The organism is Rhizobium oryziradicis, assembly GCF_001939045.1.
GTDB classification, from domain to species: domain Bacteria; phylum Pseudomonadota; class Alphaproteobacteria; order Rhizobiales; family Rhizobiaceae; genus Allorhizobium; species Allorhizobium oryziradicis.
Genome location: NZ_MKIM01000033.1, coordinates 115344 through 230686 on the forward strand (window position 1 = coordinate 115344; position 115343 = coordinate 230686).

General features: G+C 53.9%; 104 protein-coding genes, 2 pseudogenes and 1 riboswitch (2 of these 107 cut by a window edge). Of the genes and pseudogenes, 55 read left to right on the plus strand and 51 right to left on the minus strand.

All coding sequences use genetic code 11. The features are described from left to right. The 5 genes in view from BJF95_RS22825 to cyoA are tightly spaced (at most 56 nt apart) and all read right to left on the minus strand, a layout consistent with a single transcriptional unit that may run on beyond the window. A protein-coding gene (locus BJF95_RS22825; protein ID WP_075641800.1) for an SURF1 family protein crosses the window boundary here: on the minus strand, positions 1-386 show its 5' portion. It extends 346 nt beyond the left edge of the window; only the first 386 of its 732 coding nucleotides appear in the window; the start codon lies at positions 384-386; its stop codon lies off the left edge, out of view. A 56-nt stretch (positions 387-442) separates the two neighbouring features. Then, a complete protein-coding gene (cyoD, locus tag BJF95_RS22830) occupies positions 443-829 on the minus strand; it encodes a cytochrome o ubiquinol oxidase subunit IV (RefSeq protein ID WP_075641801.1) in 387 nt (128 codons plus the stop codon). Then, complete coding sequence (gene cyoC / locus BJF95_RS22835) at positions 826-1443, minus strand: cytochrome o ubiquinol oxidase subunit III (protein ID WP_075641802.1); 618 nt, start codon at positions 1441-1443, stop codon at positions 826-828. Before cyoC ends, cyoD begins: the two co-directional genes overlap by 4 nt. 4 nt (positions 1444-1447) lie before the next feature. After that, the gene (gene cyoB / locus BJF95_RS22840) at positions 1448-3451 is read right to left on the minus strand and encodes a cytochrome o ubiquinol oxidase subunit I (RefSeq protein ID WP_075641803.1); all 2004 of its coding nucleotides are present in this window, start codon (positions 3449-3451) and stop codon (positions 1448-1450) included. 38 nt (positions 3452-3489) lie between these two features. Further along, the gene (gene cyoA / locus BJF95_RS22845; RefSeq protein ID WP_075641804.1) at positions 3490-4647 is read right to left on the minus strand and encodes a ubiquinol oxidase subunit II; all 1158 of its coding nucleotides are present in this window, start codon (positions 4645-4647) and stop codon (positions 3490-3492) included. A gap of 362 nt (positions 4648-5009) precedes the next feature. Here cyoA and BJF95_RS22850 point away from each other — a divergent pair, with 362 nt between their 5' ends. From BJF95_RS22850 to BJF95_RS22860, 3 genes are all read left to right on the plus strand, one after another. Next, positions 5010-5549: a sigma-70 family RNA polymerase sigma factor gene (locus tag BJF95_RS22850; RefSeq protein ID WP_075641805.1), complete on the plus strand. Its 540-nt coding sequence runs from the start codon at positions 5010-5012 to the stop codon at positions 5547-5549. Continuing rightward, positions 5533-6321, plus strand: coding sequence for an anti-sigma factor family protein (locus tag BJF95_RS22855; protein ID WP_075641806.1), 789 nt, complete (start codon positions 5533-5535; stop codon positions 6319-6321). Before BJF95_RS22850 ends, BJF95_RS22855 begins: the two co-directional genes overlap by 17 nt. A gap of 92 nt (positions 6322-6413) precedes the next feature. Next, on the plus strand, positions 6414-7130 hold the full coding sequence (locus BJF95_RS22860) for a Bax inhibitor-1/YccA family protein (RefSeq protein ID WP_075641807.1): 717 nt from the start codon (positions 6414-6416) through the stop codon (positions 7128-7130). A 116-nt stretch (positions 7131-7246) separates the two neighbouring features. Here BJF95_RS22860 and BJF95_RS22865 read toward each other — a convergent pair whose 3' ends face one another. Continuing rightward, a complete protein-coding gene (locus BJF95_RS22865) occupies positions 7247-7687 on the minus strand; it encodes a pseudoazurin (protein WP_425348725.1) in 441 nt (146 codons plus the stop codon). Between the two features lie 226 nt (positions 7688-7913). Here BJF95_RS22865 and BJF95_RS22870 point away from each other — a divergent pair, with 226 nt between their 5' ends. Beyond that, positions 7914-8603, plus strand: a complete 690-nt coding sequence (locus tag BJF95_RS22870; RefSeq protein WP_075641808.1) for an NnrU family protein — start codon at positions 7914-7916, stop codon at positions 8601-8603. Positions 8604-8659: 56 nt separating this feature from the next. Here the strand turns inward: BJF95_RS22870 and BJF95_RS22875 are convergent, their stop codons facing one another. Further along, positions 8660-9997 carry a dicarboxylate/amino acid:cation symporter gene (locus tag BJF95_RS22875; RefSeq protein ID WP_075641809.1) on the minus strand — a complete coding sequence of 446 codons (1338 nt, stop codon included), beginning with the start codon at positions 9995-9997 and terminating at the stop codon, positions 8660-8662. A gap of 237 nt (positions 9998-10234) precedes the next feature. Between BJF95_RS22875 and BJF95_RS22880 the strand changes: the two genes are divergently transcribed. Continuing rightward, positions 10235-12094 carry a sensor histidine kinase gene (locus BJF95_RS22880; protein WP_075641954.1) on the plus strand — a complete coding sequence of 620 codons (1860 nt, stop codon included), beginning with the start codon at positions 10235-10237 and terminating at the stop codon, positions 12092-12094. Further along, entirely contained in the window at positions 12091-13443 is a 1353-nt protein-coding gene (locus BJF95_RS22885; protein ID WP_075641810.1) for a sigma-54-dependent transcriptional regulator, read from the plus strand. The genes BJF95_RS22880 and BJF95_RS22885 overlap by 4 nt, the downstream gene beginning before the upstream one ends. Positions 13444-13487: 44 nt before the next feature. Here BJF95_RS22885 and BJF95_RS22890 read toward each other — a convergent pair whose 3' ends face one another. From BJF95_RS22890 to BJF95_RS22905, 4 genes are all read right to left on the minus strand, one after another. Next, a complete protein-coding gene (locus BJF95_RS22890; protein ID WP_075641811.1) occupies positions 13488-14198 on the minus strand; it encodes a TetR/AcrR family transcriptional regulator in 711 nt (236 codons plus the stop codon). 308 nt (positions 14199-14506) lie between these two features. Beyond that, positions 14507-15430, minus strand: a complete 924-nt coding sequence (locus BJF95_RS22895) for an ROK family protein (protein ID WP_075641812.1) — start codon at positions 15428-15430, stop codon at positions 14507-14509. Next, the gene (nagA, locus tag BJF95_RS22900; protein WP_075641813.1) at positions 15427-16611 is read right to left on the minus strand and encodes an N-acetylglucosamine-6-phosphate deacetylase; all 1185 of its coding nucleotides are present in this window, start codon (positions 16609-16611) and stop codon (positions 15427-15429) included. The genes BJF95_RS22895 and nagA overlap by 4 nt, the downstream gene beginning before the upstream one ends. A 76-nt stretch (positions 16612-16687) precedes the next feature. Continuing rightward, complete coding sequence (locus tag BJF95_RS22905) at positions 16688-17437, minus strand: GntR family transcriptional regulator (protein WP_075641814.1); 750 nt, start codon at positions 17435-17437, stop codon at positions 16688-16690. Between the two features lie 388 nt (positions 17438-17825). Between BJF95_RS22905 and BJF95_RS22910 the strand changes: the two genes are divergently transcribed. The 5 genes from BJF95_RS22910 to BJF95_RS22930 all read left to right on the plus strand — a co-directional run bounded on the left by BJF95_RS22910 (position 17826) and on the right by BJF95_RS22930 (position 23271). Beyond that, positions 17826-18998, plus strand: coding sequence for a Gfo/Idh/MocA family protein (locus tag BJF95_RS22910; protein WP_075641815.1), 1173 nt, complete (start codon positions 17826-17828; stop codon positions 18996-18998). Positions 18999-19011: 13 nt separating this feature from the next. Continuing rightward, positions 19012-19896: a carbohydrate ABC transporter permease gene (locus BJF95_RS22915; RefSeq protein WP_075641816.1), complete on the plus strand. Its 885-nt coding sequence runs from the start codon at positions 19012-19014 to the stop codon at positions 19894-19896. Continuing rightward, a complete protein-coding gene (locus BJF95_RS22920; RefSeq protein WP_075641817.1) occupies positions 19893-20753 on the plus strand; it encodes a carbohydrate ABC transporter permease in 861 nt (286 codons plus the stop codon). The genes BJF95_RS22915 and BJF95_RS22920 overlap by 4 nt, the downstream gene beginning before the upstream one ends. 63 nt (positions 20754-20816) lie before the next feature. Beyond that, entirely contained in the window at positions 20817-22040 is a 1224-nt protein-coding gene (locus tag BJF95_RS22925) for an ABC transporter substrate-binding protein (protein ID WP_075641818.1), read from the plus strand. Between the two features lie 100 nt (positions 22041-22140). Beyond that, positions 22141-23271, plus strand: a complete 1131-nt coding sequence (locus BJF95_RS22930) for an ABC transporter ATP-binding protein (protein ID WP_075641819.1) — start codon at positions 22141-22143, stop codon at positions 23269-23271. Positions 23272-23350: 79 nt separating this feature from the next. Here the strand turns inward: BJF95_RS22930 and BJF95_RS22935 are convergent, their stop codons facing one another. The 3 genes from BJF95_RS22935 to BJF95_RS22945 form a co-directional block, all read right to left on the minus strand. Then, complete coding sequence (locus BJF95_RS22935) at positions 23351-24439, minus strand: D-TA family PLP-dependent enzyme (protein ID WP_139317606.1); 1089 nt, start codon at positions 24437-24439, stop codon at positions 23351-23353. 1 nt (position 24440) lies between these two features. Further along, complete coding sequence (locus BJF95_RS22940) at positions 24441-25910, minus strand: M81 family metallopeptidase (protein WP_075641955.1); 1470 nt, start codon at positions 25908-25910, stop codon at positions 24441-24443. A 134-nt stretch (positions 25911-26044) separates the two neighbouring features. Continuing rightward, a complete protein-coding gene (locus tag BJF95_RS22945; RefSeq protein WP_075641821.1) occupies positions 26045-26536 on the minus strand; it encodes a hypothetical protein in 492 nt (163 codons plus the stop codon). 113 nt (positions 26537-26649) lie between these two features. Here BJF95_RS22945 and BJF95_RS22950 point away from each other — a divergent pair, with 113 nt between their 5' ends. From BJF95_RS22950 to BJF95_RS22985, 8 genes are all read left to right on the plus strand, one after another. After that, the gene (locus BJF95_RS22950) at positions 26650-27036 is read left to right on the plus strand and encodes a RidA family protein (RefSeq protein WP_075641822.1); all 387 of its coding nucleotides are present in this window, start codon (positions 26650-26652) and stop codon (positions 27034-27036) included. A gap of 17 nt (positions 27037-27053) precedes the next feature. Continuing rightward, positions 27054-27917 carry a MurR/RpiR family transcriptional regulator gene (locus BJF95_RS22955; protein WP_075641823.1) on the plus strand — a complete coding sequence of 288 codons (864 nt, stop codon included), beginning with the start codon at positions 27054-27056 and terminating at the stop codon, positions 27915-27917. 1 nt (position 27918) lies between these two features. Beyond that, on the plus strand, positions 27919-28695 hold the full coding sequence (locus BJF95_RS22960) for an SDR family oxidoreductase (RefSeq protein WP_075641824.1): 777 nt from the start codon (positions 27919-27921) through the stop codon (positions 28693-28695). A 20-nt stretch (positions 28696-28715) separates the two neighbouring features. Next, complete coding sequence (locus BJF95_RS22965) at positions 28716-30635, plus strand: beta-N-acetylhexosaminidase (RefSeq protein WP_075641825.1); 1920 nt, start codon at positions 28716-28718, stop codon at positions 30633-30635. A gap of 12 nt (positions 30636-30647) precedes the next feature. Next, a complete protein-coding gene (locus BJF95_RS22970; protein WP_075641826.1) occupies positions 30648-32090 on the plus strand; it encodes a M81 family metallopeptidase in 1443 nt (480 codons plus the stop codon). A gap of 68 nt (positions 32091-32158) precedes the next feature. After that, positions 32159-33370: an MFS transporter gene (locus BJF95_RS22975; RefSeq protein WP_075641827.1), complete on the plus strand. Its 1212-nt coding sequence runs from the start codon at positions 32159-32161 to the stop codon at positions 33368-33370. Position 33371: 1 nt separating this feature from the next. Further along, positions 33372-34124, plus strand: a complete 753-nt coding sequence (locus tag BJF95_RS22980; protein WP_075641828.1) for a copper homeostasis protein CutC — start codon at positions 33372-33374, stop codon at positions 34122-34124. Between the two features lie 389 nt (positions 34125-34513). Then, the gene (locus BJF95_RS22985) at positions 34514-34987 is read left to right on the plus strand and encodes a chemotaxis protein CheW (protein ID WP_075641829.1); all 474 of its coding nucleotides are present in this window, start codon (positions 34514-34516) and stop codon (positions 34985-34987) included. A gap of 95 nt (positions 34988-35082) precedes the next feature. On the opposite strand, the gene BJF95_RS22990 is transcribed toward BJF95_RS22985, so the two are convergent. The 6 genes from BJF95_RS22990 to BJF95_RS23015 form a co-directional block, all read right to left on the minus strand. Then, entirely contained in the window at positions 35083-35475 is a 393-nt protein-coding gene (locus BJF95_RS22990; protein WP_075641830.1) for an acyl-CoA thioesterase, read from the minus strand. Between the two features lie 89 nt (positions 35476-35564). Continuing rightward, entirely contained in the window at positions 35565-36884 is a 1320-nt protein-coding gene (locus BJF95_RS22995) for a histidine kinase dimerization/phospho-acceptor domain-containing protein (RefSeq protein ID WP_245297405.1), read from the minus strand. A gap of 11 nt (positions 36885-36895) precedes the next feature. Beyond that, on the minus strand, positions 36896-37558 hold the full coding sequence (locus BJF95_RS23000; protein WP_075641832.1) for a response regulator: 663 nt from the start codon (positions 37556-37558) through the stop codon (positions 36896-36898). 531 nt (positions 37559-38089) lie between these two features. Further along, entirely contained in the window at positions 38090-38806 is a 717-nt protein-coding gene (locus BJF95_RS23005; RefSeq protein WP_175577313.1) for a DUF1003 domain-containing protein, read from the minus strand. A gap of 192 nt (positions 38807-38998) precedes the next feature. Beyond that, positions 38999-40291: an L-rhamnose catabolism isomerase gene (rhaI, locus tag BJF95_RS23010; RefSeq protein WP_075641833.1), complete on the minus strand. Its 1293-nt coding sequence runs from the start codon at positions 40289-40291 to the stop codon at positions 38999-39001. A 23-nt stretch (positions 40292-40314) separates the two neighbouring features. Beyond that, complete coding sequence (locus BJF95_RS23015; RefSeq protein ID WP_075641834.1) at positions 40315-42411, minus strand: bifunctional rhamnulose-1-phosphate aldolase/short-chain dehydrogenase; 2097 nt, start codon at positions 42409-42411, stop codon at positions 40315-40317. 200 nt (positions 42412-42611) lie between these two features. Between BJF95_RS23015 and BJF95_RS23020 the strand changes: the two genes are divergently transcribed. From BJF95_RS23020 to BJF95_RS23060, 9 genes and pseudogenes are all read left to right on the plus strand, one after another. Beyond that, positions 42612-43424, plus strand: a complete 813-nt coding sequence (locus tag BJF95_RS23020; RefSeq protein ID WP_075641835.1) for a DeoR/GlpR family DNA-binding transcription regulator — start codon at positions 42612-42614, stop codon at positions 43422-43424. A gap of 117 nt (positions 43425-43541) precedes the next feature. After that, positions 43542-44474, plus strand: a pseudogene (gene rhaS, locus BJF95_RS23025) (rhamnose ABC transporter substrate-binding protein); the annotation flags it as partial. 75 nt (positions 44475-44549) lie between these two features. Continuing rightward, positions 44550-46085, plus strand: a complete 1536-nt coding sequence (locus BJF95_RS23030; RefSeq protein WP_075641837.1) for a sugar ABC transporter ATP-binding protein — start codon at positions 44550-44552, stop codon at positions 46083-46085. Positions 46086-46094: 9 nt separating this feature from the next. After that, the gene (locus BJF95_RS23035; protein WP_075641838.1) at positions 46095-47096 is read left to right on the plus strand and encodes an ABC transporter permease; all 1002 of its coding nucleotides are present in this window, start codon (positions 46095-46097) and stop codon (positions 47094-47096) included. Further along, complete coding sequence (locus tag BJF95_RS23040; protein WP_175577314.1) at positions 47093-48124, plus strand: ABC transporter permease; 1032 nt, start codon at positions 47093-47095, stop codon at positions 48122-48124. Before BJF95_RS23035 ends, BJF95_RS23040 begins: the two co-directional genes overlap by 4 nt. Before the next feature lies 1 nt (position 48125). Next, the gene (gene rhaM, locus BJF95_RS23045) at positions 48126-48449 is read left to right on the plus strand and encodes an L-rhamnose mutarotase (protein WP_075641839.1); all 324 of its coding nucleotides are present in this window, start codon (positions 48126-48128) and stop codon (positions 48447-48449) included. Beyond that, a complete protein-coding gene (locus BJF95_RS23050) occupies positions 48446-49858 on the plus strand; it encodes an FGGY-family carbohydrate kinase (protein ID WP_075641840.1) in 1413 nt (470 codons plus the stop codon). Before rhaM ends, BJF95_RS23050 begins: the two co-directional genes overlap by 4 nt. A 99-nt stretch (positions 49859-49957) precedes the next feature. Continuing rightward, positions 49958-50809, plus strand: coding sequence for a fumarylacetoacetate hydrolase family protein (locus BJF95_RS23055; protein ID WP_075641841.1), 852 nt, complete (start codon positions 49958-49960; stop codon positions 50807-50809). A gap of 217 nt (positions 50810-51026) precedes the next feature. Further along, complete coding sequence (locus tag BJF95_RS23060; protein WP_075641842.1) at positions 51027-52841, plus strand: bifunctional diguanylate cyclase/phosphodiesterase; 1815 nt, start codon at positions 51027-51029, stop codon at positions 52839-52841. 33 nt (positions 52842-52874) lie between these two features. Here the strand turns inward: BJF95_RS23060 and BJF95_RS23065 are convergent, their stop codons facing one another. The 5 genes from BJF95_RS23065 to BJF95_RS23085 are packed head-to-tail and all read right to left on the minus strand — an operon-like array spanning position 52875 to position 57830. Beyond that, complete coding sequence (locus BJF95_RS23065) at positions 52875-53624, minus strand: aspartate/glutamate racemase family protein (RefSeq protein WP_075641843.1); 750 nt, start codon at positions 53622-53624, stop codon at positions 52875-52877. Between the two features lie 11 nt (positions 53625-53635). Continuing rightward, positions 53636-54454, minus strand: coding sequence for an ABC transporter permease (locus BJF95_RS23070; RefSeq protein WP_075641844.1), 819 nt, complete (start codon positions 54452-54454; stop codon positions 53636-53638). A gap of 3 nt (positions 54455-54457) precedes the next feature. Beyond that, the gene (locus BJF95_RS23075) at positions 54458-55363 is read right to left on the minus strand and encodes an ABC transporter permease (RefSeq protein WP_075641845.1); all 906 of its coding nucleotides are present in this window, start codon (positions 55361-55363) and stop codon (positions 54458-54460) included. Between the two features lie 60 nt (positions 55364-55423). Further along, a complete protein-coding gene (locus BJF95_RS23080) occupies positions 55424-56713 on the minus strand; it encodes an ABC transporter substrate-binding protein (RefSeq protein WP_075641846.1) in 1290 nt (429 codons plus the stop codon). Between the two features lie 40 nt (positions 56714-56753). Then, complete coding sequence (locus BJF95_RS23085; protein ID WP_075641847.1) at positions 56754-57830, minus strand: ABC transporter ATP-binding protein; 1077 nt, start codon at positions 57828-57830, stop codon at positions 56754-56756. 262 nt (positions 57831-58092) lie between these two features. Between BJF95_RS23085 and BJF95_RS23090 the strand changes: the two genes are divergently transcribed. Next, positions 58093-58803 (plus strand): GntR family transcriptional regulator, encoded by a 711-nt coding sequence (locus BJF95_RS23090; RefSeq protein WP_075641848.1) that lies wholly within the window; start codon positions 58093-58095, stop codon positions 58801-58803. 284 nt (positions 58804-59087) lie between these two features. Here the strand turns inward: BJF95_RS23090 and BJF95_RS24165 are convergent, their stop codons facing one another. After that, positions 59088-59279 (minus strand): hypothetical protein, encoded by a 192-nt coding sequence (locus BJF95_RS24165; RefSeq protein ID WP_175577315.1) that lies wholly within the window; start codon positions 59277-59279, stop codon positions 59088-59090. A 45-nt stretch (positions 59280-59324) separates the two neighbouring features. Here BJF95_RS24165 and BJF95_RS23100 point away from each other — a divergent pair, with 45 nt between their 5' ends. Genes BJF95_RS23100 through BJF95_RS23110 form a run of 3 tightly spaced genes read left to right on the plus strand, consistent with a single transcriptional unit; the run spans position 59325 to position 63464 of the window. Further along, on the plus strand, positions 59325-59981 hold the full coding sequence (locus BJF95_RS23100; protein WP_083638954.1) for an ABC transporter ATP-binding protein: 657 nt from the start codon (positions 59325-59327) through the stop codon (positions 59979-59981). Further along, the gene (locus tag BJF95_RS23105; protein WP_075641851.1) at positions 59981-62389 is read left to right on the plus strand and encodes an ABC transporter permease; all 2409 of its coding nucleotides are present in this window, start codon (positions 59981-59983) and stop codon (positions 62387-62389) included. Before BJF95_RS23100 ends, BJF95_RS23105 begins: the two co-directional genes overlap by 1 nt. A 55-nt stretch (positions 62390-62444) precedes the next feature. Further along, positions 62445-63464 (plus strand): lipocalin-like domain-containing protein, encoded by a 1020-nt coding sequence (locus BJF95_RS23110; protein WP_075641958.1) that lies wholly within the window; start codon positions 62445-62447, stop codon positions 63462-63464. 50 nt (positions 63465-63514) lie between these two features. Here BJF95_RS23110 and BJF95_RS23115 read toward each other — a convergent pair whose 3' ends face one another. Continuing rightward, positions 63515-64369: a 5'-nucleotidase, lipoprotein e(P4) family gene (locus BJF95_RS23115; RefSeq protein WP_075641959.1), complete on the minus strand. Its 855-nt coding sequence runs from the start codon at positions 64367-64369 to the stop codon at positions 63515-63517. A gap of 82 nt (positions 64370-64451) precedes the next feature. Between BJF95_RS23115 and BJF95_RS24170 the strand changes: the two genes are divergently transcribed. From BJF95_RS24170 to repC, 9 genes are all read left to right on the plus strand, one after another. Beyond that, positions 64452-64604 (plus strand): hypothetical protein, encoded by a 153-nt coding sequence (locus tag BJF95_RS24170; protein WP_175577316.1) that lies wholly within the window; start codon positions 64452-64454, stop codon positions 64602-64604. Positions 64605-64640: 36 nt separating this feature from the next. Continuing rightward, on the plus strand, positions 64641-66032 hold the full coding sequence (locus BJF95_RS23120) for an ethanolamine ammonia-lyase subunit EutB (protein WP_075641852.1): 1392 nt from the start codon (positions 64641-64643) through the stop codon (positions 66030-66032). Positions 66033-66034: 2 nt separating this feature from the next. Next, positions 66035-66772: an ethanolamine ammonia-lyase subunit EutC gene (gene eutC, locus BJF95_RS23125; protein ID WP_075641853.1), complete on the plus strand. Its 738-nt coding sequence runs from the start codon at positions 66035-66037 to the stop codon at positions 66770-66772. A gap of 110 nt (positions 66773-66882) precedes the next feature. Beyond that, the gene (locus BJF95_RS23130) at positions 66883-67512 is read left to right on the plus strand and encodes a TetR/AcrR family transcriptional regulator (protein ID WP_075641854.1); all 630 of its coding nucleotides are present in this window, start codon (positions 66883-66885) and stop codon (positions 67510-67512) included. 34 nt (positions 67513-67546) lie between these two features. Continuing rightward, entirely contained in the window at positions 67547-68683 is a 1137-nt protein-coding gene (locus BJF95_RS23135) for an efflux RND transporter periplasmic adaptor subunit (protein WP_075641960.1), read from the plus strand. Between the two features lie 25 nt (positions 68684-68708). Beyond that, positions 68709-71837, plus strand: a complete 3129-nt coding sequence (locus tag BJF95_RS23140) for an efflux RND transporter permease subunit (RefSeq protein ID WP_075641855.1) — start codon at positions 68709-68711, stop codon at positions 71835-71837. A gap of 333 nt (positions 71838-72170) precedes the next feature. Beyond that, the gene (gene repA, locus BJF95_RS23145; protein ID WP_075641856.1) at positions 72171-73427 is read left to right on the plus strand and encodes a plasmid partitioning protein RepA; all 1257 of its coding nucleotides are present in this window, start codon (positions 72171-72173) and stop codon (positions 73425-73427) included. Next, complete coding sequence (gene repB / locus BJF95_RS23150) at positions 73424-74509, plus strand: plasmid partitioning protein RepB (protein WP_075641857.1); 1086 nt, start codon at positions 73424-73426, stop codon at positions 74507-74509. The genes repA and repB overlap by 4 nt, the downstream gene beginning before the upstream one ends. A 518-nt stretch (positions 74510-75027) precedes the next feature. Next, on the plus strand, positions 75028-76212 hold the full coding sequence (gene repC, locus BJF95_RS23155; RefSeq protein ID WP_245297406.1) for a plasmid replication protein RepC: 1185 nt from the start codon (positions 75028-75030) through the stop codon (positions 76210-76212). A gap of 247 nt (positions 76213-76459) precedes the next feature. Here the strand turns inward: repC and BJF95_RS23160 are convergent, their stop codons facing one another. Together BJF95_RS23160 and BJF95_RS23165 are read right to left on the minus strand one after the other, a co-directional pair. Further along, entirely contained in the window at positions 76460-77281 is an 822-nt protein-coding gene (locus BJF95_RS23160) for a bifunctional allantoicase/(S)-ureidoglycine aminohydrolase (RefSeq protein WP_075641859.1), read from the minus strand. Between the two features lie 91 nt (positions 77282-77372). Continuing rightward, the gene (locus BJF95_RS23165) at positions 77373-77840 is read right to left on the minus strand and encodes an Lrp/AsnC family transcriptional regulator (RefSeq protein WP_075641860.1); all 468 of its coding nucleotides are present in this window, start codon (positions 77838-77840) and stop codon (positions 77373-77375) included. Between BJF95_RS23165 and BJF95_RS24175 the strand changes: the two genes are divergently transcribed. The 6 genes from BJF95_RS24175 to BJF95_RS23190 are packed head-to-tail and all read left to right on the plus strand — an operon-like array spanning position 77839 to position 81984. Then, positions 77839-78006 (plus strand): hypothetical protein, encoded by a 168-nt coding sequence (locus BJF95_RS24175; RefSeq protein WP_175577317.1) that lies wholly within the window; start codon positions 77839-77841, stop codon positions 78004-78006. The two genes, BJF95_RS23165 and BJF95_RS24175, sit on opposite strands and share 2 nt — an antisense overlap. Beyond that, entirely contained in the window at positions 78006-78785 is a 780-nt protein-coding gene (locus tag BJF95_RS23170) for an ABC transporter ATP-binding protein (protein ID WP_075641861.1), read from the plus strand. The genes BJF95_RS24175 and BJF95_RS23170 overlap by 1 nt, the downstream gene beginning before the upstream one ends. Before the next feature lie 52 nt (positions 78786-78837). Beyond that, positions 78838-79608 (plus strand): transporter substrate-binding domain-containing protein, encoded by a 771-nt coding sequence (locus BJF95_RS23175; protein WP_075641862.1) that lies wholly within the window; start codon positions 78838-78840, stop codon positions 79606-79608. 23 nt (positions 79609-79631) lie between these two features. Next, positions 79632-80354 (plus strand): ABC transporter permease, encoded by a 723-nt coding sequence (locus tag BJF95_RS23180; RefSeq protein WP_075641863.1) that lies wholly within the window; start codon positions 79632-79634, stop codon positions 80352-80354. 10 nt (positions 80355-80364) lie between these two features. Further along, positions 80365-81054, plus strand: a complete 690-nt coding sequence (locus BJF95_RS23185; protein WP_075641864.1) for an ABC transporter permease — start codon at positions 80365-80367, stop codon at positions 81052-81054. An 18-nt stretch (positions 81055-81072) separates the two neighbouring features. Continuing rightward, a complete protein-coding gene (locus tag BJF95_RS23190) occupies positions 81073-81984 on the plus strand; it encodes a homocysteine S-methyltransferase family protein (protein ID WP_075641865.1) in 912 nt (303 codons plus the stop codon). 102 nt (positions 81985-82086) lie between these two features. Here BJF95_RS23190 and BJF95_RS23195 read toward each other — a convergent pair whose 3' ends face one another. The 4 genes from BJF95_RS23195 to BJF95_RS23210 form a co-directional block, all read right to left on the minus strand. Next, positions 82087-83109, minus strand: a complete 1023-nt coding sequence (locus BJF95_RS23195) for a FecCD family ABC transporter permease (protein ID WP_075641866.1) — start codon at positions 83107-83109, stop codon at positions 82087-82089. Positions 83110-83124: 15 nt separating this feature from the next. Next, on the minus strand, positions 83125-84084 hold the full coding sequence (locus BJF95_RS23200; RefSeq protein ID WP_075641867.1) for an ABC transporter substrate-binding protein: 960 nt from the start codon (positions 84082-84084) through the stop codon (positions 83125-83127). A 12-nt stretch (positions 84085-84096) separates the two neighbouring features. Then, complete coding sequence (locus tag BJF95_RS23205) at positions 84097-84966, minus strand: ABC transporter ATP-binding protein (protein ID WP_245297407.1); 870 nt, start codon at positions 84964-84966, stop codon at positions 84097-84099. Between the two features lie 54 nt (positions 84967-85020). Beyond that, positions 85021-85236, minus strand: a riboswitch (cobalamin riboswitch). A 215-nt stretch (positions 85237-85451) separates the two neighbouring features. Continuing rightward, entirely contained in the window at positions 85452-86927 is a 1476-nt protein-coding gene (locus BJF95_RS23210; RefSeq protein ID WP_075641868.1) for an amidohydrolase, read from the minus strand. Between the two features lie 468 nt (positions 86928-87395). Here BJF95_RS23210 and BJF95_RS23215 point away from each other — a divergent pair, with 468 nt between their 5' ends. Further along, a complete protein-coding gene (locus tag BJF95_RS23215) occupies positions 87396-88367 on the plus strand; it encodes a bile acid:sodium symporter family protein (RefSeq protein WP_075641869.1) in 972 nt (323 codons plus the stop codon). 426 nt (positions 88368-88793) lie between these two features. After that, entirely contained in the window at positions 88794-89903 is a 1110-nt protein-coding gene (locus BJF95_RS23220) for an RHE_PE00001 family protein (protein ID WP_075641870.1), read from the plus strand. A gap of 58 nt (positions 89904-89961) precedes the next feature. On the opposite strand, the gene BJF95_RS23225 is transcribed toward BJF95_RS23220, so the two are convergent. The 9 genes from BJF95_RS23225 to BJF95_RS23265 all read right to left on the minus strand — a co-directional run bounded on the left by BJF95_RS23225 (position 89962) and on the right by BJF95_RS23265 (position 100273). Then, a complete protein-coding gene (locus BJF95_RS23225) occupies positions 89962-91059 on the minus strand; it encodes an ABC transporter substrate-binding protein (RefSeq protein ID WP_075641871.1) in 1098 nt (365 codons plus the stop codon). Between the two features lie 35 nt (positions 91060-91094). Then, positions 91095-92162: an ABC transporter permease gene (locus BJF95_RS23230; RefSeq protein WP_075641872.1), complete on the minus strand. Its 1068-nt coding sequence runs from the start codon at positions 92160-92162 to the stop codon at positions 91095-91097. 14 nt (positions 92163-92176) lie between these two features. Further along, on the minus strand, positions 92177-93673 hold the full coding sequence (locus BJF95_RS23235) for a sugar ABC transporter ATP-binding protein (protein WP_075641873.1): 1497 nt from the start codon (positions 93671-93673) through the stop codon (positions 92177-92179). 192 nt (positions 93674-93865) lie between these two features. Then, the gene (locus BJF95_RS23240) at positions 93866-94876 is read right to left on the minus strand and encodes a TRAP transporter substrate-binding protein (RefSeq protein WP_075641874.1); all 1011 of its coding nucleotides are present in this window, start codon (positions 94874-94876) and stop codon (positions 93866-93868) included. Between the two features lie 45 nt (positions 94877-94921). Beyond that, positions 94922-96199: a TRAP transporter large permease gene (locus BJF95_RS23245; RefSeq protein WP_075641875.1), complete on the minus strand. Its 1278-nt coding sequence runs from the start codon at positions 96197-96199 to the stop codon at positions 94922-94924. Then, the gene (locus BJF95_RS23250) at positions 96199-96732 is read right to left on the minus strand and encodes a TRAP transporter small permease (protein WP_425348726.1); all 534 of its coding nucleotides are present in this window, start codon (positions 96730-96732) and stop codon (positions 96199-96201) included. Before BJF95_RS23250 ends, BJF95_RS23245 begins: the two co-directional genes overlap by 1 nt. Positions 96733-96739: 7 nt before the next feature. Next, a complete protein-coding gene (locus BJF95_RS23255; protein ID WP_075641962.1) occupies positions 96740-97879 on the minus strand; it encodes a fumarylacetoacetate hydrolase family protein in 1140 nt (379 codons plus the stop codon). A 185-nt stretch (positions 97880-98064) separates the two neighbouring features. Continuing rightward, positions 98065-98778 (minus strand): FadR/GntR family transcriptional regulator, encoded by a 714-nt coding sequence (locus BJF95_RS23260; protein ID WP_075641877.1) that lies wholly within the window; start codon positions 98776-98778, stop codon positions 98065-98067. Positions 98779-98842: 64 nt separating this feature from the next. Further along, positions 98843-100273 carry an FAD-binding oxidoreductase gene (locus tag BJF95_RS23265; RefSeq protein ID WP_075641878.1) on the minus strand — a complete coding sequence of 477 codons (1431 nt, stop codon included), beginning with the start codon at positions 100271-100273 and terminating at the stop codon, positions 98843-98845. Positions 100274-100449: 176 nt separating this feature from the next. Here BJF95_RS23265 and denD point away from each other — a divergent pair, with 176 nt between their 5' ends. Then, complete coding sequence (gene denD / locus BJF95_RS23270) at positions 100450-101433, plus strand: D-erythronate dehydrogenase (RefSeq protein ID WP_075641879.1); 984 nt, start codon at positions 100450-100452, stop codon at positions 101431-101433. Continuing rightward, positions 101430-103211, plus strand: a complete 1782-nt coding sequence (locus BJF95_RS23275; protein WP_075641880.1) for an IlvD/Edd family dehydratase — start codon at positions 101430-101432, stop codon at positions 103209-103211. The genes denD and BJF95_RS23275 overlap by 4 nt, the downstream gene beginning before the upstream one ends. 69 nt (positions 103212-103280) lie before the next feature. Here BJF95_RS23275 and BJF95_RS23280 read toward each other — a convergent pair whose 3' ends face one another. The 3 genes from BJF95_RS23280 to BJF95_RS23290 all read right to left on the minus strand — a co-directional run bounded on the left by BJF95_RS23280 (position 103281) and on the right by BJF95_RS23290 (position 105683). Continuing rightward, positions 103281-103982 carry a pirin family protein gene (locus BJF95_RS23280; protein WP_075641881.1) on the minus strand — a complete coding sequence of 234 codons (702 nt, stop codon included), beginning with the start codon at positions 103980-103982 and terminating at the stop codon, positions 103281-103283. 115 nt (positions 103983-104097) lie between these two features. Then, complete coding sequence (locus BJF95_RS23285) at positions 104098-104706, minus strand: alpha/beta hydrolase (RefSeq protein ID WP_075641882.1); 609 nt, start codon at positions 104704-104706, stop codon at positions 104098-104100. A 44-nt stretch (positions 104707-104750) separates the two neighbouring features. Further along, on the minus strand, positions 104751-105683 hold the full coding sequence (locus BJF95_RS23290; RefSeq protein ID WP_075641883.1) for a VOC family protein: 933 nt from the start codon (positions 105681-105683) through the stop codon (positions 104751-104753). A 123-nt stretch (positions 105684-105806) separates the two neighbouring features. On the opposite strand from BJF95_RS23290, the gene BJF95_RS23295 reads away from it, so the two are divergent. Further along, complete coding sequence (locus BJF95_RS23295) at positions 105807-106706, plus strand: LysR family transcriptional regulator (RefSeq protein WP_075641884.1); 900 nt, start codon at positions 105807-105809, stop codon at positions 106704-106706. Positions 106707-106849: 143 nt separating this feature from the next. On the opposite strand, the gene BJF95_RS23300 is transcribed toward BJF95_RS23295, so the two are convergent. The 6 genes and pseudogenes from BJF95_RS23300 to BJF95_RS24710 form a co-directional block, all read right to left on the minus strand. Next, entirely contained in the window at positions 106850-107602 is a 753-nt protein-coding gene (locus BJF95_RS23300) for a hypothetical protein (RefSeq protein ID WP_175577318.1), read from the minus strand. A 244-nt stretch (positions 107603-107846) separates the two neighbouring features. Beyond that, complete coding sequence (locus BJF95_RS23305; protein WP_075641885.1) at positions 107847-108431, minus strand: disulfide bond formation protein B; 585 nt, start codon at positions 108429-108431, stop codon at positions 107847-107849. Between the two features lie 10 nt (positions 108432-108441). Continuing rightward, positions 108442-108690 carry a DUF5993 family protein gene (locus BJF95_RS24600; RefSeq protein WP_139317608.1) on the minus strand — a complete coding sequence of 83 codons (249 nt, stop codon included), beginning with the start codon at positions 108688-108690 and terminating at the stop codon, positions 108442-108444. A 69-nt stretch (positions 108691-108759) separates the two neighbouring features. After that, entirely contained in the window at positions 108760-109968 is a 1209-nt protein-coding gene (locus BJF95_RS23310; RefSeq protein WP_075641886.1) for an alpha/beta hydrolase family protein, read from the minus strand. Between the two features lie 260 nt (positions 109969-110228). Then, positions 110229-112286 (minus strand): mechanosensitive ion channel family protein, encoded by a 2058-nt coding sequence (locus BJF95_RS23315; protein ID WP_175577319.1) that lies wholly within the window; start codon positions 112284-112286, stop codon positions 110229-110231. Positions 112287-112479: 193 nt separating this feature from the next. Beyond that, positions 112480-112692, minus strand: a pseudogene (locus BJF95_RS24710) (hypothetical protein); the annotation flags it as partial. Between the two features lie 366 nt (positions 112693-113058). On the opposite strand from BJF95_RS24710, the gene BJF95_RS23325 reads away from it, so the two are divergent. The 3 genes in view from BJF95_RS23325 to BJF95_RS23335 are tightly spaced (at most 26 nt apart) and all read left to right on the plus strand, a layout consistent with a single transcriptional unit that may run on beyond the window. Beyond that, complete coding sequence (locus BJF95_RS23325) at positions 113059-114066, plus strand: hypothetical protein (RefSeq protein ID WP_075641889.1); 1008 nt, start codon at positions 113059-113061, stop codon at positions 114064-114066. A 5-nt stretch (positions 114067-114071) separates the two neighbouring features. Next, on the plus strand, positions 114072-114767 hold the full coding sequence (locus BJF95_RS23330) for a class I SAM-dependent methyltransferase (RefSeq protein ID WP_075641890.1): 696 nt from the start codon (positions 114072-114074) through the stop codon (positions 114765-114767). A gap of 26 nt (positions 114768-114793) precedes the next feature. After that, on the plus strand, positions 114794-115343 hold the start of the coding sequence (locus tag BJF95_RS23335; protein WP_075641891.1) for a DegT/DnrJ/EryC1/StrS family aminotransferase. The gene runs 650 nt beyond the window's last position; 550 of the gene's 1200 nt are visible here — the first part of the coding sequence; the start codon lies at positions 114794-114796; its stop codon lies beyond the right edge, outside the window.

The following is a 115343-nucleotide window of genomic DNA, read 5'->3' on the forward strand; positions in this document are numbered from 1 at the left end:
TTCTTGTCCAATGGTACAAAACCGCGATTGATCAACACCGTTTCGCCATCCGTGGTGGTGAGCGGGGTCAAAACCCAATAACCCGCGCCAAGCTCTGTCGAGGCATAGACATAGGTTTCTTTTGTATTGTCAAATTGACCGACGATCTGGACATGCCGGTATTCGTCGTTTTGTTGATTGATTGTTGGCCATTGGGCGCGCGCAGGAGCCTGAACGGGGGCGGCATGCACGCGGGAATCAACACGCGCGATCAGATCGCGCTTCCAACCGAGGCGCTCGATCTGCCAAATTCCCAATGCAACAAACCCTGCACAGGCCAAAAGCAGGAAGGCGGAAAGCAAAGCTTTGCGAGCGACGCTTTGTCTTGGGGCAGGGGCAGTGGTCATTGTTATATCCTGAAACACATCGGGCGGCTGTTAGGCCGCCCGACGATAGAGCCTGATTAGGGCATATTTCTCATCATCTCGACGCCCATGGGCATCATATTTGTATTCAGGTGATGCATAACCCAGAGCGAGCCAGACAGAACGATGACCACGATAATGACCGTGAACATCAGCGCCATAACGGTCCAGCCGCCTTCAGACTTGGTGTTCATGTGCAGGAAGTAGATCATGTGAACCACAATCTGCACCGCACCAATGGCCATGACCAGACCAGCCAGTAGGGCCTTGTTTTCAATGGCACCGCTCATCACCATCCAAAAAGGAATAGCGGTGAGGATGACAGAGAGGATAAAGCCAGTGACATAGCTTTTCACGCTGCCGTGGCTTGCTTCATGGCCGCCTGAGTGATGACCATGATCGTGAGCATGTGCGTTCTCGCTCATCCGATAACTCCCAGCAGGTAAACGTAGGAAAATACGCCGATCCAGACAACGTCCAGGAAGTGCCAGAACATCGACAGGCACATCAAACGGCGCTTGTTTGCGTCATTCAAACCATGTTTCTTGACCTGTACCATCAGCGTGACAAGCCAGATGAGACCGAAGGTGACGTGCAAGCCGTGCGTTCCAACCAGCGTGAAGAACGCCGACAGGAATGCGCTGCGGCTAGGGCCTGCACCCTCATGGATCAAATGCACGAACTCATAAAGTTCGAGATAGATAAACACCGCACCGAACAAGCCGGTGATAGCCAACCAGATCAGCGTCGCAGACTGATTTTTCTTTTCCATCGCCAGCATGGCAAAGCCATAGGTGATGGACGAGAACAGCAGCATTGCCGTGTTGATGGCAACGAGCTTGAGGTCAAACAGATCAGCAGGCGAAGGGCCGGCCGCATAATTGCGGCCGAGCACGGCATAGGTTGCGAACAGCATCGCAAAGATAAGGCAGTCGCTCATCAGGTACAGCCAGAACCCAAGGTTCGTGCTGCTTTCTGGATGATGATCCTCGGTGAGGTAGAATTCGGGCTTTTCGGCCTTATAGCTTCTCGGATCCATCAGATCACCCCTTATTACCAAGAAGAGCGGTGCGTGTGGCTTCGGTGTTCACCACCTCTTCCGCGGAGATGTAATAGTCACGGTTGTAGTTAAACGTGTGACCGATCGCGACCGCGACAATTGCAACGAACGAGATGATCGCAAGCCACCACATGTACCAGATCATCCCGAAGGCAAAAGCGATGCTCAAGCCAGACAAGATCACGCCCGTGCCGGTGTTTTTCGGCATATGAATTGGGCGGAAACCAAGCAGCGGACGGCTATAGCCACGCTTCTTCATATCATCCCATGCGTCAGGATCGTGAACAACCGGCGTGAAGGCGAAGTTGTAAGCAGGCGGTGGCGACGATGTCGACCATTCCAGCGTACGGGCATCCCATGGATCGCCCGTGAGGTCACGAAGCTTTTCGCGGTTCTTGATGCTCACGCCAATCTGCACGATGAACGAGCCGATACCTGCTGCAATCAGAACTGCACCAAAGGCGGCAATGACGAACCAGATCTGCAAAGACGGATCATCAAACTGGTTCATACGGCGGGTAACACCCATCAGGCCCAGAACGTAGAGCGGCATGAAGGCGAAGTAGAAGCCGACCAGCCAGAACCAGAAGGACATCTTGCCCCAGAAAGCATCCAGTTTGAAGCCGAAAGCTTTCGGGAACCAGAAGTTGATGCCGGCGAACACACCAAACACCACGCCGCCGATGATAACGTTATGAAAGTGCGCGATCAGGAACAGCGAGTTATGGAGCACGAAGTCAGCTGGAGGAACAGCGAGCAGAACGCCCGTCATACCACCGATGACGAAGGTGACCATAAAGCCCATGGTCCACAACATTGGCACTTCGAAGCGGATGCGGCCACGATACATCGTAAACAGCCAGTTGAAAATCTTCGCGCCCGTGGGGATCGAGATGATCATCGTGGTGATACCGAAGAACGAATTCACACTTGCGCCGGAGCCCATGGTGAAGAAGTGGTGCAGCCAAACCAGGTAGGACAACAGCATGATGCTGCATGTCGCGTAAACCATCGATGTGTAGCCAAAGAGGCGCTTGCCAGAGAAGGCAGACACAACTTCGGAGAACACGCCGAACACTGGAATAACCAGAATGTAAACTTCAGGGTGGCCCCAGATCCAGATCATGTTCACATACATCATCGGATTGCCGCCGAGGTCGTTTGTGAAGAAGTTCATGCCGAGGTAGCGGTCAAGCGACAGAAGCACGAGTGTTGCGGTCAGGATCGGGAAGGAGGCCACGATCAGCACGTTGGTGCAAAGCGAGGTCCAGGTGAAGATTGGCATCTTCATGAAGGTCATGCCTGGGGCACGCATCTTTACGATGGTTGCAATCAGGTTGATACCAGACAGCGTGGTACCAACGCCTGCGACCTGCAGACCCCAGATGTAATAATCGACACCGACGCCAGGGCTGTAATCACCACCCGACAGAGGTGGATAGGCCAGCCAGCCTGTGCGAGCGAATTCGCCAACAAACAGCGAAATCATCACCACAACGGCACCTGCAACCGTCATCCAGAACGAGAAATTGTTCAGGAAGGGGAAGGACACGTCGCGCGCACCAATCTGCAACGGCACAACGAAGTTCATCAAACCTGTGACGAACGGCATGGCGACGAAGAAGATCATGATCACGCCATGGGCGGTGAAGATCTGGTCGTAGTGGTGTGGCGGGAAGAAGCCCGGATCGCCGTTGAAGGCCATGGCTTGCTGGACGCGCATCATCAATGCATCGGCAAAGCCGCGCAAAAGCATGATGACGGCCAGAATCATATACATGATGCCGATTTTCTTGTGGTCAACACTGGTGAACCACTCTGACCAGAGATAGCCCCACAGTTTGAAATAGGTAACGGCACCAAGGACTGCGGCACCACCGATGGCGACAGCAATGAACGTCACCACAAGAATGGGTTCGTGGTACGGGATGGACTCTAAGGTCAAACGCCCGAAGATAAACTTCATGATGTCTGGGTTTGAAAACATGGGAAGCCCCGTTGAGTTGAATGCGGCGGAATGGCGGTTCAGTTTTTGGCTTGAGCCGGCGTCGCCGCGTCTTTTTCGCTGTCGGGCATGTTCATTCCCGGCATGGTATGGTTCATGTGCATGGTGGTGTCGTCGGCTTTTGTGGTCGAAGACACGGGCATTGCATCAGTCTTGATGCTGGAGTGCTCTTTGGCACCTTCTGTGCCGTGATCTGGGCTGACGCTCAAATCCACACCGCGGTCGTCATATTGCAGCTTGTCGCGGTTTTCAGCGCTTTCTTTGCCTGCGCCGCCCATCATGTCGATATGCATCATCTTGTCGACGCACATCTTGTCCGGATCAACGCACATGTTCAGAACCTTGTTGTAGAGGTTCTTCTCGGTCGAGGCGAAGTATCGCACAGGATCCTTTTCGCTCGGCTTTTCGAGCTTCATGTAGGCGTCCTGGTTCAGCGCTGTGCCATTGGCCTTGACTTGAGCAACCCAATTGTCGAAGCCCTTCTGGTCAAGTCCGTGGAACTTGAAACGCATGTTGGAGAAACCTGCGCCAGAGTAGTTTGCAGAGAAGCCTTCATAAACGCCGGGCTTGTTTATAACGCCGTGGAGCTGTGTCTGCATGCCCGGCATGGCGTAGATCTGTCCAGCCAAAGCAGGGATGTAGAAGGAATTCATCACAGATTGCGCTGTGATCTTGAAGTTGATTGGCACATCCACAGGCGCTGCCAGTTCATTGACCGTTGCAATGCCGAGATCGGGATAGACAAACAGCCACTTCCAATCCATTGCCACAACTTCAACCGTCATCGGCTTCACGTCAGCCGGAATGGCGCGTTCTGCGTCTAGGCGGTCCAATGGCCGGTAGGGATCGAGCCGGTGGGTCGCAATCCATGTCACGGTGCCCAAAACAAGAATGATCGCGATGGGCGCGGACCACACAACAAGCTCAAGCTTGGTTGAATGGTGCCAGTCGGGCAGATATGTCGCGGATTTGTTTGAGGCGCGGTAGCGCCAGGCGAACAGGAATGTCAAAAAAATCACCGGAACGATGATCAGCAACATTAAAACGGTGGCAAAAATGATCAGGTCGCGTTGCTGCATTGCGATATCGCCGGACGGCGACATGACAACGAGATTACAACCTGAAAGCAGCAACAGAGGTGCTAGCATTAGAATTGGTAGTGCTGGGATTTTTTTCATTACTTTGACTCACATCAAGCGCGTACTGGCGAATTAGTCCTTTTTTTCAAAGAAGAAACGCGCATTTTGTCGCAGGCAGAGTCTCTAATGTAAGCTTTAGTGCGCGTGCGCAGTCCGTTGTTTGGCATTTTAGACTTCTGCTTCTTCTAAAATAATGCCGTTAATTCTGTGGCTTATGAAAATCTTCACCTTCGCATGTGCGGCATAAAACAGGCGGCTATCGGGTGATTTTTGGGCGCGCAGTTACCAATAATCAAATTGTCGCACCCCCCTGTTGAGAGCCCGTGTCTGCCACCAACTGACAAAACCAAAAAAATATTCAGGGCGTGGAATAAATGAGCATGGGGGTCCGTATATAGGGCATGGACAAGAAGATTGGCTCATTTGACGTGATTGGACAGCTCGCCGCACTGCGGCGTTACGCGATGTCGCTCGTGCGCAATAAGGATGACGCTGAGGATCTGGTGAATGATGCCTTGGTGCGCGCCTATGAACGCCATGGCAGCTTTCGTCAGGATGGAAATCTGCGTCGCTGGCTGTTTGCAATTTTGCACAACACGCACATCGACCGCGTGCGGCATAAAAAATCGGCAGAGCAGCGCGATGCGATTGCGGCTGAGCTGTTTGATCCGGTGGTTGAGAGCGGGCAGGAGCAGGTCGTTCGCCTCAATCAGTTGCGGGCCGCGTTTATGGCATTGCCGGAAGAGCAACGTCAGGCGTTGCATCTCGTGGCGATTGAGGAGTTTTCCTATCAGGAGGCCGCCGACATGCTGGGTATTCCGGTTGGCACTCTGATGTCACGCCTATCGCGTGCCCGCGCTCGACTGCGTGCGTTTGAAAACGCGCACGGCACGGTTCCCAAGCTTCGGATTGTAGGAGGTTCTGATGACACGACAGTCTGACCCGATTGTGGATGCGGATATTCACGCCTACATCGACAACCAACTCGATATGGCGCGGCGTATCGCGGTCGAGGCCCATCTGGCACAAACGCCTGAGCTTGCCGCACGGGCGATGGCGGATTTGCAGGTGCGCGACGAGTTGCGTCTGGCCTTGAGGCTCAATTCAGGCAGTCCTGACACGCTTGATGCCCATAAAACCCGGCATACGGCCCGCTTGCTGGAGCAGGCGCTGCGCAACAAAGGGCGGGTTGCACTTTTGCGGCGGGCAGCGGCGGTTGCAGTCTTTGTCGGTTTTGGCTGGGTGGCGCATTCCTTGATCAACCCGTTCACGGCGACGCCAGTGGTTGCCTCGGTGCCCACGCCTGCATTTGTGCGCGAAGCCTTGCAGGCGCATGAAGCAACCCTGGTGCGCGAAAAACTGCGCCCGACTGTGACGAACACGGCTTTTGATGCTGGTGAAGTGCGGGCTGCAACCGGCATTGTTCTGCCAAAGCTGCCGGAAAATTGGACGGTGTTGGACAGCCAGATCTTTCCGTCGGATTTCGGTCCGAGTGTTGAAATGGCGGTAAAGCAGCGCAATGGCCGCGACCTCACCTTATTTGCGGCGAGGACCGGCGCGTTTTCTGTGCAGCGTGTAACGCTTGCCTCTTCCGGCAAGTCAGCCGCCGCTTATTGGCAAATTGGCGAGGTTGCCTATGCGCTGATTTCCGATGGTGGCGATACGGATGCGCTGGCGGCATCAGCAGACCGGCTGGCCAAAACGCTTTATTGAAAACTGAAAATATCAACACAGTTTCAAAAAGTTACCTATCTTTGACACTTTTGAACATGTGTCGAGACAAAGAACGAGAGGAGTATCCATCAATGGATCCAGTCAATAGAAATTATCAAATGGGGGCTGGCGTGCACTCTGCCGCGGCACTCGATCAGGGTTTGCGCCAACACATGTTGCGCGTTTACAATTACATGGGTGCTGGTCTGGTGATTACCGGTCTGGTCGCCTATTTCGTTGGCTCCACGCCAGCACTTTATGTGCCAATCTTTCAAACACCTTTGAAATGGGTGGTGATGTTGGCTCCGTTGGCCTTTGTGTTTTTCTTCTCATTCCGCCTGCATGCCATGTCAGCCAGCGCTGCCCAAATGGCGTTCTGGGCATTTTGTGCCGTCATGGGACTGTCGATGGCCGCTGTGTTTTTGCAATTCACGGGAGCCAGCATCGCACGAACCTTCTTCATTTCAGCGACCATGTTTGGTGCCATGAGCCTTTATGGCTACACAACCAAGCGTGATCTCTCGAAGTTCGGTTCGTTCTTGATGATGGGTTTGATCGGTGTTGTGATCGCCTCCATCGCCAATATTTTCCTTGGCTCAACGGCATTGCAATTTGCCATCTCCGTCATCGGTATTGTGGTGTTTGTTGGCCTCACGGCTTGGGATACCCAGACGATCAAGGAGCAATATGCCGAGAACATTGACCACGAGTCTCAGCAGAAACTGGCCGTGTTCGGGGCTTTGTCGCTCTACCTGAATTTCGTCAATATTTTCCAGCTGTTGCTGAACCTGACAGGCGAGCGCGAATAAGCGCAGGTTAAGTCGGTCATTACAGCGCCGTGCGCCATATATGACGCACGGCGCTGTACCACGTTTAATTGGCGGCACCGGATGATGGCCAGCGTGGTCCTGATGTGAGACGCGGCTTAATGCAGTGAATCAAGCTCTGTGATCAGGGTGGTGCTGGCTTTCGGAGGCAGTTTTGCGTCCTTGATCGCTTGCGCATTGGCTGCGGGCGCATCGCCAACAACAACCACGGCCACCATGCCCATGCCGACATGGGGGGCGCATTTGATGCCATAAGCGCCAGCCACAGGAAATGTCACCTTGATCGTCTCGTTGATTTTTCCTTTGAAAGGCTCGGCACCCGTTGGTAACAGGCCGGGAATGGTTTCTGCGCTGTGTCCCTTATCGGTTGGAATGAAGGTGACGGTATCGCCGGGGGCGATTTTGAGGGCGGCGGGCTCAAAGACCATAGCCTGCCCATTTGCACCCTTGTTCAGCATGTGAATTTCATAGTCGGCTGCCATGGCGGGCGTGCCTGCAGCAACTGCGATCAATGCAATGAGGGCGAGGGATGTGCGCATCAATATCTCCATGAGGGCATCATGTGAAACCGAAGGATCAACACGATGCTCAAGTTTTTTGTTTGGGCTTGCCCGCACAGGCATAGTGGCATTTTGCACCCGCCACTTTGATTGAGCGCAAATCGCGTTTTGTTGAAGAGCGCGCTTGGTAGGTTTTTTGGCAGTGCGGTGCTAAGAGATCAAAGATCGGCACTAGGCCCAGTCATAAACAACACGGCGCTTCTTCATGGCGAATTTTATTCTCGCATTTTTCTTTTTTCTCTTCACGCATTCGTTGCCGTCTTTTGCAAGGTTGCGCCAACACCTGATAGACCGGCTCGGGCGCTCGGGGTATATGATCGGTTATTCCCTGCTATCTTTAGCGTCGCTGGCATGGCTGTTTTATGCTTTTGCAACATCGGAAGACGTTGCGCTTTGGATGGATCATCCGTGGCAGGCATGGGTGACATTTCTTTGTGCGCCGATCGGCATTTTTCTGGTGATCTGTGGTCTGCTCAGTCCAAACCCTGCCTCCATCAGCTTTCGCCCATCGGGCCGCGTTGGCGCCATTGTGTCAATCACCCGCCATCCCGTGCTATGGGGCTTTTTCCTGCTGTTTTTCGGCCATATCTTTCCCAATGGTGAGCTTGCCGCTTTGATCTTATTTGGCGGATTTTCCGCCTTTTCGCTCATGGGCATTGTCATTTTAGAGCGCCGTGGCCGTCGTCGGCTTGGCGCGCGATGGAGCGAGATCACCAGTGCAACATCAATCATCCCTTTTGCCGCCATGTGTGCTGGGCGGGCGCATCCAAGAGCGGATGGGGTTATGCTGCTGTCGTTGTTGGCAACGGCATTGATCACGGGCCTGCTTTTGTTTGCGTTCCATGAAGTGCTGTTTGGGGTCGATCCTCTTTTGCTTGCGCTCTACGGTGTTTGATAGCCAAAAAAACGCCCCGGTTTTGCCAGGGCGTTTTTATGAATTGGCAGATGGATTTATGCCGCAGCAGGTGCTGGCAGCTCCTCAATCACATCAATTTCTTCCGGCAAATTACCAGCCATGGCGGCGTTGAACTTTTCAACGTCAAGTTCATTTTCCCAGCGGGCAACAACCACGGTTGCAACAGCGTTGCCAACGAAGTTGGTCAGCGCGCGGCATTCCGACATGAAACGGTCAATGCCGAGAATAAGCGCCATGCCCGCGATTGGAACGGAAGGAACGACGGACAGGGTGGCTGCCAGCGTGATAAAGCCCGCACCGGTGATGCCTGCGGCACCCTTGGAGCTCAGCATTGCCACCAGCAGCAGCAAAATCTGATCACCGAAAGACAGGTGAATGTCTGTTGCCTGGGCAATAAACAGGGCGGCCAATGTCATGTAGATATTGGTGCCATCCAGATTGAAGGAATAGCCGGTTGGAATAACCAGACCAACAACCGAGCGCTTGCAGCCCGCACGCTCCATCTTGGCCATCAGGCCGGGCAAGGCTGCCTCGGACGATGATGTGCCGAGCACCAGCAGCAGTTCTTCTTTGATATAACGGATCAAAGCCAGAATGGAGAACTTGTTGTAACGCGCCACGGCACCGAGGACGACGAGCACGAACAACAGGGACGTGACATAGAAAGTCGCAATCAGGTAGGCGAGATTGGTCACCGAACCAATGCCGTATTTGCCGATGGTGAAAGCCATGGCACCAAAGGCCCCCACGGGAGCTGCCTTCATCAAAATTGCCACCAGCTTGAACACTGGCACGGTCAAAGATTGAAGGAAATTGGTGACAGGTTTGGCTGCATCGCCAACCATGGCCAATGCGACACCAAACAGAATGGAGAAGAAAAGAACCTGAAGGATATTGCCGGAGGCGAAGGCACCGACGATCGTATCAGGAATGATCTCCATCAAGAAGCCGGTGATGCTCGCGTCATGCGCTTTCTGGGCGTAAGACGTCACAACCTTGGCATCCAGCGTGGCTGGATTGATGTGCATACCTGCGCCCGGCTGAACGACGTTGGAAACCAACATCCCAACTGCCAGGGCAAGAGTGGAGAAAACCAGGAAGTAAATCATGGCTTTGCCTGCCACGCGGCCGACTTTTTTCAGGTCGCTCATACCGGCAATTCCGGTTGCGACGGTCAGAAAAATCACTGGCGCGATGACCATTTTAACGAGCTTGATGAAAGCGTCGCCAAGAGGCTTCATCGATTCGCCAACGGATGGGTAATAGTGCCCCAGCACAATGCCGATAATGATGGCGGTGATGACCTGAAAATACAGGTGACGATAAAATGGAAGCTTGCCACCCTGTGGGGCGGCGGACGTGTCTATATGCATCTGACCCTCCGTAAGCGCCCCAACCGAATGGATCGGCCTCCCGGGGCATCAGTAAATTTCAACATCACTGCAGATGTTTGGTTATACTCAGCAAAGACCGTGCCAAGTTGGGTTTGACATAGAAAGTCATTGAAAAAACAAGAAAAAGCCAAAGTCTTTTCCAACGAAGCCTGAAGATTTGCGCGGATGTTCGCGCATGCGGTTGCAATGTGTGCGGAAAAATGCACAACATCCGAAATGGTGGTTCGCGCACAACATCAAGAAACGGGTTTGTCGGCTTTGCCATCAAGGCCCAGAAAGCCATGGTTTTTCCTGGCGCTTATTGCACTGTGCGTCACGGGCTTTGGGCTGTATGCGGCTGGCGTTTATGGGCGCAATTCTGCCCTCAACGACACGGAAGAACAGGCAAAGGTCAGCGCGGGGCTAAAAGTTGCGTTTCTGCGCGCCGTGCTGGAGCGCCCCCGCTCCTTGCCGTTGTTGCTGGCGGAAGACCAGCAAGTGTTGGACGCCCTGAATTTAAAAACCTCAGCTGCCGTGATCCGTTTGAGCGACAAGTTGGAACGCCTTGTTGCGGCCACAGGCGCATCAGTTTTATACGTGACCAATGCGCAAGGCGTGGCCATTGCGTCGAGCAATTGGCAGCAGGCCGATAGTTTCGTCGGTGTTGACTATTCTTTCCGTGAATATTTCAAGCGGTCCATGAGCAGCGGGTCTGCCGAGCACTTTGCATTGGGCAGTATCAGTCATCGTCCCGGTCTCTACATTTCGCGTCGGGTGGGGCTTTCAGCTGCTCCCGTGGGTGTGGTGGTGGTTAAGGCGGAGTTTGACCAGCTCGAAAGTGATTGGCTGGAGGCATCTCGCGGCGCTTTTGTTACCGATCGTCGCGGCGTGGTGCTGATTTCCAGCATTCCATCGTGGCGGTTCATGACCCTCTCGACACTGTTGCCCGATGAAGTGCGCGACATTCGCACCAGTCTGCAGTTTGGCGATGCGCCGCTGACGCCGCTCCCCTTCAACCAAGCTGAAACAATCGGGCCGGGGATGATGCTTGTGCGGGCCGTTCTGCCAGGCGAGACGGCCGGAAATTATCTGTTTCTCTCCATGCCTGTTCCGACAACAACCTGGCAGCTGAACTATCTTGTGCCCGTTGATGCCGTCATTGCTTCAACGATGAGAGAGTTTCGCCTGTTGGTGCTGGCGGTGCTGGTGCCCTTTTTCTTTGTCTGTGCATTGGTGTTATGGCGACGGCAGGCGGGTGCCATTCGCTTTGCCCGGGCGCAAGCCAATCAGGCCGAACTGGAACGGCGCGTTGATGAGCGCACCAATGATCTTTTGCGCGCACGCGACCGGCTTCAAGCGGAAATTGCCGGCCATAAAGCCACCGAGGGCCGCTTGCAGGGCGTGCAGCAGGAGTTGGTGCAGGCCAACAGGCTTGCGATTTTGGGGCAGGTCGCGGCAGGGGTTGCCCATGAAATCAATCAGCCAGTCGCAACTATTCGCGCCTTTGCCGAGAACGCCAAAGTGTTTTTGGACCGCAAACAGGAAGGCCCGGCACAGGAGAACCTTAGCCTGATTGCGGCTTTAACCGAGCGGATCGGAACGATCACGGATGAACTCAAAGCTTTTGCGCGCAAGGGCCGCACAGCACCCCAGCCAGTATTGTTGAGAGATGTGCTGGATGGTGCGGAGATGCTGCTTCGAAGCCGCTTTGCGGGCAGGTTGGATGCCTTGAACATCCCGGCGCTGCCAGATCATTTCATCGTGAAGGGCAATCGGATCAGGTTGGAGCAGGTGCTGATCAATCTGTTGCAAAACGCATTGGAAGCGCTGCAAGATACCCCGGATGCCTGTGTTGAGGTGAAAGCAAAGGCAACGGATGACGAGATTATCGTGACAGTTGCAGACAATGGTCCGGGCATTCCCGAAAACATTCGTCCGCTATTGTTTACCCCGTTTTCGACCTCCAAAGAAAAGGGGCTGGGGCTCGGGCTGGTGATCTCACGCGATATTATCAGCGACTATGGCGGGCGTCTGCTGGTGGAGAGCAGCGGGCAGGGCACCACATTTACCATTCATCTTTTGCGAGCTCAGACATGAACAGACCAGCAAGCGTTATTCTGATTGATAATGATCAGGATCTCCTGCGTGCCACGCGACAAACGCTCGAATTGGCAGGCTTTGATGTTGCTGCATTTTTATCGCCCATCGAAGCTTTGCAAGCGATTACCAGCGATTTTGCCGGTGTTGTCGTGTCTGACATTCGCATGCCGGACATTGATGGGCTGGAAGTGTTTCGGCGCGTCAATACGATGGATGCGGATCTGCCGGTGATTTTGGTGACAGGCCATGGCGATATTGCCATGGCGGTTGCGGCCATCAAGGATGGTGCCTACGACTTTATCACCAAACCCTTTTCTACCGATCGGTTGAGCCAAAGCGTGCATCGCGCCGTGGAAAAGCGCCGTTTGGTGATGGAAAATCGAAAGCTGCGGCTGGCGGCCGATGATGCTCAGTCCGGTTTGCCGCTGATTGGCCAGACCCCTGCCATTGAGCGGTTGCGGCGCACCTTGCGCCAGATTGCCGATACGGATGTTGACGTGCTTGTCACCGGCGAGACTGGCAGCGGCAAGGAAGTGGTCGCCAGTCTGCTGCACAGTTTAAGCCGGCGCGCCAAGGGCAATTTTGTTGCCTTGAACTGTGGAACGCTGCCTGAAAGCGTGATTGAAAGCGAGTTGTTCGGCCACGAGAGCGGCGCATTTACCGGTGCTCAGAAAAAACGTGTCGGCAGAATCGAACACTCCAGCGGTGGCACGCTTTTTCTGGACGAAATCGAGAGCATGCCAGCCTCCACCCAGGTGCGGATGTTGCGCGTGCTGGAGATGCGTGAAGTGACGCCACTGGGCACCAATGAAGTGCGTCCTGTTGATCTGCGCGTTGTTGCTGCATCCAAGATCAATCTCGGAGATCCCGCCCAGCGGGGAGAGTTTCGCGAAGATCTCTATTACCGGCTGAATGTTGTGACCTTGACCATTCCGCCGCTGCGTGAGCGGCGTGCGGATGTGCCTTTGCTGTTTGCACATTTTGTCGAGCGTGCAGCAGCAAAGTTTCGCCTTGAACCTCGGGTGATGACGCCAGATGTTGTGCGTTACCTGCAACAGCATGACTGGCCGGGCAATGTGCGTGAACTGGCACATTTTACGGAGCGTTTTGTTTTGGGCCTTGAGGAATTTGAAGAAACCAAACCCGAAGCTGAGCAGTCTGGGTTTTCATTGCCCGAACGTCTGGAGCGTTTGGAAGCCGATATTATCCGCGATACGCTCAGCCGCTTCGATGGCGATGTGCGACAAACCATTGATGCGCTGAAAATTCCGCGCAAGACCTTTTATGACAAGCTTCAGCGCCACGGCATTGTGCGCAAAGCCTTCTCGGCAGGAGACGAGGGCTGAACTATGCAGCGTGTTGCATTGAGGACAATGAAACACGACATGCTTTATTTGAGCGATGCCAGGATGGTTGCGACAATGTGCTCTCCCCAAGCCGTTGTGGCTTCCGGGCTGGATGTGTCATGGCCAAAGCTGACCGCAACTGTATGTTTGTTGCTGATGTAGTAGAAGCTCATGGCCAATATGGTCAGGTGGATCATGCTTGGATTGATATCTTGGCGAAACACACCTTTTTCAATGCCACGGCGCAAGACATCGGTGAGCTCTTCGACAAAATGCGAGTGGATGTGTGGAATTTTTTCAGATTTTTTGAGGTGTTCTGCCTTCAGTTTGTTTTCCGTGCTGACCAGACGCACAAAATGCGGATGCTCCAGCACATAGTTCCAGATAAACAGTGTTAGTTGACGGATTCCATCTTCCGGTTCTTTTGATTTGAGATTCAAGCCCTTCTCAGCAACAAGCACTTCCGCGAACATTCTTTCGAGAACGGCAAGGTAAAGTCCTGCCTTGTCGATGAAATAGTGATAGAGCATGCGTTTGTTGGTCTTTGCGCGCACAGCAATGCTATCGACGCGCGCACCGGAAAAGCCGTGGGCGGAAAACTCTTCGGTTGCGGCATCCAGAATTGCAGCTTGGGTTGCTTCTGCGCTGCGTATGGTGCGGCCATTCACTGTCAGTTGAAAAACTTCATTTAACGGTTTCACGGCGCAATGAACCTTGGTGGGGTTGGCGGGTGCTGTTGTATCGCGCTTTCGCATTTCCCCTCCATATCAATAGCTCGAATCATCCATAGGCATCGAAGTAACAGAGCGATAGGGTGAAATCAAAACTTGTATTGGTTGTACAAGTTTCGAATGTAAACCTGCCTTCAACGAAAAATAAACTTTGACATTCATTGCACCCAGATTGAAAAAGTCGCTCTCTCAAATTTTTTCTTAAGTTTATGTTGTCTGACGGGCACTCTCGTGCGTGCAAGGCACATCAATCACCTCTTTATCCGACTGGTTTTAAGCCACAGTATATGAGGAGTGTTTAAAATTATAAACTACCTTTGGTAGAATTGAAATCATAAATTCGTTTTATCTCGGCTCAAGGACAGGCCGAGAATGGCAGCGCCAATCAAGCCCGGCTCAATTGTGCACTGGGCTGGCACCACCAGCGGACGAGAGAAGCGGCGAAGGATTCGGCTTCGAACAGCATCATCAATGGCTGAAATCAGCTTCGGAGCATTGGAAAGTCCGCCGCCGACGGGAATAATGGTCGTGCCCGTGATGTTCACCACCAAGGCCAATGGGGCTGAAATGACATCCAGAAAAACCGAGATTGTGTGGCTGGCCGCAGCATCGCCTTGTTCCCAGGCGCTGACGATATCTTCGCTGGACGCTGTCAGCTTATTCAAATGCAGGTGAAGTTTTTCGATGCCGCGTGCGCTGCATGTTGCATCAATGCAGCCCTTTTGGCCGCAGCCGCATTGAAACCGGGGGAGTTTTGACGGCGGTGTGCCTGCTTCTGTGGCGGCAACCGGGCCATGGCCCCATTCTCCAGCAAAACCACCGTCACGATTGATCAGATGACCGTCAATCACAAGGCCGCCGCCGACACCTGTGCCAAGGATGGCTCCAAACACCACCCGATGCCCGCGTCCGGCTCCAATTGCTGATTCCGCCAGCACAAAACAATCCGCATCATTGGCAATCAGGACCGGCAATCCAAGGGCTTTTTCCAGATCCGCTTTCAGCGGGCGGCCGTGAATGCACGGAATATTGGCAACAACCGCAAGGTTGGTGTCGGGATCGATAATGCCGCAGATGGAAAGCGCAATGCAATCTGGCCGCGCCCCAGCCTCCGTAATGATATCGCTCATGGTGGTGACAAACGCATCAAAATCCGTGGCCGGTGTCGGTTTGCGCGGAAAGGGCCGTATATCGTCTGGCGCGTAAGCAATGGCCCCTTTGATAGCCGTGCCACCAATGTCAAAGCATACAATCATGATTGAACTGGCTCCATCATAGGGGCGTTGCTGTGAACGCAATTGCCGCCGATCCATGTGGAAAGCAACTCGATCTCGGGCGACAGCAGCAGAAAATCAGCATCCAATCCGGCGGCAAGCTGGCCCTTCTGGTTGCAGTTGATGGCTTGTGCCGGATAGAGGGAGGCCATCTTGAGGGCCTCGGTCAACGGCAGGTGCAAATGGTGATGTGCGAACCGCACGCAAGACAGCATATCAATATCGGCACCGGCCAAGGTGCCGTCAGCCAGCGTCAGGCGTCCATCTTTGCGATAAATCTGGCGGCCATTGAGCATAAACCCGGTTTCATCGGTGCCAATGCTGGACATGGCATCCGTCACCAGAAAAATCCGGCCGGGGCCGGTTTTGGCACGAAGCGCAATCGTCATGGACACCGGATCGACGTGAAAACCATCAGCGATCAAACCGCAAGACAACGCGGGCGTTTCAAGGGCGGCTCCAACCAGACCCGGTTCGCGGTTGCCCAATTGGCTCATGGCGTTGAACAGATGTGTCACCATGCTGGCACCCGCTGCAACATAGGCCGCCACATCAGCACATTGCACATCCGTATGGCCAAGACTGATTGTGTAACCCGCCTCCCGCAGTGCTTTGACCTGATCGGTGGTGACATTTTCGGGTGCGATGGTGATCAAGGAGATGCCAAAGCGCCCTGCAGCATGGCACAGTGCTTTCAGATCGTCCTCATTCATGGGCCGGATCAAGGCTGGATCATGGGTTCCTTTACGGCTCAACGACAGGTGCGGGCCTTCAAGATGCAAGCCCAAAAACCCGGGAACCTGTGCCGCAAAAGCCGCCTGCGCGGCAAGAAGTGTTTGATCGCGCACGGAGGCATGATCCGTAATCAAGGTCGGCAAAAGTGCTGTCGTGCCATAGCGGGCATGAGTTGTGCAGATTGTTCTGATGCCGTCCAGATCGGGTTGATTGTTGAGCAAAACGCCACCGCCGCCATTGACCTGAAGATCAATGAAACCCGGGACAATCAACGCACCGTCAGCATCAATTCTGCTGATACCGGCGGGCAAAGCGCTTTCACCATCGATACTGACAATTTTGCCCTTCGAGACCACCATTGCGGCTTGATCTAAAAAGCGATTGCCATCGAAAATTTTCCCGCCTGTTACGGCAAACGTTGCAGTCATTCCGGTTCGTCACTTTCTTAGCGGCAATAGGTCACCATCAGCAATTTGATGGATTGAATTGGCTTGTCTTTTCTTTTCATCGTGCAATCGTCAATTCTGCAACAAGGTCATAGGCATCGCTGCGGTAAAGTGCGCGGGAAATTTCCATGACACGCCCTGTTTCCAGATAGGCAATGCGCTGCACCGAAAGTGCAGCAGAGCCCTGCGGCACGCCAAGCAATTCTGTTTCATCGTCTCTCAGCACCACCGCCGAGATCCGCTGGTTGGCGCGCACGGGCCTTATGCCAAATTGTCCAAGATAGGCGTAGAGTGAATTTTCAATCGCTTCCGGATTGGGCAAGAGATCATCAGCCAGACTGGTGCGCTCCAGCGCAATGGGCATGTCATTGGCGGTTCGCAGACGGCGGATGCGCGCAACGCGGGCATTGCCCGACAGGCCCAATGCCATGGTTTCCTCCGGAGTTGGAAAGCACAGCGCGCGCTCAAGCCAGCGTGAACCGCCGACCATGCCACGTCTTTCCATGTCTTCGGAAAAAGAGGTCAGGCGCGTGAGTGGCTGCTGCATGCGCGGCATTGGCTTGAACACAAAGGTGCCCGAGCCGTGGCGGCGCACCAGAAGTCCATCGTCGACCAGATGATCAATCGCCTTTCGTACCGTGACGCGACTGATCATGGCGGCATCGGCAATGTCGCGCTCCGAGGGCAGGGCATCGCCATGCTTGAGCGCGCCCGTTGAGATTGCATCTTCAATGCGCTTTTTGAGTTTCAAATAGAGCGGTCCACCGTTCAGCGAAGGCAGCTGCGTGAAGATGTCAATGTTGGTCATTCCCAATCTCCGCCTTCCTGTTTCGGTTATCCTTTGAGCGAACTTGCCCTAATGTCAATACCAAGATGATACCAATTGTGCGATATCGGAAAATTGGTATGTCTTTTTAACCTCAAAAGCGCCCTTTAGCGCATATTCAACGCAGATACCCTTAAAAATGCAAGGATTCAAGAATTCGATCTAGACGATTGGCATTTTTTTGGTATGGTTTCTTAACAACAAGAAAGAAACGGGAATTGCTGGCCTTTCCAGAGAGGGATTCCAACTGCGCTCGGGATGTTTGTGAAAATAAATTTCATGAATGCAGGAGTGAACGGATTTCCTCTTGACTAATTCGGCCTTAATTCGCAGCATTGTGAAAATAGTTTACGACTGAAGGGTCAAGGGCATGAAAGTTGCGGTCATTGGGCTTGGTTTCCGGCTTGGGTATCTGGGGCAGGTGTTCAAGGAAATTGATCCCGATTTTGAGATTGTCGGCTATGTCGATCCCGAACCTGCAGGTCTTGCGGGTTTGTTGGATGCGGGTGTTCCGGTGTTGAATGCCTATGATACCCCGCAGGAGATGATTGCCGCTGAGAAATTCGACCTCCTGATGGTGGGGTCGCCCAATCACCTTCATCTGGACCATATTCGCATCGGGCTGGAAGCCGGATTGACTGTCTTTACCGAAAAGCCAATCGTCATTTCGATTGAGGAAAGTCTGCAACTGGCATCCTTGCTGCACCAATATGGTTCTGACCGGCTTTTGGTAGGGCTCGTGTTGCGCTATTCGCCGCTTTACCGTGATCTTCGTGCGGCGCAGCAGCAGGGCCTGCTGGGCGATGTTGTGTCCATTGAGGCGTCCGAGCATATCGAGCCGTATCACGGCGCGTTTTTCATGCGCGATTGGCGGCGTTATGGTCGCTACACCGGCGGTTTCATGCTGGAAAAATGCTGCCACGATCTGGATCTCTACAATGGTGTCGTTGGGCGTCGCCCGCGCTTTGTGGCAAGCTTTGGCGGTCGCAAAAGCTTTGTGCCGGACAATGCCCCGCAAAATGCCGGTATCAACGATATGGAAGTCTATCATCGTAAACCAAGCGGTTGGCTTGGTGCCGACAAGGTGTTTGATAGCGATGCGGATATTATCGATTATCAGACCGCGATCATTGAATATGACAACGGCGTGTCGATGACCTTCCACACCAACCTCAATGTTCCAGACCATTTTCGCAGGTTCTGCGTTGTCGGTTCAAAAGGTATGGCAGAAGGCGATTTTGTCCGTGGTTTTCTGGATGTGCATAATGCGCACAGCAGCGAAAAAGTGGTTGAAAACACCTATTCTGCCCCTTCGGAAAAATCGCAGCATTACGGCGCTGACGAGCAAATGGCGATGGACGTGCTGGCCTTTGTGAAAACGGGTGCCAAGCAGCCGGTTTCGGCGCTGGACGCTATTGAGGCTGGCATTTTGGCGCTTTCCATTGATGAGGCACGGATCGGTCGCAAGGTTGTCGATCTGGCACCGATTTGGGAGCAGTTTGATGCCTGCCTGCACGGCACGACATTGAAACAATCAGCGTGAGAGGGCCAATCTGATGGAAGCCCGCCGAAGTGCTGTCATTTTTGCCTGGTGTTTGTTGCTGCCCGCCGCACTCTATATCGCGGTGATTGTTGCCTATCCGTTGGTTGATACGTTCATTTTGTCCTTCACCGATGCGTCCTTGAAACGGGTGACGAATTGGGTTGGTTGGGTCAATTACGATAAGATCTTCAACCATACTTTTGCCGACGTCATCATCCGCACCTTCGTGTGGACGTTCTTCTCCGTTCTCATCAAGATGATTATTGGCACGTTCGGTGCCACATTGTTGAACACTGCAGTCCCCGGACGAACACTGTTTCGCATCCTCACCATGCCGCCATGGATTGTGCCAATGGCGATTGGCATTTTCATGTGGGGCTGGATGTATAACGGCCAATTCGGGATGATTTCGGGCATGTTGCAGCGGGTCGGGCTGGTCGATGGTCCGGTGGCGTTTCTGGCTTACGGTTCTACCGCCTTCTGGGCGACAATTTTCACGGATGTGTGGATTGGTGTGCCCATGGTGACACTTTACATGCTGGCCGCCATGCAGGCTATTCCATCTGATTTGCATGAAGCCGCATGGACAGACGGAGCAGGGCGCTTCTATCGTTTTAGGCGCATTACGCTGCCGCTTCTGGTGCCATCGATGATCACTATGTCAATGTTGTCGCTGATCTCGACTTTCAATTCCTTCGATATCATCTGGATTTTGACGCAGGGCGGCCCAAGCGGCTCAACCACAACCATGATTATCGACACCTATAAAACGGCGATCGGCTCTTATAAATATGGCGAAGGGGCAGCGCGTGCTGTGCTGATCTGCATTTTCCTGTCCATCTTCAGCTATTGCTATTTCCGCGTCACCAGCCGCCTTTCTCAGGAGCCTGCCCGATGAGCGTTGACAGACATGCAATGATCAATCGCTACAAGTGGTATGAAATTATCGCGATTTACTGCGGCATCGCCGTGTTCTTGACCTTCGTGCTGGCACCCTTTGTCGAAGGTTTTCTGGTATCGCTGAAGCCGATCAGCCAGCTGTTTTCCTCGCCGTATCGGTTCTGGCCGGAAAATGGCTCGTTTGAGGCCTATTACACCATGTGGGATCATGTGCCGGGCTTTGCCCGCTACATTTTCAATTCGTTTTTCATCTCAACGATAGCCACTGTGGTCGTGCTCTGCCTTGTGGTGCCAGCCGCCTATGCCTTTGCCCGGTTTGAATTCAAAGGCAGAGGCGTGTTGCTAGGGGCGTTTCTCGCCGTCAACATGTTTTCAGGGGCAGTGTTGCTGATCCCGCTGTTTCGGCTGATGCGGTCCATGGGGTTGTTGAACACCTATTTCGCCATGATTGTACCGGGTGTTGCTTTCTTGATCCCGTCCGCCATCTGGCTTTTGCGCACCTATATGATGCGGATTCCACGCGAGTTGGAGGAAGCCGCCTATGTGGACGGCGCTGGTTATTTCTACACCTTCCGCCGCGTGGTCTTGCCTTTGGCAATGCCGGGTATCGCGGTGGTTGGCATCACCACCTTTATCGGTGCCTATGCGCAACAGTTTATCTTTGCGCTGACCTTCAATTCAAAAACAGAATTCATGCCGTTGCCGATTGGACTGTTTGCCTATTTTGGCCGCCAGGAGGTGATCTGGAATGAACTTATGGCCGCGAGCTTTGTGGGCATAACGCCTGCCATGATCGTGATTTTCTTCCTGCAACGCTACCTCGTCAGCGGCTTGACCGCGGGGGCTGTGAAATAAACGTATAACTCAGGTTTCGAGACTACCGGGCACATTTCACTGTCAACAAAGGGGAACCATACAATGAAAAAATCTCTCACACTGATTGTCGGCACGCTTGCGTTGCTGGCGGGTTCAGCGCTTTCCAGCTTCGCTGCGGATAAGGAAATCAGTTGGATCTATTGCGGCGACAAAATCGACCCTGTGCACGAAAAATACATCAAGCAATGGGAAGAAAAGAACGCAGGCTGGAAAATTGCGCCTGAAGTTGTCGGCTGGGCCCAGTGCCAGGACAAGGCAACAACGTTGGCTGCCGCGGGCACGCCGGTTGCCATGGCCTATGTTGGTTCGCGCACGCTGAAGGAATTTGCCCAGAACGATTTGATCGTGCCCGTGCCAATGACGGATGAGGAACAGAAGAGCTATTATCCACATATCGTCGATACCGTGACATTTGACGGCACCCAGTGGGGCGTTCCAATCGCGTTTTCGACCAAGGCTTTGTACTGGAACAAGGATCTGTTCAAAAAGGCTGGTCTGGATCCTGAAACACCACCAAAGACCTGGGCTGAAGAAATTGCCTTTGCCAAGCAGATTAAGGAAAAGACCGGCGTTGCTGGCTATGGCCTTCCTGCCAAGACCTTCGACAACACCATGCATCAGTTCATGCATTGGGTTTACACCAACAATGGACAGGTGATCGACAAGGATGGCAAGATCACCATGGACAGCCCGGAAGTGCTGGCAGCCCTTCAGGCCTATAAGGATATCACGCCTTACTCTGTTGAAGGTGCGACCGCCTATGAGCAGAATGAAATTCGCGCCATCTTCCTCGACGGCAAGGCTGGCATGATCCAAAACAGCACTGGTGCCGCCTATCGCTTGCTTAAGACGGATATTCACTGGGGTGTGGCAACACTGCCGCTTGGCCCGGAAGCCAAGGGTCCGGGCACGCTGTTGATCACCGACAGCCTCGTGGTGTTCAAGGGTTCTGGTGTTGAAGACAAGGCCAAGGAATTTGCCAAATTCATCACCTCGCCTGGCCCTCAGGAAGAGTATGAGTTGACGACGGACTCTGGCCTGACGCCTCTGCGCCCATCGCCGCGCGTTGATCAGCTGGTCAAGGACAAGCCTTACTGGAAACCATTCATTGATGGCATCGCTTATGGTGGTCCAGAGCCGCTGTTTACCGATTACAAGGGTTTCCAGAATGCCATGATTGAAATGGTGCAATCTGTGGTGACCGGCAAAGCTGAACCTGCCGCCGCCTTGAAAAAGGCAACAGCTGCAATCGAGCAGTATAAGTAAGCATCAGAGATCCGGCTGTGATTTGAGAAAGTTGCAGCCGGTCCTTTCTTGTAATGGAGTTGGTCACGACCTGTGACCGTTTGACTGGAGACGCCAAGCCGTGGGTCAGCTTTACCTCAACAAAATCGTTAAATCCTATGGTCATTTTGACGTCATCAAAGGCGTGTCGCTGGAGATAAAAGACGGCGAGTTCATGGTGTTTGTCGGCCCATCCGGATGCGGAAAATCTACCCTTTTGCGCATGATTGCCGGCCTGGATGACACAACGGACGGCGATATCGTGATTGACGGCAAACGGGTGAATGCTCTGCCGCCCGTTGAGCGCGGCATTGCCATGGTGTTTCAGTCCTATGCTCTTTATCCGCATATGTCGGTGTTTGAGAATATTGCCTTTCCTCTGCGGGTGGAAAAAATGCCAGAGGCGCAGATTCGCGAAAAGGTTGATGCGGTCGCCAAGGTTTTGCAGCTCGATCAGCGTTTGCAGCAGCGTCCGGGCCAGCTTTCCGGTGGTCAGCGCCAGCGTGTGGCCATTGGCCGTGCCATTGTGCGCGAGCCGAAGATTTTCCTGTTTGATGAGCCGCTTTCCAATCTCGATGCCGCCTTGCGCGCTGACATGCGCATCGAGCTGACCCGATTGCATCGCCAATTGAAAACCACGATGATCTATGTCACCCATGACCAGATTGAAGCCATGACCATGGCGGATCGTATTGTGGTGTTGCATGGTGGTGATATTGCGCAGGTGGGTGCACCGCTTGAGCTCTATCACAAGCCGCAAAATCTCTTTGTTGCGGGCTTTATTGGCAATCCGACCATGAATTTCGTGCCAGTGGTTTGCAAAGGCGTGAGTGCAGAGGGCGTAACCGTTGCCTATCAGGACCAGATCGCCACCCTGCCGGTCACCGGCCGTTCCGAGCTTATCGGTCAGTCTCTCACCCTTGGTATTCGCCCCGAACACCTCAGCCTCGGCAAGAGCGATTTGACAGTGACGGTGACACCCAACGCCATCGAGCGCCTTGGCATCAGCACCATTGCCTATTGCACATTGCCAAGCGGCCAAGCCTATTGCGCGGTCTTGCCTGGATCAGCACCCGTGCATGTTGAGCAAGCGGTTGCCACCGGCATTCGTGTATCCGATTGCCATTTGTTTGATGGCAACGGCAATGCGCTGGAGCGGCATATTGATTGGCAGGCCGAAACCATGCCGGAAGGCCTGCGCGCCGCTGGTTGATTGGTTTACATGCAAAAAAGCCCGCCCGGTATTGGAAAGCCGGGCGGGCTTTTTTGCGTATTATTCAGTAGCGTAAAAGTTACCAGACCAGCCCGCGGGCAGCCACCGTTTCTACCCGTGTGACCACTCCATCGCGGTGGAAGGTGATGAAATCAAACAGGTTGGAAACCACGCAAGTGTGATTGGGAATAATGCGGATTTTGTCTCCGATCTCAGGCCTTTTACCAGCGATTTTGCTCAGATCAACAGTGCCATGCTCTTCCGACAGGCCGGTGATGCTGGCCTCTGGATAGTCGATGATATGGCCGTAATCGCTCATGCCCAGCAGGTCGGAGGTCAGCGCTTTTGAGCCAGCGTCGATGATGGCGCGATCGGGCGTTGGTCGAGACACCACGGTTGCCAGAATGTGCATGGCGCAATCGTCTAATGTTCCATGGCCTGCCCCCGCCATCGCACGATCGCTGTAAAGATAGGTTCCCGCCCGATGTTCTGTGGCTGATGGCACAAGATGGGCCGAGAAAAGGCTTGGCGTGCCGCCATTTGACACGATGGGGCAGGCTATGCCGTGCGCGCTAAGCGCTTCTATGGTTTTTGAAAAAAATGCCTCAACCGCAGGCTCCGAATGCGCCTTGGGATAGGTTAGCAAGCCGCCAAAATTCAAGCTCGGGCTGTCATGGATCAAATGGGCCAATAGGACGGCGTCTTCCGGGCTTTGAACACCACAGCGCCCGCCGCCCGTGTCGCATTCGACCAGCACGGTCAGGGGCTTTTTGCCTGCAAAATAATGGGCAAGGCCATCGACCGTGGCCTTGCTGTCGGCCACCACTTTGAGGTCCGAAATTTTCTCATTCAAAGCGCAGAGCCGCTCAAGCTTCTCCTTGCCGAGAATATTGAAGGTAATCAGAATATCTTGAAATCCAGCGTCGGCGAAAACTTCAGCCTCGGTGACTTTCTGACAATTGATACCTTTCGCACCCGCCTGAATCTGCTGATGGGCAAGGGCAGGAATTTTATGCGTCTTGATATGGGGGCGAAAGGCCAGATTATGTGCATCCATATAGGATTGTACGCGGGTAATATTGGCCTGCAACTTGTCTTCATCAATCACGGGCAGCGGCGTTGAGAGTGTAAAAATGGATTGGCCGGGCTCTGGGCGGAGAAATGTCATATCAAATGGTCTCATTGCCGTGCGGGTTGGCCATCATTGGCCAAATATCGCGCCGCACTCTTCGATAGGGGTTGGTTGCCGGATTATTGGGGTAGGGCGTTCCGGCTGAACAGTAAAGAATGTCTGAGGCGATTTTTGAAAAAGCGGCATAGAAATGATTGGTGGATTTCACCACGAGAATATCCTTGGTCAAAGGATCGACCCCAAGGGCGGTAAAGAGCGACGGATCGTAGCTTTGCACGCGCACGGAGCTGAGGATGATATCAATGCCATCCAGATGAATGTGAGCGGCATCGCCAAAGGGTGCCAAGCTTTCACCAAACGTCATTTCGGCATTGGCCACCAGTTTTATAACCTTGACCAGACCATCGATGGGGTTTCCGGTTCCGGGGGCTGATTTTGCGCCAAAGCGCAGTTGGATTTCGGCTCCTTCGCCAGCGGCCATGCAGATTTGCACGGCAATGGGATCCCAAATCATACCAACGGCAACATTTTTTGCACCCCTCGCCATGAGTTCGGCCAAAACAACCGTGGCGTCGCCTGCCGTGCCGCCGCCCGGATTGTCCCAGATGTCGGCAATGACAACGGGGCCTTTGGTTGCAGCAAGGGCTTGGTCAACCGCCTGCTTCTCGTCAATTTGCGACACCATGAACGTGCCGCGTTTTGAAAACAGCTCGAGGCCGAGCGTGCGCGCAAGGTCTGCGCCTTTGCTGCCATTGCCATTGGTGACAGCAATGATTTTTGTGCCCATTTCCGGCACGTCGCCAGCCATAAAGCCGTGGATGACTGACAAAGACAGCACGTCGGCATCAGACGCTTCAGTGGCCATCAATTGATCCACAAAGGACCGCATCGGTTCTTTTGAGGTCGGGAAAACGTCGATCATGCGACAGTCAAAAACCGACATGACGGGCGTGACCCGGCCCTCCAGCGTATCAACCGCGATGCTCCAGAGATCTTTGGCCCGATCGACAAAATCCGTGTGCGGAAATTCTTTGAAGACCACAAAGAAATTTGCGGCCTGGCAGCGCTTTTCTGTGAGATGGCTATGGGGATCAAGCTCGGCACAGAGAAGGATGTCGGGACCGATGATCTCCCGAATACGCGAGAGAAAATCGCCTTCCGGGTCAATATAACCATCCGCAACCATGGCACCATGCAGCCCGATCACCACGGCATCGACGGGCATGGCGGCGCGCAATTGGTCAAGAATCTCATCCCGCAAGCCCTCATAGGTCTTCTTGTTGACCAATCCGGCGGGATCAGCCCAGGCGGCAGTGCCCTCAATCAAGGTCCAGCCCTTTTGAGCGCATACCTCGCGCCCCACCGTGATGGGCGCGGTGCAAAGGGTTGGCGTCGAGGGATGCATGCCGGGAGGGGCGTAGAGCGATTCCTCAAATGCGCGACGGTCAACACAAATGGGAGAAAACGTGTTGGTTTCTGTGGCGAGGGCGGCGGTGAAAATGCGCACTTGATCTGACCTTTGTCGCATGGGTGTTGAAAGCGTATTGTGCCGAGTAATTTAAACAGAATGATACGCTTGTATTTGTTTTTGCATCGGATTTACCGGAAGAGCGTTTGCAACCTTCCGGCCGATGCGCTCACTTAAATCTTGCCCATCGGGTTTGGCAGATAGCCCGTGAAACCGGAAATCTTCCATCGACCTTCATGCAATCGGCAATAATACAGTGTTTGCCATTGCATCACATCGAGCGTGCCGTCTGCCTTCTTGATGCCGCCGTCAAATTTCTTCCGCACTAAAGCTGTGTTGCCTTCAATTTCGATGGATTCCAGCGTGGTCGTGGTGAAAATTGCTGTACGAGGATCTTCCGCGAATGTTTGCTGGGCAAAATCCTTGGCTTGGCGCAGCCATTCATCGCGATAGGATGGCAGATCGGGAAAGCTTAAGCGCCAATTGTCGGGGTTCGAATCCTTTTGGCCGTTCACGCCGATGAAGCCTTCTGCAATGAAATCATCCTCGACCATCGACCAGTCTGCGGCGAGAAAGGCATCAATATCGCGCAAAACGAGCATATCCCAGATGGATGAGCGCGCTGCGTCTGAGGCTGGAAAGGGATTTTTGAACGGATCGCGCATCTGTGTCGCCTTTTGTCTAAAATAATTTCATACATGGTGAAATTCTCTGGCAAAAATCCGATTAATATGATGGATTGTCAATCAGTGACGAAAATAATTTACAAGAGGGTTGCATGACCATCAAACGTTATGGCGCAGAAAAAGCGGGCGCGGGCGGGCAGAGGTTGCCGTTTGCGCGGGCGGTAGAGGCCGATGGCTGGCTCTATGTATCCGGGCAGGTCGCCATGGAAAATGGCGAGATTATCAATGGTGGTATTGTCGAGCAAACACACAAGACCATCGCCAATGTGCTGGAGATTTTGCACGAGGCAGGTTACGGCGTGGAAGACGTGGTGCGCTGCGGCGTGTGGCTGGATGATCCGCGTGATTTCTGGACCTTCAACAAGATCTATCAGGGCTATTTTGGTGAGCACCCGCCGGCGCGCGCCTGCGTGCAGGCATCTATGATGGTGGATTGCAAGGTCGAGATTGATTGTGTGGCCTATAAATCCAAGACATAGGCTGCCGCGAGGAATTTATGGATATTTTTGCAACCATTCAGGAGGAGCGCGCGCAGCTGTCGCCGTCGGAGCAGCGCATTGCCGATATCCTTGTGAGTGATCTTGAGTTTGCGGTCCGGGCGTCGATTGTGGAGTTGGCTGAAAGGGCAAGTGTTTCAGCACCAACCGTGACGCGGTTTTGCCGCCGGTTGGGCTGCCAGAATTTTGCAGATTTCAAAATGCATCTGGCCAAGACGGCCTATGTGGGCGTGCGCTATCTCAATCCGGAAGCGAAAAGCACCCAGGCAAGCGATGTCGCCGAAGATGTGATCACCAAGGCACAGAATGCGCTGTATTTGATGCACCGCGCACTTGATCCCGATGTCTTGGAAAAGGTGGCAGATCGGTTGTCGCGGGCGGAGATGATCTATGCTTTCGGCTCTGGCGGCAATTCCTCGATGATTGCCATGGAATTGCAAAACCGGCTGTTTCGCCTTGGCTCGCGGGTCACGGCCTGCAATGACCATAATATGCAGTTGATGATGACATCGGCGGCGCGCAGCAATGATGTGCTGATTGGCTCGTCCTTTTCGGGCAAAAATCTGGAACTCGTACGCTGCTTTGAACTTGCGCGCGAAAACGGTATTTCGACAATTGCGCTGACCCAGAGCGATGGCCCGGTGGCCAAGGCGGCCGAGGTGGTGGTCGGCATAGACCTGCCCGAGGGCGATAACATTTTTCGGCCAACCTCGACGCGGTTTGCCTATCTCGCGGTGATTGATGTGCTGGCCAGTCTCGTGGCTTATCGCAACCGTAAGCTCTCAACGGTGACATTGCGCCATATAAAACAACAGCTTGTAGAACACCGCGATGGCGATGACCGTCAGGTGATGGGAGATTGATGTGGTAAAGTCTATCGCGGTGGTGACCGGTGCGGCGGGTGACATCGGCTTGGCAATTTCCAGCCGCTTGGCCGATAGCCACGACAGTGTGGCCTTGATTGATATGGATGCCACTGCTTTGCAAAAGGCGGTGGCGTCGCTTGGCTCTGCTGATCGCTTCATTCCCATTGTCTGCGATGTGACCGATGCAAACAGCGTGGCTGAGATGGCAAAAGAGATCGTGACGCTGGGCTTGGTCCATACGCTGGTGAACAATGCGGGTGCCGCGCGCGCCGTTTGTCTGCATGATACTGATCAGGCAATCTGGCAGGCAGACAGTGCGTTAAATCTCGAAGCGCCGTTCATCGTCTTTCGCGCCTTGGAAGAATCGTTGAAGGCATCCAAGGGGTCGGTGGTCAATATAGCCTCCGTCAATGGCATGGCCGTGTTTGGCCATCCCGCCTATAGCGCCGCAAAGGCAGGCCTTATTCATCTGACCAAGCTGATTGCGGTGGAATATGGCAAGTTTGGCATCCGTGCCAATGCGGTTGCACCCGGCACCGTGCGAACCCAGGCTTGGGAAGCGCGCGCAAAGGCAAACCCACAGGTCTTTGAAGAGGTAAAACGCTGGTATGCGTTGCAACGTATTGCCACTGCCGAAGATGTGGCGAACGCTGTTTTCTTTCTTGCAAGCGATCAGGCCCGTGCCATTACCGGCACATGCCTGCCCGTTGATTGTGGGTTGACGGCTGGACAAACTGAGCCGGCCCGCACTTTCTCGCAATCCGATCATTACTGAGTAAAGGCAGGGTTTATCCGATGACTGAAGCTGTTTTTCGTCTTGAAAATGCCTGGCATCCGATTGAAGGCGATCCGGCGGGTGGATTGATCTTCTCGCTGATCAATTTAACCGATCAGCCGATGCGTGATTTTAAGCTCGCCTACACCACATTGACACGGGTGAAGAGTGCCCCAGTGGTCGAGAATGCCGTTTTCATCAAGCGCAATGCAAACTTTCACCAGTTCGCCGCGCCTGCGGGCTTTGTCTTGCCGCCCGGCGGCGTTTGGCGCTTTACGGTTCAAGGCCTGTGGCGCTCGGCGAAGCATCGCACCGATGGTGCGAAATCGGCTTACATCACTCTGGCGGATGGCCAGCATGTGCCTGTTGCGGTTGATGATCTGATGCTGGAAGGCAGACATAGCGAGGCAGCACCCGCCTTGTTGCCAAAGGGCGAGGCAAAACAACCGTTTTCCTTGCTGCCTTGGCCTAAAGCGTCAAATTTGACGGCGGGCGATGACATTCCGGTTGCAATTTTCCCAGCTGATGGCACCGATCTTGCCGATCTCAAGGCCATGCAAGGCGTCAATCTGCTCTATCGTCGTTTGTTTTCTGTGGCCCATGTGCCGTTTTCGCATGTCGGCGTGCAGCAGGGTGTTCCGCTTGCTTTTATTGCGGATGAGACCTTTACGGCTGAAGCCTATTCGTTGACGTTTGGCGAACACATTTCTATGCGCTATGGTGATGCGGCTGGCCGACACTATGGTTTGACGGCTTTGGCGCAGTTGCTGCATGGGGCGCGGCTTGATCCGGCACAATTTCGCTTCCCGGCATCGGGCGTAATTAACGATGCCCCGCGTTACAATTGGCGCGGCTGCCATCTGGATGTTTCGCGCCAGTTTTTTCCAACGCCGGATGTGACCCGCCTGCTGGATATTATGGCATGGCTGCGGCTCAATGTGTTCCACTGGCATTTGTCTGATGATGAGGCGTGGCGGCTGGAAATCAAGGCCTATCCGCAGCTGACCTCGGTTGGTGTGCTGCGTGGGCCAGACGAGCCGATGTTGCCGCAGCTTGGCAATGGGGCTGAACCCGTTGGTGGTTTCTACAGTCAGGACGATGTCAGGGCCATTGTGGCACATGCAGCCGCGCTGCACATAGCGGTTTTGCCGGAAATTGACATTCCCGGCCACAGCACGGCGATCTTGACGGCTTTGCCGGAACTGGTGGACGGGCAGGAGGCACCCGAAAGCTATCATTCGGTTCAGGGTTACCCCAACAACGCGCTCAACCCGGCCATTGAGCAGACCTATGCGTTTTTGGCGCAGGTGTTTGATGAAATGGTGGCGCTGTTTCCATCAAAGCTGATCCATGTTGGTGGTGATGAAGTTGCCAACAACACCTGGATGGCGTCACCACTTGCCAAGGCCTTGATGGAAAAAGAAGGTCTGGATGGCACCTTTGGCCTGCAAAGCTATTTTATGAAACGTATCCAAAAAATGCTGGCGGATCGTGGTCGTCAATTGGCGGGTTGGGATGAAGTGTCCCACGGCGGTGGCGTGGATGCTGACGGCACCTTGCTGATGGCCTGGCAAAAGCCCGAGGTGGGCGTGGCACTGGCTGAGCAAGGCTATGATGTGGTGATGACACCGGGACAGGCCTATTATCTCGATATGGTGCAGGATGAAGCATGGCAGGAGCCGGGCGCAAGCTGGGCCGGAACCGTGCCACCCAAGCATACCTATCATTACGAGGCTGTTGGTGAATTTCCCGATGCGCTGAAGGTGAAAATGCGTGGTGTGCAGGCTTGTATCTGGACCGAAAACTTCCTCAATCGGGATTACTTCAACCATCTCGTTTTTCCGCGCTTGGCAGCCGTTGCCGAAGCAGCATGGACTCCCAAAGACAACAAAGACTGGTCGCGGTTTTTAGCCATCGCGCCACTTGTTCCCAAGCTTTAAGGATTTGCTCAGATGACATTTCGCATCGCCATTGGCGGTATTCATACAGAATGCAGCACATCGTCTCCGGTTTTGATGCGCGAGCATGACTTTCGTGTCTTGCGGGGCGAAGACCTGCTGGCGGCTGACTATTTCAGCTTCATAGCTCAAAGCGAGATTGAGGCCTTGCCCTTGTTGCATGCGCGCGCCGTTCCCGGCGGGCCGGTTTCGCGCGAGACTTACGAGGCTTTCAAGGCTGAGTTTCTGGAACGTTTGTCGGCAACGTTGCCATTGGACGGCCTTTACCTTGCCATGCATGGGGCCATGAATGTCGAAGGCATGGACGATGCTGAAGGCGATTGGATTTCAGCCGCTCGACATGTCGTTGGTGCCGATTGCCCCATTGCCGCCAGCTATGACCTGCATGGTAATGTCACGCAGAAGATCATTGATCAGCTGGATATTTTTGCCGGCTATCGCACCGCGCCGCACATTGATGTGCGTGAAACCATGGTGCGGGCCTGGTCCATGCTGTTGCGCGCCTTGAATAGCGGCGAAATTCCGGGCGTGGTCTGGGCACCTGTGCCGGTCTTGCTGCCGGGTGAACGCACCTCGACCGAAGATGAACCGGCAAAGAGCCTCTATGCCCATTTGCCCGGGCATGATCTGCGGGTTGGTGTCTGGGATTCCAATTTGATGGTGGGTTATGTGTGGGCTGATGAACCGCGCGCCACTGCCTGCGCCGTGGTGACAGGTGTCAACCGAGAGGAAGCGGCAAAGGTGGCGCAAGAGATTGCCCAATCCTATTGGCAGGCGCGCACCGAATTTCAATTCGGCCCTGTGACAGGCAGTTTGGATGACATGCTGGATATTGCCGAAAAAGCAGAAACCGGGCCGGTGATTTTGGCCGATTCAGGCGATAACCCCACTGGCGGTGGTGTCGGTGATCGAGCCGATGTGTTGAGCGCTCTGATTACCCGCAATTTCGAAGGCGCTGTGGTTGGTGGCATTACTGACAAGCCAGCGGTTGATGGCTGCTTTGCAGCCGGTGAAGGCAACGTGGCTGAGCTGAAAATTGGTGGATCGCTGGACCCCGCAAGCCCCTATGTGAACACGCAAGTGCAAGTGCTGCGGTTGGATACGGGCGAGGCCGAAAGCGAGCGCCAGGCTGTGGTCAAAATTGGCGGCATCACCGTTATACTGGCGTCCAAACGCAGACCCTATCACAATATCGCAGATTTTACCCGCCACGGCATTGACCCAAAAGAAGTGCGCTTGCTGGTGGTCAAATCGGGCTATCTCTCGCCGGAGCTTCAGCCGATCTCCAATCCTAATTTGATGGCGCTGACCGATGGCGTGATCAATCAGGATATTGAAGCCCTCCCGAGCAAGCGACGCGTGCAGCCGATCTTTCCGTTCAAAAAAGATTTTAATTATCAGGCTGTCGCCAAATTTTCAGCACGGTGGACAGATTAACATTCCGCGTCATATCTCTTCGGGTGGCAATTGCCGCCCGCTTCTCTTCTCTTGATGAAAATTGCAACATGGTGCCCACCCTATCGGTTATTCTGCACAATCCGGGCGTACGGGTTAGCGCAATTTCCATTTTCTTCTTTGGCTTGACGGGGGCAACAACGGCCCCCTTCATGTCGTTGATCGGCATTCACGAACTTGGGCTGAGCAATGCCCATTACTCCATGCTGATTTTCGCAGCCTCCTGCATCAATGTCGTGGCCAGCGTGCTGGTGGGCGCACTTGCAGATAGAATGGGGCATTTTCGCATGCCTATGCTGGTTGTCAGCCTGTTTGGTGTGGTTGGCTATGGGGCGGTCTATCTGGTACCGCACCAAATGGTGTTTGTGGTTTGTACGTTATGTTGCTTGCCGGTCTTTGGCGCTTTGAATTCGCTGATTTTTGCCAATGTACGAAGCGCGTCCAGCCATATGCCGGTGAGAGATTTGATCGCTGTCAATTCCGGCGTGCGGGCCATTATCTCGGCCTCCTGGGTTCTCGTTCCGGGCGTTGTCGGCTTTATGCTGGCAGGAAGCCCCAGCATGTTGCCCGCTTTTCTATATGCTTGCCTGGGGGCTTTCGCCTGCTTCTTGCTCTATTCGCTGTTTTTGCCCAAAGCGGAAAGGGGGGCGAAAGTGGCCTCCAACTCAAAATTTCTGGCCTCGATTTTTGACGTGGCGTCGCCCGGCCTGTTGCTGCGGCTTTTAGCGGTTGCTCTCATTTCCTCAATGATGCAGATGAACGGGGTGATTTTGCCGCTGGTTGTGGTTGGTCCAGCCCATGGCACCAATGCCGATGTGGGGGTTCTGGTGGGGATCGTCGCCTTTCTGGAAATCGTCTTCATCCTGCTTTGGGGATGGGTCGAGCGTCGAAGCTCTTCCGTGCTTATTTTGGCAATTGGTGCGGTGCTCTATTGCGGCTACCTGTTTTTGTTGGGTTTTGCCACCACACCGTGGCAGGTCTATGTGTTGACGCCGCTGGCGGGGCTTGGCGCTGCCGCGATTATCAGTGTGCCGATCAGCTATCTCCAAAATCTCATTGCCGATCGGGCCGGGCTTGGCAGCTCGCTGATTGCCGTCAATATGTTTTTGAGCGGTGGCTTGAACTCGCTGGTGTTTGCGCTGGGAACAAGGGTGAGTGACTATGCCTTTACTGCAAAACTGGGGGCAGGCGTTGGGCTTTTGGGTGTGGTGATGATGATTGTTATGGAAAAGCCGCGGCTGCGGCCAAGCCGGAGTTTTTAAAATGGCGGATCGACTTCAAACGACCGGCGCGATCCTTGAAATTTGCGTGGATGATGTGGCTGGCATGGAGGCCGCCATCGCGGGTGGCGCTGACAGGCTGGAGCTTTGTGCCGCATTGGCCTGCGGCGGGTTAACACCATCGCTCGGGCTTATTGAACAGGCAGTACGCGCACCAGTTCCTGTCCATGCCATGATCAGGCCGCGATCCGGCTCTTTTGTTTTCAGCCCGGCTGAAGTCCAACTGATGATCAGTGATATTGCGGCGGTTCAACATGTGGGGCTTGCGGGTGTGGTGCTCGGCGCGTCACTGCCAGATGGCCGGCTGGATTGCCCGGTGCTCGCGCAATTACTTGTTGCATCCGAGGGACTGGATGTGACGTTGCACCGCGCCTTTGATCTCGTGCCGGATCGCTTGCAGGCCCTTAGAGACGCCGATGCGCTCGGCTTTCGCCGCATTCTCACCTCTGGCGGGCAGAAAAGCGCATCTGTCGGCATTGAGGCTCTCAAACAGCTTGTATCTGTGTCACAGGGGCGGATTTCCATCATGCCCGGTGGCGGCGTAAACACTGAAAATATTGATCTTTTTGCCGCCGCTGGCATCACCGAGTTTCACGCATCCGGCAGCCAGCCGGTGCTTGCCGCGCCAAATCTCGTGGAATTTGGCTTTGAGCTGGCTGCCAGCCGGCAAACCGATGTGCAGACCGTGCGCCTATTGAAGCAGCGTATTTCCGCGCTCTGTGATCGTGATGGATGAAATGCTTTGCGTGTTAAGGCTTTGGTGATTTTATATTCATATATCTCTATGCATTCTCAGGTTGATCTCGATCTTTGAATATTGTTCTTTGCAAAAGCCGGTTTTACGTTTTGATGCAGATTATTCACAGTTGGAATTGTGAATTTTGTTCAGGAAAAAATCTTAAGTAAGCAAAATCGCAAATGTTAAATTAACGATTCTTACGTATTCTACGTTGAAATGTCATGACGATAAGCACTGCGGCATGGTGCCTTTGGCCAGAGATATTGCGGCCAGCAACATCGGCGTATTGGTTTGAAGGCTTCTCCAGCCCGCGGCAGGGTTGGTCTGATAATGAATGATGTTAAGTTAAATGCAGCACCTAAAGGCGAAAGCTGGGAGGAATTTGGATGTCGACGGGTTATGTAGGGCAGGGCGAAACCCTGGAGATTATTGCATTCCGCCTGCATGAACAGGAGTTTTGCGTCAAGACCACGTCTATTCGTGAGATCCGTGGTTGGGCACCTGTGACCCCAATTCCCCACGCGCCTTATGAAGTGATTGGCGTTATGAACCTGCGCGGCACCGTGATTCCAATCGTGGATCTGGCGGTTAAGCTTGGAATGGCCGGAACAGAAGCCAATGTGCGCAGCGCCATTGTGGTAACGGATGTGAACGGCATGACCATCGGTTTGCTGGTGGACGGCGTATCCGATATTTTGACCGTGCCACTTGATCGCTTGCAGCCACTGCCTCAGGCAACAGGTCCAAGCTCCGCATTCTCAGACGGCATAATTGCGCAAGGGCAAACGATGATTTGCTTTCTCAACCTTGAGCGCATGTTTGGCGATGACGATGCGGCCGACTGGGGTATGGTTGCCTGATCGGGCCATCAACGTTTCAACTGCTGTGAAAATCTCAACCCCGACCCGTCACGGCTCGGGGTTTCTTGTTGTGGCACAATCGACGTGCACCGAATTCAGTCAGAAGCCGGTTGTACCTGCCGAGGCTTGCCGTTCTCGTCCAGGGCAACCATGATAAAATGGGCATCGGTCACTTTTTGCCGTTCCTGCGAGAATTGGCGACGGACCCAGCACTCAACATAAAGCGTCATGGAGGTGCGACCGACCTGACTGACAGAGCAGTAGATGCAGACCGTGTCGCCCACTTTTACCGGCTGCTTGAAGCTGACTTCCTTGACCGCAGCCGTCACGGTGCGGCCCTTGGCACGTTCTGACGACTTAATACCAGCGGCGGCATCCATCTGCGCCAAAACCCAACCGCCAAAAATGTCACCGGCCGGATTGGTGTCCGCAGGCATCGCCAGCGTGCGCAGTGTAAGTTCACCTTGGGGTTCATCAAGTTCAGTCATAGGCTGTGTCCTGTCTGTGCATTGTCAATTCATGCAGGGGGAAATAGCAACAGAATGGGGCGTCACGAAGCTATTTCTGTGGAGGGCAGCTATGCGCAAACCGGCAATGTGAGACAGGCTTCGAAACCATCAACATGACCTCGCGCTGGCGAGGCAATTTCAAACCGGGCGTTCATCTGCTTTGCAAGGCGCTCGATAATGGACAATCCCAGGCCAGAACCGGGAGCGGTGGAATTGCCCCTTTGAAAACGTTTCTGAATTGCCAGCAATTGCGCGTCGCTCAGCGCCTCCGCCCCATTGGTGACCAGAATGCTGCGTCCGTCAACGATGGATATCTCCACAGGTTGGCTCTTCAAGCCGTGGTGTAAGGCGTTTTCAATCATGTTGCGGATTGCAATTGCAAAGGCATCTTCGCTGACAGGGCAGCGCAATTGTTCTGTGTCCGCGCGGTGGTAAATAAGCCGGTCTGCTCCAGCGCGCTTGAAATCCTCGACCACCAGATCAAGCACGGGCAGGAGGTTCACCGGTTCGCCCGTCGCGCCAATGCCCGCCTCTGCGCGTGATAGCTGCAGCAATTTTTCCACCAGTTTCGACAATTTTGTCAAAGATGCCTCGATCTGCGCCCCGCGTGCCGGCGCATCCGGCGCTTGCAGGTCGGTGATGAGAAGCTGGGTTTGCGCCAAGGCACCTGCAATTGGTGTGCGCAACTCATGGGCGCTGTTGGCTGTAAATTCCCGCTCGGCATCAAGGGCCGCGCGCAATCGCGACAGCAAAAGGTTCACCGATCGGCCAATCGGCTGTAGCTCATTGGGCAGGGGCGTGAGGGCGATTTCCTGTAAATTTCCCTTGTCTTTTTCGCTGATGGATTGGCGAAAATCCTCCACGGGACGCAAAGACAAGCGGATGATGAGCCATGCGGCGATGACGCTGAGTGGCACCAGAGCGAGGGCAGGCACCATCATGGCCAAGGTGGCGTTGAGGGTTGAGATGTTGCGATGGGCTATGGAATCGGCCACCTGCACAAAGATCGTGTTGCTCACAGCGGCTGTGGTGTAAATGCGATAGTTGTCATCCTGCCAAAAGCCCACTTTGAGGGGGGCTGGAAATGGCACCTTGGAATCCGGATGCGATTGCATCAAAACGCGCCCTTGCTCATCCCTGACCTGATAGATCAAATGCCCATCCGACTGCGGTGACATATTGGCAAGGTCAAGCACGGGCGGTTGCTGCGGGTCGTGTTGCATGAGGTCGTCAACCACCAAAGGAAGCAAGCGGTCTCCGGTTTGCTGCAAACCACTATCAAATATCTCGCCGAATTCGTCTTGCATGACGAAGGCACCCAGCCCGGCTGCAATCAGCCACAATATCGCGGTGGTCACGGAGATCCACAGGATAAGTCTGCGGGTCATGCTGTTGTTTTTCATACCGTGATGCCGATGCTGTAGCCGACCCCGCGAACTGTCGAGAGAACCTCTTTGCCGATCTTTTTGCGAAGCCGGCTGACATAAACCTCAACGGTGTTGCTTTCGATTTCAGAGCCAAAAGCATACAGCGCTTCTTCAATCTGCGCCTTTGAGACAATTGCTCCGGGTCTCGCCAGCAGGGTGTCCAGCACAGCCCATTCGCGATTTGAGAGGGTAATATGTTTTGCACCATCGGTGATGCGCCGGTCTGTTGTGTTGATCTCCAAACTGGCGAGGCGGATAATCGGGTTTGGCTTTGCGGTATAGCGACGGGAAACGGCCAGCATGCGGGCCGTTAACTCATTTAAATTGAAAGGCTTGACCAGATAATCGTCTGCACCGGAGTTCAGCCCGTTGATGCGATCTGAAATCTGGTCATGGGCGGTCAGAATAATGACCGGCGTCGGGCAGTCCTTTGCGCGCAGTCTTGTCAGAAAATCGATGCCATTGCCGTCGGGCAAGCGCAGATCCAGCAGGATCAAGCTGTAATCAACGGTTTGCGTGCAAGCCTCGCCGTCTTTTAACCGCTGCATCCAATCAACGGCATGGCCATTGCCGATCACATGATCGCGGATGGCCTCGCCCAGAATGGTATCGTCTTCGATCAGCAAAACCCGCATGTCCGCTCCGGCGTTGGTTCCGAATTTTATGGCATCGTGTGACTATGGGATCAATACGATGCTTTCATCCTGCTCCGTCCCACTCAACCAAAATGATGACCAGAGTCTGTCAGATTCAGATTGAACCAGACAGACTGATCGTTCCTTTGATTTCGTTTGTCTGATCAGAAAAACCGGTTTCCAATTTGGCCTGACAAACTCTGGCATGAGCCCGTTCGAAATCTTTTGGCTCGATAGCGCCGCGCGCCATATTTGGCGCGTCTAACTGTGCGGTAGCTTGTCACATCAGCCGCATAATTTTCATCTTGAACCGGCTCGGATTTACCATTCATGCAAAAAAAAGCGCCGCGTTTGAGGCGCGGCGCCAAATCATCAATCCGAGCGAGAGGGGGCACGCCGGAGAAGACAGGTTGTGTGAATGTTCGAAGTGTCAACGGAGGGGTACGTGACGTTCTGCATTCCCTGTATGATCAGGTATAACAGAGATGTCTTACTTATGAATTAACAATATCTAATAAAGCAATCTTTGTTTTATTTTTTACCTGCCTCGCTTTCCAACAGGTCAATTTGAATCTGCTGCAACTCGGCCAGGCGTTGCCATTGCTGTGCCATCTGGTGATCAATTTTTTCATGCAATTGGCGAATTTCCAGTTCGGCTCGCAAATTGATCATATAATCATTTTCGCTGCGCAGCCGGTCTTTTTCCTCCTGCCGCTTTTGGCTCATCATGATGATTGGCGCTTGCATGGCCGCCACGCAAGACAAAACCAGATTGAGCAAAATAAACGGATAGGGATCGAACGGCTGCTTGAAAAGACCGATGACATTGATGGCCATCCAAATCACCAGAACGCTGGCAAAGAGAATAATAAAGGTCCACGATCCGCCAAAGGCTGCGACGGCATCGGCGGCGCGCACACCAAATGTGTTGGGCTGCACGACCTCCGGGTCCACTGTTGCAACGGTTGAAACATCGCTGCTCAGGTCATTCAGAACGCGACGGTCGAGGGCGGAAAGTTCGCCGCGTTCGTCTTGCAATAATTGCTCGACGTGCTTGCGTCGAAGCTTTGATAGATCGCCTTCACAGATCATGGCGTGATCAGGCAATGCGCCCTCCTGCTCTTCCAGCATCTTTATAATAGAAGGCCGGAGATGATCGACGCTGCGCAGATGCCGCAGCCCGAAGGGTTTATGGCAAATACAGCAGACTTGGGTTGTTTTGGCGTTGGCGCGATGAGGCGATGTCACGGGTGCGGCTCCAAACAAAAGAAAAGGCGGCTGCGAGGCTGCCTTTAGCGTTTGTCGGGGAAACGTGAAATGCGGTTTTTCCGAAAAGACAAACGCAAACGAATAGAAAGACAGTGTGTCAGATTCGATGTGAACCTGACACACTGCCTCGTGTCTATTCGCGCATTGATTATGGCAAAAGTAATGCCAAGATCAAACAATACCGCCAGAGCCACCTTTAACAGCGGGACGCAAGCTGGCAACCCTCGCGCGGTATCCGCTGGCGCGGTAGGCTGCGACCGGATCAATCGCGCCGCCGGCGCGAAGCCTTGCCTCGGCCAGAATGGCCTCCACATCGGTTCGATAGGCGCGTTTCAACATTTCCGACGCCATAAGGGCGTCATTGTCGTTTTGATAGCCCTCCAATGATGCTCGATCCACCAAAAGGGCTTGGGTGTAAGCGCGACGAATTTCATTGGCGCTGGAGATCAGGCTCTCGATTGGATCGGTGACATTGTGTGACTGATCAATCATATGGGCCGGATGAAAGCCTGTGACACCGCGATATTCAGCATCCACCAGCTCGTTGAACACCAGAAACAGGCGGTAGGGCTCGACCGAGCCTGCGTCCAGATCATCATCACCATATTTGGAATCGTTGAAGTGAAACCCGCCCAGTTTTCCAAACTGGATCAGGCGCGCAACAATCATTTCAATATTGGTGTTGGGCGCGTGATGGCCAAGATCCACCAGGCATTGGGCTTTCGGTCCCAGCGTCTGGGCAATCAGGTAATTGGTGCCCCAGTCCTGCACAACGCTGGAATAGAAGGCGGGTTCATACATTTTATGCTCAGAGAAAAGCCGCCAATCATCCGGCAGAGATTTATAAATCTCCGCCATGGAGGCAAGATAGCGCTCAAATGATTTGGTGAAATTGCTTTGGCCCGGAAAATTCGAGCCATCGCCAACCCAAACCGTCAGCGCCTTGGAGCCAAGAGCACTGCCCAGTTCAATACACTCGATATTGTGCTCGATGGCTTGGGTGCGGGTTGCAGCATCCACATGGCTAAGAGAGCCATATTTATAAGAATGGGCCTGATCGGCAGAGTCTGAGAATGTATTGGAGTTCATGGCGTCAAAACCAAGCCCAAGAGCCGTGGCTTTCGCCTTTAGCTCGCTCGGGTCGGTCTTGTCCCACGGAATATGCAGAGAGACTGTTGGGGTTGCGCGGGTCAATTGTTGAATAACGCCGCAATCGTCAAGTTTATCAAAGATATGACGTGGTTCGCCCCTGCCGGGAAAGCGCGCAAAGCGCGTACCACCTGTGCCGACACCCCAGGATGGGATGGCGACAAAGAACTGAGCCACTTTGGCGGTGATAGCGTCGATATCAATATTGCTGCGCGCCAGCTTCTCACCTAGGGCGGCATAATCGGATGTGTGTGCTTTTGAGCGTTTATCATTGTCAGCAGCAACAACATCCGCTGCGATCATCAATTCCGTCATCTGATCCTCCCGATCAATTCCGATTATCGTGTGAAACTTTGGGCGTTGCCAGCGTCCACATTGATAATATTGCCCGTGGACTTGGCCGAGGCGTCAGATGCAAGGAAATAGATCGCTTCAGCAATGTCTTCGGGAAATACATTGAGCTTCAGCATCGAGCGTTTGCGGTAATGTTCCTCAAGATCATCCACCTCAATTTTGGAAGACGCCGCCCGCTGCTCACGCCACTCGCCATTCCAGATTTTCGAGCCGCGCAGAACTGCGTCAGGATTGACGGTGTTGACCCGAATACCGGCATCTGCACCCTCGAGAGCCAGGCAACGGGCCAGATGAATTTCAGCCGCCTTGGCGGTGCAATAGGCAGAGGCATTGGGCGACGATGCAAGGCCGTTTTTGGAGGCCACAAACACCACGTTGCCACCGAGATTTTGACGCCGGAACAGTCGGAAGGCTTCGCGCGATACGAGGAAATAACCCGTGGCGAGAATGTCGATATTCTTGTTCCACATGGCAAGGGTTGTGTCTTCCACAGGCGCAGAAGAGGCAATGCCAGCATTGGACACCAGAATATCGACGCCGCCGAATTCAACGGCGCTTTGCGCAAAGGCTGCAATCACCGCATCTTCTTTGGTCACGTCCAGCACAACAGAACGAACCGCATCTGCGCCGTGACGTTTGGCAAAGTCCGTCACTGTTGTGTTGAGCGCATCCGCGTCAATATCGGCCAAAACCACGCAAGCGCCCTCAGACACCAGCCGTTCTGCCGTTGCCCGGCCAATGCCGCCGGCACCGCCAGTGACAAAGGCCACTTTGCCAGCAAGGCTCTTGGGCTTGGGCATGCGTTGCAGTTTGGCTTCTTCCAGCAACCAATATTCAATATCAAAGGCTTCCTGCTCTGGCAGGCCCTGATATTCCGATACGGTTGAAGCTCCGCGCATGACGTTGATGGCGTTGACGTAAAACTCACCAGCAATTCGCGCTGTTGCCTTATCCTTGGCGAAAGACAGCATGCCAACGCCGGGGATGAGGAAGATCACCGGGTTGGGATCGCGGATTTTAGGCGAGTTGTCGTGCTTGCACGCTTCATAATAGCGCGTGTAATCTGCGCGGTAGTCTTCCAGCGCTTTGTCCAAGCCTGCAATAACCGCATCAACGTCTGGCTTTGCAGGATCAAATTCCACAATCAACGGGCGGATTTTTGTGCGCAAGAAGTGATCGGGGCAGGAGGTGCCAAGCGCGCCAAGCGGCTTCAATTGCTTGGAATTGACGAATTCAAGCACAGCGTCCTGATCGTCAAAATCACCCAGCTTGCGCTCAAGCTTGCCAATACGGCCGCGAATTTCGGGCATGAGCTTTGCGGCAATGGCGCGGCGCTGATCGGCGGGCAGAGATGTTGTCGCAGCACCACCAAAAATCACCTTGCCTTCGGTTTCTTTCGCAAACCAGATGATGGCCTTGTTGATGATCTCAAGTGTCAGTTCGTAACATAGCTTGGCATCATTATCCCAGGTGAAAAGGCCATGGCTTTCCAGCACAACACCTTTGGCATTCGGGTTGGCTTTGACAAAGGCTTCCAGATCGAGACCGAGCTGAAAGCCGGGGCGCCGCCATGGCAGCCAGCCAATGGCATCACCGAAGATTTTTTGCGTCAACTCTTTAGAATTTTTAGCCGCTGCAATGGCGATGATGGCATCGGGATGCATGTGATCGACATGGGTGAAGGGCACAAAACCGTGCAAAGGCGTATCAATAGACGCTGCACGCGGATTGAGATTGAACGTGCAATGGGGCAAAAAGCCCACCATGCGGTCCTCATCATGCACGCCTTTATAAATACCCTTCAAGGCATCCAGCTTGTCTTGATAAAGGGTGGCAAAACCATCAAGCTTGATGGTGCCAACATCGCCGCCAGACCCTTTGACCCACAAGACTTTAACCGTCTGGCCTGTCAGCGGATCAATTTCCATCACCTTTGCCGAGGTGTTGCCGCCACCGTAATTGGTTATGCGCTTGTCCGCGCCCAAAAGATTGGAGCGATAGAGCAACTTGCCAGGCTCATCGAGCGTGGCTGCGTAAGAATCATCCCAACGGTTATCAAGAAGGCGTGGTTGGCCTGTCATGCAATCCTCCCAAAGGCGTTTATTGGCCGACTGAATGCAGTTGGCCCTCCATCTTGGATGAAGGTATCGCGCAAAGTTTGAGAGGTTGTCAATCAAAAACGATCATAAATTTGCATTGTGCGCCGCAATATAATTTATTTTGATCGTTTGTGATTGACGACGTAAAGAGTTTATGAATAAATCGCTTCCAGGAGGACGCCATGCACGAACGTGAACGCCATCGCATCATCATCAGCGCTGTTCAGGAAAAGCCTGTTGTAACAGTGCAGGATATTGCCGAATTGACAGAGGCGTCCGAGGCAACAATTCGCCGTGACATTGCGTCTTTGCATGTTCAGGGTAAAGTGAGGCGGGTGCGTGGTGGCGCAGAAGCACTGCATCCGCCCCAGCAGGGCAATTTGGCGGCACGGCCGTTCAAAGTGTCAGAAACGCTCAACAATGACAAGAAACGCGCAATCGCGCGGGCCGCTGTCGATTTGTGTGAGGAGGGTTCCTCGATCATCATCAACGGTGGCACGACGACCTTTCAGATGGTGCATTTCATGTCCGCGCGGCGCCTTCAGGTGATGACCAATTCGTTTGCGATTGCCGAACATCTGGTGAAGCACTCAAAATGCAATGTGAATGTGCCGGGCGGTGCGATTTATCGTGACCAGAGCCTCATTCTGTCACCCTTTGAGAATGATGCGATCCGCAATTTTTATGCGCAGCGCATGTTTATCGGTGCGCAAGGCATCAATGCGCTTGGCGTGATGGAGCCGGATGCTTTGGTTATTCAAAGTGAGCAGCGTTTGATGCGGCAGGCGGAGGAATTGATTGTCATGGTCGATTCCACCAAGTTTTCGCGCCGCTCCAGCATGATTCTCTGCCCGCTCGACAATGTTTCGACCATTATCACCGATGATGGCGTGTCGGATGAGGCGGCGGCCATGGTGGAGGCGGCCGGAATTAAGCTTTTGACGGTGAAGGTTTCGGCCTCAACGGAAAAGGAGAATACCCCTTCGGTCGCCTGAGGAGCGATGCGATCGTTTGGGGGTAACGATCAATTAACACTGGGAGGAAGAACTGTGAAATTATCCAGAAGACTGTTTGGCGCAGCCGCCATTGCTTTTGTTGCAACAGCAGGCGTATCGCATGCGGCCGATATGAAGATTGCCATTGTGGTGAAGTCCTTGGGCAACGGCTTCTTTGAAGCCGCCAACAAGGGCGCAGAAGAGGCCGCAAAGGAGCTGGGCGGCGTCAAGATTATTTACACTGGCCCAACCACGACAACGGCAGAAGGCCAGATTGAGGTGATTAACTCCCTCATCGCCCAAGGCGTTGATGCCATTGCCATTTCCGCCAATGATCCCGACGCGGTTGTTCCGGCTCTGAAAAAGGCAGCGCAGCGCGGCATCAAGGTCATTTCCTGGGATTCGGGCGTTGCGCCTGCAGGTCGCATCATGCACCTCAATCCATCGTCCAATGAGCTGATTGGCAAGATGTGCCTGAAACTGGCCGCCGATCATCTGCCAGACGGCAAGGGTGATTTCGCCATTTTGTCAGCCACCACCACATCCACCAACCAGAACATCTGGATTGGCGAGATGAAAAAGCAACTGAAGGATTTTCCCGGCCTGAAATTGACCACCACCGTCTATGGTGATGATTTGGCTGATAAAAGCTACCGCGAAGCGCAAGGCATCATGACCTCTCATCCTGATGTGAAGGTCATTGTGGCTCCAACCACCGTTGGCGTGCTGGCCGCGTCGCAGGCCGTGAAAGATGCCGGCAAGATCGGCAAGGTCTATGTCACGGGTCTTGGTCTGCCCTCAGAGATGGCGGGTGCCATCAAGTCTGGCGCCACCAAGGAATTTGCCATCTGGAACCCGATTGATCTGGGCTATTCCGCAACCCAGATTGCCTATCATCTGGTCAAAGGCGATGCCACCGGCAAGCCCGGCACCGAAATTCCAACGGGTCGTATGGGTAAGATCAAGATTGATGACAAGGGCGAAGCCGCCATGGCCGATCCCTTCATCTATGACGCCAAGAACATCGATCAGTTCTCCAAAATTTTCTGATCCTCCCAGATCTTATGTCATCAATCCCGGCAGCAGGTGCTGCCGGGAAACCTCGATTTGTGTCTGGTGAAACCAATGATGAGTGTTCAAACCCAAGCGCTTGATGCGACGGCTTTGCCGGTCACGCCGCCAGTTTTGGAAATGCGGGGCATTTCCCAGATATTCCCCGGTGTGAAAGCGCTCGATAGCGTCAATATCGCGCTCTACCCCGGCCAGGTGACGGCTTTGATTGGTGAAAATGGTGCTGGCAAGTCGACGCTGGTGAAGATTTTGACCGGAATCTATCGCCCGAACGAGGGTGAGATCATCATCGACGGTGCGCCGGTGCATTTTGCCAATGCGCAAGCTGCCATTGATGTGGGTGTTACGGCGATCCATCAGGAAACCGTGCTGTTTGATGAGCTGAGCGTTGCCGAAAACATCTTTATTGGCCATGCGCCCAAAACCCGGTTTGGCTTTATTGATTGGGTCAGCATCAATGCGCGCGCAGGCCAACTCATGGCCCGGTTGGAAAGTAATATTGATCCGACAATAAAGCTCAAGGATCTGTCGATTGCCCAGCGCCATCTGGTGGCCATTGCCCGCGCGCTTTCTGTCGACGCCCGCATTGTGATTATGGACGAGCCAACTGCGGCGCTGTCGCGTAAAGAGATTGATGATCTCTTTCGTATCGTTGAAGGCCTGAAGCGCGAAGGCAAAGCCATTTTGTTCATCAGCCACAAGTTTGATGAAGTCTATGAGATTGCCGAGAACTTTGCTGTTTTTCGCGATGGTAAAATGGTGGGCGCTGGCAAGCTGGAAGACACACCGCAAAACGAAATCGTGCGGCTTATGGTCGGTCGCGATGTGCATGATGCCTTTCCCAAGATCCAGGTGGATATTGGCGCGCCGGTGCTGAGCGTCGAGCGCTATTGTCATGAAACCGAGTTTCGCGATATTTCGTTTGATCTGCGCAAAGGCGAAATCCTGGGCGTCTATGGGCTCATAGGTGCGGGCCGCTCTGAATTATGTCAATCATTGTTTGGCATCACGCGCCCAGCCTCTGGCCGGTTAAGTCTGGAGGGCAGGGCGCTCACCATCCGCTCGACGTCCGATGCCATTGCGGCTGGCATTGTTTACGTGCCGGAAGAGCGCGGTCGCCACGGTTTAGCGCTGCAAATGCCGATATATCAGAATATGTCGCTGCCATCTCTGGCCCGCACGTCCGTGCGCGGTTTTCTCAACGCGATCAATGAGTTTGCCTTGGCGCGGCAATATGCCGAGCGGCTGGATTTGCGCGCTGCCGCCCTCTCTGTACCGGTTGGCACGCTATCGGGCGGCAACCAGCAAAAAGTGGTGATTGGCAAATGGCTGGCCACGCAGCCGAAAGTCATCATTCTAGATGAACCCACAAAAGGCATCGATATCGGCTCCAAAGCGGCGGTGCATGGCTTTATTTCCGAGCTTGCCGCCCAAGGCCTTTCCATCATCATGATCTCGTCGGAACTGCCGGAAATATTGGGCATGTCAGACCGGGTGATGGTGATGCGCGAAGGCTTGCAGGAGGGGATTTTTGACCGGGACGGGCTGACGCCTGAGATATTGGTGCGCGCCGCCACCGGCAATGCATAAGGGGTGAGAATGAAAAGCCTTTTGAAACATCGAGAGATCGCGCTTGGCCTGATTGTTGTGCTGCTGATTGGCGGGTTCGCCACCAGAGCGTCAGGATTTGCCGAGCCCGCTAATCTCGCCAAAATCTTCAATGATACCGCCATTTTGATTATTTTGGCTCTGGCCCAGATGGTGGTGATCCTCACCAAATCCATTGATCTTTCAGTCGCCGCCAATCTGGCGCTGACCGGCATGGCGGTTGCCATGGTCAACGCGGCTTTTCCCGGCGCTCCGCTTGTGTTTTTGATTGTGCTGGCCGTGGTGTGTGGGGCAGCGCTTGGTGCCATTAATGGCTATCTGGTATGGCTGTTGCAAATCCCGCCGATTGTGGTGACACTGGGCACATTGACGATTTATCGCGGCATGGCCTTTGTGCTGTCGGGTGGTGCCTGGGTCAATGCCTATCAGATGACGCCGGACTTTCTGAACTTTCCGAGATATTCTGTGTTGGGTCTGCCCATTCTGTCATGGATTGCGATTAGCGTGGTGCTTGCGATGTGGTTTGTGCTGACCCGCACCAGCTTTGGTCGTGCCACTTATGCGGCAGGCGGCAATGCCGTGGCATCGGTTTATGCTGGCATTAATATTGGTCGCACGCAATTTTTTGCCTTCATGCTATCCGGCGGCATGGCCGGATTGTGTGGCTATCTCTGGGTGTCGCGCTACGCGGTTGCCTATGTGGATGTGGCCAATGGGTTTGAGCTCGACAGCGTTGCGGCTTGCGTGATTGGCGGCATCTCGATTGCAGGTGGCATTGGCACGGTTGCTGGCACTGTTCTCGGTGCTCTGTTTTTGGGCGTGATTAAAAACGCCCTGCCCGTGATTGGTATTTCGCCCTTTGCGCAAATGTCGATTTCGGGCATCGTGATCGTATTGGCCGTGGTGTTTAACGCGCGCTCCGAGCGCAAAAAAGGCCGCATCATCCTGAGAGATCGCGCAGCAGGTGGCAAAGCCGGGGAGATTGCAGCATGACCAAGGCAAGCTCAATGACCAAGACATGCTCAGATCAGGCAATCTCAAAGCGCAGCATTCCAGACCGCTTAGGCACCCCCTTGCGCCGCCTTATGGGGCGTTGGGAAGTTCTGCTGTTTGGCGTGGCAATCTTGATTTTTATCGCCAATTCGCTGGCGTCGCCCTATTTTCTTAATATCTGGAATCTCTCTGACGCAACCTTCAATTTCACTGAAAAAGCCATGATTGCTTTTGCCATGGCCTTATTGGTGATTGCTGGTGAAATTGATCTTTCTGTCGCAGCCATTATTGCCATTGCCTCAACCGCCATGGGTGCGGCTGCCCAAATGGGCATCGGCACGCCGGGGCTAGTCGCGATTGGTATTGGTGTCGGGCTTGCGTGCGGCGTATTTAACGGTGCTTTGGTGGCAGGGCTGAAACTGCCGTCGATTGTTGTCACCATTGGCACCATGAGCCTGTTTCGCGGCATTTCCTATCTGGTGCTGGGCGATAAAGCCTATGGCAATTACCCCGAAAGTTTTGCGTATTTCGGTCAGGGTTATGTTCTTGGCCCTCTGTCTTTCGAATTGATGTTGTTCTTTGTGGTTGCGGCAGCGATTGCCATTTTGCTGCACGCCACCAACTTTGGACGTCAGGTCTTTGTGATCGGCAACAATCCCTTGGCGGCCCGGTTTTCCGGCATTCCGGTCGAGCGGGTAAAATTCATTCTCTTTGTGCTGACGGGGTTAATGAGTGGCATTGCAGCGGTCTGCCTCACATCGCGGCTCGGCTCTACCCGGCCATCCATTGCGCAAGGCTGGGAGCTTGAAGCCGTGACTATGGTGGTGTTGGGAGGTGTCTCTATTCTGGGCGGATCTGGCACCATCGGCGGCGTGGTCATTGCGGCTTTTGTGATGGGATTGGTCACCTTTGGTCTTGGGCTTTTGAATGTGCCGGGCATCGTGATGTCGATCTTTATCGGCCTGTTGCTCATCATCACCATTGCATTACCCATCATTGGTCGTCGCATGCGCGATATGAGGAATTGATATGTCTTTGAACGAAAAATACGCCTTCAAAATGCAACTTCATCCCGGCATGGAGGCAGAATACCGCAAGCGCCATGATGAGATCTGGCCGGAATTGGTCGCTTTGCTGCGAGATGCGGGTGTGAGCGATTACTCCATCCACCTCGATGCTGATACCAATACACTGTTTGGGATATTAACCCGCAGCGCCGATCATGGAATGGCCGAATTGCCAGATCATCCAGTGATGAAGCGTTGGTGGGCGCATATGGCGGATATCATGGCCAGCAATCCGGACAATTCTCCCGTTTCTGTCGAACTCCAGCCCGTTTTTTATATGCCATGACCGCACAATACCAACGCCCACGATACAAACGCATTGCCGTGATTGATATTGGTAAAACCAATGCCAAGGTTGTGGTCATTGATGCTGTAAGCGGTAGCGAGTTGGCAGGCCAGCGAACGGCCAATACGGTGATCACGGATGGGCCGTACCCCCATTTTGATACGGAGCGGCTTTGGTTTTTTATAATCGATGCGCTCCGACAGCTTGCGCAAACGCCGGGCTTTGACGCGATCTCGATCACCACGCACGGCGCTTGTGCCGCTTTGTTGAACGGGGAAGGCGGGTTAGCGCTGCCGGTGCTGGATTATGAGCATCCCTATTCTGACGATGTTCAAAAGGCCTATCAGGCACTCAGGCCCGATTTTAATGAAACCTGTTCACCTTTATTGCCCTGCGGGCTTAATCTCGGTGCGCAGTTGCATTATCAAAAAGCAGTATTTGCCAGCGAGTTTGCAAAGGTCAAAACAATTCTGACCTATCCGCAATATTGGGCATTTCGACTGACCGGGGTGGCCGCCAATGAAGTGACCTCGCTTGGGTGTCACACCGATCTTTGGAATCCTGCTAGCCGGCAGTATTCTCAATTGGTTGAAAAACTTGGGCTTTTGGAAAAAATGGCTCCGGTTCGCGCAGCCTTTGACGTGCTGGGGCCGCTCAAGCGCGAGATCGCTGACCAATTGGGACTGAAAGAACCGGTTTCGGTCTATTGTGGCATTCACGACAGCAATGCCTCTCTTCTCCCACAATTGATGCGTCGTAAAGCGCCATTTTCAGTCGTGTCAACGGGCACCTGGATCATCAGTTTTGCCGTCGGTTGTAAAACCGAAGCACTCGATCCGCGCCGCGATACGCTGGCCAATGTTGATGTCTTTGGCAAACCGGTTCCTTCGGCGCGTTACATGGGAGGGCGCGAATTTGAGATTTTGACAAAGGGGCTCTCGGAGCCCGCCGACGACTGTTTGGATGTGGCAGTGAACGAAGTGATTGCCAATGACGTGATGCTCTTGCCGAATGTTGTTGCCGGTTCCGGGCCATTTCCGAGACAGACCACGCGCTGGATCAATGAGCCAGCGGATAGTGCCCAGCGATATGTCGCCATCTTGCTTTATGTGGCGCTGATGACGGCAAGCTCCCTTGCAATCGTCGACGCTGACGGACCTATTGTTGTTGAAGGCCCATTTGCAAAAAACCGGATCTATTTGCGGGCTCTGGCTTCTATCACGGGTCGCAATGTGCATGTGGGGCAGGGCGGCACCCCGACAGGAACGGCGGAGGGGGCTGCCTTGTTGACCGGCATATCGGTGCCTGAGGTGCATGATACGATAATTCCAGCCGGTTTGATTGACACCCTGCGCTACCAGCAGGACTTTCTTGAGCGCGTTGGAAACAGCGCTCATTTTGCACGCTGACGTGATAGCGCCCGAAAGGATAGGGCTTGGTTTGTTGGGTGGCGGTTGATAGAAATCTTGAGCCGATTTGCCTTCACTATCCATTTGGGAGAATTTTCTATGAAATTTGTCAGTTTCACCCGCCTCGGGCGCGCAGGCTTTGGCGCATTGGTTGAGGGCGGTATTGTCGATCTGACCGGGCGGTTGAGCTATGATTGCCTGACATTGAAGCAAGCAATTCTCGACGATCTTTTGGAAATCGCTGGCGATTATGTGCAAGATCGCAGGCCGGAGCTTGCACTCTCCGACGTGGCTCTGGTGCCCGTCATTCCAGACCCTGCTAAAATTTTGTGCATTGGCGTGAATTATGTCGCGCATCGTGAGGAAACCAAACGTCCAGAGGTTGGTTATCCAACGGTGTTTACCCGTTTTGCCGACACCCAGATTGGTCACGGCCAACCAATGGTGAAGCCAGCGCGCTCGAACAGTCTTGATTTCGAGGCCGAACTGGCGGTGGTGATAGGGCGTGGCGGTCGCAATATCGCTGAAGAGGATGCACTCGACCACATCGCTGGTTATTCCTGCTATCACGATGGTTCTGTTCGAGATTGGCAGCGCCACACATCACAATTTGTGCCGGGCAAAAACTACCCCGCAACGGCAGGCTTTGGTCCGGCGCTTGTGACACCAGATGAAGTGGGTGATTACCGCACGCTTTCCATCACTGGACGTTTGAACGGTGAGGTGGTCCAGCAGGCAACGCTTGATGATCTGATTTTCCCGATCCCGCAGCTGATTGCCTATCTCTCGGCTTTCACGGCGCTTTCCGCAGGCGACGTGATCGTCACCGGCACACCCGGCGGTGTTGGTGAGCGGCGCGAACCGCCGCTGTTTATGAAGGCGGGCGATGTGTTTGAGGTGGATATTCCAGGTGTTGGCCTGTTGCGCAATCCGGTTGTTGCAGAGATGTGAGCACAGCAGAGCACGGGTCAAGAATGACATCTTGACCCGTGGCATCAGTGAGAAGCAACGTTGATCGCCTCATGGTTGTTTTTGCGCCGTCGCGTCGATTCCCGCGCAAGGAGTTTTTTACCCTAAAATTAGATGGGTCTTTAATCGCGTTATTTGTAATGCCTCTTTAATACGATATGTCTAACGTAATCTCTTCGAAGATTGGGCGGGACGACGCATGCTGACGGCATTTCAGAACATGATTTTGGAGAAAATCGCGAAGGGCGACGTGCTTGTCGACATTCTCAACTGCCTCTGTCGTGCTGTTGAGGACATGGTACCGGACATTGTCATCTCAGTCTTGTCGCTTGATGATGAGCTTTGTCTACATCACCTGGCGGGCCCTTCTATTGCGCCCTCCTATGCTGACGCCATTGATGGTTTAAAAATTGGGGAAGGTGTCGGCTCGTGTGGCACCGCCGCATTCCGCGCAAGTCCTGTCCTGGTTGAGAGCATTGCGACGCATCCTTTCTGGAGTGCATTTAAGCATCTGGCTTTGCCTTTGGGTTTCAGAGCGTGTTGGTCAACCCCGATTATCTCGGATGATAAGGTTCTCGGCACTTTCGCCTTTTATTTTTTCAGAGAGCGCGGGCCGAGTGATTTCGAGCGGCAGATTGTTGCGGCTTGCGTTCATCTTTGTGCAATCGGAATGGACCGGGAACTCCGATCCGTTGAGCGCCGCCGTATTGCCCAGACGGATTCTTTGACCGGCTTGCCCAATCGGTCGCGATTTAATGACATCATTGCGCTCGAAGATGCTTCAAAAAGGCATTGGGGCCTGTTGCTGATGGATCTGGATGATCTCAAGCTCGTCAATGACACTTTCGGGCATCTGGCTGGAGACGATTTGATCGCATCAGTTGGCCGCAGGCTCCAAAGCCTTTGCGGCCCTGATAGTGCTTTTCGTTTGGGGGGAGACGAGTTCGCCGTCATTGTTCGCGGTGATGAGTGCGTGGATCTCGGATTTTTCGCCAGCCATATACTCGATTGTTTAAAGGCTCCGTGTTTGTGCGTCGGGCAGACCATTTATCCATCGGCCACGATTGGCGGGGCTGTCGCCGTTGTGGGGGAGAGCATCGCAGAAATCCGTCAAAATGCCGATTTTGCACTCTATGAAGCCAAAGATCGGGCACGGGGAAAATTCATCGAATATTCGCGCAATTCCGGTTCGCGGTTTGCGCGCCGTTTTGGAGCTTTTCAACAATTGGCGGATGGCCTGCGTGAAGGGCGTGTTGATGTGCACTACCAGCCGATTGTTGATTTGCGGACCGGGCATATTCTCGGATTGGAGGCCCTATGTCGCCTGACCAATCGAAATGGTGAGGTTATTTCTGCGTCTCACTTTCACGAAGCCACGCGGGATGCAAACCTCGCAGCGGAATTAACACGGCAAATATTGAGGATTATTGCCACAGATGCGCGGCGCTGGATGGATCTTGGGCTCGATTTTGGTCGGGTCGGGTTGAATGTGTCAGCAGGTGATTTTCTCGATGGTCAACTCTCGGAGAATATTGTCGGTGTTCTTGAAACGGCAGGCGTGCCAACCAACAAGATCGTGATTGAGCTGACAGAATCGATTTACATTGGTCGTCATGAGCAATCGGTCGTTGGGCAAATCGCAAAATTGCGCAAAGCCGGAATGGAAGTTGCGCTTGACGATTTTGGCACCGGATTTGCCTCGCTCACCCACCTTGTCACGATACCATTGGACATCATCAAAATCGACCGATTGTTTGTGGAGCGTATGATCGTCGACAGATCAGCATCGGTGATTGTTGAGGCTTTGCTGTCAATTTCGGAAAAATTGAACTTCAAAGTCATCGCAGAGGGTATTGAGACACGAGAACAGTGTGATTTTCTCTCCGGTTTGGGCTGTGTGCGCGGCCAGGGCTTTTTGTTTTCAAAAGCGGTGGACCGCGAGCAGGCAACCCTGCTGTTGCGACGACAGGCGGAAAAGACCGCAATCGTACCTATGCTCCGGTTTGCGCTTTAGAGTTTGTCTGCTTCAATTTGAACCTGACAGACCTTACGCGCTGATCGCCATCGCATCGGGCTGAAAACCGGCTAGCAGCCCACTATAGGGCTTATGCACGGGGCTCGCATAGGCATTGGATTTGCCTGTGGTCAGGCCAAGGGCGATCAATGCCTCAGCCTGTTTCACCGCTGCCGCGACCCCGTCAATCACCGGAACCTGAAATTCTTTCGCGAAAGCGTCGACCAAATCGGCCATGCCTGCGCAGCCCAGAATGATTGCGTCTGAACGGTCCTCGCGTAGGGCTGTGGCAATCTCTGCTCTGAGGCGCGTGCGTGCATTTGAGGTTGGATCTTCCAACGACAAGACGGGAATATCTGCCGCGCGCACGGTGCAGCGATTGGCAGCACCGTAGCGTTGAACAAGGTGTTCTATGGGCAGGCGAGAGCGTTCCATGGTCGTCACGATCGAAAATCGCTGGGCAATAAAACCGGCCGTCGCCACAGCAGCTTCGCACAGGCCGATCACGGGCATGTTGGCCATAGCGCGCGCAGCATCCAGGCCGGTGTCATCAAAACAGGCGATAATGGTGGCCTGTGCGCCTTCCATCGCGCCCGATGCTATTTCCTGCAAAAGGCCTGGAACCGCCAAGGCCTCATCATAATAGCCCTCAATCGAGGCCGGTCCCATTTTTGAGGTGCGGGGCAGAATTTCAGTGCCTTTTGCGGCAACTCTGCGGGCGGCATCCGCTGCGGTGGCCGTCATGCTGGCGGTTGTGTTCGGGTTGACCAAAAGAATGCGCATAAAATGTCCAATCAGGCCGCGCCGCGGTTTTTGTTGAGACGTCGGATCAGGAAAAGCGTGAACAGGATGACGAGGAAGGAAAACACGGTTGTCACAGTGCCCAACGCATAGAGCACGGGTGTCGTGACATTGGTGGTCATGCCGTAGATCTCCAGCGGCAGGGTGTTGAATGTGCCGGCTGCCATCAAGGTTCTGGCAAATTCGTCATAGGAGAGCGAGAAGCCAAACAAACCAACGCCAATCAGGCTTGGCGCAATCATCGGCAAAAGCACGTAGCGAAAGGTCTGCCAGGATGATGCGCCCAGATCGCGTGCGGCCTCTTCATAGGCAGGCGAGAAGCGGTTGAACACGGCGAACATGATCATCACACCAAAGGGCAGAGTCCAGGTGAGATGCGCGCCGAATGCCGATGTGTACCAGCTTGGCTGCAACCCGAGCTGTTGAAACACCACGCCAATGCCGAGCGATATAATGATGGAAGGCACAACGAGACTGGCAATTGCCAGATAGAACAGCGCCGTTGCGCCGAAAAACTTGCGGCGGAAGGCGAGGCCCGCCAGCAACGACACCACAACCGTCACCACCATCACCATCAGGCCGAGGGTGAGTGAGCGTTGGAACGCGCCGCCGAAATCACCCACGGCTTGCGTCTCAAACAGGTTTGCAAACCAGTGAAGCGAAACGCCGTTGAGCGGAAAGGTCAGTCCGCCATTTTCGCCCTGAAAAGACAGGATGACGATGGCAGAGAGCGGACCATAGAGAAAGAGTACAAACAGGGCAAAGAAGCCTGCAAGGAAGTAGAATTCGCGGCTGCGTTTTTCGCGTCCCATCGCTCATAGCTCCTTTCGAATATCAACAATGCGCAAAATTCCGGCAACCATCAGCAAAACAAGGATCAACAGGATCACGGCATTGGCAGCAGCGGCGGGATATTGCAGCAGAGACATCTGGTTTTTCATAATCAGGGCCACGGATGCGCTTTGGCCGCCGGACATCACTTGAACCGTCGAAAAATCCGCCATTACCAATGTCACGACAAAAATCGTTCCAATCGCCATGCCGGGCTTGGCCAGCGGCAAGATGACATTGGTGAGAATTTGCCAGCTGGAGGCACCGGCATCGCGCGCAGCCTCCACCAGTGATTTATCAATGCGCATCAGCGTGTTGAAAATCGGTGTGACCATGAAAAGCGTGTAGAGATGCACCATGGCCAACACGACAGCAAAGTCGGAATACAGCAGCCATTCCAGCGGCTGCGGAATAATGCCACTGCCCACGAGAGCTTGATTAACCAGACCATTGCGTCCCAGAACCGGTATCCACGAAATCATGCGAATGACATTGGAGGTTAAGAACGGCACCGTGCAGACCAAAAACAACACGCTTTGCATGGCCGCGGTGCGAATGTGAAAGGCCAAAAAATAGGCAATCCAGAAACCAATAACCAGTGTGATGGCCCATACGATAAAAGCAAAGCGCAATGTGTTGAGATAGGTCTTCCAGGTCACCCACGATCCCAGCGTTTCGCTATAATTGAAGGTGACAAAGCCCGGATACATCTGGGCAAAGTCATAATCCCAAAAGCTGACAACCGCGATCATCAAAATTGGCAAAAGTAAAAAGCAGCCGAGAATAAGGGCCAAAGGGGCCGCTTGCAGATAAGCGGGCAACCATGCGGGCAAGCGCAAAGTGCGCTTTTGCCTTGGCGCGCCAACCCCTAGAAATCTCACTGTCGTCATCGCTTTTGTCCTTCGGAGCGCGGTCAATGCCCCCGCCGATAAAGCGGGGGCAAATTCGGATCAGGCCGCCATGAATTCGTTCCAACGGCGAACCATGTAGCGGTCCTCGTCCATCACAGAGTTCCAGCAGGCAACCTTGCCCATGCGGTCTTCAAACGAGCCACCATCGCGCACGGCACCGGCTTTTTCCATGACCTTGCCTTCTGGAGACAGGATGTCGCCCTGCGCGGGCTTGCCTTCGATCCAATAACCCCATTCGTCAGCGGTCATGAAGTTCTTGGCGGTGTCCATGCAGGCCGAGTAATAGCCCTGACGATTGAGGTAGCCACCCACCCAGCCAGAGGTGTACCAGTTGATGTATTCGTAAGCCGCGTCGAGCTGCGCACCCTTGAGGTGCGATGCAAGGCCAAGACCGCCACCCCAGGCGCGATAGCCTTCCTTCAACGGCTGATATTTGCAGGCAATGCCCTTGCCGCGAACAGCGGCAACAGCAGGCGACCACATGGATTGGATCACCACTTCGCCCGATGCCATCAGGTTGACGCTCTCGTCAAAGCTTTTCCAGAAAGCGCGGAACTGGCCATCGCTCTTGGCCTTGATCATGAAGTCGATGGTCTTGTCGATCTCGGCCTTGGTCATATTGCCCTTGTCGGCATATTTGATCTTGCCCATGGCTTCCATAATCATCGCGGCATCCATGATGCCGATGGATGGAATGTTCAGAATGGCGGCCTTGCCCTTGAATGCTGGGTCCATAATGTCGGCCCAGCTGGTGATTTCACGGCCAACCAGATCAGGGCGAATGCCGAGCGTGTCGGCATTATAGATCGTGGGCACCATCGTCATCCATTGGGTTGGTGCCTTGGCAAATGTTTTTGCACCGGGCTTTTCAACAAAACCAACAGTGTGTGGGGCTGTGCCTTGGGCAATGACGCTGTCCGGCTTCAATTTGCCGTCGATGAAGAGTGGAACGATCTTGTCGTAATATTTCAGTTTTTTCACGTCCATTGGCTGCAAGACGCCAGCGGGAAACACCTTCTTGGCAATCCAGTATTCAATGTCGGCGATGTCGTAAGAGTTTGGCTGGGTCACGGCACGCTGGGCTGCTGCGTCGGAATCCGTTGCCGTCATTTCCAGTGTAATGCCGAGATCGGCTTTGCACTTTTCAGCAATGGCGTTGATGTTTGAAACGCCGGTACCGAATTGGCGAAGAGTGACTTTTGTCTGCGCCCAAATGGTTGGGAAACCCGTAATAATGCCCGAGCCGGCGGCAAGACCGGCAGCGGCAGCACCGGTTTTCAGCAAGGCGCGGCGGCTTACGCCCGATTTGGTGTTTTTGGTATCAGTCACGAAAGTTCTCCTCTGGTTTTTTCTTTGGGTTTGACTGCGTTCAATTGCCAAGAACAATCGCGTCAGCGCTGTTCCAGCAAAGCGAAACTGCCTCGCCGACCTTCACCGGATTGGCGAAATAGGCGGCATCGGACAGAATGGCGGTAAAATCTTCAACGCCTGCGCCGCTGAGCATGAGCTTGACCGTGGCACCGCGATATTCAACGTTGGTCACCGAGCCTGTGAAGCCGAGGCCGGGGGTGTCGCTCTGGCCGATGCGGACCCGATCGGTGCGAATGGCTATGTCGACAGGCGTGTTCAACTCGGCCACGCCGGTGGCCACAAAATCGCCGCCAGCTGCCACGGAGATTGTTGCGCTCTTTTCCGAAACCTGTGTTGCACGGCCGGAAATGACGTTGTGATCTCCCATGAAGCGGGCGACAAAAGCGGTGGCGGGGGCTTCAAACAGGGTGCGCGGCGGTGCAGCTTGCTCAATCCGGCCATTGTTCATCACCACAATCAGGTCTGCCAACGCCATGGCTTCTTCCTGACTGTGGGTTACGTGCACAAAGGTGATGCCAAGCGAGGTTTGCAGTTTTTTCAATTCTGCCCGCATGCGGATTTTCAAGAATGGATCAAGTGCCGAGAGGGGCTCGTCGAGCAGCAAGGCTTCTGGATCGGTAATCAAGGCGCGTGCCAGTGCCACACGCTGCTGCTGGCCACCGGACAATTGGGCGGGTTTGCGACTGGCATAGGCTTCCAGCTGCATCAAGATCAGCATGTCCATGGCTTTTGCCTGCCGCGTCGCCTTGTCCACACCCTTCATTTTCAGGCTGAAAGCGACGTTTTCAATCAAATCCAAGTGCGGAAACAACGCATAGGACTGAAACATCATGGCCGTGCCGCGCGCGGCAGGGGGGAGGTCCGTGATATTGGTGTTGCCCAGCAAAATATCGCCGCTGCTGACGCTTTCATGACCGGCGATCATCCGCAAGGTTGACGTCTTGCCGCAACCGGATGGGCCAAGCAGGCAGCAATAGGTGCCAGCGGCCACTTTGAGGCTGATATTGTCCACGGCAGTGGTGCTACCGTAGATTTTTGAAACGGCTGCAATGTCGATGGCGGCGGCTTTTTTCATGCGGTAATCCCCTATGTCCGCACATGATGAAGCATGTGGCGTGCCAGATTGATGACAATCTCCTAGCGCACTGATATGATTGGTGATTTTTTTGAGACCGACCGCGCCCCGCAATAAGATGAGCCGCATTGCGCAAATTATTGGCGATTGTTTTGTGAATATGGCAAAATTGTATGCAATATCATTTTACAGTGTCGGCAATTGAGGCGTTGTGGATTTTACACGCTGATGTAAGATGTGAATTCGCAGTACGGATCATGTTATGCCCCTGGAAGAAAAAATCCCTTTGACTGAGACAAATGCCGAAGATCGCGCCGTTATCATCCGCGAATCCTTGCGAAATGCCATCATTGATCGTCGTTTGACGCCTGGTACCAAATTATCGGAGGCCGAAGTTGGCGAGTTGTTTGGTGTGAGCAGAACAGTGGTGCGCAGCGCGTTGCAGATGCTTACCTTCGAAGGCTTGATAAATGCAGAACGAAACAGGGGTGCTTTTGTATCCAATCCATCGCCGGATGAGGCGCGGCAGGTGTTTGCTTCGCGCCGTTTGATCGAGCCGGGCATTATGGCGGCGGCGGTTGCCCGCTTGACCGACGAGGATATGGTGGCGTTTCGCAAGCAATTGGAAGAGGAATCGCTCCATTTGCACCAGAGGGGGCCATCTGCGCGGCGTGCGGAAATAAAGGCGTCAGGCGATTTTCACCTGCTTCTGGCCAAAGTGGCAGGCAACGTGATCCTGCAAAAATTTATGGATGAATTGGTGGCGCGCTCGTCGCTGGTGATTGCGCTCTATGGTGGCTCTGGTGCGTCCAGTTGTGGCCACAGCGAGCATGAGGCAATTTTACAGGCAATGGCACAGCGCGATGCAGAGCGTGCAAGTGCGCTCATGCTGCATCACATTGACCATATTGAAGCCGATTTGGATTTGCGTGTGCGCGACGGTCTGGCGTTGAAAGATGCGCTGGATTTGTGAGCCATCACGTTTCTGTCGTTAGTATAACTTTATCCTTCCGCTCATACCTTAAGCTCCGGGTAAATGGTTTAGAGTTTGTCAGGGAAAAGTGGAGTCCGGTTTTCCCGAATAGACAAACGAAAACAAGGGAATCTAGTGTCTGTCTGGTTCAATTTGAACCTGAAAGACACTCGGGGCGACTTATGACAGAAAAACGCAAAATTTCGAGGCACAGGACACTGAAAGCAGCACGGATCGTGCTGAAAGGTGGCAGTTCCACCATGAACTGTACGGTCAAAAATCTCTCAGATGCAGGTGCCAAACTTTTTGGCGACAACTTTCTGGATATTCCAGATGATTTTGATTTGTTGATGGATGGCTTCGAAAAGCGCCATTGCGTGGTGCGGTGGCGCAAGTTGAAAGAGATCGGGATCGAGTTCGTTTAAATTGCGCCATCCCACGGTTTCAAAAGGAGCAGGGCTGTTCGCTGGCACCATTGAGCGTTATCTCTCGTTTCAACACAATCGAAGCGGATAAAATTGATGGTGCTGCTGCTGGATACGGTGAAAAAGACCTACCCGACCTCCGAAGGGCCGCTTGCCGTTCTCAACGGGGTCAGCCTTATGTTGGGGGTGGGCGAGACCATGGCGCTGACCGGTGAATCCGGGAGTGGCAAAAGCACTCTGCTGCATCTGGCCGGAGGGTTGGATGGTGCCGATTCTGGCAAGGTCGTGGTAGACAGCCAGGATATTTCAGCACTTGACGAGGCCGGACGGGCAAAGCTGCGACGCAGCAGCGTTGGTTTGATTTTTCAGCAGTTCAATCTGATCCCCTCGCTTGATGTGGCGCATAATCTCGGTTTTCATGCCCGTTTAGCTGGGCGATTTGATCCGGTGTGGCAGGCGGAGCTTATTGAGCGCCTCGGTCTTTCCGCGCTTTTGAAGCGCTATCCGGAGCAATTGTCGGGCGGCCAGCAACAGCGGGTGGCCATTGGCCGCACGCTTGCGGTTCGGCCAAAGCTGGTGTTGGCCGATGAGCCAACCGGCAATCTTGACGAGGCAACCGGCGATGCCGTGATGGCATTGATGCTGTCTCTGGTGCAGGCAACAGGTGCTGCTCTTTTGATGGTGACGCATTCGCCAAGATTGGCGGCTTTGCTGGATCGGCAGGTGCACTTACGCGCCGGACTGGTTGCGTGATGTATCGCACCGCATTTTCCGCTCTGTTATCCCATTGGCGCAGAAAGCCGCTGCAACTGGCGATGTTGTTGCTTGGCCTGTCGCTTGCGACGGCGCTGTGGTCCGGGGTTCAAGCCATCAATGCCGAGGCGCGGGCATCTTATTCCCGTGCCGCCGCCATGCTTGGCCAAAACCGCCTGTTTGAAATTGCCAATCGTGATGGCAGCGCCATTGCGGTGCAGACTTACGTGAACATGCGCTTAGCCGGATGGCTGGTGTCGCCGGTGTTGGAGGGAGATATCCGCGCGGGCAGCCTTCGTCTGCATGTGATTGGCATTGATCCGCTCACTTTGCCGCAGGTGGCGCAGCCCGTCGATTTGCGCGGGGGCAGTGATATAGCGCAATTTCTCGTGGCCCCTGGCCAATGGGTGGTGTCGAAAGCGACAGCCGATGCCTTGCAAGGTCATGAAACCCCACCACTCACCGTGGTAAAAGATCTGCCCTTTGCCACTGTTTTCACCGATATTGGCAGGGCGACGGCGCTTTTAGGTCAAGGTGAGCATATCAGCCGTCTGGTGGTTGCGCCGCAGCAGAGCCTCCAACAGGCTGACCTTGCCAAAATATCCACCAAGTTGCAGCTGAAAGCGCCCGATGGCGAAGGTGATCTGGCGCGACTGACCGATAGCTTTCACCTTAATCTCACCGCCTTTGGCTTGCTGTCCTTTGTGGTGGGTCTGTTTATCGTTTACGCCTCCGTGCGCTTGGCGTTTGAACAGCGACGCGCAACCTTTCGCACTTTGCGCTCGCTCGGCCTCTCAGCGCGGGCACTGTTGCTTTTACTTTTTTCTGAACTTTTGGTGTTTGCGTTGATAGCAGGCATTGCGGGCGTTGCATTGGGCTATCTGGTGGCGTCCGTGCTGCTGCCCGATGTGGCGATAACCTTGCGCGGCCTTTATGGGGCTGACATTCCGGGCACCCTTGCCTTTCGCCCCCAATGGTGGGCAACGGGCATTGGCATTGCCGTGTTTGGCACCATGGCTTCTGCCGGGCAAAGCCTTTGGCAGGTATGGCGCATGCCACTTTTGGCGGCGTCCAATCCGCGGGCCTGGGCCATGGCGTCAGAAGGGGCGTGGCGTTTTCAGGTGGCGGGCACCGTTGCGCTGTTTCTCGCAACAGCGATTTTGATGCAGATTGGCCATGGTTTGGTGGCCGGTTTTGCAACACTTGGCACGCTTTTACTTGCCTCTGCACTGGCGTTGCCAGCGCTCTTGGTGCCCTTGCTGAAACTGCTGCAAAGCATGGCAAGAACCCCTGTGATGCAATGGTTTTTTGCTGATACCCGCCAGCAATTGCCGGGCTTGTCACTCGCGCTCATGGCTTTGCTGCTGGCATTGGCCACCAATGTCGGGGTTGGTACGATGGTGTCCAGCTTTCGGCTGACCTTCGTGGGTTGGCTTGATCAGCGCTTGGCAGCCGAACTGTACGTGACAGCACGCAGTGATGCCGAGGTGCCGCGTCTTTATGCGTGGCTGGAAACAAAGGCGGATGCTGTCTTGCCCATCTGGAGCGCGCAAGGCCGTGTGCTGGGCAAAAATATCGATATTCATGGCGTTGTGGATGATGAGACCTATCGCAAACACTGGCCGATCATTGCGGCATCGCCGAACCTTTGGGATCGCCTTGCAAAAGGCGAGGGTGTCTTGCTCAATGAGCAGATGATGCGCCGAGAGCATTTGCGGCCGGGTGATGCGCTGACCATGCCGGGTGATTGGCGCACACAGGTGTTGGGCGTTTATTCCGATTACGGTAATCCCAATGAAGAGGTGATTGTCTCCCAAAAAGATCTCGTCAAACGCTTTTCTGATCTGTCGCGGCTGCGGTTTGGCGTGCGGATTGCGCCTGAAAAACGTGATGCCATGCGGCAGGCCTTGAAAGATGAATTTGGCTTTGGCAATCAAAATGTCGTGGATCAGGCTTCTATCAAAAAGCGGTCTTTGGAGATTTTCGAAAAGACGTTTGCAGTGACGGCGGCGTTGAACGTGCTGACGCTCGGGGTGGCAGGGCTTGCCATGTTTGCCAGTTTGATGACGCTTTCAAGCATGCGGATCGCCCAGATTGCACCGCTTTGGGCCATGGGTCTGACCCGCCAAAAGCTCTTGACGCTTGAGCTTTGCCGCACGCTGGCACTGGCGCTGTTCACCATGGTGGCAGCCCTGCCGACCGGGCTGGCACTGGCGTGGGTGCTGTTGGCGGTGGTCAATGTTGAGGCGTTTGGCTGGCGCTTGCCGATGTATGTATTTCCAATGCAGTGGGTTTCTCTGGGTTGTCTTGCGATTGTGGCTGCTTTTTTTGCGGCTCTCTTGCCTTTGCTGGCAATCGCGCGTCTCAAACCGTCTGATCTGTTGAAAGTCTTTGCCAATGAACGATAATGTGAAACGTGTTGTGTGGCTTTGGCTCTGGTGGTTTTTGTGCGGCAGCCTGGCCATGGCGCAAGGCTTTGCAGGCCTTGGAACGGCGGCAGGCAATGGCTTTTCTGTGCCGCAACCCGGCCATGTGTTTTCATTTCCTGCCGATCATGGTCCCCATAACGATTTTCGGATCGAATGGTGGTATGTGACCGCCAATCTCAAAGACGCGGCCGGACGCGATTATGGGGTGCAGTGGACGCTGTTTCGCTCGGCTTTGGCCCCCGGCGACGAAAAGGGCTGGGATAGCCCGCAAGTGTGGATGGGGCATGCTGCGGTGACCTCGGCTGAACACCATTATGTTGCCGAGAAATTTGCTCGCGGCGGCATTGGGCAAGCGGGGGTGACCGCGTCTCCTTTTAATGCCTGGATTGACGATTGGGCGATGACGGCAAAGGCGGAAGGTCAATATGGCGCTTCCCAAGATGCCATTGCCAATGTGAGCCTGAAAGCGCGGGGCAGCAATTTTGGTTATGATCTTTCCCTTCAAGCCAGCGGCCCCTTGGTGCTGCAAGGCGATAAGGGTTATTCGGTGAAATCGGCGACGGGGCAGGCGAGTTATTATTATTCCCAGCCGTTTTATTCCGTTGCGGGTACCCTGCATTTGCCAACTGGCGATGTCGCTGTAACAGGCAAAGCCTGGGCGGATCGTGAATGGTCGTCACAACCGCTCAGCAGTGATCAAACAGGCTGGGATTGGTTCTCGTTGCATTTTGATGATGGTGCCAAAATGATGGGCTTTCATTTACGCGGTAAAGGCAGTGATTACACCGTTGCAACCTGGATTGCAGCCGATGGCACCACGCAATTGTTCAAGCCGGGCGCGTTAAAACTGACGCCGCTCAAGCGGGTGAATGTCTCGGGTCGTGATATTCCGGTTGAGTGGCGGCTCGATCTGCCCGAAAAGGGCTTGAGCATTACAACGCAGCCCCTCAACCCGCAAAGCTGGATGCCCGTGGCATTTGCTTATTGGGAAGGGCCAATCCGCTTTTCTGGCAGTCAAAACGGTGTTGGATATCTGGAAATGACCGGATATTGAACATCCAGAGATGACCTCCGACCCGTATGGAATCGGAGGTCTGGGTCAGATCATTGACCGCTCCATGGGGTAAGGGCTTTTATCTTGTCAGCCCTTTGTTCGTCGGCAGAGAGCTTGTAATTGCTGTTAAAGGGGGCGCTTTCAAACGAGCCATACATGGGATTGGCAATTGCAATCCAATCATGGCCCCAATGGGCTGCGTCTGCATCAAATTCCTTTTGGCGCTCCGCCATGGAACCATTGAATTTATCAGTAAAATCGCCAAAATTGTCGCCAAACAGCAGCGTAACGCGATAGTTCTTGGCAATATAGGCAAAACGTGTGCCCTTGGCAGAGGTCCAGTCTGGTTGGTCTTTCTTTGCTAAAAATGTGTCCGTCTTTTCATCGAACGGGAAGCCCATGGCTTTCATTTCTTCAATGGTTGCTGGCTTTTCCTCACTGATGCGGTTGGTGACGTAAAATACTTTTACGCCTTTGGATGCCGCATATTGGGTGAACTCAAGTGCGCCGGGAATGGGCACATCCTTTTTCGCTTTGACGTAATCCGTCCATGTCTTGCCGGAAAATTGCGTGCCTGCGGCGATGTTCCATGCTTCATAGGCCGAGGTGTTCAAAACCGTATCATCAATGTCCAGCACGACGGCAGGGGGAAGATCTTGATAATTGCCGGTTTGGTCGGGCAGGGCCGTCCAGTTTTTATCTTTCAGCGCCTCATCAAGGCGCATTTTGCCTAGCGCATAGGCACCCAATGCGTTGGCTTGAAACTCGACCGAGGTCTGATGCCAAAGCGTGGCATTCAAATTGTCATTTTGTGCAACAGTGCCGGCGGCTGCAAAAGCGGTCGTTTGGCAAAGCAAGCAGGCGACGGCGGCAAGTGCGCCGAGCGAGAGAGGTTTTATTGTCATCATCAGGCTCTTCGTTGATATCACACGGGGTTTGCAAGCACGCGATGCTTGTTTTTCATGTGGCTTGCGTCAAGCGCCATATGTGTCCACCCCATCACTTGTCGGTGAGCGTCTGGCTGCTTGCGTGGCACGCGGTTTGCTTCACGTCATTGCGACGGGCGATTATCATGGGCAATTGATGGTGGCCCATGATAGTGTCGCACAGAACACCAAGATAAGGCGCAGGCCGGGTTGAAACGTCTGGCTTAAACCATGTCCTCAGGGGAATATTATGGCATCCTATTCGATCATCCTTGGACGCGAACGGCATGTGTTTGATGATTTGAAAAGTCTCATGGCGTGTGCGTCAGCGCAAAAGTCGGGCGACCACTTGGCCGGAATTGCCGCCTCCAGCAACGAGCGCCGCGTGGCAGCTCGTTATGTGCTGGCAGATTTGCCTCTGAAAACATTTTTAAACGAAGCACTCATCCCCTATGAGGAGGATGAAGTTACCCGCCTGATCGTCGATAGCCATGATATGCTGGCGTTTGCAGCGGTCTCCTCGATGACCGTTGGGCAGTTTCGCGATTGGCTGTTGTCTTACGAGGCCACCACGGAGGCTTTGGCGGCACTTGCGCCGGGTCTGACACCCGAAATGGTGGCAGCGGTATCGAAACTGATGCGCAACCATGATTTGATTACGGTTGCAGCCAAATGCAGCGTTATCACCGCTTTTCGCTCCACGCTTGGCCTTCCAGGACATCTGTCCAGCCGTTTGCAGCCCAATCACCCAACCGATGATCCAGAAGGCGTGGCGGGTTCGACACTTGATGGTTTGCTCTACGGTGTCGGCGACGCCGTGATTGGCATCAACCCGGCCACCGACAATCTTGATGCATGTGTGCGTTTGATGCATCTGTTTGATCGCTTGCGCGAGCGTTTTGAAATTCCCACACAGTCCTGCGTGTTGACCCATGTGACCACATCTATTCAGGCGATTGAGGGCGGAGCGCCGCTGGATTTGGTGTTTCAGTCTGTCGCCGGCACCGAGCGTGCAAACCAGGGGTTTGGCGTTGATCTCGCGGTTTTGAGGGAAGGGCGCGAAGCGGCCTTATCCTTGAAGCGCGGCACGGTTGGCGACAATGTCATGTATCTGGAAACCGGGCAGGGCAGTGCTCTGTCTGCCGATGCCCATCATGGTGTTGATCAACAAACGCTGGAAGTGCGTGCCTATGCCGTTGCCCGCGCCGTAAAACCGCTGTTGGTCAACACGGTCGTCGGGTTCATTGGTCCCGAATATCTCTATGATGCCAAACAGATTATTCGTGCGGGGCTTGAAGACCACTTCTGCGGCAAACTGCTGGGTGTGCCCATGGGTGTGGACGTATGCTACACCAACCACGCCGAGGCCGATCAGGATGATATGGACAATCTGATGGTGCTGCTCACCGTTGCCGGGGTTAATTTTCTCATCGCCGTGCCGGGTGCGGATGATGTGATGCTGAATTACCAAAGTCTGTCCTATCACGACATCGTGGGCCTGCGGCATCAGTTCAACCGCCCTCCCGCCCCGGAATTCGATGCCTGGCTGAAGCGTATGGGACTGGTGGATCGTACGGGTCGATTGGCCCCAACCACGCAGGCCAATGCCTTTGCGCGCAATCTTCTGTCTTATAAGGGCTGAGCATGAGCAATTCTGTTGATTTTGATCCCTTTGCCCGCTTTCGCAACGCTACACGCGCGCGCATCGGTATTGGCCGAACCGGCGATGCCATGACAACCAGATCGGTGCTAGATTTTCAGCTTGCCCATGCGCGGGCACGCGATGCCGTGCATGGCGCTGTGGATTTTGCGGCCCTTTCGGCCGACCTCGCCCCAGCCCAGACGGTTCTGGTTCGCTCCCTGGCCAAAGACCGATCGACGTATTTGACCCGCCCTGATCTGGGACGCAGACCAGATCCTGCGGATTTGCCCAAGGCCGGTGAGCACTACGAGATCGCTTTTATCATCGCGGATGGCTTGTCAGCGGCCGCGGTGCAACGCCATGCGGCTCCGGTTTACAAGGCGGCAGCACGTCGGCTTGGCGGCTTTTCCCTGTCACCTGTTATTCTTGGTGAGCAGGCACGGGTTGCCTTTGGCGATGAGGCGGCGGCGGCCTATGGGGCGCAAGTCGCCGTTGTGCTTGTGGGCGAGCGGCCGGGCTTGAGCGTGCCCGACAGTCTGGGTGCCTATATCACCTTCGCGCCACGATTGGGGTGTCGCGACAGCGAGAGAAATTGCATTTCCAACATCCATGATGATGGTCTGAGCTATGAACTTGCGGCCGAGAAAATCGCCTGGCTGGTGCGCGAAGCGCTCAGGCTGAAGCTTTCCGGGGTGGATTTGAAGGAAAATGCAGGCGACGCCGGCTTGCTGGAGGGCTGAAGGCACAATTGCTTGTATATTTTTAATTTCAACTGATTTTTTCATTGACGTTTTCGCCTGATGATTTACGATTGACGAAATACAAAATTCGTCAATCGTTAGAGTTTCGCGTGATAGAGCAATCTGAAAGCCCTCCTGATCTGGTCAAACAGCAGAATATAGACCGTATTCTGGCCAGTGCGGAGCGTCTCTTCAGGCAATATGGCTACACAAAAACCAATGTCGCAGATATTGCGCGTGACCTCGGCATGTCGGCTGGAAATATTTATCGTTTTTTTCCGACAAAAGCCGCAATTCATCAGGCCTTGGCTGAGCGAATTCTTGATGTTCTCTATCGAAATGCCTGGAATATATTTCATTCCGATCTATCGGTTTGTGATCGTCTGCGTCGATATGCGCAAATGAACTATCAGTACACATTGGACATGATGATCTCGGAGAACAAGGTCTATGAAATGGTCGTGGTTGCCATGGAGCAGCATTGGACCGTTGTGAAAACCCACATGGACCGGGTCTCGCTTCTGATGCAGAGTGTTATTCGCGAGGGCATTGATGCTGGCGATTTTCCGGAGCAGGACGAAGCTATAGCTGCTCGATGCCTGTCTGCCTCTCTCGCGCAGATAAGTCATCCGGTCTTGGTGGCTCAATGTTACGTTGAAAATCACGAGCCGTCTGTGTCGCAATTGATTGAATTTGGTCTCAACAGTTTAAAATATGGCAGTTCTTGTCGGGCCAGTTGATGGTTTCGCCAATCCTGTAATCAAGGAGTTTCGAATGCGCCGTGAATTGCTCTGGTCAGCCCTTGTTGGTGCATCCATGGTCCTTCTTGCTGGCTGCTCGCAAGAGAAAAAAGCCGATGCAAAAAATGAAGAACGCCCCGTAAAAACGGTCGAGGTTGCGGCAGCAAAATCGATAAAACAATTGGACTATTCTGGTTCGGTCAAGGCGCGCTATGACGTCAGCCTGTCTTTCCGCGTTGGCGGCAAAATTCTGGAACGTGTCGTCAATGTCGGTGAGCACGTTAAATCCGGTGATCTTTTGGCAAGGATTGACCCTTCGGATTATCAATTGGGTGTTTCTAAAGCGGAAGCGGATCTGGATGCTGCCTCGCGCCAGGTTGAGACCTACGCGCTGAATAAGCGTCGTGCGCAATCTCTTTTCGATCAAAACGTCGTGTCAAAATCCGAGCTTGATCAACGTAATCTCGCTTATGATCAGGCAGTTTCCTCGCAAAAATCCGCAACAACTGCCCTCCAGCAGGCTAAAAACCAGCTCTCGTATACCAATCTCTATGCAACCTCGGCTGGAATTGTCACGCAGGTTGATGGCGAGCCGGGGCAGGTGGTGAGTGCGGGGTCTCCCGTCATGACCATGGCACTGGACGGAGAAAAAGAAGTGGTCATCGCCGTGCCTGAAACGGAGATCAGCCAGTTCAAGGTCGGCAAGAGTGTAAAGGCGCAGTTTTGGGCCAGAAGAGATCTCGTGTTGACAGGCACTGTCCGCGAAGTTGCCGGAAGCGCAAATGCGCAATCGCGCACCTTTAATGTGCGGGTCAGTCTGCCGCAAAATCCCGATATATTGCTTGGCATGACGGCAACCATTGAAGCGCAGGGCGATGAGCCTCAATCTGGCTTTGACTTGCCTCTTTCGGCGATTGCGAAGGTCGATGGCAAAACGGTGGTGTGGGTGGTCAATCCCACATCATCAACGGTCGAGATGCGGCCCGTGTCCGTGGGCGAGTTTTCCGCAACAGGCCTGCATGTCTTCAGTGGTGTGCGGGCTGGTGACAAGGTTGTGGCTGCGGGAACCCAATTTATGACCGAGGGCATGAAAATCGCCGTTATGGGCGACGATAGCGGTGCTGTAGCAACGACGGCTGGCACCAATGCGTCCGCATCCGTGATCAATTGATAGTTTTCTGGGGTAGGAGATTGTGATGGCTGGTTCTGCTGGCGGTAAAAAGCCGTTCAATCTCTCGCGATGGTCGATAGCCCATCCGAGCATTGCTCGCTTTCTGTTTGGGCTGATCGTTATTGCCGGCGTGATCGGTTTGGCCAACATGGGCCAAAAAGAAGATCCCGATTTCACGTTTCGCACCATGGTGATCCAAACAGCTTGGCCGGGCGCCTCTCTTGTCGATATGCAAGAGCAGGTCGTGAATAAAATTGAGCGCAAACTGCAAGAAGTTCCGCATCTCGATTATATCAGGTCATACGTGCGCGCTGGCAGTGCAGTAACCACCATCAACATTAAAGGCGACACCACGGCTGCAGAGGTTAAGGACGCTTTTTATCAGGTACGCAAGAAAACCGGCGATATCAGCGGTTCCCTGCCTTCTGGCCTCATGGGCCCCTATTTCAACGATGAGTTTGGCGACACATTTATCACCATGCATGCTGTCTGGGGCGAAGGTTTCACCTTTGCGGAACTCAAGGCATTTGCCATCAAGGCGCGTGATATTCTTCTATCCGTGCCGGGTGTTGAAAAGGCCACAATCCTTGGCGATCAGTCGCAGCGCATTTACATAGACCTGTCTTCAAAAATGCTGGCAGAGCGTGCCTTGACGGTGAACGATATTGCCACTGCTCTGAACGGACAAAACAATGTGGATGCGGCTGGGTCTATTCAGACCTCCGAGCGTTCGGTCCGGGTCAATGTGCAGGGCGATGTTCTGTCTGTAAAAGATGTCGAAAATCTGCGCCTCAAGGCGGGATCCGAGGTGTTGCGTCTTGGCGATATTGCAAGCGTCACGGAGGCTTATGAAGAGCCTTTTCAGCGGAAATTTCGCTTTGATGGCCACGATAGTGTGCAGATTGGTGTTGTCATGGCACCGGGCTTTAAAGTGACGGACGTTGGGCATTCGGTGGAACAGGCCTATGCCGCCTTTACCAAAACGCTGCCTTTGGGCGTCATGGTCAGTCAAATCTCCAATCAGCCTGAAGTTGTGTCCGAGGCGGTTGGGGAGTTTGGGCAAGCACTTGTTGAAGCCTTGGTTATCGTGCTGGTTGTCTCCTTGCTTTCCATAGGTTGGCGCCCAGGCATTGTCATTGCGATTACCATTCCCTTGGTTTTGGCGGCGACATTTGCCGTGATGTATCAGTTCGGTATCGAGCTTCAGCGTATTTCGCTCGGCGCGTTGATCATTGCCCTTGGTCTTCTCGTTGACGACGCCATGATTGTGGTCGAGTTGATGGAGCGCAAGCTGGAAGAGGGGTTGGAGAAGCTTGATGCTGCCAGCTTCGCCTACACATCCACCGCGTTTCCAATGCTGACAGGCACGCTTATCACCGTCGCCGGGTTTATTCCGGTTGGTTTTGCCAATTCCACTGCAGGCGAATATGTGCGTTCCCTGTTTTACGTGGTCGCTATAACGCTGGTGATTTCATGGTTTGTGGCGGTGTATTTCACGCCCTGGCTTGGCTATATGATCTTGAAACAGCGCGCGCACGCTGGTCAACATCACGATGCCTTTGACGGGCGATTTTATCGCAAACTCTGGCAGGCCGTCGCATGGAGTGTGCGCCACAGGTTCCTCGTTCTTTGTGTTACTATGCTGGCATTTGCGGGCGGCATTGCCTCGTTTCAGTTCATCCCCAAAAGCTTTTTTCCGCAATCTTCGCGGCCTGAAATTCTGGTCGATATGTGGTTGCCGGAAGGCACTGCAATCGAAGAGGTGGAACGTCAGGCAAAAAGGCTTGAGGCAAAGCTTGTTGGCGATCCTGATCAGATGTTTTTTGCTACCTACATCGGCGAGGGCATTCCGCGGTTCTTCCTGCCGCTGGACCAGCAATTGCCCAATCCAAACTTTGCACAGATCATGGTGATGTCAAAGGGAGGTGAAGCGCGCGAGCGGCTAATCCACCGGCTTCGCACCGTGCTGCATGACGAGTTTCCGGCGGTGCGCAGCAAGGTTGATCGCCTGTTCCTGGGCCCGCCCGTGGGCTGGGCCGTGCAGATGCGCGTGATTGGGCCTGATAGCCAAAAAGTGCGCGACATTGCCGATCAGGTGAAGCAACGGTTCAAGGCGGATGGCCGCATCACAACCATTCATGATGATTGGCTTGAGCCCGTGACAGAAATGCAACTGGTTATCGATCAAGATCGTGCACGCGCTTTGGGAGTGACATCGCAAATGGTGCGCCAGGCGGTCAATGCTGCGGTAAGTGGTGCTACCATCGGCACCTTCCGTGATGGCGAAGAAACCATTGCGGTGGTTGTGCGAGAAACGCCGAAAGAGCGCAATCTGTTGTCCGCTGTTGCCTCCCTTTACATTCCAACCAACTTTGGCACAAACGTGCCTTTGTCGCAGATTGCCCGTGTTCAGCCTGTGCTTGTGCAAAGCATTGAGTGGCGCCGCGACAGGCTGCCGACAATCACCGTGCGCGGTATCGTTCCCGACGGCATGGAAGGAAGCGACGTTGGCACCAAACTTTATAGCGAAATGGGCGATTTGATTGGCGCCCTGCCGCCGGGCTATAAAATAGAGCAACAAGGCGGGGCTGAAGAATCGGCGATCAGTCAGCAATCCATCGCTGCGAAGGCACCGATCATGCTGCTGGTTATTCTGTGCCTCTTGATGGCCCAACTCCAGCATTTTGGCAAAGCCATGCTGGTGCTTGCAACCGGGCCTCTTGGTATTATCGGTGCGGCCATCGCTTTGCTGATGACACAGGCTCCGTTTGGATTTGTGGCCATTCTCGGCGTCATCGCGCTTTTGGGTATCATTATCCGAAACTCGATTATTCTGGTCGACCAGATTGATCAGGATATCGCACAGGGCATGAAGCGTGAGGATGCGATCGTTGGCGCGGCCGTTCGTCGTTTCAGGCCAATCGTGCTCACGGCGATGACGGCGGTTTTGGCGCTCATTCCCATTTCACGCGGTCTGTTCTGGGGGCCTATGGCCTATGCCATGATGGGCGGTATTCTTGTTGCAACTGTTTTGACCATTTTCGTGTTGCCAGCCTGCTATTTTCTGTTTTTCGGAAAAGATCCCAAACAGGAGCAGGGGCAATCCGGCGCGAACGACAGCAAGAAAGAGCCGTTGGCGATCGCTGCAGAATAACCGATCTCGCTTCTTTTGATCTTGCATGCTTCGCCCGGTTGAAGGGCGAAGCTGGGCGCTTTTGCGTGCTTTCCAGCGTGTGCGCCATATGTGGCGCACAAAGTTGCGTATTTTCAGCACAATTCCCACACTTGACCCGAATCAAAGCTTGCTTCAATTTACGATCAAATGCCGCGTATAGGTCGTTTGTCCGTAACAAGGTGTGGATGCTGTTAGTTTTCGTGGTGCGCGTATATCATTGTGATGTCGAATCGGTCATGAGATGGATTGCGGCATGAAAATGTCGGCCGGCTTGGTACGCACACGATAGCAGTCGGATTTGAGGAAATTGTGATGGCGGTTGCATCTGTAAAGGCAACGGAACAACAGGAGATGGATTTGCGACCCGCCGATGAAACGATTGCGGAAGACGCACAGGCGCTATCCGCTCAGTTGCAAGCCATGCGGGAGCGTCTGTTTGCTCCTTCCTCCCGTAAGACGTTGCGCACCTTCACGTCTGGCGAAGCGGCCCGCCTGGTTGGCGTATCAGATGGATATTTGCGACAGTTGTCTTTGGCCGGAGAAGGGCCAGCACCGGTGGTTGGCACCGGGGGGCGCCGCTATTATTCACTCGCCGATATTGATGCTCTACGCCATTATCTGGGTGAGCAGGCGCTGGCGAAGGGCAATGTTGCCAAAGCGAGATCTTACGTCAAATGGCGTGATGAGGCGCGTGGCGAACATCTACAAATTATATCCGTGACCAATTTCAAGGGCGGTTCAGGAAAGACAACGTCGGCTGTGCATCTGGCGCAATATCTGGCGATGACGGGGCATCGGGTTCTGGCGGTCGATCTTGACCCACAGGCATCGCTTTCGGCCTTGTTCGGCTATCAGCCTGAGCTTGATCTGGTGGGCAATGACACGATTTACGGTGCTATTCGTTATGATGACGAGGTGCGGCCGCTCAAAGATATTATTCGCAAGACCTATTTTCACAATCTTGATCTTTTGCCCGGCAATCTCGAGCTGCAGGAGTTTGAGCATGTCACCCCGCGCGCGCTTGCTGAGCGCAAGGGCGGCGATGCGAAAAGTCTGTTTTTTGCGCGGGTGCAGAACGCTCTTCACACGGTGGCAGATGATTATGATGTGGTTGTTATCGATTGTCCGCCTCAACTTGGTTATCTCACACTCTCAGCTCTCTGTGCATCGACTTCGGTAATCGTAACCGTGCATCCACAAATGTTGGATGTTGCGTCGATGAGCCAGTTTTTGTTCATGACCTCCGATCTTCTCGGTGTTGTGCGCGAAGCCGGTGGCACGCTGAATTTTGACTTTTTGCGCTATCTCGTGACGCGCTTTGAGCCTAACGACGGTCCGCAGGCGCAAATTGTCGGCTTTCTCCGCTCACTGTTTGGAGAGCGTGTCTTGACCTCGCCAATGGTGAAATCGACCGCAATTTCTGACGCCGGACTGACAAAGCAAACGCTCTATGAAGTCGGGCGCGAAAACTTCAGCAGGGGCACCTATGACCGTGCAATTGAAGCGCTGGAATCGGTCAATGCCGAGATTGAGCAATTGATTCACACTGCCTGGGGGCGGAAAGAATGATAGGCAAAAACCGTAAAAGCGAATTGAGAGCATTGTTTTCTGACTCTGCGCCGACGCAGAAGTCTTCTCCCGCCGACGCGGGTCATGAGAAAAATGCCAACATTCCGCCGCATGCGGATTTAGCGCCGGATGCCACGGTTGAAGCCCATGGTAGCTCTGTGCCACGCGCGGCTTCCGGTGCCATTAAGGCCATGGGATTGACCTTGTCGTCGATTACGCGGGAAGCTGATGAGGCACGTGCGCTGCGACAGGCTCTCGATGAGGGGGAGCGCGTGGTGGCACTGGACACTGGCGTGATTGATGCCTCTTTTGTATCTGATCGCCTCAGTGACCAGGAAAAAGACGACCCTGATTTTCTCGCGCTTGTCGAGAGTATTCGAGAGAGCGGGCAGCAGGTTCCGATTCTGGTGCGGCGTAACCCCTCCAATCAGGAGCGGTTTCAGGTGGCCTATGGTCATCGCCGACTAAATGCGGCCAAACGGTTGGGCATCCGTGTCAAGGCGCTGGTACGGCCATTGAGCGATGATCAACTTGTTCTCGCGCAAGGCAAGGAAAACGCCGAGCGGCGCAATTTGACCTTCATCGAGCGGGCGCTCTTTGCAAAGGCCCTTGCAGAGCGCGGGTTTGACCGCAAGGTGATTGGAGATGCTCTTTCGGTACAAAAGAGCGAGCTATCGCGCTTGATTCAGGTTGCTGAGAGCGTTCCAGACCGATTTGCGCGCGCCATTGGCCCTGCTCCCAAGGCTGGGCGTGAACGATGGATGTCGCTTGGGCAGTTGCTCATGAGCGAACATGGCCAGATCAAAGCGGGCGAAGTGGTGAGGGAGGAGGCGTTTCGCGCCAGTCCCTCTGACGAGCGGTTTCAGACGCTTTACGAGGCGCTGTCGCGCAAGCCTTCCGTCGAACGCCCTGAGCCCAGGGACGTGCGCGGCCCCGACGGACGCACCTTTGCCAGGGTTTTGCGGCAGGGGCACCGGGTAAAGGTTGAGTTTTTAGCTGAAGCGGACTCTGGCTTCGTTGGTGAATTCGAGGAGCGTCTGGCCGCGGATTATGCGACATATCTGGCGCGATCGAAGCATTAATTCGAGGCTTTGGGCGCGCGGCAAGACAGTTACGACAGGCCAGGATGCCTCGTCGCTTGGAATACCAATTTGTTATCAACATGAAAGGTAGTGCTGAGACAAGAAAAAAGGCCCCAAAACGTCACCATCTCGGAAGCCCTCTTCTATGTAGCAATCTAAGAGAATCACTTCCTGCCTAAAAAGTCAAGACTCTTCCTCGGAAACGGGGAGGCTGTGTTGTTTTGCGCCTGTTGCATCTCAGCGATAAGCTGCGACGCAGGACTGCGTAACTACGTCACTTATCTTGGGTGATGGTATAAAAATTATGCCGCGCGTTGAAGGCGTTACGGTGTTGTTTGCGTCTTTAACAAGCCGCAGATCTCTGTAATATGATGGTGATTTCAGAAGATGATAGATATTTTGACGTGTCTGGTTGATGCGTTGATGACCTATGTTTTCCGATATGGTGTCGCTTGTCTCCGTCTGTGGAGCGGAAAGCGATGGAAAGACTTGCAACGACACCGTTTGGCGGTGGGCGATTGACCAGCCGGGTCTTGGCGCGGCAGGCGAAGATTGGTCAGCGACAAGAGCAGTTGAAGCGCGGAGAGGCGGGAAATGCCTCAGGTCGCGCTGACAAGTGGCAACTCTTGCGGGCGCTGACAGAGGCACGGCAGGTCTATGGTCTCGGTGACCGCACGATTTGCTTGCTGGAAGCTCTCGTAAGCTTCACGATCGAGCGAGAGCTTGATGGGAGCCAGCCTATTATAGTTTTCCCATCGAACAGAGAGCTGTCTTTTCGCGCCCGTGGCATGGCACCGGCGACTATTCGCCGGCATTTGGTCAGCTTGGTTGACGCCGGGATGATCTTTCGGCGGGACAGCGCAAACGGCAAGCGTTTTTGTCGGCGCGATGACGCAGGATTGGTGGAAGATGCCTATGGCTTCGACCTGGCCCCTTTGGCGCTTCGAGCCGAAGAGATCTATAGCGCGGCTGAAGCCGCAAGGGCAGAAGCGAAGCTGGCAAGAGCATTCCGTGGCGAAATTACAGTCCTGCTTCGCGATGCGTCGCGCATTATTACGCTGGCCTTGGAGGAGGGGCGTGTTGGTGACTGGGACGCCTTTTTGGTTGCCTATCAGATGAATGCGCGCGATGCGTCGCGTCGCAAGCACAGCAACGATCTTCAGTCTATCGCAAATGAGCTTCGCGCATTTCGCACACAAGTGGAAAATGCTTATCTTTCAAGCCTTTCAGATGAGGAAATGAGCGGCAATGATGATGATTTTGAGCATCACCAACAGAATTCAAATACAGAACTAACACTTGAATATACAGCCCTAGAAAAAAAGATTGCCGAGACAAGTGATGCAAAACCCGGTGAGGAAGACAGGAAGCTCGCGATTAGCCTTTCGAAATTGAAAGCGTTGTGTCCGCTCATCAATGATTACGCCAGGGACGGCATTTCCGGCTGGAACGATGTGATACAAACTGCAGATCTGGTTCGGACGATGTTGGGCATCTCACCGGACGCTTGGTCTAAGGCGAAAGCGGTCATGGGACATCAAGCCGCGGCGGTAACGGTTGCTGTCATGCTGGAACATGCCGAGACCATTCGATCACCAGGCGGTTACCTGCGAACATTGACGGCAAAAGCGGAAGCTGGAAAATTCAGCGTTTATCCAATGCTGCTTGCGCTTGAGAAGCCGACTGCGAGAAAATCGGAATAGAGAGGATTTCGTGTTTAGCGCTGCCGCCGTGTGTCGGAATTCAGGAACGTGAATGATATAGATGTAAGTTCCATAAGATGGATTACCGCACTTTCAATGTGCCGGGGTGGGTTCAAGGATGAAGCACAGAGCGGACATAAAGTGAGCGATCTCGCCGACAGTTTTTTATCTGATCCAACCAAACAACGGTAGAGAGCAATGGGTTGTCCAGGCAAGAGCACTTGTGCTCTTGCCTGAAACGAGGTCTTTACCAAAGGCGTGGGTGTCTGTTGACATCCTTATAAAGCAGATAACGAAAGCGCCCAGGGCCACCCGCATAGCAGGCTTGCGGACAAAAAGCCCTCAGCCACATAAAGTCGCCGGCCTCCACTTCCACCCAATCGTCATTCAGTCGATATACAGCTTTGCCTTCCAACACATAGAGCCCATGCTCCATGATGTGGGTTTCCATGAAGGGAATAATACCGCCTGGCTCAAACGTGACGATGTTCAGATGAAAGTCATAGCGAATATCGTTTGGATCAATAAAGCGCGTTGTTCCCCAAGCGCCATTGGTATTTGGCATCATGGCAATCTCGTGCTCGTCTTCATGGGTGAAGATGGCGGGCGGCGCATCTAGCCCATCAACGGGTTGGAACGCTTTTCGAACCCAATGGAATTTCGAAACCGCCTCACTGGTGTTATGCAAACGCCAAGGTGTACCCGCTGGCAAAAAGGCAAATGAACCAGCCTTAAGTGCATGTTCCTCACCTGCGTAGGTAATTGTTATGGAACCCTCGACCACAAAGATGGCGGCTTGAGCCCTCACGTCCGGTTCGGGGTTATCGCTGCCGCCGCCGGGTTCCACTTGCATGATATATTGCGAAAACGTTTCTGAAAAACCCGTCATCGGGCGGGCAATGATCCAGGCCTTGGTCTCACGCCAGTGAGGCAAAAGACTGGTGACAATATCGCTCATAACACCTTTTGGGATAACGGCGTATGCGGTGGTAAACACAGCTTTGCCGGACAGTAACTGGTTCTGAGGCGGCAGACCTCCCAAGCTGGTGTAATAGGTGTTCTTACTCATCGAACCTGTTTCCGTGTTGCAATTGATGGGCAATCTATTACGACAATTATTGCAATATCGGAAACTGCGGCCGGTATTTAGACGAGGGACGTCATTTTGCCATCGGCACGAAAAGGCTCAGCTTGATGTCTCTCAACACAACATTGGTATGCATTCGTCTGATCTGTGGATTTTCCGCCATCAAGACAGCAGCAATGTCATCATAGTGCTCGACATCCCTTGCGGTAATAATTGCAATAAGATCCACCTGCCCTGTCACATAGTAGACCTGCTGCACATGATCCTGCCGTTCTGCCCAAAGACGGAACCGGGCCAAGGCATCATAGTTATCACGCTCGATTTCCATGCCAACGATAAACACCATGGGGTGACCAGAGGATTTTCGATCGATAATGGCCACTTCACCCTTGATAACTCCGTCATCGCGCAGTCTCTTCAAGCGCCGTTGCACGGCGGATGCGGAAAGACCCACCTCCTCCGCGATCGCTTCAGCTTTCATTTGGCAATTGCGCTGAATGATCTCTATGATCTGGCGATCGAAGCGGTCGAGTTGTTCCATGGCAATGCCCTTTGCTGGTTTGGTCGAACAGCGCTCTTTGTTCAGTTTATACGCCGCATTTGCAATTGTTTTTCGCGGAATTTATGCAACAAAGTTTTATTTTGCGGGTAAATCCCGCGCACAACAGCCATTATGGTGCGAAATTATGACAGGCTGGACCAATTGATGACAGAGACCGCGCCCTGCGCCCTTCAGGTGGAGAACATCCATAAAAGCTTTGGCTCGCAGGAGGTTCTAAAAGGCATTTCTGTCACGGCCAATAAGGGCGATGTCATTTCCATTATTGGTTCGTCCGGCTCTGGCAAGAGCACGTTTTTACGGTGCATCAATTTTTTGGAATTACCTGATCAGGGCCGGGTGGTTGTCGCGGGCGAAGAGATCGCGTTAAAAACCGGGCGCGGTGGCAAAATGCAGCCGGTGAGCTGGCGGCAGATCGAGCGTGTGCGCACCGGTCTGGGCATGGTGTTTCAGAGTTTCAATCTTTGGGCCCATCTGACTGTGCTGGAAAATGTTATTGAAGCCCCCGTTCATGTGATGGGCATCAAGCGGGCCGACGCCATCGAAAAAGCGAAGGCGCTGCTGCACAAGGTCGGGCTGTACGACAAGCGCGACGCCTATCCCGCCTTTCTTTCGGGCGGACAGCAACAGCGGGCCGCCATCGCCAGAGCCTTATGCGTTGAACCTGCCGTGATGTTGTTTGATGAACCGACGTCGGCTCTCGATCCTGAGCTGGTTGGCGAGGTGCTCAAAGTGATCCGCGACCTGGCTGAAGAAGGCCGAACCATGTTATTGGTAACGCATGAGATGCGATTTGCGCGCGACGTCTCCAGCCACGTCATGTTTTTGCATCAGGGCCGGGTTGAAGAGGAAGGTTCGCCCGCGCAAGTGTTTGGCAACCCGACGAGTTTGAGGTGCCGAGAGTTTACCGCAGGTTTGACCGACTAGCCCCCTTCTCTCCCCTTTTCATATTTTCACCTTCAACAGGAGACGACACGTCATGAAATTCCTCTCGATGCTTTTGGCAGGCGCGGCTTTTGCTGCATCGGCTGTTGTGGCGCAAGCAGATGTCCGGTTTGGCATCATGAATGAATCCTATCCGCCGTTTTTTGCCAAAGATGCCAGCGGCAAATGGCATGGCTGGGAAATCGACATGATGGATGCAGTTTGCGCCGAGATGAAGGAAAAATGCTCGATTGTGGAACTCTCCTGGGATGGTCTGATCCCTGCCCTCAACGCCAAGAAATTTGACGTGATCTGGTCTTCGATGTCCAAGACAGCCGAGCGAGAAAAAAATATCGATTTCACTGATAAATATTACAACACGCCGAGCAAGTTAATCGGTATGAACGACATGAAGCCCGGTGCGACGGCGGATGACGTCAAGGGCAAGACCATTGGTATTCAGGTTTCAACCATCCAGTCGGATTACTACGCGAAGTATTTTTCCAAGGTTGCCTCGCAGAAAACCTACCAGACACTGGATGAAGCCTTTCAGGATCTCGCCGCTGGCCGCATTGATTACGTGTTTGGTGACTCCATTGCATTGGACGCTTTCTTGAAAAGTGACACCGGCAAAGATTGCTGCGCTGACATGGGCGATGTTGCCGATGATCCGCAGGTTCTGGGTGCCGGCGTCAGTGGCGGCGTGCGCAAGGAAGACACGGCTTTGAAGGCCAAGCTGAATGCAGCCATTGCGGCCGTGCGCGCCAGCGGAAAATATGACGAAATCAGCAAGAAATATTTCAACTTCAATATCTACGGTAAGTAAGATAACGCTGATACAGTATTGATATGGCAAGCACCCAAAGCCTTCTTGAATTGCTCTCCCCCTACCCTCCGGGCTGGGGTGGAACTTTGCTGTCTGGGGCTATGGCGACGCTTGCCATTTCAGGCGGTGCCTTTCTGATCGGGTTACTGATTGGCATGGTCGGCGCGCTGGGCAAACTGTCTGGCAATCGCGTTTTGAAAGCTGTGCTCAATCTCTACACGACCACGATCCGGGCGGTGCCTGAGCTGATTTTGATCGTCGGCCTCTACTATGCGGGTACCGATGGATTAAACCATTTGCTCCATGCATTCGATGTGCCACCCATTGAGGTCAATGGTTTTGTCGCGGCGGTTGTCGTTTTAGGATTCGTGCAAGGTGCCTATGCAACCGAAGTGCTCAGAGGTGCAATTCTCGCCATTCCGGTCGGCCAGGTTGAGGCGGCGAGGGCTTTTGGTATGGCCCCATTCTTGCGGTTCAGGCGGGTGATTTTTCCGGCTCTTTTGCCCAACGCCCTGCCCGGCCTTGCCAATTTGTGGATGGCCGTGACCAAAGACAGCGCGCTTGTTGCCGTGGTAGGGTATCAGGAACTTGCCCTTGCCACCCGATTGGCGGGGGCGAGCACGAAACATTATTTTTTGTTCTTTTTCGCGGCAGCCTGTCTCTATCTGGTCATAAGCCTTGTTTCCAATTTTCTGTTTATGCTGATTGAGCGCCGGGTCCGGCGCGGCCAGCCGACACTGGCTTAAGGGGCGAAAAATGGATTTTTCATGGATCGCCCGATATTGGCCGCTTTTGCTTTCAGGTGCGTGGCAAACGGTAACGCTCCTGGTTCTCTCTGTCGCTTTTGGATTTGTCATTGCAATTGGCTTGGCGTTTGCACAAGTGCGCGGTGGACGAACCCTTCGCTGGTTGTCAAAATCCTATTGTGCTTTCTTTCGTGGAACACCGCTGCTCATTCAGCTCTGGTTGCTGTATTACGGCGTTGGCTCCCTCCTGCCGATGATTCCGGGCATACGCCATAGTATTTTTTGGCCAGTTTTGCGTGAAGGTTTCTTTTTTGCGGTGGTCAGTTTCACGCTGAACTATGCTGCCTACGAAGCTGAAGTGTTGCGCGGCGCGCTTTTGGCTGTGCCAAAAGGTGAGTTGGAGGCCGGGCGCGCCTTTGGCATGGGCCGCTTTACCTTGATCAGGCGGATCTGGTTGCCGCGCGCCATTCGTATCGCTTTGCCGACCATTGCCGGCGAAGTGGTGATGCAGCTGAAATCCACCCCCCTCGCCTTCACGGTTACAGTGATGGATTTGTATGCCGTGGCTTACAAAGTTCGACAAGATACATTGCTGGTCTATGAACCGCTGATTGTTGTCACCGTCTTTTATCTCATTTTGACTGCCATAATCGCGCGCGCGTTTCACATTGTCGAAGCGCAGGTTCCCGTGCGCCGTTAACGAGGAAACAGGAAAGCAATGACGAAACTTCGTATTCTTGATGGCGGCATGAGCCGCGAATTGATCCGCCTCGGCGCAGAACTGAAGCAGCCAGAGTGGTCGGCACTGGCGCTGATGAACACGCCCGAGATAGTGCGGCAGGTTCATGCAGAATTTATTGCCGCTGGTGCCGATGTTGTGACAACCAACAGCTATGCGCTTGTGCCGTTTCATATTGGCGAAGAGCGCTTCCGCAAGGACGGCCCTGCCCTGATTTCACGGTGTGGGAGACTTGCTCGCGAAGCGGCAGATGCTATTTCTGATCGTAAAATCAGTGTGGCAGGTTCGCTCCCACCTATTTTTGGGTCATACGAGCCGCAGAATTTTGATTCATCGCGGGTGCAAGATTATCTCAAAACGCTGGTTGACGGCCTTGAGCCCTTTGTCGATGTTTGGCTTGGCGAAACGCTCAGCCTGATTGCCGAAGGCGAGGCTGTGCGCGTTGCCGTTGCCAAAACCGGCAAGCCCTTTTGGATATCTTTCACCCTCGCTGATGAAGACGAACAAGTTTCGGGTGGCGCGCCAAAGTTGCGCTCTGGCGAATTGGTCAAGGATGCAGCACTTTGGGCAGCAGATTCCGGCGCATCGGCTTTATTGTTCAATTGCAGCAAGCCGGAAGTGATGCTTGCAGCTGTTGAAACAGCGGCGGCTGTGTTCAAGGACAAGGGTGTTTCACTGGAAATTGGCGTCTACGCCAACGCGTTTGAGGGCGAGCAAGGCGACGCAGCAGCCAATGAAGGGCTGCATGAGACTCGGGCCGATTTGACGGATGATGCTTATTCGCGCTTTGCATGTACATGGGCAGATGCCGGTGCCACGATGATTGGCGGATGTTGCGGCATTGGGGCCGCCCATATTCACGAGGTTGCCAGAGTGCTGCACGCACGCTGAGCATGTTGACTTTTTCCTGCGTAAAATCTGGGTTGGATCTTACGCAGGAAATTGCCGACAGCATCGGACCTAAAAGTGTGAACCGATGTTAGGCACCATGCTTTAACGTGCGCTGTCTTTGCGCATGATCCAAACAAAAGCGACGCAGCCAACGATGCCGGTGACAATCCCAATCGGCATATCTTCCGGTGCCACGGCCAATCGTGCCACAAGATCGGCCAGAATAAGCACCAAGCCACCAACCAAAGCAGACATTGGCAAGACGCGGGCATTGTCAGACCCCACCATGGCGCGGACCATATGTGGCACCATCAAACCCACAAAACCAATGGCTCCGGAAAATGCCACCATTGTGCCCGTCACGAGGGCTGCAACAACAAAGAGGATGAGGCGAAAACGGGCGACGTTGACGCCCAATGTTGTTGCGGTTTCATCGCCCATGGCCATGGCGTTCAAGGGTTGCACGTTGGGAAGCAGATAAACAAGGGCCGCGAACAGAACAAGTGCCGGGTAGAGCAAGTGCTGCCATTGGGCGAGACCAAGCCCTCCCAGCATCCAGAACATCACCGTTTGTGTTGCGCGGGGATCTCCTAAAAACACCAGAAGATTGCCAAGGGCTGTGAAGAAGAAAGCGACAATCACGCCCGATAGCACCAGCCGATCTGCCTGCATGCCGCGCCGCGCACCCGCCACCAAGGGTACCAAAGCCGTTGCCATCAAGGCACCGGCAAATGCAAAGAGTGGAACGGTGAAAAGGCCAAATACCATGCCTGTATGCAGCAAGGCGATGATGGCTCCAAAGGCGGCACCCGATGATACGCCAAGCAAATGCGGGTCCGCCAGCGGATTGCGTGTGGCTGGCTGCAAGACTGCCCCCGTCAGAGCAAGCCCGGCACCAACAAGACCACCAAGCAACACCCTTGGAAACCTGACATCCCAGACGATGCTGTCGCGCCCTTGTGACCAATCAGCCGCAAAGCTGTCAGCATGAAGGTGATTGGCAACAATTTTCCAAACCGTGACTACAGGTATGGGGGCAGAACCTAAGGAAACCCCGGCGCTGATGGTGATCAACACCAGAGTGAAAAGAAATGTGGGCCAGAAAACCTTTTTTATACAATGCACAATGAAAGCCTGGCCTTACAATGACTGAGGATGAAAAGCAGCGGCCAGCCGCGCAATGGCATCAATATTGCGTGGACCAGGTGTTGCTTCGACGTAATCCAGCACGATGAACCGCTTGTTTTTCACGGCATCAATGTTCTTGAAAGCCGGGTTTTGCATCATGAAATCGATTTTCTGTTGCGCAGTGACATTGCCATAATTGACAATGATAATCACTTGCGGGTTTCGCTCAATCACGGGTTCCCAAGACACTTCGGTCCAGCTTTTCTGGACGTCATCCATAATGTTGATGCCGCCCGCCGCCTCGATCATTGCGGTGGGAATGCCGAAGCGACCGGAGGTGAAAGGTTTTTGCTCACCGGAATCGTAAACAAACACCCGCTCGGGTTTGTCCGTCTTGCTGATTTTTGCCTGAATGGTTGCAAGTTGCTGGCGGTATCCATCAACAAGCTTTTGCGCGCGATCTTCCACTCTGAAGATTGTGCCAAGGTTCAACAGATCCACGAACATATCGTCCATGGTCGGTTTTTGCTTTTGCATGATGTGAATACAGCTTTCAGTCAACTCATAGACCTTGATGCCCAGAGGTGCCAAGGTTTCGGGTGTAACCTCTCCACCCACTTTCATGCCGTAATTCCACCCGGCGAAATAAAAATCCGCGTCGGCATTGAGCAGCACTTCTTTGGTGGGATATTTCGCTGAAAGTTCTGGCAATTGCTGGATGCCATCGCGCAGTTTTTCATCCAGTGTTTTCCAGCCCGAAACGCCGGTATAGCCAACCATGTGATCCTGTAGTTTCAGAGCCAGCATCATCTCGGTTAAATTGACATCATTGGAGATGGCGCGGGTCGGTGCCTTGTCGAAGGTAACGTCACGGTTACAGCTTTTCACTGTGACGGGTGCGGCCGATGCGGCGGTGGCACCCCCCGCTGCGAAGAACGCTGAGAGGAGGAGAGCGGTTGCGATTTTCTTCATGATGTGACCCGGTCAGGAATTGAGTGCAAAGGAAAAATGGTGACTGGCACCATCCGAAATGGCATGTGCGTGCGTTTTGACATTAAACGCGCTGGAGATATGCTCAGGCGTCAGCACCTCTTTGGGCGGGCCACAAGCGATCATCTCGCCATTGTGCAATATGGCTGCCTTGGTGGCGAAACCTGCCGCCAGATTGATATCGTGCAGCGTCGTGATAATGGTGATGCCGAGACCGGCCAGAAGGTCCAGAATTTCCAGTTGATTGCGGATATCGAGATGGTTCGAGGGTTCATCCAGAATGAGCAATTGCGGCTCTTGCGCCAGCGCACGCGCCACCAGAACACGTTGTTTTTCGCCACCGGACAGCGTACCAAAAGATCGCTTTTCCATCCCACGCAGGTTTAGGTGTTCCATGGCGTGATGCGCTTTTGCGCGGTTTTCAGACGCATTGCTGCTGAGGCCTTTGCGCCAGGGTATCCGCCCCATCAGCACGATATCTTCGACGGTGAATGGGAAAGACGCGGGCGTTTCCTGCACTACGACCGCGATGCGCCGGGCAATATCGCGGGAAGACAGGCTTTCGAAATTTTGACCATCGAGTAGTACCCTCCCCTCACTGGGTTTCACGGCGCGATAGAGGCAACGCAACAATGTGGTTTTGCCAGCGCCATTGGGCCCAACAATCGCCAGAAGGTCACCCGCTTGGATCGATAACGTGATGGAGTGGAGCAGCCGGTGCCCACCCGGAGGTGTATAGCAGAGATTTTCGACGGCGAGTGCCGCGCCTTGCGTGTTACAACTCACCAGCGCCCCCTGCCCTTTGAAGGAGCAAGGCTTATGACCACTGGAAACAGAGCCAGTGTCGAAATTGAATTTGGCCACGCCATTTGGCGCGCCCTGAGCCTTGATAGTGCCATCGGAACACCCCGTCCGCTGCGGTTGAACATGCGAATGGCAGGTCTCCTGGCTCGCGGGTCGCTGCTGGCCTGCGCCTTCCCGGTTGTTCACCAGTGGCATGATGCAGACGTGCTCGCCGCTTACAGTTGCGGGGGCAGCCGCGGTCTCGGTCCCTTTTGGGTCGTCCTCACCGCGTTCCCTTTTCAGCCGCAGCCTCTTTTCGAAAGCTGCAGCACCATTCAAAGTTATCACTGCCATGGAGATGTGTTCCGCGCAAGTCTGACGTTAGATATATGTCGTGTTTTGGTATAACATTACATTTATTTCGTCAATGCGTTTGCTCGTGCCGACTTTTGCGGTGCTTGTTGATTTTTGCAGAGATAGGCTGTGTATATTTGTGAACTTGCACCCAAGGATTGCTAAGTAATCTTTTTGCGGATGACGCGCTTTCTCCACGCACCAGCCAGTTTCTAGATGAATCTGACTGGTGCCTGGAGGTGTTCGTCTTGATTATTTCGCCCACCCATTTCGACAATGGGTGGCTGGGCGTTGGCCGGGAGCGGGCTTTCGTAGGCTTTTCCTTTTCGACGCGCCACCAGATCTTGCAAGGCGGCTTCGCGTAAATGGTCGCTCTCAAATGCGGCCCTGCCGGTTGCTGCCATCACCTTGGCCGTGGCGACCATGCCCTTATGGGCCATCTTGCTTTTGCCTTGGGCCACAAGCTGCCATGTGTGAAATGGGGTGCCGATGGCGCAGGTTGGACCATCGGCTTGCACGGTCGGAACGACCCAGCTCACATCACCCACATCCGTCGAACCGGTGATGATTGGAGTTCTATCGTGGGCGGGGATGATGAAGTCGGCCAAGGGCACGTCCCGCTCACTCAGCTGTTCGGTGCGCCAAGGTGCTGATATTTCGGCGGGCGTAAGCGTGGCGCGGATTTCCTCTGCAAATGCCCGGTCGGCATCATCGAAAGGTGGCGGCCCCAGTTCTTCCCACGCCTGCTGCATAACGTCCATCAATGGACCGTTGGTGATCACATTGGAAACGGCGCTGATAACCTGGGATTCCACGTGGGTTTCCGTCATCAATGCCGCGCCCTCGGCGATTTTATGTACGCGGGCAACCAACTCGCGCATGCCATCCAGTTCAGGAGCACGGATCAGATAACGCACTTTGGAATAGGCCTGCACAACATTGGGTGAAATACCACCCGCATCGAGAATAGCAGCATGCACGCGGCAATCAGATGGCATATGCTCGCGCATATAATTGACGCCGACGCTCATCAGCTCGACGGCGTCAAGCGCGCTGCGTCCAAGTTCAGGATTTGCCCCTGCGTGTGCCGCCCTCCCCCGGAAGGTGAAATCGACTCTGGAATTGGCAAGCGAGGTAGAGCGTTGGACGGCGGCGAATGAACTGGGGTGCCAACTGATGGCGATGTCGACGCCCTCGAACGCCCCCTCGCGAACCATAAACGCCTTGGCCGCTCCCCCCTCTTCCGCCGGGCATCCATAATAGCGCACGCGACCGGGTAGTCCTTTTTCCTTCAACCAATCTTTCAATGCGGATGCAGCTAACAGAGCGGCTGACCCCAGCAAATTATGGCCGCATCCGTGGCCATTTCCGCCGGCGTGAACGGGACGGTGTTCTGCGACACCCGCTTCCTGGCTGAGGCCGGACAGTGCATCATATTCGCCGAGAAAGGCAATAACTGGTCCCCCCTCCCCTGCTTCACCCATAACAGCTGTCGGGATACCAGCGACGTGTTCGGTTACCCGAAAGCCTTCTTGTTTGAGCATTGCAACATGCTCGGCAACAGAGGCTTCCTCCATGTAGCATGTTTCAGGCATTCCCCAGACACGATCGCTTAAGTCGATAAACGCGGGTGCCTTCTGGTCGATCACGGACCAGAGTGCGGCGGAACTATTTTGGGAGATGGTCATAGGGCACCTTTATTGCACAGTCTCTATATGGTCAGCATAGGCCGCTTATGGCGTGACGCAAGGGTGTTTTGTGCGCTTTCCTAGCGTGAATTTTAGGTTCCCCGCCGGCGAAAAAGGAGCGTGATTTGTGAAAATCATTGCCAAGAAAACGCGATGGTTGATGTCGAAACATGACAGTGAACGCACCGGACTTTTCCACGTGTTCGCCTTGGGTGGCGAGACGCAAGGAGACCCTCATGAATAGAGATGTGAAATGTCTCTGCTCGTGCGACGTTCGTTGACAGCTGTCAACAGGGGATGGTGTTGAGAGATCCCCTTCCCTCCTCGTGTGTTTTTTGTCGTGAGCGAACGGTGTCTGCCCTTTGTTTTGCCGTGATTTGTAATGGCGGGTCAGCCCGGCTCGAATTGCATTGCCAGCACGAATGGACTAACCCGTGCGGCAGAAACCAATATGATATTAAGGCTGTCATGAAACGCTTCCTGCCTGACACATTCACTCTTCTGTTGATCTGTACTGTTTCCCTGGCGTCGGTTTTGCCGATCCACGGTGTTGCGGCGGATTATTTCGCGATGGCGACCAAAGTTGCCATCGCCGCTTTGTTCTTTCTGCATGGTGCGCGTTTGTCGCGCGATGTGGTGTTGGCAGGCCTTCTTCACTGGCGGCTTCACCTCTTTATTCTCGCCGTTAGCTTCGTTTTGTTTCCTTTGCTCGGGCTGGGCGCTGGCATCTTAACAAGCGGTTTTCTGCCGCCTGCGCTGGCGTTGGGCATCATTTATATCTGCGTGCTGCCGTCCACGGTTCAATCCTCCATTGCTTTCACCTCAATGGCCGGGGGCAATGTGCCTGCCGCGATCTGTGCCGCGTCAGCCTCGAATATTCTTGGCATGATTTTAACGCCGTTGTTGTGCGGCTTGCTCCTATCAGCGGGTGGTCACGGCGGTGTATCGCTGGATGCGATTTTGCAGATCTTTGTGCAATTGTTGCTTCCTTTCATGGTGGGGCAGGTGATGCAGCCTTGGGTCGGGCAGTGGGTGCGCGCTCGCAAATCTCTTCTCATGCCGATAGATCGTGGTTCCATCTTGATGGTGGTTTACGGCGCATTTAGCGAGGCCGTTATTGAGGGGATTTGGCGCAGCTATTCGCTCACTGATATTGGCGTGGTCGTGCTGATCGATATGGTCTTGCTTGCTATCGTTCTGATGCTGACGATGTTTGGCAGTCGGTTGATGGGCTTTGCCAAAGAGGATGAAATTACCATCACGTTTTGCGGCTCCAAAAAGAGCCTGGCGTCTGGCGTGCCAATGGCGAGCGCGATATTTGCGGGCCAAAGTGTTGGGGCGATCGTGATGCCTTTGATGCTGTTTCATCAAATTCAGCTCATGGCGTGTGCGGTTATTGCTCAGCACTATGCCGCTAAGGCCAAGCTGGCTGCCAAGTGAATTTCACCTGTTTGGGTTAAATCTTTGAATTTGATTTTCCAGCCGCGAGGATCTTCTCGCGGCTTTTTCTTTGGCGCAGTTGCTGTCTTTGATTGATAGGAGCAGGGAGGGGGAGGGCGTTGACAGCTGTCAACCATGCGACAAATTTTCGGTCCCTGTTACGCTTAAGTTTGTGCAGGCGTGGGCACTTCGTAAGTGGTCTTTTCAGCGTAATCTCAGCTTTATACGAAGATTGTGTGGAATCGCGATGATAGCCGCTTTTATTTTAAGGCAAGATCTGCGATAAATACCAATGATGCCTGCATCTGGCAGCTTTGATCTGGCAAATTGCTCTCCAACTGTGTCAGAATTTCATTTTAGCAGCATCTCTAGTGAAAGTGAAAGAGCAGTTCGCTTTCGTTTGGCTGTTGTGATAACGTATTTTCAATGCGTTACCCAATCGAGAAAATACCGCTTTCTTCCTTGCTTTTGCCCATCAGTGTGGCGGGCGAAGCTTTGGTGCGTCTTGATGAGCGTTTAACGCATTCTGAGGTTGGATCGGGATTGATTGAGCGCATGCACTATTCGGATGCGGTGGGTTCGCTTTGGGTTGATGGCGAATTGGTTCATGTGGAAGATCTGGTTTTCCATGATGCCCGCATGGATACCCGCACACCGACCCACGAGCTGACCGTTGCACACCTGGTTTTGCGTTCACGACGCGACATCACCCAGCATCCCGCAGCATGGGCGCTGTCCAACCAAGGTCTTTCAAGGTTGCGGGGACGAGCGCTCGGAGATGGTGTCGCGCCCGTCAGCGATGCATCGGAACCCGTGTCAGAGCTTGAGATGGAGGGTGCATCGCCCGATCCAGATGCCGCTTTCATGGCAGAGCTTGACGAATTTGACGCCATTTTGAGGCGAAGCGAAACCCTAATGGCGCAGGTTGCTTTGGAGCGAAAAGCTGTGCTGGAGAGAGATCGCGCCGCCATCGTTTATGATGCCGATTGGAACGAGCCACAGCGCCTGCAAGATTGGCAGGAACTGCTGTCGGAGGTTGATGCTTTTCCACCTGTTCTGGCGGCCGCTATTTTGTTGGATGCCTGGCAGAGTGAGGAAGTGAGCGAGCACAGCCCCTGGCTGGGCCGGCTTTTGGCGGCGGCTTACTTAAGAAAAACCGGGACTACAACGTGCCATCTTACTGCGATTTCAGTCGGGCTTCGCGCGGTTGGGCGTGAGCGGCGCCATTCGAAAAACCGAACGCAGCGGCTGCTAGCAATTCTGGAAGCCTTTGAGCAAGCGGCGCGGCAGGGGATGAATGAGCATGACAGGCTGCTTCTGGCGCGCGGCGCGCTTGAGCGCCGTATCAAGGGCAGGCGTTCAAGCTCAAAGCTACCAGAGTTGATTGATCTGGTTTTGTCGCGCCCCCTTGTGTCGGCCGGGCTTGTGGCAAAAACGCTCAACACAACGCCGCAAGGCGCGCTGAAATTGATCGCCGAGTTACCCTTGCGCGAATTGACGGGGAGGGGCCGTTTTCGGGCCTGGGGCATTCTGTAAATAGAAAGGTGACAGCGCCGGTAGGATAAGCGGCGCTGTTGGTGTGGTTCGAGGGCGGTTACTTGCCCCAGATTGCCTTGTAGGCATCTCGATAACCGTTGTCAGGATCAAATGAGTTTTTCGGCCCGCCGTCGAATTCGACATTGTCTGCCGTCACCACATGCAGTGGTGAAACATAACCCGACCATTTCTCGCCCGCCAAAGCACGGTTCATTTCATCCACCAGCTGCCAGCCCTGCAAGTTGAGCGGCTCGGCCACCGTCACAGATTGATACTGTTTGGCGCGAATGCGCTGATAAGCGCTTTCAGAACCGTCGCCTGCGGCCACGCTCTTGGGTGCGCCGTCGCCCGGTATTCCGGCCGATTGCAAGGATGGTCCCATGAAATCAAAATAGATGTCGTTGATCGCCAGCGAATGCGTCCACTTTGCTCCGTATTTTTGCAAAAGGGTGGTGGTCAGTTGCGGCATGCGTTGCGAGGTCTCGGCAATCGGGGTGTCAACATATTCCAAAACGGTGCCACCGAGTTTGAGGATTTCCTCTTTCATCTTGTCGGCTTTGGCGATGGCAATGGCATAGGTGGAGTCGGTGAAAATGATCACACCGGGTTTGCCGCCAGCATCCACATAGGCGTAATCTGCCGCAGCTTTCGAGACTTCCATGGCATCGGTGGTGACATTGGCAAAGACGCCTACATCAGGCACGGGGCCGACAGCCGGGGCTGCGTGCCAGGACACCATGGGGATCTTGGCTTTCTTGGCGGCTTCCATGGCGGGCTTTTGCTCAACGGCATCAAAGCCATTGATGATGATCCCATCGGGCTGCAATGTCATGGCCTGACCAAAGGCGGCTGTTCTGCCGCCAATCGAGCCACCACTATCGAGAACGGTAACAGTCCAGCCAATCGCGGCCGCCGCTTCCTGAATGCCTGTGGTGACGCCAAGAATGCCGCCGTTTTTCATATCTGCGGCAACAACCACAATTTTCTTGGCGGCTTGCGCTTTTGGCCCGGTGGTTGGTCCATCCCATTTGGAAACTTTGCTGGCGTATTTGGCAACCACAGCCTTGGCATCGGCCATGCTGTCTGCGAAAGCTGGTCCTGCAATCATCCCCCCAAGAATGATGGCTGTTGTGGTCATGAAATCTCTGCGTTTCATCGTGTTTTCCTCCCAGTGAATACGAATGACAGATATTATTCAGATTTTACGGCTGCAGCTGGAGCCGAATTGGACTTAGAGAGAAGTCCCGCCGTGCCACGGCGGCGTTGGGCATAGCCCGCGATGCCAATGGCAATCAGCAGCGTGACACCGTTAAACATTGGCTCGACAAAGAAGGAGCCGCCCAATTGCTGAATGCCGGCAATGCCGACGGCAAGGATGATCACGCCAATCATGGTGCCCCAGACGTTGACGCGGCCCGGTTTGATGGTGGTTGAGCCAAGAAATGCACCCACAAGCGCAGGTAGAAGGTATTCAAGCCCGACACTTGCCTGACCAATGCGCAGTTTGGAGGCCAGCAGCACGCCTGCGACGGCTGACAACGTGCCCGAGGCGATAAATGCACCGATGACAAAGCGGCGAACAGGAATGCCGTTCAAAGCGGCAGCTTTGGGGTTGGCTCCAATGGCATAGATGTAGCGGCCAATCGGCAGATATTCGAGCACAATCCACATCACCACGGCCAGCACGATGACATAGAGACCGGTGATGGGCAGGCCAAACACCATGGTGCCGTTGAGTGCATAGAAACCATCCGGCAACATGCCAATCATTTGCCGCCCGCCGGTGTGCCACAGCGCCAACGCATAGATCACGGTTCCGGTGCCAAGAGTGGCGATAAAGCTATCGATTTTTGCGACTTCGACCAGAATGCCATTCAGGAAGCCGGTGGCAGCACCCAGCAACAGCACCACAAGCACGGCAACAGGCCACGGAAAACCGTAGAGGGTTTGCAAGCTGATGGCCAAAATATGCCAAAGCACAATGCCATAGCCAATGGTCAGATCAATACGGCCTGCCGCCATCGGAATCATCGCCGCCAACGACAAAATGGCAATAATGGTCTTGTTGGAAATGATAGATCGCAGGTTCAGCACGGTCGGAAACGTATCGGGCAACAGTACACAAAACAGCAAGGTCAGCAGGACGGTGAGGATGACCAGTCCATAGACTGGCACCAACCGTTGCACTTTGGCCATAAAGCTGAGGCCTTTCATTTCGGCTTTGGTGGGTTCAAGTGCTGTGGAGCGAATGGACTGCATGACGATCTCCCAGATCAGGCCGCTTCAGAAGCGGAAGCCGCAGCAATCACGGCGGAGGTTGTGAGATTGGTACCGGACAATTCGCGAACAATCTGTCCGCGAGAAAAGACCAGAGCGCGATGGCAAATATGGGCAATTTCCTCGAAGTCGGTGGAAATCACCAAAACGGCAAGGCCTTCCTCGACGGCAGAGGCGATCAGGCGATAGATGTCGGCTTTGGCACCCACATCGACACCGGCGGTGGGATCTTCGGCAATCAATAATTTCCGCCCCGTCGTGAGCCAGCGGCCAACGACGACTTTCTGCTGATTGCCGCCTGAAAGAGCCTCAATCGCCAAAGATTGATCATTGGGCCGCAGCCCCACCTTGTCGCCAATTGCGGCGGCCTGCTCAGCCTCGCAAGCAGGGGAGAGGAAATCGAATAAACGCCTGCCAGACGCACCGGGATTGAGATAGGTGTTTTCCCGAAGCGAGAGCGACATCGCCACAGATTCCTCGGTGCGGTCACGGGCAATCAAGCCAATGCCGGAGGCGATGGCAGAGACCGTGCTGGACAGATCCGGGCTTTCTCCGCGAATGGTGACATCACCGCGCGACGGCTCGCAGCCAAACAGGGCACGACCTATCAACTCTTGCCCAGCACCACGCAGACCCACGAGGCCCAGCAGCTCGCCCTGATGCAGATCGAAAGAAACCGGACCCGCACCGCTGCATCTGAGATTGCGCACCCGCACGATTGGTGCGCCAATCGGTGTTTCTGAACGGGTGAACAGTTGATCGGCCTTGCGGCCAACGATCATGCGGATCAACTCGTCGGGATTGGTGTCTTGCACCGGTGTCTGGCCCACCAAGCGGCCATCGCGCAGCACGGCGACTCTATCAGCAATGCGGAAAATTTCATCAAGGCGGTGCGAGACGTAAATCATCGCCACGCCGCGCTCTTTTAAAGGGCGGATGGCCTGAAACAGACGCTCAACCTCATCGGCGGGCAGGCTGGCGGTTGGCTCGTCCAGCACCAGAACATCGGCTTCAACGGCAAGCGCGCGGGCAATGGCAACCAGTGATTTTTCGGTGCGGGTCAAATCCTGAACGCGGGTGGAGGGATCAAAATCGCAGCCAACCAGCTTCAAAGCCTCGGCTGTGCGCCGGTCCGTCGCACCCCAGTCAATCAGCTTTTTACGCATGGAAAAGCCTTGGGCCAGACCGACATTTTCGCCCACGGTCATCCATTCGATCAAGCCGAGATCTTGATGGATAAAGGCAACGGATTGGCGCTCATTGGGTTTGGGTGGCCGGTGGTGATAGGGCTGGCCGCGAAACAGAATGTCTCCACCATCGGGTTTGTAAATACCAGCAAGCGTTTTGATGAGGGTTGATTTGCCAGCACCGTTTTCGCCCAGAAGTGCGAGGATTTCGCCAGCCTTCAGATCGAGCGACACGTCGGTCAGGGCTTTGGTGCCGCCGAAATCTTTTGAGACGGCACGAAATTCCAAAAGCGTATTGTGATCCATCTGCTCCTCCCAAAGCGCGATTGAGATGAACATATGTTATCGATAACATTTCTGTCAAGCGATGAAACGCGCAAGCGACAGACAGCGTCATCACGCTTGCGATAGCCGCGAAAACCTTCCCATTTGCACTGACAAAAATACCCCGAAGTGAGCAAGCACTTCGGGGTATGGACAGATTATAAATGCCAGTCTTTACTTACGCATGTCGGCCAAAATGGCTTGAACGCGGTCCACCACGTCAGCGCCGATTTCTTTCTTGTGCTTCTCGTAGACCACTTGCGATTTTTCGAGCATTTTCTTGTGTTCTTCAGGCGAAAGCGTGTTGAATTTCACGCCCGCGGCTTCAATTTTCTGAAGCGATGTCTTGTTGAGCTCGGTAATGACCTTGCGCTCAACATCGCGGCCAACAACAGCACAATCCTTCAGCGCCTTTTGCTCATCAGGCGAATAGGTGTCGAAAATTGCTTTGGAGAACATGAACAGGAATGGGGTGTAGGCGTGTCGGGTCTCGCTGACATAGGACTGCACCTCGTAGAATTTCGAGGTGTCGATGGTCACATAGGGGTTTTCCTGCGCGTCAATTGCCTTGGTTTCCAGAGCCGAGAAGACTTCGCCGAAGGCCATGGGCGTCGCATTGGCTCCAAAATTGTCGAAGGTATCGAGGAAGATATTGTTCTGCATGACGCGAACCTTCATGCCCTCCAGATCCTCCCACTTTGTCACGGGGCGCTTGGAGTTGGAAAGGTTGCGAAAGCCATTTTCCCAATAGGCGAGATTAACGAGACCCACGTCGAGCAGCTTTTTGTTGAGGAAATCGCCAAACTCGCCATCCATCACCTTGTAGGCTTCTTCCTGATTGGCAAACAGGAAGGGCAGGTCAAAGACGCCAAGGGCTGGCACAATGCCCACGAGAGGAGAGGAAGAGCTGACCACACCTTCTTGCACACCAGAGCGCAGCGCTTGCGTCGCTTGCAAATCGCCTCCCAATGCGCCGCCCCAGAAGGCGGTGATTTTCATTTTGCCACCGGATTTTTCATCAAGGCAGGTTTGCATGGCCTTGATGCCCGCCCCCACGGGATGGTCGGCGTTAATACCGTTGGATACACGCATATTGCGATTGCTGAATTCGGCATAGGCCGGTGCGGCCAGCAAGGTGGATGCCGCCAAAATGGCAGCGGTTGCTGTGGTGATGTACTTTCTCATACTATCCTCCCAAGGTTAGAGAAAGAGATCGGAATCGGTGGCGCTTTAGTAGAGCCACCGGGCAGGAACCAGAACCAGATCTGGAAACAGGACCAACAGGAAAAGCACGGCAATTTCTGCGAGCAGAAACGGCAGAACGCCGTGAATAACGCGGCCAAGCGGCACGCGACCGACGCCGCTGACCACGTTGAGCACCACGCCAACCGGCGGGGTGAGAAGGCCGATGCAGGTGTTCATGATGAACAGCACACCAAAATAAACAGGATCAATCCCGGCCATTTTGATAATTGGCAGCAAAACCGGGGTCAGGATCAAAATGGTTGGTGTGAGATCAAGGGCTGTGCCGACAATCAGCACCAGCACCATGATGACCAACATCAGCAATTTTGGCCGGTCAATCAGGGGTTCAATATAACCGCTGACTTCAGCCGGAATATTGGCAGCCGTGATAAGCCATGCCGACACCAGAGCGGCGCAGACCAAAAACATGATCACAGCCGTGGTTTTGGCAGCTTGCAGAAACACGCCCGGCAGATCACGAAACTTCAGTTCTTTATAGATGAAAATGCCGACAAACATCGCATACATGGCAGCCACCACAGCGGCTTCCGTGGGCGTCACGACCCCTGCCTTGATGCCGCCCAGAATAATCACCGGCATGCCCAGCGCCCATGCGGCCCGACCCGTGACCTTAAGGCGCTCTTTACCCGGAACGCGGGGCAGGGGCTGAACATTGTCTTTGCGGGCAACGAACAGCCAGGTGATGACCAGTGAAATACCCATCATCAAACCCGGCACCACGCCCGCCATGAACAGTTTGGTGATGGAGACATTGGCGGCCACGCCAAAGACAATGAAGGCCATGGAAGGTGGAATAATCGGGGCAATAATACCGCCAGCCGCAATCAATCCGGCAGAGCGTGGCACGTTATAACCAGCTTTTGCCATCATCGGGATGAGCACCGCGGCAAGGGCTGCGGTATCGGCGGCAGCCGAGCCGGAGATGCTGGCCATGATGACGGCTGCTGCAATGGCAACCAGTCCAAGGCCCCCGCGAATATGGCCAACGCAGGCAATGGCAAAATCAATGATGCGGCGCGACAGCCCGCCGGAATTCATCAATTCACCGGCGAGAATGAAGAAGGGAATGGCCAAAAGCGTAAATGTATCGACGCCCGCGATCATGTTTTGCGCAATGATCTGCGAGTTGAACATGCCCATATACCACATCAGCGTGATGCCGCAGAGCATCAGCGAAAAGGCAACTGGCACGCCAATGGCCATGGCACCGAGCAAGGACGAGATGAAAACAAGAAGGGTCATCAGAGGCGCTCCTTCATGTGCTCAATTGCGGCACCTTCACCAGCAAAGGCCGCAATTTCATCCTCTGTGATTTTACCTGTTGCGAGGCGAAACAGACGCTCCAACGTCACCAGGAAAATACCGGCCCCGCAGAAAAGCCCAATGCCATAGACCCAGCCCATGGATAGTCCGGTCACGGGTGCGACCATGGAGGCATTGATGGGTAATTGTTTCCATGTGCCGAGAAAAAACACGCTGGCGCACAGAAGAATGACAAGATTAGACAGTGCCATCAGCACCAATCGCCCACCGCGTCCAAATTTGGCAACGATGGTTTCAACGCCCATATTGAGGTTTTCCCGGTGCACCACCACGGCACCAATGAAGGTGAGCCAGACGAAGAAATAGCGGGCCATTTCCTCAGACACGGCAATGCCGGAATTAAACCCATAGCGCATGACGACGTTGACAAAGACCATCAACACCATGCCCGCCAACATGATGACCAAAAGAGCATCGAGAAAGCGGAAAAACCAATGAATAAGTGTTTTGATCATGGCGCTAAACCTTTTCGCTCAGGCCACGCATGGCCAGATTGCGCATCAGGGCGCGGGTGCCAAATGTCCATTCCGGGCAGGCATCGCAGCGGTCCACCCAATTGATCAGGCGGCCAAGCAGGGGTGAGGCAATCTCGACCCGATCACCGATTTCATGGGTGAACCCTTGGCCGGGGCCGCGTCTGTCTTTGACCGGGGCAAACATGGTGCCGAGAAACAGCACGGCACCATCGGGATATTGATGGTTGCGGTTGCGCAATTGCGACGCAAGCGATGCAGGCGTGCGGCTGATGGCTTCCATTGGGCTTTCGCCGGTCATGTCAAAACCGTCTGCGCCCACCACATGAAGGGAAACCCGAACCCGGCTTAGAACATCCAGCGTGAAAGCTTCATCAAACAGGCGAATAAAAGGGCCGATGGCGCAAGACGCATTGTTGTCTTTCGCCTTGCCCAGCAGCAAGGCGGAGCGGCCTTCGACATCGCGTAAATTCACGTCATTGCCAAGGGTGGCACCTAGAATTGTGCCGTCGGAGCGGATCACCAGCACAACTTCCGGCTCCGGGTTGTTCCACTCAGAGATTGGGTGAATTCCAACCATATCGCCGCAGCCAACCGAGGACATCGGCTGTGCCTTGGTGAAAATCTCGGCGTCGGGACCAATGCCCACTTCCAGATATTGCGACCAGAGGTTCATCTCTTGCAGCAAGGTTTTGACGCGGGCCGCCTGCTCGGAGCCTGCTGCAATGCCGCGCAAATTATCGCCCAGCACGGGGGCTAAACGGGTACGAATGTCTTGCGCGCGGGCGCTATCGCCCCTTGCCTGTTCTTCGATGACGCGCTCCAACATGCTGTCAGCAAAGGTGACGCCCGCCGCTTTGACGGCCTGAAGATCAATCGGGGCGAGGAGATGACCTGCGGATTGGTTGAGAAAATCGTCGAGATGGCCCAGATCGGGCAGGTCGGTTGATTGTGCCAAGTGACCGGCGATGGCCTCGATCTCAAGAAGGCCAGAGACAGTTGCTGCGAACACACTGACATTCAGCACCCGTCCACCCCGGATCAGCACCGGACAAGGGCCATTCTCGGCATTGGACCAGACCCTCCCGATCAAGGTGGCGTCAGCGGCATCCTCTGGCAAAATCATGCCGGAATTCAACACATGTGTGGAATTCAAAGTCTCCTCCCTTATGCTTATCGACAGATAACCCTCCAGTCATCCGTTAAGTTGTCAGGATGTCTGACAACTTAATTCAAAAAGTTTTAATCAACCTTCCGGTGTTTGTCTAGTCGTTTGTCTGGGAGTTTGATTGTGACATTGGATTCACTCCATCAAAACACTTCGAGTGTTAATTCAATGCGGCTGGCAGCACCCAGCAGATGGTTGCGCATGGCGGTGCGCGATGCTTGCGGATCACGTTTGGCGATTGCATCACGCACAGCCACGTGCTCTTCGATCGTCACTTCGACAATCTCTTCCAGCACGGCGCGGGCGCGGGCTGCGTTGATGGCAAGGCTGATGCGCTCGGCAATAAAGCCAATGAACATCGCAAAATAATCATTGCCGGTGGCATCGGCCACAGCACGGTGAAAAGCAAGATCGGCATTAATGCCCTCACTTGTCCATCTCTCCGATCCGGTCATCAAGGCCAGCGAGGCATCGATTTTTGCCAGATCATCAGAGGTATGATGCAGGGCCGCAAGGCCTGCGGCCTCGATTTCCAAGGGGATACGCAGCTGAAAAAGATCGCGAAAACCTTCACTTTCCAGCAATTTGCCGTCATCAATACGGATCAGCCGGGCCTGCCGCTCGGTGACGAAAGCACCAACACCCTGACGGGTTTCCACCAGTCCTTCATTGCGCAATTGGGCAATGGCTTCGCGCACCACAGAGCGGCTGACGCCCAGCGCCTTGGAGAGAAAATGCTCGGTTGGCAATTTGTCGCCGGGTTGAAGGCGTCCTTCTTGGATGTCCCCGGCGATTTGCGCCGCAATGCGCGCGGGAAGATGTTCACTGCGTCTGATCTGGCCGAAATCCATCGACATTCCATGTCCCATGTTGAGCAAAGAGCGGGGCTGAAACCCACCTGATTTAAGGGGTTGCCAATGTTTAAGGGGATGTGTGTAAAAAATTCAATTGGCAACCTGTATTCATAACACCATCCGGGTCAATGGCCGTCTTGATCGCCGTCAACAATTGGCGTTGAACATCGGGCAATCTCGCTTCGAAATCAGGCCGTTTGAGACGACCTATGCCGTGTTCGGCGCTGATCGAGCCGCCAAACGCATCCACGACCTCATTGATGATGTTTTTTGCCAGATAAATCCGTTTGTCCTTTTCCTCACGGGTCAGATGGCTTGGTGGCAAGACGTTGAGGTGGACGTTACCATCACCAACATGCCCATAAGAGACGCACAAGCAATCGGGCAGACTTGCCATGACGGCGGCCTCCGCATCGCGCACGAAGGCGGGAAGTTTTGAGAGCGGCACGGACACATCGGTGCGCAAATGCGGTCCGCGCTTGGCCTGTCCTTCATTCATGCCCTCGCGGAAAAGCCAGAGATTGCGCGCATGGGTCTGTGAGCTGGCTATGACGCCATCCTTCACCAATCCATCTTCCAGAGCGCCTTCCAAAAAGCGCTGCATAAGATCATCAATATCCACGAGGCCGGAGCCGGAAATTTCCATCAGCACATAGGCGGGATTTTCACCGCTGAGCGGCATGGCAAGATCCGGCATTGCCTCGCGCGCCAAGGTGAAGGCCAGAGGCGGCATGAATTCGAAAGCGGACATGAGATCGCAGCAATCGTGCCGGGCGCGGCGGTAAAGCGCAATCGTATCCTCCAGCGAGTTGAGGCCAAGCAAGGCGGTTGCCACTTGAGTGGGTTTTGGCAGGAGTTTGACGGCCACCGCTGTGACAATTCCCAATGTGCCTTCAGCGCCAATAAACAGCTGCTTGAGATCAACGCCGCGATTGTCTTTGCGCAAAGTGGAGAGTCCATCAAAAATCGAGCCATCCGGTAGCACAACTTCAAGCCCCAACACCAACTCCCGTGTCATGCCATAGCGCAACACATTGATGCCGCCCGCATTGGTCGAGACATTGCCGCCGATCTGGCAGGATCCTTGTGCGCCCAGCGCCAGCGGAAAGAACAGGCCAGCTGCCTCGACTTTGTCTTTGAAACTGGAGAGGACGGCACCTGCCTCAACCACGGCCGAAAAATCATCGGCATCGATTGTGCGGATGCGGTTCATGCGCTCAAGGCTGACGATCACCTGATGGTTTGGTGCATCGGGAATGCCACCCAGCACCAGCCCAGTGTTGCCGCCCTGCGGAACAAGGGAGAGGTCAAGGGCGTTCGCGGCCCGCACACAGGCAGATACATCTTGCGTCGTGCGTGGGCGCAAAACCGCGATGGCGTCGGAGATGACATCACCGTGCCAATCGCGGCAATAGCGCGCAATGTCTGCGCCCGCCAGCACAAGGTCATCGCCAAGCATCGCTTTTAAATCGGCAATCAGCGCGGTTTTTTGGGTCATTGGTCCTCCCGGTCCTTACTCTTTCTCTTTGCCAAACGCGGAGGCAGAAGAGGGGCAATTGCATTATTTGGTTTTCAAGCGAATGATATAAGGTTATCAGACAACCTTACAAATGTTTTTTCACATGGCTCCGGGAGGGCCGGTGTTGAGCAGGACGGAAAAGGGAGGAGACTGTAATGCATGTGCTGATTATTGGTGCTGCGGGCATGGTGGGTCGCAAGCTCACAGAGCGGCTGGTGCGTGACGCTGGCTTGGGCGAAAACCCGGTTGAGACCATGACCCTTGTGGATGTGATCACTCCAGAGGCTCCGGCAGGTTTTGATGGTCGTGTGGTGCTGGAGCAGGCCGATCTTTCTGCCGCCGGCGAAGCCGAAAGACTGATCAACACCCGTCCGGACGTGATTTTTCATCTCGCCGCCATTGTGTCGGGCGAAGCGGAGCGCGATTTCGATAAAGGCTACCGGATCAATATGGATGGTATGCGCTATCTTCTGGATGCCGTGCGCCATGCCCATGATGCGGATGGCTATTATCCGCGATTGGTGTTCACCTCATCCATTGCCGTGTTTGGCGCACCGCTGCCCTATCCAATCTCTGATGATTTTCACACAACGCCGCTGACCAGCTATGGCACGCAAAAAGCTGTGTGCGAATTGCTGCTGTCAGATTATATCCGCCGAGGTTTTCTGGATGGCATTGGCATTCGTCTGCCCACGATTTGCATTCGTCCCGGCAAGCCCAATGCGGCAGCATCCGGCTTTTTCTCCGGTATTTTGCGCGAACCCCTGGTTGGCCAGGAAGCCGTGCTACCGGTGACAGACGATATCCGCCATTGGCATGCATCACCACGATCGGCGGTTGGCTTTCTTATTCATGGTGCGACAATGGATTTGTCACAGGTGGGGCCGCGCCGTAGTCTGTCCATGCCGGGCGTGAGTGCCACAGTGGGCGAGCAGATCGAGGCACTGCGCCGCATTGCCGGTGATAAAGCGGTCAAATTGATCCGCCGCGAGCCGGACGAGATGATCATGCGGATGTGTGCGGGTTGGGCACCGGGCTTTGAAGCGAAGCGTGCTCGCGAATTGGGCTTTACAGCAGAAAGCTCATTTGATGAGATCATCCGCGTCCATATCGAGGATGAGTTGGGAGGCAAGCTATGAGTGCCGATAATGTAAGGCGTAGGTTACGCTCGCAAGACTGGTTTGACAATCCTGACCACCTCGACATGACCGCGCTCTATCTGGAACGTTTCATGAATTATGGCACGACGCCGGAAGAGCTGCGTGCTGGCAAGCCGATCATCGGCATTGCCCAATCGGGCAGCGACATCAATCCGTGCAACCGCCACCATCTGGATCTGGCCAAGCGTATCCGTGATGGCATTCGCGATGCCGGTGGCATTCCCATCGAGTTTCCATCGCATCCGCTGTTTGAAAATTGCAAACGCCCAACGGCAGCCCTTGATCGCAACCTCGCCTATCTTGGTCTGGTGGAAATTCTCTATGGCTATCCCCTTGATGGCGTGGTGCTGACAACCGGCTGCGATAAAACCACGCCATCGGCCCTGATGGCGGCCTCGACGGTCGATATTCCGGCCATCGTGTTTTCTGGCGGGCCAATGCTGGATGGCTGGCATGATGGTGAATTGGTGGGCTCCGGCACGGTGATCTGGCGATCTCGTCGAAAATATGCGGCGGGCGAGATCACACGGGAAGAATTTCTCGATGCGGCGCTGAGCTCAGCACCCTCAATTGGCCATTGCAACACCATGGGCACGGCATCGACCATGAATGCGCTGGCCGAAGCGCTGGGCATGTCGCTCACCGGCTGTGCTGCCATTCCGGCGGCCTACCGGGAGAGGGGGCAGATGGCCTATCGCACCGGGCGGCGGGCCGTTGAGCTGGTGTTGCAGGATATTCGACCCTCAAACATTTTGACGCGCGAGGCTTTTCTCAACGCCATCCGTGTCAATTCCGCGATTGGCGGCTCCACCAATGCCCAGCCGCATTTGATGGCCATGGCCAAACATGCAGGCGTTGAGCTGACGCCGGAAGATTGGCAGGTGCATGGTTTTGATATTCCGCTGCTGGCCAATGTGCAGCCTGCGGGTGCTTGGCTTGGTGAGCGCTTTCATCGGGCGGGCGGGGTGCCAGCCATTATGTGGGAATTGTTGCAGGCTGGAAAAATCGACGGTCACTGTGCCACCGTGACCGGCAAGTCCATGGCGGAAAACCTCGAAAATCAGCAATCCACCGACCGCGAGGTGATCAAACCCTTTGATGAACCTTTGCGCGAGCGAGCCGGTTTTCTGGTGCTGAAAGGCAATTTGTTCGATTTTGCCATCATGAAAATGAGCGTGGTGTCGGAAGGTTTTCAGGCGCGCTATTTAAGCGAGCCGGGCCGGGAAGGTGTGTTTGAAGGCCGCGCCATCGTGTTTGATGGCTCGGAAGATTATCATGCCCGCATCAATGATCCGGCCCTTGGCATTGATGAGCGCTCAATTCTCGTCATTCGCGGCGCAGGGCCACTCGGTTGGCCTGGATCGGCGGAAGTTGTGAATATGCAGCCGCCGGATTACCTGCTCAAACGCGGCATCATGAGCCTGCCAACCATTGGCGATGGCCGCCAATCCGGCACGGCTGACAGTCCGTCTATTTTGAATGCCTCGCCAGAAAGTGCGGCAGGTGGTGGCCTTGCATGGATCAGAACCGGCGATACCGTCCGCATTGATTTCAATCAGGGTCTTTGCGACATGCTGGTGGATGAGGCGGAGATCAGCCGTCGCAAGGCCGACGGCATTCCGCCGGTGCCAGCCGATGGCACACCCTGGCAGATGATTTACCGTGAAACGGTGACGCAATTGGCTGATGGGGCCACCATTCGCGGGGCAGATAAATTTCAAAAGCTGTCCAAAACGCTTCCGCGTCATAACCACTGATCATAGCACCGGGGCTGTTTTCAAACAGTCCCGCTGCAGGAGTGCCAATATCTGATGTGCGATTGCTGCTCAGGCCCGCATGTCAAACAACAGTGCTTGACCATCGGTGATCCAGTGCAGATCGGGCATGGTTTCCGTGCCAATTTGCACGCCGTCTCCGGCACCAAGCCGTTCACCATCCACGGTTGCCAGCCCTTCGACAATTTGTACGAAGTAGACGCGGCCGGCTTTTCGTGGGATCTGGGTTGTCATGCCTTCGCGTGGATAAGCAATCGACACACGGCTATCGGAGAGAAGCCGCAAGGCTTGATCCTCGGTTTTGCCGCTGGCCAGCACCGTCCAATCGCTTGCCGCATCCCTGGCTGGCAAGGCGGTTTGCTGATAGCTGGGCGCGCCGCCTTTACTGTCTGGAATCATCCAGATTTGCAAAAAATGCGCACCTTCGGTGTCCGATGCATTCATTTCCGAATGAGTGATTCCGCTGCCTGCCGACATTATTTGCACGTCCCCGGGGGCAATGGTGGCGATATTGCCCAAGGTATCCTCATGTTTGAGCTGGCCAGATAGCACCAGGGTCAGAATATCCATGTCTTGATGGGCATGGGCACCAAAGCCTGATCCAGGCACGATGCGGTCTTCATTGATCACGCGCAAACTGGCATAACCCATGCGGGTCGGGTCTAAAAAGCCGCCGAAGGAAAAGCTGTGATCACTCTTCAACCAGCCCATATCGGTATGGCCGCGGTTCATCGCTTCGTGGATCAGGATCATGGTGTTTACTCCTGTTCAAGCATGCCGCACTCCATCGTCCTCAATGAAACGATAGTGGACATGCGACAAAATAAGAGAGAAAGCGTGTCGCAATGAATCTTAACTGCGACGCGTTTTAGGATGCAGACAAGAAAGCCTGCAATGCGGAGAGTTCCTCCTGGCGGATTTCATGGCCACCATCGTGAATGCTGGTATCAATCTGGCTGCCTTGCGCTTCGAAATAATCGATCAGGCAATCTGTCAGAGGCAAAGGGCAGATTGGATCGCGCCGTCCTGCGGTGATCAGCACTTTCTTGCCCGACAGTTCTGCATTGTCTGCGGGCCGCCACGGAATAAGCGGATGCAAAAGTGCAATTCTGTCAAACAGGTCACCGTGCTTGAAGGCAACAGCGGCGAGAATATTGGCCCCATTGGAATAGCCAAGGCCGTAGACGGCACGGCCGGGGTGTGCCGCCTTGTGACTTGCAATAAACGCTGCCATTTTCTCGGTGCGCTCTGCAAGGTCAGCCATGTCATAGACGCCTTCGCCGGTGCGCCGAAAGAACCTGAGCGCCCCATGTTCCGATACATCCCCCCGTGGCGAGACGAGACCCGCTTGAGGCAGGATCTGTTCCACCAGTTCGGAAAACTGATGTTCATTGCCGCCCGTGCCGTGAAAGGCAAAGATCAAAGGAGCATCGTCTTTGGGCTCTTTTGTCAGAGCGATATAGTGAGAGCTTGTCATGATAAGCCTCCAGTGGCGGGGTCGGAGCCCCGCCGGATAAAAGATTAGTCGTTAATGGGTTCGAGCAATTGCTCGATTTGTTCGCGGTGGGCCTCATAGCGGGTTGGCAGTTTCAGCGCTTCGCCAAGATGGGCTGTGTCTTCATCCCGATCAAAACCGGGCTCGTTGGTGGCAATTTCAAACAGCACGCCGCCGGGTGTGCGGAAGTAGATCGCCCAGAAGTAATCGCGATCGATCACCGGGGTCACGTTGTAACCCGTGTCCATCAGTGCCTTGCGCACCTCCAATTGTGCGGCGCGGTTTTCAACCGCAAAGGCAATGTGGTGCACCGAGCCAGCACCGGGACGTGCTCTTGCTGCTTGCGGTACCGTTTCGATATCGATGAAATCGGCACCATTGCCGCCCTCAATACCAAAGCGGGTGTGATTGTCTTGCTTGTCGACCTGTTGATAGCCCATAAAGCGCAGCAATTCGCCCGTCACTGCATCATCTTGAAGCCGCAGGCTTGCGCCGTGAAAGCCCTGAATGGCTTCTGCCGTGGCAACATTGCCGCCCTTCCAGCCGATCCGGCTGTCGTTATCGACTTCAATCAGCGAGAAGCTGTCGCGGTCCGGGCCATCGAAGCGCAAGCGCTTTTCGCCAAACACTTCGCTTTCATTCAGCCCGGTCACGTCATGAGCAATCAGTCGTTCTTTCCAGAAGGGCAAAGCGCCTTTGGGCACGGCAAAATAGGTTTCGCCAACTTCACCAGCGCCCTGACGGCCGGGAGCGATGTGGGGGAAGGGAAAATAGGTCATCACCGAGCCAGGTGTGCCAACTTCGTCGCCATAATAGAGGTGATACACTTCAGGATCGTCAAAGTTGACGGTTTTCTTCACCCGGCGCAGGCCAAGGGTTTTGGTGAAAAAGTCGCTGTTTTGCTGGGCATGGGCGGCCATCGAGGTCATGTGATGCAAGCCCTTGATCTGTGTAAGCATGATGACTGTTCCTTTCGGTTGCGAGACATTGTGTCTTCGTTGGACCCAAGATGATGCAAACCGGGGAAAATCTGAATAGCAATAATATTGACAATATTATTGCAAATTTGGTAATAATGAACCATGAGCGATTTACAGGATATCAGAGCCTTTCTGGCCGTGGCCGAGCTGCACAGTTTTGTGGCGGCGGCCCGTCAGCTTTCCATGACTGCGCCATCGGTGACACGGGCCGTCGGAGCACTGGAAGAAAGGCTTGGGGTGCAACTGTTGCTGCGCACCACGCGACAGGTGTCGCTGACCTCTGCCGGTGCGGTCTATGCCGCGCGGGTGGGACCGCTGTTGGCGGAGTTTCAAAAGGCAGGCGAGGAGGTGCGCGAGCAGCAGGGCGACACAGCCGGTCTGTTGCGCATCAATGCGCCAATGTCCCTGGGTCAACAGATTTTGCCGGATGTGGCATCGGGCTTTCGGGTGGAATATCCCAATACTGCGATTTCGCTCAGCCTCACCGACCGCTTTATTGATATTGTCTCGGATAGCGTTGATCTGGCTATTCGCATATCCGAAGCGCCCAAGGATAAATCAACGATCTGGCGGAAAATTTGCCGCGTGCGCCGTGTGCTTGTCGCGTCTCCCGGCTATCTGGCGGCTTTTGGCACCCCCTTGGAGCCGGAACAACTGCACGAGCATGTGTGCCTTGCCTATGATGAGGACTCGTTGAGCGAGACGTGGGAGCTTTCTCATGCCGGGAGAACACGCAAGATCAAAGCGGGAAAGACGGTGGCTGGCAACAATGGTGATCTGATTGCCCGCTTGGCAGAAAATGGCGAAGGGATCGCCCTTCTGCCTTTGTTTATCGTTGAACAGGCCCTTACCAACAGCCGCCTGCAACAAATTTTACCGGAGTGGGAGCCGCCCGCACTGTGGCTTACTCTGTACTATCCGCCGTATGAAAAACTGCCCATGCGTGTTGCCAAGTTTTCCGATTTTTTTGAGAATTATGTCACCCACACGCGCCCTCTTTAGGCGGCCTTGGCGCAAATTTTCGCGCTTAACCCACTGTTGACCATGGGAAGAGAAATTGGGCCCGCGGATCCTGTGTCCCAATAATATATTGGGATCAATACCCCAAGCTATTCAGACAAACCGAGCCAGCTCTAGCCAGCCAATCAAAAAAGCATTGAAAAGCCGATGACAGGGCCGTGTTGTGTTACGCTCCAGCGAAAGGGGCGACTGCCATCAAAATCTTTGCCCTGATAATCCTGATAGAGGACACGATAGCCAGCGCGCAGGATTGTGGGATTGCCGGCCATCATCGTTCTGTAGCCAAGATAGCTCTGCGCATTCACGCTGATCTTTGATCCGGTTCCAAAGCCTCCGACATCGACTTCAGAAAACAGGTTCCATCTGTCGGTAAGATCATAGTTCAGCCGTGTGCCAACAAACGGATCAGTCCAATTGGAATGCCGATCCAGCCGAACACCCAGCGCCGAAACACTGGCCTCAAGTTGCGTCCAGCGGATACCTGCGGTGGGTTGAATAGACATTGTTCTGGGCTTGCCAAACAGGGTATTTCCGGCAAGCTCGCTCTCATAAGCGGTGAAAAATGCACCAGCTGAGAGCGTCGTCGTCTTGATATCCAGTCCAACTTTATTGCCAAGCAGATTTTCGCTCTGACTTGTTCTCACATACTGGCCATCAAAATAGGCCCCAAATCTATCATTGGTAATCTCGACATTCCCCATCACAGCAAAATCGAGATGGTTGAAAATGTCAGAGAATGGAACGTTCACATCCGTGTCAAATCCAGCAAGCGTGCCATTGCCGTTCAGGGAGGCGGTCCAAATGTAAGGACTGATAACAAGTGTCCAGTCCTTTTGGTCTGTGGTCGAAACCGGGTTCACATCGGCACTCTGAGCCATGTTGGGCAAAACCGCAAACATGGCAAAGTTGAGTATAATGGCAAGCGAAGAACACAAGCGAGACAATAGGCTGACTCCGGCTAACACGACAATCCGTCGAAAAATTCGTAAAATCAAATTTACGAAGAGAGACATACGAAGCAAGAAATAAAAATAAGACGATGTCATTTATAAACGGAAAACGTGATTTTCTTGATAGAATGACGTCTTACCGTTATTCTTGCGTGTATTTATTCTGAGTGCATTACTTTGATAAAAGCATGTAGGAAACCGGATTATCCGGGCAAAGCCCGGTTGAGCATTCCAGCACGGTGGAAACACCATTGGCCAAAGCCAGAAAAGCAGCCACTGCAATGATGATGAGGCTGAGTTTTGCTTGCCATGACGTTGCAAAACCACGATCAGCCAAAGTGTGTGCGGCACCTGCGGCATGTTGATGCGAAAACTGGCTGTCGAAAAGCATCAGCACGGCACCACCCAGAATGATCAGCGCATAGACAACAAAAGCCCAGGTGTAAAAATGCAGGCCCATGATAGCATCGCCATAGGTGCCGGTGCCCGGCACGATATGCAGCAAGGTATGGCGGGCGGATATGACGGCTCCGAAAAACGCCGAAAGCATCATCACGGCATAATGACTGGGACGTATGCCGAACTTCAAATTCAAGGCCAGCCCAAAAGCCGCACCGAGAAAACCAACGCGCTCGAGAATGCACAACGGACAGGGCATATCGCCGTACACGATTTGGTCAAAAAACGCGACAACAAGAACCAGACTGACAGCCAGCAGGCCAACAGCATTGAGAAACCGGGAAAAACTGATGCTCATGGTTTGCCCCTTAAAGCACAATATTCAGAGGATCTGTCGCATGCAACCTGAACAGCACCAGAAGGCACAGCACGGAAACCGCCCAGAACATCAAAGCTGCAAGACGCCGATTGGCGAACAAGCAGATAAAAGCGGCGAATAATGCAAAGAACGGCGTGCTCATCATGGTGAAATGCCCCGATTTTTCACGATATGGGAGCGCGTCTCGTAGGGGTGTTAGCCTTCCGATAGAGCAACGCGCACCAACACCGAAACTCATGCCCGTATTGGTGATGGGGTGCGTGCCGCGCGTTTGCTCAAACGCACGGCGCGCAAGGTTTACAGTTGTTTACTTGCTATCGAACCAGATTTTCCACTGCGGGACGGCGGTTGCAAAAGTGCCGCGATGGGTGGTTTTTCCGGTCGAGACCGCTTCAACATTGGTATTTCCCGAACCCATGGATTGGGCGTAGGTCATTGCCATGCGGCCAACGCCGGTGGTGATGGCTTCGTCGGTTTCACCATAGTAGTTGCGCACCGGAGATTTGATCACCCAACGATAGGATTGCGCATTGGCTATCAACTTGCCGAAGGCCGAGTTCGCAAAATAATGAGGATCGAAATACTCGGGACGGATCAGCTTATGAAGATCCGTTGTGATATCGGCGGGATTAAACGGCTGACGATCATAGGCCTTTTTAGCAATGTCATAATATTCGTCGGTCAGCAGTGAATGGGCAAGACCCGGAATGCCGTAATAATTCTCATAGGCAAACGACGAAAGGATCATGATGCTGTTCAGCCAGACCGCGTCAAACTTGCGTGGATAGACCAGAAAGCCTTCCATCAAAGCATAGACATCCAGCGGAGCGCTGGCTGTTGCGGCACCATCTACCTTGAGACCAACCATTTCGAGCTTTTCCAGCATGGCCATGGTGACAAACCCGCCTTGTGACCAGCCTGCCAGAAACAGCTTGTCGCTCGACAGCTTCATATCGGCCAGCACAGCTCGGCTGGCGACAACGAGATCATAGGTGGCCTGCTGATGGCTGCCTTTAACCATATAACCTTCAGGTTCGGTTGAAATGCCAAGACCAAAATAATCGGCGCCGATCAGCATGTAACCCTGGCCAGCAAACTGGGCGATCATCAGCTGTGTCTCAGGCGACTGCTCGGCAAAGGATGGAACCTGTTGTTTGCCATAGACAGTGCCATGCTGATAGGACACGGTTGGAAACGACTTGCCGTCTGTATCCGGTACAGCCAGCAGGCCCGATGTCACGGTGGGCTTGTTACCCATTTCCGGAATAACCGAGTTATAGGTGATCCGATAAAGCCGAACAGCGTTGCGCGCTGGCGTATAGGGCACGGTAATCCCGGCAAATTCGGGCGTATCAACCTTCAAGATCTTGTTGAGCTGATCCACATCCCAACGCGCCAGAAATTCATACTTGATGCCGTTGCTCACGTCGATCGGACCCTTTTGGGTCGCAAAGCTGGGCGACATTCCAAGTAGAAATAGCACGGCAGCGAGCACTGCACGTATAAAAAGCGACATTTTTCTTCCCTCTCCATGAGAAAATACGATTGTATTGCTCATGATTTAAGCGATACAAATCGGTTCCGTGTCACATTTTCAAATTTCCATTAATAATTTATAACAAATGAAATAAAATAATATTCCATAATGACTTTTCAAAATAGAAATATCGAAGATGACATCGTTAAAATTCGCTTTTCATTGAAATGAGCGAAAAACTCTCGCTTCATAGTTAATGTCATTCGCTCTGTGTCCCTGTTTAACAACGGAGCATTGTACTATTGCGAAACGTTATTGGCAGCCAAAGGCACGGCTATCGATGCCGCCGCAGCCTCCACAACGTTATTGTTGCCATGCCGAACAACAACGGCATTGGAGGCAAGGTTCAAGCCTGCCGCTTTATATCCTTCGAGCAGTCGCTTGATACCTTCGCGTTTGATGACGCTGGGATTGCCCGGCCGTGACGTAAACTTGAACCGAATGACCATGGAATTTTCAGTGATGTCCTGAATGCCCTGCATTTTGAGCGGAAGGAGAAATTCGCTGCCGAATTCCGGGTGCTCCAGCAGACCCAGACCGACTTTCTTTGTCACTTTCCGGATGGTTTCCAGATCTGCATCGCGATCGAAGTGAAGCTCGAACTTAATCGTTCCCCAATCGCGGCTGAAATTTGTGACAGCAGCAATCTGGCCAAACGGAATGGTATGAATCGGCCCGTTCTGATGCCTCAACCTGACAGACCGAAGTGAGATTTGCTCGACTGTGCCTTTCAGCTTGCCCGTATCAATATATTCGCCAATGCGAAAAGCGTCTTCGGCCAGAAAGAAAATGCCCGACACCACATCTTTGACCAAGGTTTGCGAACCAAAGGAAAGGGCAAGACCCAAAACGCCAAAACCCGCGATCATCGGTGCAACATCAACACCGAGGGACGACAAGGTGACAAGACAGGCAACGGAAATGACAGCACCGAGCACAAGATTTCGCACAACGGGCAAAATGGTTGAAAGACGGCTTGTTGTCTCCTCCGCTGCATCATCGTCCTGGCCCGGCAGTTTCACGCCTTTTTGCGGCGAAACGGCTTCAAAATACTTCCAGCAAAAGCTGCAAACAAACCAGCTGATGACAATGGCGATGCCGAATTGACGGATATGGCTTAACCAATTGGCCGGCACCATGCCCGCACTTTCCAGCAGAGGCCGCCACAGCGTAATGATCAGCTGTATGCCGAGAATCCAGCAGGCTCCCACAAGCGGAACACGCATGGCCCAAAGCGATGCGGAAAACACGCAAGGTCCGTGCCTGGCGGCATGCTGATCACCAAAGTGGCGAAACAGGGCCGAAATGCCCAGGCCCAGTTTGGGCATTGCCAAGCACACCAATTGGCTTACTCCGGCGACACTGGCCCAAACCAGATTTTGGGATGTGCCAACAACAACAAAGCCGAGCAACCATATCAACAAGGCTGAAGCAGCAAAAAAATAAACAGTGGCCAAACCGGCGGCGCGCATCGGTCTATTGGGCTGCTTGCCAGCAAAAACGCTAGCAATATCCTTATGGCCCAAAGCCAGCCAGACAAGCTTATAGAGGGTGAGAACGGTGGAGCCGAGCAGATGCCACCCTTGCGCAGTCATGGGGTCTAGGCCGCGTGTATCAGCAAGACTGAGGAATGTTTCAATACAGCCGGAGAGCGTGCCAAAGCCAATTGTCATGGCCAGATGCCAGCGCGGATTGGCAATATCCAGCAAGGGACCGGAGGATGCGTTGCGGCAAAACAAAAGACGGGCGGCAGCCGTAAAAAAAGCCGTCATAACAATGATATGAAGCAGACCGGCAGCAATATAGCGCGCAAACGGTGCACCGGCAAACGATTGATCCATGCTGTGCCGTGTTATCGCCCAAAACGCCAGCAGAGCACACAGATCGCCCATCAGCCGCAATGCCGCAATCCAGGCTTTGGCAAGGGGTGAGTGATCGGATCGGGTATCAGACGTAAAGCGTCTGAAAAGCAGAATGAAACAAGCGGCCGCCGCAATGCCGAACAAAAATGAGGTTATGACACCGTAACCGGTATCGGTCAGGCTTGCCTCTTCGTTCGACAAGATAAGCCTGCTGTTATGAAAAGCGGCAGGTAGACCGTATAGACCGATAAGAGCAATGGAGGCCGCGCGTGTCACGGTGGCCTGGATGCTGCCATAGGCAGAGGCCATCATATCATTCTTCATGACGCCACCACCCGCCGCGACGATCGCAGGGGCAGCCGTTCCATCCCATGTGACAAGAACGGGCTTACCCGCCGCTCGGGCAGAGCCCAGAGACTCTCCAATCTGGCTCAAGGTTTGATCCGAAGAAACGGGGAGTGTAACCACATTCTCTGCGGCATAACCGGGCAATGAGTTCAATATCGAAAAGATCGCAGCCGCAAGCCACACGATGACAACAAAGCCTTGGACTTGAGTTCGCACCCGCTCATACATGTTGCAGCACCGCCTTGATATATTTCTGCAAGAATCAATGCTGTACAATTTACTAAACTCGATTGGACTTCAAATAATAAAGCAAGATTTTATTTGGATAACGAACAGTGATACCGGTCGTGTTGCGAAGTCCGAAGAGGCACGCAGGTAGATTATTTTGGTCATTCACCGTCCAGCCGCCTGAAAAGCCGAAGCCGTTCTCCAACCACAGCATGGCCTCGAAACTGGCAATCGTTCGCCGCGCCGTGTTGAAGGATTGGAAGCCACGCTTTGCGAACATTTCTTCCAAGTCTCGATAGTTGAGCGGATAACGCAAATACCAACTGACTGCCAGCACGATCAGCCACGCCTCGAAATGCCGTCCCTTGAACCGCAGGACCGCGTAGCGAAATAATCCTTTGATTGGTGCTTCAACTTTTCGGCAGTGGCATTCAAAATCATGGGCTCGCTCCGCAATTTTCGAAGCAGCAAATTCCATGCATATGGGCAACATACGGTTAAGATCGAAAATTTGCGACAGGCCCGTCCGAAGTACCAAACAAGCGTCTTAAGTTCGAAACGAATAAGATTGAAATTTCTAAGAAAAATTTGTAAGTATGATTGTCAGAAATAAAAAGAGAAATGCTCGTGAATGCGCTGGATTATCCATATCGGAGCCCCCAAAACCGGATCCACGGCGATCCAGCGTTTTCTATTTGAAAACAGGGCCATGCTGATTGAGCATGGCATACTTTACCCTGAAGTCAGCATCCGAGGGTTCGGCCACCACGATCTGGCTTTTCTTTTGCATGGCCAGTATGCCAAATGGGCCACGCCTCAAGATCGTAGCTTAACAGATCTGCGTGACATTTTGCGCGGTATAGTTCTACCGTCAGCCGCTACGACGATACTGTTAAGCAGTGAAAATTTCTATGTCTATCCAAAGCCTAGCGCTCTGCGATCTTTGCTCGTGGAAGCTGGACTGCATTCCAGTGATGAGATTGTGATCGTATGCTACGTACGCCGTCAAGATGATGCGCATGTTTCATGGTATAATCAGTCGGTAAAGGCACAGGGAAATACGAGCAGTTTGAATACAACCATCATCCGCGAGCATGGTTTGTGGGACTATGCAACGCGATTGCAGCCATGGGCAGATGAGTTCGGCATCAATTCCATACTGGTGCGTGACTACACGCCATTCAGTCAGAGAACCGCAGATATTCGTGATGACTTCCTGGCTATTCTCGGTGCAGACCGTGATCGGTTTCACCTGCCTGCAGGCAGGGAAAACGAACGGGTTAATCGTGATATATTGGCATTTCAGCGCTGGGTAAACCATCTCCCTCTCTCGGCGAAAAAAAAACGGCGTTACCACAAACAACTGATCGAATTAACCGCAGCAAGTGAAGGCGCGCAGTTTTTTGACGACACACCGCTCCTGTCTTTAGCTGCTCGCGAGACATTATTGGCGTCTTATGCCGCAAGCAATGCCGTTTTGGCCAAGATGTATCTGAAGCAAGAAACAATATTCGACCCTCTGGAAGAAAAAGACATCGCCGCGGGAACAGCGCTCTCAGGGCTGACGATCCGAAAAATTTTTCGTATCCTTGCTTGGATCGCCGGTTTCCGTAATTCTTTTCAAACCATTCCCCGGTGAGGAACATGTCAGAAGACAGCAGCCTTTATCCAACGAAACATCATCCCGAATCCTGCGATCCCGATGACATTTGGCGGCAGGTCGGCCGAACGACGTCGGGTAAACCTGTATCGTCCGATCAGATAGATCTTATCGTTAACGCCGCGAAGCAAAGGCTTTCCTTGAGCGAAGACGATATCCTGCTCGACCTCTGCTGTGGCAATGGTGCTTTGACCACTCACTTGTTTCAAAAATGTGCCGGTGGGCTTGGAGTGGACTATTCAGAATTCCTTATCGACGTCGCAAATCAGCGTTTCGTGAAAAGAGAATCTGAAGCCTATCTGCTGTATGATGCCCTGCATTACCTTCGCGCAGAAAATTGGCCAGATCGGTTTACAAAGGTTATGTGTTATGGGGCATTCCCCTATTTTCCGGCCAAAGCAGCGTGTGAGATGCTAACGCAGATCAAGGACCGTTTTGCGAATGTCAGCACCGTCTTTCTTGGACAATTACCAGACAAGACGCGCATATCGGCGTTCTACAGAGAGGGAATTCCGGCAGGCATTGAGGATAATCCAGGCGGAAAATTGGGAATGTGGCGCACGCCCGAAGAGATGATCGATCTAGCGAAAGCGGCAGGATGGAAGGCTGACTGCATCCGGATGCCGGACGCATTCTTTGCTGCACATTATCGCTTCGATGCCATTCTCACCCGTATTTAGACGATCGCTGATGTTGAGCACGACCAATGAACCTGACTGAAAAAACTGAGGATTTTGGACTGTTTGGCGGCCGGCCATTATTTCCGGAAGCCCGAACAACAGGTCAATTGGCAAACCGTGATCCCAACGCATTTTTTGCGATGATGTCTGGTGCTTTTGACCGTCGCCGGTTGAGCAATCAGGGGCCGCTTGTTGCGGAATTGGAAACGCAACTGAAAGTGCTTCATGGCACCAAACATGCCATCGCTGTCGCCAATGCCTGCTTTGCTCTCATTCTATCGATGCGTGCGCTCGCCAAACCCGGAGCACATCGGGTGGTTATGCCTTCGTTTACCTTTCGCGGACTACCGCATCTGGTCCGTTGGGCAGGGTTGGAACCTAAATATTGTGATGTCGATCCCGTTCATCACACTCTCGCTCCCGAAGCTCTCGCACGTGCGATGGGGCCAGATGTCGCACTTGTACTGGCGGTCGATACCGCCAGCGCGCTTTGCGACATTGATGCTCTTGAGGCAATTACCCGATCTGCAGGTGTCTCTCTTCTTCTCGATTCCGTTTACGGCATCGGTGGCAGCT

Coding starts and splice junctions, on each gene's coding strand:
- BJF95_RS23170 (WP_075641861.1), top strand. CDS start 78,006: ATGACAGAGACCGCGCCCTGCGCCCTTCAGGTGGAGAACATCCATAAA.
- BJF95_RS23305 (WP_075641885.1), bottom strand. CDS start 108,431: ATGAGCATCAGTTTTTCCCGGTTTCTCAATGCTGTTGGCCTGCTGGCT.
- BJF95_RS23210 (WP_075641868.1), bottom strand. CDS start 86,927: ATGACCATCTCCCAAAATAGTTCCGCCGCACTCTGGTCCGTGATCGAC.
- BJF95_RS22875 (WP_075641809.1), bottom strand. CDS start 9,997: ATGCATATAGACACGTCCGCCGCCCCACAGGGTGGCAAGCTTCCATTT.
- BJF95_RS23160 (WP_075641859.1), bottom strand. CDS start 77,281: ATGAGTAAGAACACCTATTACACCAGCTTGGGAGGTCTGCCGCCTCAG.
- BJF95_RS23275 (WP_075641880.1), top strand. CDS start 101,430: ATGAGTGCCGATAATGTAAGGCGTAGGTTACGCTCGCAAGACTGGTTT.
- BJF95_RS22955 (WP_075641823.1), top strand. CDS start 27,054: ATGGATATTTTTGCAACCATTCAGGAGGAGCGCGCGCAGCTGTCGCCG.
- BJF95_RS23220 (WP_075641870.1), top strand. CDS start 88,794: ATGCGTTACCCAATCGAGAAAATACCGCTTTCTTCCTTGCTTTTGCCC.
- BJF95_RS22895 (WP_075641812.1), bottom strand. CDS start 15,430: ATGATTGTATGCTTTGACATTGGTGGCACGGCTATCAAAGGGGCCATT.
- BJF95_RS22885 (WP_075641810.1), top strand. CDS start 12,091: ATGAACAGACCAGCAAGCGTTATTCTGATTGATAATGATCAGGATCTC.
- BJF95_RS22980 (WP_075641828.1), top strand. CDS start 33,372: ATGGCGGATCGACTTCAAACGACCGGCGCGATCCTTGAAATTTGCGTG.
- repB (WP_075641857.1), top strand. CDS start 73,424: ATGATAGGCAAAAACCGTAAAAGCGAATTGAGAGCATTGTTTTCTGAC.
- eutC (WP_075641853.1), top strand. CDS start 66,035: ATGAGCAATTCTGTTGATTTTGATCCCTTTGCCCGCTTTCGCAACGCT.
- BJF95_RS23265 (WP_075641878.1), bottom strand. CDS start 100,273: ATGACCCAAAAAACCGCGCTGATTGCCGATTTAAAAGCGATGCTTGGC.
- BJF95_RS22905 (WP_075641814.1), bottom strand. CDS start 17,437: ATGACCAACATTGACATCTTCACGCAGCTGCCTTCGCTGAACGGTGGA.
- BJF95_RS22935 (WP_139317606.1), bottom strand. CDS start 24,439: ATGACATTTCTCCGCCCAGAGCCCGGCCAATCCATTTTTACACTCTCA.
- BJF95_RS23135 (WP_075641960.1), top strand. CDS start 67,547: ATGCGCCGTGAATTGCTCTGGTCAGCCCTTGTTGGTGCATCCATGGTC.
- BJF95_RS23310 (WP_075641886.1), bottom strand. CDS start 109,968: ATGTCGCTTTTTATACGTGCAGTGCTCGCTGCCGTGCTATTTCTACTT.
- repA (WP_075641856.1), top strand. CDS start 72,171: ATGGCGGTTGCATCTGTAAAGGCAACGGAACAACAGGAGATGGATTTG.
- BJF95_RS22860 (WP_075641807.1), top strand. CDS start 6,414: ATGGATCCAGTCAATAGAAATTATCAAATGGGGGCTGGCGTGCACTCT.
- BJF95_RS23255 (WP_075641962.1), bottom strand. CDS start 97,879: ATGATTTTGCCAGAGGATGCCGCTGACGCCACCTTGATCGGGAGGGTC.
- BJF95_RS23000 (WP_075641832.1), bottom strand. CDS start 37,558: ATGCGGGTTTTGCTGATCGAAGACGATACCATTCTGGGCGAGGCCATC.
- BJF95_RS23070 (WP_075641844.1), bottom strand. CDS start 54,454: ATGGGACGCGAAAAACGCAGCCGCGAATTCTACTTCCTTGCAGGCTTC.
- BJF95_RS23090 (WP_075641848.1), top strand. CDS start 58,093: ATGCCCCTGGAAGAAAAAATCCCTTTGACTGAGACAAATGCCGAAGAT.
- cyoA (WP_075641804.1), bottom strand. CDS start 4,647: ATGAAAAAAATCCCAGCACTACCAATTCTAATGCTAGCACCTCTGTTG.
- BJF95_RS23260 (WP_075641877.1), bottom strand. CDS start 98,778: ATGTCGATGGATTTCGGCCAGATCAGACGCAGTGAACATCTTCCCGCG.
- BJF95_RS23060 (WP_075641842.1), top strand. CDS start 51,027: ATGCTGACGGCATTTCAGAACATGATTTTGGAGAAAATCGCGAAGGGC.
- BJF95_RS22920 (WP_075641817.1), top strand. CDS start 19,893: ATGAGCGTTGACAGACATGCAATGATCAATCGCTACAAGTGGTATGAA.
- BJF95_RS23235 (WP_075641873.1), bottom strand. CDS start 93,673: ATGGATCACAATACGCTTTTGGAATTTCGTGCCGTCTCAAAAGATTTC.
- BJF95_RS23165 (WP_075641860.1), bottom strand. CDS start 77,840: ATGGAACAACTCGACCGCTTCGATCGCCAGATCATAGAGATCATTCAG.
- BJF95_RS23245 (WP_075641875.1), bottom strand. CDS start 96,199: ATGACCCTTCTTGTTTTCATCTCGTCCTTGCTCGGTGCCATGGCCATT.
- BJF95_RS22915 (WP_075641816.1), top strand. CDS start 19,012: ATGGAAGCCCGCCGAAGTGCTGTCATTTTTGCCTGGTGTTTGTTGCTG.
- BJF95_RS23180 (WP_075641863.1), top strand. CDS start 79,632: ATGGCAAGCACCCAAAGCCTTCTTGAATTGCTCTCCCCCTACCCTCCG.
- BJF95_RS22990 (WP_075641830.1), bottom strand. CDS start 35,475: ATGACTGAACTTGATGAACCCCAAGGTGAACTTACACTGCGCACGCTG.
- BJF95_RS23075 (WP_075641845.1), bottom strand. CDS start 55,363: ATGACGACAGTGAGATTTCTAGGGGTTGGCGCGCCAAGGCAAAAGCGC.
- BJF95_RS23110 (WP_075641958.1), top strand. CDS start 62,445: ATGGCGCAAGGCTTTGCAGGCCTTGGAACGGCGGCAGGCAATGGCTTT.
- BJF95_RS24175 (WP_175577317.1), top strand. CDS start 77,839: ATGGCAATGCCCTTTGCTGGTTTGGTCGAACAGCGCTCTTTGTTCAGT.
- BJF95_RS23035 (WP_075641838.1), top strand. CDS start 46,095: ATGAAAAGCCTTTTGAAACATCGAGAGATCGCGCTTGGCCTGATTGTT.
- BJF95_RS22965 (WP_075641825.1), top strand. CDS start 28,716: ATGACTGAAGCTGTTTTTCGTCTTGAAAATGCCTGGCATCCGATTGAA.
- BJF95_RS24600 (WP_139317608.1), bottom strand. CDS start 108,690: ATGAGTTTCGGTGTTGGTGCGCGTTGCTCTATCGGAAGGCTAACACCC.
- BJF95_RS23230 (WP_075641872.1), bottom strand. CDS start 92,162: ATGCAGTCCATTCGCTCCACAGCACTTGAACCCACCAAAGCCGAAATG.
- BJF95_RS23240 (WP_075641874.1), bottom strand. CDS start 94,876: ATGAGAAAGTACATCACCACAGCAACCGCTGCCATTTTGGCGGCATCC.
- BJF95_RS22870 (WP_075641808.1), top strand. CDS start 7,914: ATGGCGAATTTTATTCTCGCATTTTTCTTTTTTCTCTTCACGCATTCG.
- BJF95_RS22850 (WP_075641805.1), top strand. CDS start 5,010: ATGGACAAGAAGATTGGCTCATTTGACGTGATTGGACAGCTCGCCGCA.
- BJF95_RS23065 (WP_075641843.1), bottom strand. CDS start 53,624: ATGCGCATTCTTTTGGTCAACCCGAACACAACCGCCAGCATGACGGCC.
- BJF95_RS23325 (WP_075641889.1), top strand. CDS start 113,059: ATGCGCTGGATTATCCATATCGGAGCCCCCAAAACCGGATCCACGGCG.
- BJF95_RS23190 (WP_075641865.1), top strand. CDS start 81,073: ATGACGAAACTTCGTATTCTTGATGGCGGCATGAGCCGCGAATTGATC.
- BJF95_RS23330 (WP_075641890.1), top strand. CDS start 114,072: ATGTCAGAAGACAGCAGCCTTTATCCAACGAAACATCATCCCGAATCC.
- BJF95_RS23225 (WP_075641871.1), bottom strand. CDS start 91,059: ATGAAACGCAGAGATTTCATGACCACAACAGCCATCATTCTTGGGGGG.
- rhaM (WP_075641839.1), top strand. CDS start 48,126: ATGTCTTTGAACGAAAAATACGCCTTCAAAATGCAACTTCATCCCGGC.
- BJF95_RS23120 (WP_075641852.1), top strand. CDS start 64,641: ATGGCATCCTATTCGATCATCCTTGGACGCGAACGGCATGTGTTTGAT.
- BJF95_RS22970 (WP_075641826.1), top strand. CDS start 30,648: ATGACATTTCGCATCGCCATTGGCGGTATTCATACAGAATGCAGCACA.
- BJF95_RS23055 (WP_075641841.1), top strand. CDS start 49,958: ATGAAATTTGTCAGTTTCACCCGCCTCGGGCGCGCAGGCTTTGGCGCA.
- BJF95_RS23030 (WP_075641837.1), top strand. CDS start 44,550: ATGATGAGTGTTCAAACCCAAGCGCTTGATGCGACGGCTTTGCCGGTC.
- BJF95_RS23185 (WP_075641864.1), top strand. CDS start 80,365: ATGGATTTTTCATGGATCGCCCGATATTGGCCGCTTTTGCTTTCAGGT.
- BJF95_RS22855 (WP_075641806.1), top strand. CDS start 5,533: ATGACACGACAGTCTGACCCGATTGTGGATGCGGATATTCACGCCTAC.
- BJF95_RS23100 (WP_083638954.1), top strand. CDS start 59,325: ATGGTGCTGCTGCTGGATACGGTGAAAAAGACCTACCCGACCTCCGAA.
- BJF95_RS22865 (WP_425348725.1), bottom strand. CDS start 7,687: ATGCGCACATCCCTCGCCCTCATTGCATTGATCGCAGTTGCTGCAGGC.
- BJF95_RS23105 (WP_075641851.1), top strand. CDS start 59,981: ATGTATCGCACCGCATTTTCCGCTCTGTTATCCCATTGGCGCAGAAAG.
- BJF95_RS22890 (WP_075641811.1), bottom strand. CDS start 14,198: ATGCGAAAGCGCGATACAACAGCACCCGCCAACCCCACCAAGGTTCAT.
- BJF95_RS22910 (WP_075641815.1), top strand. CDS start 17,826: ATGAAAGTTGCGGTCATTGGGCTTGGTTTCCGGCTTGGGTATCTGGGG.
- rhaI (WP_075641833.1), bottom strand. CDS start 40,291: ATGACGGAATTGATGATCGCAGCGGATGTTGTTGCTGCTGACAATGAT.
- BJF95_RS23300 (WP_175577318.1), bottom strand. CDS start 107,602: ATGGCTCAGAGTGCCGATGTGAACCCGGTTTCGACCACAGACCAAAAG.
- BJF95_RS23200 (WP_075641867.1), bottom strand. CDS start 84,084: ATGAAGAAAATCGCAACCGCTCTCCTCCTCTCAGCGTTCTTCGCAGCG.
- BJF95_RS23015 (WP_075641834.1), bottom strand. CDS start 42,411: ATGACAGGCCAACCACGCCTTCTTGATAACCGTTGGGATGATTCTTAC.
- cyoC (WP_075641802.1), bottom strand. CDS start 1,443: ATGGATCCGAGAAGCTATAAGGCCGAAAAGCCCGAATTCTACCTCACC.
- BJF95_RS24165 (WP_175577315.1), bottom strand. CDS start 59,279: ATGGTGCCAGCGAACAGCCCTGCTCCTTTTGAAACCGTGGGATGGCGC.
- BJF95_RS23175 (WP_075641862.1), top strand. CDS start 78,838: ATGAAATTCCTCTCGATGCTTTTGGCAGGCGCGGCTTTTGCTGCATCG.
- BJF95_RS23085 (WP_075641847.1), bottom strand. CDS start 57,830: ATGAAAAAAGCCGCCGCCATCGACATTGCAGCCGTTTCAAAAATCTAC.
- BJF95_RS23040 (WP_175577314.1), top strand. CDS start 47,093: ATGACCAAGGCAAGCTCAATGACCAAGACATGCTCAGATCAGGCAATC.
- nagA (WP_075641813.1), bottom strand. CDS start 16,611: ATGACTGCAACGTTTGCCGTAACAGGCGGGAAAATTTTCGATGGCAAT.
- BJF95_RS23280 (WP_075641881.1), bottom strand. CDS start 103,982: ATGATCCTGATCCACGAAGCGATGAACCGCGGCCATACCGATATGGGC.
- BJF95_RS22975 (WP_075641827.1), top strand. CDS start 32,159: ATGGTGCCCACCCTATCGGTTATTCTGCACAATCCGGGCGTACGGGTT.
- BJF95_RS23140 (WP_075641855.1), top strand. CDS start 68,709: ATGGCTGGTTCTGCTGGCGGTAAAAAGCCGTTCAATCTCTCGCGATGG.
- BJF95_RS22950 (WP_075641822.1), top strand. CDS start 26,650: ATGACCATCAAACGTTATGGCGCAGAAAAAGCGGGCGCGGGCGGGCAG.
- BJF95_RS23285 (WP_075641882.1), bottom strand. CDS start 104,706: ATGACAAGCTCTCACTATATCGCTCTGACAAAAGAGCCCAAAGACGAT.
- BJF95_RS22995 (WP_245297405.1), bottom strand. CDS start 36,884: ATGACCCGCAGACTTATCCTGTGGATCTCCGTGACCACCGCGATATTG.
- BJF95_RS23215 (WP_075641869.1), top strand. CDS start 87,396: ATGAAACGCTTCCTGCCTGACACATTCACTCTTCTGTTGATCTGTACT.
- cyoB (WP_075641803.1), bottom strand. CDS start 3,451: ATGTTTTCAAACCCAGACATCATGAAGTTTATCTTCGGGCGTTTGACC.
- BJF95_RS22945 (WP_075641821.1), bottom strand. CDS start 26,536: ATGCGCGATCCGTTCAAAAATCCCTTTCCAGCCTCAGACGCAGCGCGC.
- BJF95_RS23050 (WP_075641840.1), top strand. CDS start 48,446: ATGACCGCACAATACCAACGCCCACGATACAAACGCATTGCCGTGATT.
- BJF95_RS23290 (WP_075641883.1), bottom strand. CDS start 105,683: ATGCTTACACAGATCAAGGGCTTGCATCACATGACCTCGATGGCCGCC.
- BJF95_RS23020 (WP_075641835.1), top strand. CDS start 42,612: ATGCACGAACGTGAACGCCATCGCATCATCATCAGCGCTGTTCAGGAA.
- BJF95_RS22880 (WP_075641954.1), top strand. CDS start 10,235: ATGGTGGTTCGCGCACAACATCAAGAAACGGGTTTGTCGGCTTTGCCA.
- BJF95_RS23115 (WP_075641959.1), bottom strand. CDS start 64,369: ATGACAATAAAACCTCTCTCGCTCGGCGCACTTGCCGCCGTCGCCTGC.
- cyoD (WP_075641801.1), bottom strand. CDS start 829: ATGAGCGAGAACGCACATGCTCACGATCATGGTCATCACTCAGGCGGC.
- BJF95_RS23295 (WP_075641884.1), top strand. CDS start 105,807: ATGAGCGATTTACAGGATATCAGAGCCTTTCTGGCCGTGGCCGAGCTG.
- BJF95_RS22925 (WP_075641818.1), top strand. CDS start 20,817: ATGAAAAAATCTCTCACACTGATTGTCGGCACGCTTGCGTTGCTGGCG.
- BJF95_RS22985 (WP_075641829.1), top strand. CDS start 34,514: ATGTCGACGGGTTATGTAGGGCAGGGCGAAACCCTGGAGATTATTGCA.
- denD (WP_075641879.1), top strand. CDS start 100,450: ATGCATGTGCTGATTATTGGTGCTGCGGGCATGGTGGGTCGCAAGCTC.